Raw genomic sequence first — 113,843 nt, forward strand, 5'->3', positions numbered from 1 at the left:
TGCGAGCGCGTGCTGTGGAGCTACGGCCTCGGCCACGACAACACGCACACGCACCCGCTGTTCACGGGCAACGGCTGCACGGCGACCGTCGAGATGGCGCTCGAGGCCGGGCACGGCGAGACCGAGAACATCTACGCGCAGATCGGCGCCTCGTACACCGACCTCGGCACCGACACGGCGCCCGCGCTGACCGGTGACGACGTCACGCTGCTCAACCCGCGCGCACTGCAGGCCGAGCACAACGACGCCCGCAGCGGCGACCTGACGGTCGTCGACGACGAGTCGGCCGAGGGCCTCCGCCACCTGGCGGGCCTGGACGCCGACGAGTGGATCGCCTACACGCCGGTCGAGTTCGGCGGCATCACGGGTGCCACCGTCCGCGCCTCGGGTGAGGGCGAGGTGTCGCTGCACTGGGGTGACGCGGACGCCGACGCCTTCGCGACCTTCGCGGTCGACTCCGAGGGCTGGGCGGATGTCTCGGTGCCGCTCGTGACCGTGCCGGAGGGCACCGGCCGCGTGGTCGTGACGTCGACGGGCGGGGTGGTGCTCGACCAGTTCGTGTTCACGACGTCGGTCGACGACATCCGGGCGCTCCTCGCGGCGCTGAAGGCCGACGGGAGCATCACGCGAGGCGTCGAGGCCTCGTTCGGCGATGTCCTCGCCGAGGTCGACGCGGCCCTCGCGGCGGACGACACGGCGACCGCGATCTCCCGCCTCGAGTTCATCGCGACGCAGGTCCCGAACCGGATCCGCACGGACGCCGACGCGGCCGCGCTCGTGATCCGCGCGGTCGAGGCGGTGATCGCCGAACTCGGGTAGCACGCTCGCGGCGGCGGGGCTCGTCCCCGCCGCCGCGCACCAGGCCGGTGCGGTCGGGAACACGACCTTGGCGGGATCCGCCGGCCGCACCAAGAACGGATCGGGCCGTGTCCTCAGGGGGCACGGCCCGTTCCCATGCGCGCGGCAGGCCGATCGGCTCTGTCCCGGGACCCGCGCGCGGCGCTAGCCTTCGCTCATGATCCGCTTCCTGATCAACATCGCGATCTCGCTCGTCACGGCGGCCATCGGCCTGCTGGTCACGTCCTGGATCCTCCCGGACTTCCACCTCGACGCGGCCGGCTTCATCGTGGCGGTGCTCGTGTTCACGATCGCGCAGGCGATCCTCGCGCCGTTCATCTTCAACATGGCGCGCCAGTACGCGTCGGCGATCCTCGGCGGCATCGGGCTCGTCTCGACCTTCGTGGCGCTCCTCATCGCGTCGCTGTTCCCCGACGGCATCCGCGTCGACGGCATCGTGACCTGGATCCTCGCGACCCTCATCATGTGGATCATCACGGCGCTCGGGACCTGGCTGCTCGGCCTCTGGTGGCTGAAGGGCCGCGTCGAGGAGCGCCGCGCGAGCTCCTGAGCCGCTGAACCCCTGAGCTCAGCGCTCCGGGCGGTACGCGAGCACCGGACCGACGACGGAGACCCGGACCTCGGTGCCGCGCGGCACGAACTCGGAGGCGGTGACCCGGGCGCGCAGCCGCACGCCGTCGGCGAGCGCGAGGGCCAGCATCGCATCGTGCCCGGTGTACTCGACGTCGGTCACGACCCCGTCGAGGCCCTCGGCGTCGCCGTCCAACGCGTCGGCGGCGCGGGCGCGGGCCGGGTCGGCGGCGGATGCCGCGTCCGCGCGCACCACGCGCAGTTCCTCAGGGCGCACCAGCACGGTCGCGTCGGCGCCGTCCTCGGGCACGAGGCCAGCGGCATCCGCCACCGGCACCGCCCGCAGCCGGCCGATCGACGTCGCGACCTCGTCGCCGTGGAGCACGCCGGGCAGGAAGACGGCGTCGCCGACGAAGCCGGCGACCCACGGCGTCGCGGGCGTGCGGTAGACCTCCTCTGGCGTGCCGAGCTGCAGCACCTCGCCGCGGCGCATGACGGCCACGCGGTCGGCGACCGAGAGCGCCTCCGCCTGGTCGTGCGTGACGAGGATGCCCGTGACGCCCTCGGCGCGCAGCAGCTCGCGCACCGCCGTGCGGAGGTCGGCGCGCAGCATCGGGTCGAGCGCGCCGAACGGCTCGTCGAGGAGCACGAGCTCGGGTCCCGCGGCGAGCGCGCGGGCGAGCGCGACGCGCTGAGCCTGCCCGCCGGAGAGCTGGCCCGGCGCGCGTGCCGCGAGCGGGGCGAGGTCGACGAGGTCGAGGAGGCGCCGGACCTCGTCGGACTTCGCCGCCCGACGAGCGGCGCGCGACGATCCGCGGCCCGCGAGCATGCCGAACGCGACGTTCTCGGCGACCGTGAGGTGCGGGAAGAGGGCCGCGTCCTGCGGCACCCAGCCGATGCGGCGCTTCTCGGGCGCGAGGTGGATGCCGTGCGTCGTCACCATGCGATGCCCGATCCGGATCTCGCCGGACTGCGCGCGGAGCAGGCCCGCGATGGTGCGCAGCAGCGTCGTCTTGCCGCACCCGCTCGGCCCCACGATCGCGAGCAGCTCGCCGTGCGGGACCTCGACGTCGACGGCGTGCAGCACCGGCCCGCCCTCGTAGCCGACCGTCAGGTCGCGCACCTCCAACCGGCTCACGCGATCGCCTCCCGGGTCGCCTCACGTCCGGCGCGCGCGTCGGAGAGCAGGAACGCGGGCACCGCGGCGACCAGCAGCAGTGCGACCGCGTAGGGCGCGGCGGCGCCGTAGGCGGAGATGTCGGTGCGCTGCCAGAGCTCGACGGCGAGCGTGTCGGTGCCCGTCGGCCGCAGCATGAGCGTCGCGGGCAGCTCCTTCATCGCCGAGACCGCGGCGAGGAGCGCGGCCGCGAAGATGCCGGGGCGCGCGAGGCGCGCGGTGACCGACCACCACGTGCGGGCGCGCGAGGCGCCGAGCGTGCGCGAGACGTCCTCGAGGGAGGTCGGCACCTGGCCGGTCGCCGCACGGATCGACCCGATGGCCTTCGGCATGAACAGGATGCCGTAGCCGAACGCGAGCACGAGCGCCGTCTGGTACAGGGCCGGGACGACGCTCAGCGAGAAGAAGACGAGGGAGAGCCCCACGACGATCCCGGGCAGTCCGAGCGCGAGGTAGCCCGCCGACTCGATGCCCCGTACGAGCCGACCGCGGTGGCGGGCGGCGAGCACGCCGATCGGCAGGGCGAGCGCGACGGCCACGATCGCGCCGCCCGCGGAGAGCAGCACGGTGTTCCCGATCGCGCGCGCGAGGTTCGCCCCGTCGAACGCCTGCAGCGTCTCGGCCGTGAGCACGCGGCCGAGGAGCACCGACACCGGCACGACGACCGCCACGACGGGAACGAGGGCCAGCAGGAGGATGCCAGGGGCGGTCCACGGCCCGAGTCGCGTCATCCGTCGCCGACCTGCCGCGGGCGCGGCCTGGATGCGACGTGCGGCGCGCCCGCGGGCGACCTGCTCCCCGATCACGACGAGCAGTGCGAGCCCGACGAGCAGCACCGCCAGGACCGCGGCCTCGTCACGGCTGAAGCTCGCCGAGTAGGCCTGCTGGATCGCGGTCGTGAGCACGGGGAAGCGGAACAGGGCGACGCCGCCGAAGTCGCTCAGCGTGTACAGGCAGACGAGCAGCGCGCCGGCCAGCACGGCCGGACGGATCTGCGGCCACGTTCCGAGCATGAACGAGCCGAACGGCCCGCGGCCGAGGGTGCGGGCGACGTCGTCGAGTCCGGTGCTGCCGATCCGCATGGCCGCGGCGACCGGCAGCGTGACGTAGGGCACCGAGACGAAGCTCAGCACGAGCCACGCGGCCCAGAAGCCCTTCATCGACGGCTGCCACGCGAGCCATCCGTAGGCCGCGAGGTACGACGGCATCGCGAGCGGGAGCGCCGCCAGCACGGCCCACGCGCCACGCCAGCGCACCCGGGCGCGCGCGAGCAGGAACGCGCTCGGTACGCCGAGCGCGACCGCGGTCAGGGTGACGGATGCTGCGAGCAGCACCGAGTTGCCCACGAGCAGGGGGATGCGCGGCCGGTCGAAGACCGCGGCGAGTTCGGCCGGGTCGGCCGAGGCCACCCGCACCACGAGGTGGATGACCGGGATCGCGGCGAGGGCGACCGCGACGAGGGATGCCGCGATGAGCCCCCACGGGCGGCGGGGGCTCGGTGTCGCGACTCGATCGGTCATGTCAGGTCCAGCGTAGGCGTGCGGGGCTGCGTTCCCGCCGGGTCTCCGGCCGCGGCATCCGCTCGCTCGACGGGCTCAGATGAGGCCGTCGTCGGCGAGGAGCTGCTGCGACTCGCCGACCGAGTCGAGGTCGCTGAGGTCGAGGCCCGGGTTCAGGAGCGTGTCGATCGCGGGCAGTCCCTCGGGGGCGTCGACGCCCGGCAGCAGCGGGTACTCGAAGGTCTCCTCGACGAAGTACCGCTGCGCCTCCTCGGAGACGAGGAACTCGACGAAGGCGCGCGCGGCGTCGTCGTCGGCGGCTCCGTTCAGGATGGCGGCGCCCGTGACGTTCACGATGCCGCCGGGGTCGCCGGGCAGGAACTTCAGCTGCGCGCGCATGTTCTCGGCGCCCACCTCCGCGGCCTGGCGGAACCAGTAGTAGTGGTTGATGAGGCCGAGTTGCGCCTGCCCGGTGTTCACGAGGTCGAGCGAGGCGAGGTTGTTCTCGGTGAGCTCGGGGTCGTTCGCGGCCATCCCGCCGACCCAGGCGGCCGCGGCCTCCTCGCCCTCGAGCACGCGCAGGGCGGTGATGAACGACTGGAAGCTCGCGTTGCCGGGTGCGAACGCCACCTCGCCCGACCACTCCTCGCCGGTGAGGTCGTCGACGGTGTCGGGCACCTCGTCCTCCGCGAGCTGCTCGCCGTCGTATGCGATGACGCGGGCGCGGCCGGTCACGCCGATCCACGAGTCGTCCTGCGAGGTGAAGCCGTCGGGGATCTGGTCGGCGAGCTCCGCCGGGATCTCGGCGACGAGGCCGGCGTCGGCGAGCGCGCCGAGCGCGCCGGCGTCCTGCGACAGGAACACCTCGGCGGGGCTGCGGTCGCCCTCCTCGAGGAGCAGCGCCGTGAGTTCGGGGGTCGCGGCGTAGCGCGCCTCGACGCGGATGCCGGTCTCCTCCTCGAACTGCTCGATGAGCGGCCCGACGAGGCCCTCGTCGCGACCGACGTAGACCGTGAGCGTCTCGGCGTCGTCGGCCGGCGCGGTGCATCCGGTCAGGGCGAGGGCCGCGGCCGCGAGGCCGGCTCCGGCGAGGACGATTCGGCGTCGTGCGCGCATGGGCGTAGTGGCTCCAACGATCGATGAGAAGGTGAGGGCCCGTCGAATGCGGGTGAACTTAGCTTAGCCTCACCTGCGTTCGGACTCGACCTCGGGCGTCATCCGCGCCCCGGGCCGCCTCGCTCCCACCCGCACGTTCCGCGACTCGCGTTCGACTCGAGACGGCGGACCGGGCCCGTCCGCTCGTCTGGGAGAATCGTCCGGTGACCCCTGAGTTCCAGCCCCTGCACGACACCGCGTTCCGCGGCTTCGCCTCCGACAACTACTCCGGCGTGCACCCCGAGGTGCTCGCCGCGATCGCCGGGGCGAACGGCGGGCACCAGGTCGCCTACGGCGACGACGACTACACCGGCCACCTCCACGAGGTGTTCGCCCGCCGGTTCGGCGACCCGGTCGAGGTGTACCCGGTGTTCAACGGCACGGGCGCGAACGTCACGGCGCTGCAGTCGATGCTGCCTCGCTGGGGCGCGGTGATCGCGGCATCCACCGCCCACATCAACGTCGACGAGGGCGGTGCGCCCGAGCGCGTCGGCGGCATCAAGCTCCTGACGGTGCCGACGGACGACGGCAAGCTCACTCCCGAGCTCGTCGACCGCGAGGCGTGGGGCTGGGGCGACGAGCACCGCGCGCAGCCGCTCGTCGTGTCGATCACGCAGACCACCGAGCTCGGCACCGCGTACTCCGTCGACGAGGTCCGGGCGCTCGCCGACCACGCGCACGAGCGCGGGATGACGCTGCACATGGACGGTGCTCGGATCTCGAACGCGGCGGCATCCCTCGACCTGCCCCTGCGCGCGTTCACGCGCGATGCGGGCGTCGACGTGCTGAGCTTCGGCGGCACCAAGAACGGGGCGCTGCTCGGCGAGGCCATCGTGGTGCTGAACCCCGCGGCATCCGAGGGCCTCAAGTACCTGCGCAAGCTGAACATGCAGCTCTCGTCGAAGATGCGGTTCGTCTCGGCGCAGCTCATCGCGCTGCTCGACGGCGACCTGTACCTCCGCAACGCGTCGCACTCGAACGCGATGGCCCGCCGCCTCCGCGACGCGCTCGACGCCGGCATCGCCGCGGGCGAGCTGCCCGGGCTCGCGTTCACGCAGCAGACCCAGTCGAACGGCGTGTTCGCGGTGCTGCCGGCCGGCGTGGCCGACCGGCTCCGCGAGCGGGGGTTCAAGTTCTACGACTGGGATGCCTCGCGGAACGAGGTGCGCTGGATGTGCTCGTTCGACACGACCGAGGACGACGTGGACGCCTTCGTGGCGGGCATCCGCGAGGAGCTCGCGCGCGCCGCGGCCTGACCGGCCGGACGCCCGTCGGCGGCGCGTGGGGAATGTTCCGAGGATCCATGCGTTGTAATGCACTGGGACGACGGTGTCCCGGCAGAAGCATCGGAACCACTCGGAAGGCACCGTCACCATGACCCTCGTCGACACCGCGTCACGTCACGCCCCCACCGACGCCCCGCTCATCGCGCCCCTCGTGGAGCGCTGGAGCCCGCGCGCGTACGACCCCACGGCCGAGCTCTCGGACGACACCATCCGGACGCTCCTCGAGGCCGCGCGCTGGGCGCCGTCGGCCAACAACGTGCAGCCCTGGCGCTTCATCGTCGCCCGCCGCGGCACGCCGGCCTTCGCCGCCGTCCACGACGCCCTCATGGGCTTCAACCAGGCCTGGGCGGACTCCGCCGCGGCGCTCATCGTGAACGTCGCCGAGACCGTCGACGAGACCGGTGCTCCCCGCCGCTGGGCGACCTACGACCTCGGCCAGGCGGTCGCCTACATGTCGCTGCAGGCCCAGCACGACGGGCTGCACACGCACCAGATGGGCGGCTTCGACGCCGACCGGCTCGCCGAGGCGTTCGGCCTCGGCGCGGGCCTCGAGGTGATCTCCGTGAGCGCCGTCGGCAAGCTCGGCGACGCCGCGGCCCTGCCCGAGCCGCTCCGCGAGCGCGAGGTCGCCCCGCGCAGCCGCAAGCCGCTCGACGAGCTCCTCATCGCGGCGGCCTGAGCCTCGGCTCCCCGGGAACGGGGCGGAGGTCGCGAGCCGCGGCATCCGCCCCGTTCGCGTCGTCCCGGAACCCGCCCGAGACGACCGTGACGAGCCGTGCGAGATCGGCCTGCCGGTGCACGCCCGTCTTCTCGAAGACGTGCTGCAGGTGCACGCGCAGTGTCGACAGCGACACCCCGAGCCCCTCGGCCACGCGATCGAGACCGCCGCCGGCGTGCTCCGCGGTCACGGCCGCGGCGACGATCGCCTCGGCCGGCGTCAGGCCGAACACCGCACGCAGCACGTCAGGCGGGACGCCGCGCCCCCCGACCGGGTCGGTCACGACGACGAGCGCCGCCCAGTCGCGACCGGCGGCGACGCCGAACGGGATGACGTGCACGTAGCACGGCAGGCCGTCGGTGCGGTGGGCCCGCATCCGCCCGCCGACCCGCGTGCCGGAGGCGTCGGGCCGAGCCGCCCTCCGGAGCAGGCGCCGGAGTCCGTCCTGCTCCGCTGCGACGGACAGCAGCAGGCGACCGCCCCGGTCGACGTGCACGGCCGTGCCGCGGCCGAGGAGGTCGGCGGCGGCCGGGTTCGCGTGCCGCACCCGTCCGTCGGCGTCGACGGCGAGCACGGCGGCGCCGAGCAGGTCGATCGTGGCGATCGCGCCGGCGCACCACCCCGTCCCCGCCTCGCGGTCGAGCCGCCGCTCGACGGCCACGGCCCGCTCGAGGTGCGGGAGGAACGGGCGCAGCAGGTCCGCGGGATCCTCCGAGCGCTCACGCCGGGGCGCGCTCCCCGCGATCACGACCCAGGTCAGCATCTCGCCGGCGCGGTCGACGACCCCGCAGACGCAGTGGTCCAGCCCGTTCGGCCGCGCCCAGTCAGCGAAGAACTCGCTGCGGCGCTTCTCCGCGGCGGTGACGACGTCGTCGCCATCGATCGCGACGCGTTCCGTCGTCGCCCGCATCGCCCGGACGACGGGGTCGATGCGGGCGTAGCGCTCGCCGTACGCCCGCATCGCGACCTCGTCGAGCGCGATGTTCGCCGGGGTGAAGCGCCCCTCGGCAGGTCCGGAGACGAGCACTGCGGCGACGTCGCCGCCGACCACCGAGGCCAGGCCTCGCATGGCGTCCGTCCACGCGCCGGGCACCGTGGCTCCGGCGTAGATGAGGTCGACGACGTCCGCGTACTGTTCGGGGTCCACGGTCCGGCCCTCCCGGCCTGAAAGTGAGCAAGATTCATGGTATGCCCGATCGGATGTTCATACGATGCGCTTGACACGAGACCCCGGTTGACTCTCGGGCGTGTCCGGGCGACCCGCGGACACGCCCACGAGAGATCGGAGCACCCATGAGGTACGCACGCATCGCGGCCGCCGCGGCGGCCTCCGCCGCACTCGTCCTGGCCGGCGCGCCGGCGCAGGCCGCACCGAACCCGCCGTTCCACGAGAACTGGAGCGAGCAGGAATCGCACATCGAGCAGGACGCGCATCCGGACTTCTGCCCGGGCATCGAGGACGACATCCTCTTCGAGGCCGACCTCTCCGGCACGTTCACGGCGGTCTGGCGCGGCGGCGAGCTCGCGTATGCGACCGCCACGTTCAACGTCACGGAGTCCTACACGAACCTGGCCACCGGGAAGAGCTTCACCGGTCACGTCCACGGCGTGGACCACGACCTGGGCGTCGTGGACAACGGCGACGGCACGCTCACGGTCACGACCACCACCCAGCAGTCCGTCCGCTACGTGACCGACGACGGCCGGACGGTGTTCGTCGATGCCGGCCACTTCGAGTACCGGCTGCTCATCGACCACAACGGCACCCCGGGCGACCCGTCCGACGACGAGGTCATCGACTTCCTCGGCGAGGACGCCGCACACGGCCACTTCGACACGCAGGGCCGCGACTTCTGCGAGGACCTGGAGCTGTTCACGGGCTGAGCGACGATCCGCGGCTCATGCGTCCGGCATGACGGACCGCGGCGTCCGAACGGGAGGAACTTCCGGGCGACACGCCGTCGCGCTGCGGCCGACACGCCGCGTGCCGTCCGGAAGTTCCTCCCGAACCCCCGCGACCGCCGCCTCCGATGGCCTACGGCCGGAGCAGCACCTTGATCGCCCGACGCTCGTCCATCGCGGCGTACGCCTCCGCAGCGTCGGCGAGCGGCAGCTCGAGGTCGAAGACCCGGCCGGGGCGGATGGCGCTCGAGCGCACGTCCGGCAGCAGCTCCTCGATGTAGCCGCGCACCGGCGCGACGCCGCCGTTGACGCCGACGTTCCGGTTGAACATCGGCCGAACCGGAAGCTCGGGGCCGCCGTTCGGTGCGCCGACGTACCCGACCATGCCGCCGGGCCGGGTCGAGCGCAGCGCCTGGTCCATCGACTCCTTGGTGCCGACGCACTCGAGCACGCGGTCGGCGCCGATGCCGCCCGTGAGCTCCTTCACGCGCGCGACGCCCTCGTCGCCGCGCTCCTCGACGATGTGCGTCGCGCCGAACTCGCGCGCGAGCGCCTGCCGGTCGGCGTGCCGCGACATCGCGATGATCGTGGTCGCGCCGAGGCGCTCCGCCGCGATGATCGCGCACAGTCCGACGGCGCCGTCGCCGACGACGGCGACCGAGTCGCCGGGGCCCACGCCCGCCGACACCGCGGCGTGGTGGCCCGTGCCCATGACGTCGCTGAGCGCGAGCAGGCCGGGCACCTCGTCATCGGACACCGGATCCGGCACGACCACGAGGGTGCCGTCGGCGAGGGGCACGCGCACGCGCTCGCCCTGACCCCCGTCGGCCGTGCCGCCGACGCGGTCCTCGCCGCCCCACCAGCTGCCCGAGAGGCACGAGGTGCTCACGCCGTTGCGGCAGTTCGCGCACGTGCCGTCGCACACGTAGAACGGCGCGATCACGAAGTCGCCCGCCTTCACCTGCGAGACCTCCGGCCCGACCGACTCCACGACGCCGACGAACTCGTGGCCGATCCGGTGCGGCGCGTGCGTGGGCGTCACGCCGCGGTACGGCCACAGGTCGGATCCGCACACGCAGGCGGCGACGACGCGGACGATCGCGTCTCCACCGGTCGAGAGCGCGGGGTCGGGGACGTCCTCGACGCGGATGTCACGGGCGGCGTGGATGACGGTGGCGAGCATGATTCCGAGCCTACGTGCCGCACCCGGCGGCGCGGCATCCGTCATCGCCGGTCACACGTGCGGGACGAACTCCTGCCACGCCCGCCGCTTCTTCCGGCGCGGGTCCTCGATCACCCGGTCGACGCGGTCGAGCACGAGCGTGCGTCGATGCGCCTCGTCGTACCGCGGCCAGTCGTCGCCGGGCGCACCGGATGCCGCGAAGCCGGTCCAGTGGGCCTGCATCCGCCGCCCCACCGCCCGGAACATGCGCCGGCCGCCGAGCAACGTGAGCCCGGCGCCCACCGGGGTGTCGAACTTCTCGAACAGGGCGAAGAGCTCCAGCCCGTGGGTCGCGTCGAGGCCGAGCAGCCGCGCCGCGCGCGGCGCGGCGTCGAATCGGTAGCACCACGTCGGCGCCCACCGGGAGTGCCGCTCGGCGACCTTCACGGTCGGGAACCAGAACGTGAAGTCGCCCGCGAAGTCGGCCGCGGCGCGCCGCTCGGGCAGCCCCGGGTAGCGCGCCGTGATCGCCTTCCGCGCGCGCTTGGGCGTGTTCGCGAAGATCGCGCGGATGCGCGGCTTCGTGGTGGGAAGGATGTCGATGCGCCCCTCGAACAGCGACCCCTCGCGGTCGTTCGTGCCCACGATGAGCGGCACGCGGTGCGCGAGCCCGTCCCGGACGGCATCGAGCGGCCGCCGCGGCAGGAACTCGCCATCGATCACGGGGGCGAGCGCGATGGTGCCGGGATGCTCGTCCGGCGTCCGGACGGTGAGCTCGGTCGTCGCGTCGGCGAGGCGCATCGGATCCGCGGCGCGGAGCATGGCCGCGGCATCCTCGGGCGCCTCGCTGTCGAGGTCGTCGTCGTCGACGAGCCGAGCGAGGATCCGCACGTACTCCGCCGCCCAGCGCTGCGCGACCGCGGGCGGATAGACGGCGTTCGCCGGCGAGCTCTGCGCGATCGCGCTCGAGAACAGGCCCTCGGCGGCGGGCACCGCGAGGAGGGTCGTCACGGAGTTGCCGCCCGACGACTCGCCGAACAGCGTCACCCGATCCGGGTCGCCGCCGAAGGCCCGGATGTTGCGCCGGACCCACTCGAGCGCGGCGACCTGGTCGCGCAGCCCGAGGTTCACCTCGAACGGATGCTCCGGGCGGGAGTAGGCGCGCAGGTCGAGCCAGCCGAGCGCCCCGAGGCGGTAGTCGATGCCGACGTAGACGACGCCGTGCTCGCGCACGAGGCGCTCGCCCTGGCGCGGGTACTCCGCCGCCGAGCCGACGCTGTACGCGCCGCCGTGCACGAACACCATGACCGGACGGAGGCCGCCGCCGTGATCGACGTCGGGCGCGGTGACGTTCAGGCGCAGGCAGTCCTCGCTCCGGGCGAGGTGCTCGGCGGCGCCGAGGAACTGTCCCCGGCGATGCTGGGGGGCCACGGGACCGAAGGCCGCCGCGTCGCGGACCCCGCCCCACGGCTCCGGCCCACGTGGCGCGCGGAACCGGAGGGCGCCGGCCGGCGCCGATGCATAGGGGATGCCGCGCCACTGCCTCGTGCCTCGGCGGCGTCGCCCTCGCACCGCCCCCGCATCCGTCTCCACGACCTGCGGGTCCATCGCCCGCTCCACCCCCCGCATGCGGCGACCCTAGGCGGCGCGGGTGAACCCCGGGTGACCGGGAACTCCGAGCGGCGGTTGTCGCCGGCGTCGGGCAGACTGCACGGGCGACCGGCATGAAGGGCCATGTTCATCGGCTACGGCCAGATGGAGGCGGGGTTCCCGGCCTTCGCCCGGCAGGTCTCGGAGGTCTCGACGCGCGTCGTGGGGTTCTCGTTTCGCCGTCAACACGGCCGTGATCGTGCTCCTGCAGTTCACGGTGCTCAAGCTCATCGCCGGCCACCGGCGCACCCGGGTGATGCAGGTGATGACGCTCGTGTGGGGCGGCTTCGCGGCTGATCCTCGGCGCGACGGGTCTCCGGCCCGGCTCGATCACCGCGGCGATCGGCGTCCTCGCGTTCATGGGCGTGTTCGCGTTCGGCGAGACGATGCTCCAGCCCACGATCCCCGCGATGTACAACGACCTGGCGAGCGACCGCAACCGCGGCCGGGTGAACATGGTGAACGCCGCCGCCGTCCAGGGCGGCGCGATCACGGGACCGATCGTGGCGGGCCTCCTGCTCGACCAGGGCCGGCATGCCGGCGACATCGCGACGATGGTCGTCGGATGCGGCGTGATCGCCGTGCTCGCCATCGCGCTCGAGCGCCGCCTCCCCGCTGCGGCGAACGGGGTGCCGGAGCCGTCGCCGACGGCGTCCCGGCACCCGAAGCGCCCTGACGCCCGGCTCGGGCTCGGAGGCTCCCGCGCTACTCCTCCACGATCTCCGCGTCGATCACGTCGTGGTCGCCGCCCTCGGGCACGTCGCCCGGCTCGGGCGCCCGCGTCACCGTGAGGTGGTCGCCGTCGGGCGCGAGGCCCACCACGACGGTGTCGCCGTCGCGGATCTCGCCGGCCAGCAGCGCACGCGCCAGGCGGTCGGCCACCTCGGTCTGGATGAGCCGGCGCAGCGGCCGCGCGCCGAACAGCGGGTCGTACCCGCGCTCGGAGAGCCACGTGCGCGCGTCGGGCGTCACGCCGAGCTCGAGCCGCCGCTCGTGGAGTCGCGCGGTGAGCCGGTCGATGGAGAGGTTCACGATCTCGCCGAGCTCCTCCTGCGTGAGCGCCGAGAAGACGACGAGGTCGTCGAGGCGGTTCACGAACTCGGGCTTGAACGCCTGGCGGACGGCCGCCATCACGGCGCCCTCCTTCTCCTCCCACGACAGCGTCGGGTCGATGAGGAACTGCGAACCGAGGTTGGAGGTGAGGACGAGGATCACGTTGCGGAAGTCGACCGTGCGGCCCTGGCCATCCGTGAGCCGCCCGTCGTCGAGCACCTGCAGCAGCACGTCGAACACCTCGGGGTGCGCCTTCTCGACCTCGTCGAAGAGGATCACCGAGTACGGGCGGCGACGAACGGCCTCGGTGAGCTGACCGCCCTGCTCGTAGCCGATGTACCCGGGAGGTGCGCCGACGAGCCGCGCGACCGAGTGCTTCTCGCCGTACTCCGACATGTCGATGCGCACCATGGCGTGCTCGTCGTCGAAGAGCACCGACGCGAGCGCCTTGGCGAGCTCGGTCTTGCCGACACCGGTCGGTCCGAGGAACAGGAACGAACCGGTCGGGCGGTCGGGGTCGGAGACGCCGGCCCGTGCGCGGCGGACCGCGTCGGCGACCGCCTCGACCGCACGGCGCTGGCCGATGACCCGGCGGCCGAGCTCCTGCTCGAGGTGGAGCAGCTTCTCGGTCTCGCCCTGCATGAGCCGGCCGACGGGGATGCCGGTCCACTGCGCGATGACCGCGGCGATGTCCTCCTCGGTGACCTGCTCGTTGACCATGCGCGGCTCGTCGGGCGCCTGCTCGGCCTGCTCGGCTGCCTCGAGGTCGCGCTGGAGCTGCGCGATGGTCTCGTACTCGAGCTTCGATGCCTTCGCGTAGTCGGCCTCGCGCATCGCGCGGTCGCGCTCGGTCATCGCCTCGTCGAGGCGCTTCTTCAGCTCGCCGACGCGGTTCAGCGACATCCGCTCGCGCGACCAGCGCTCCTCGAGCGCGGCGAGCTCGCGCTCGTTCTCGAGGAGCGTCTCGTGCAGGCGCTCGAGCCGCTCCTTCGACGCGTCGTCCTTCTCCTTCTTCAGGGCGAGTTCCTCGAGCCGCATCCGGTCGACCTGGCGCTTGAGCTGGTCGATCTCGACGGGGCTCGAGTCGATCTCCATCTTGAGGCGCGACATCGCCTCGTCGATGAGGTCGATGGCCTTGTCGGGCAGTTGCCGCGCGGAGATGTACCGGTTCGAGAGCGCGGCGGCGGCCACGAGGGCGGCGTCGGTGATGGTCACGCCGTGGTGGGCCTCGTACCGGCCCTTGAGCCCGCGCAGGATGGCGACGGTGTCCTCGACGCTCGGCTCGCCGACGAAGACCTGCTGGAAGCGGCGCTCGAGCGCGGCGTCCTTCTCGATGTACTCGCGGTACTCGTCGAGCGTGGTCGCGCCGATGAGCCGCAGCTCGCCGCGGGCGAGCATGGGCTTGAGCATGTTGGAGGCCGCGACCGACCCCTCGCCGCCGCCCGCCCCCATGAGCAGGTGCAGCTCGTCGACGAACGTGATGATGCGGCCCTCGGCCTCGTTGATCTCCTTGAGCACGGCCTTGAGCCGCTCCTCGAACTGGCCGCGGTACATGGCGCCCGCGACGAGTGCGGAGATGTCGAGCGCGACGAGCTGCTTGTCCTTCAGCGAGTCGGCGACGTCGCCGGCCACGATGCGCTGCGCGAGCCCCTCGACGACGGCGGTCTTGCCGACGCCGGGCTCGCCGATGAGCACCGGGTTGTTCTTGGTTCGCCGTGTGAGCACCTGGCTGACGCGGCGGATCTCGGCGTCGCGACCGATCACGGGGTCGAGCTTGCCCTGCTTCGCGATCTCGGTGAGGTTGACGCCGTACTGTTCGAGCGCCGACTTCTGCTCCTCCTGCGAGCTCGGCGCGCCCTGCATGTTGGCCACGGGGCTCCTTTCGACAAAGTTGAGTCTACTACGCTCAACTTGCGGACCGTGAGCGGTATTCCGGATGCCGTGCCGAACGCGTACCCGAGCACGGCACCGGGACGCTCGGGAATTGCAGCGCGGATGTCCGCGTTACCGTGGAGCGACACCCGAACAAGGAGGAACGGATGCCGCTCGAGGGCGACTACGCACCCAGCACGGCCAAGTGGGCACGCGACCAGGCCGAGACCTACGAGGCGACGGGAGGGCGCGAGGCGAACTCCCTGCGCGGGAAGCCCGTCATCGTGCTGACGACGGTCGGCGCGAAGAGCGGAAAGCTCCGCAAGACCGCGCTCATGCGCGTCGAGCACGACGGCGAGTACGCCGTCGTCGCGTCGACCGGGGGCGACCCGAAGCATCCGGCGTGGTACTTCAACCTGAAGGAGGAGCCGCGCGTCGAACTCCAGGACCGCGACGTCAAGCGCGACTACCTGGCCCGCGAGGTCACGGGCGCCGAGAAGGAGCTGTGGTGGGGGCGCGCGACGGAGGTCTGGCCCGACTACGACGGGTACCAGGCGAAGACCGACCGCGAGATCCCGATCTTCGTGCTCACCCCGCTCGAGGCCGAGGCGACCGCCGTCGACGCAGCCGACTCGGTCGAGGCCGAGGACGACGGCGCCGCCGCCTGACGGGCCGCGAGACTCAGAGATCCGCTTCCGCGAGCGCCCTGATGTTCTCGGCGCTCCGCGTCATGCGTGCACGGATGAGGTCGGCGTCGACCGAGTCCGGGACGCTCACGAGGATCGTGATGCGCGTCGCGCCGGGTCCCTCCGCTGCGAACTCCGCACGCGCGGGCATCTCGAAGCCCCCCTCGGTGATCAGCACGCCGAACGACCGGGGCGGCTCGTACTCGACGACCTCCATCGTGCCCTCGACCGGCTCGCCGTAGCGCGTGTTCCGCCGCCGGAACACGGTGCCCACGCCCGTCGGCTCGTCCGACGTGCGTTCGAGCGAGACGTCGGGGTCCCAGCGGGGGTGGTTCTCGGCGTGGGCGCCGGCGTACCAGGCGAAGACCGCATCGAGCGGCCGTTCGATGCGCAGTGAATTCTCGACCCACATGAGGTCCTCCTGCCCGAGGTGCGCGGCGACGTCGCCTCGCACCCTCGACGTGGCGTAGGTCGAGTCAAGCACCGGCCGATACCCGCGGCAAGCGTCGCGACCCTCCGGGCCCTCAGAGCCACTGCATGGTGAACGCCCGCCCGAGGAATCCCCGAAGCCCCGGCAGGCCGAGCACGCGCACCGCCGCATTGCGGGTCCGCAGCCGCAGGCCCGTCGCGGGCGCGCCCATGCGCATGTTGAACGCGGCCTGCCGGGTCGCGCGCAGCGCGGCCGCGCGGCGCGAACGGTCGTAGGCGGCGAACACGTCGATCGGGGCGGCCGCGGCGAGCGCGCCGGCGAGCTCCCGGTCGAGGTGCACGGCGTCGCTCCATCCGAGGTTCATGCCCTGACCGCCGATCGGGCTGATCTCGTGCGCGGCGTCGCCGACGAGCACCACGCGGCCCGAGGCCATCGGGTGGGCGACGTGCTGCGCCGCCACGAACGCGGTGGGCGTGGTCGCGGCATCCGTGTCGAACGACGAGCCGGTGCGGGACTCGACCACGGTCGCGATCGCGGCGGCGTCGAGCTCGGTGGGTTCGCGTCGGACCCGCGCGACCCACCGCCGTCGGCCGCCCGGCAACGGGAACGACTCGACGACGCCCGCCGGCTCGAAGTGCAGCAGCGCGGTCTCGGGCGCCCCCGTGTCGTCGCGCGTGTCGCACATGACGTACGAGGCGCGGCCGCGACGCGGCTTCCAGTCGGCGCCGATGAGCGAGCGGATGCCGCTGCGCACGCCGTCGGCGCCGACGGCGTAGCGCGCCGGCAGGTCCACCTTCGACTCCCCGTCGACCGCGTGCACGACGAGGTGCGTCCCACGGTCGGTGACGCCGGTGACCTCGACGCCGCGCCGGATGGAGACGGTCCGGGCGCCGTCGATCCGCTCCTCGAGCAGGGCCTCGACCTCGAGCTGCGGCAGGGAGTGCACCAGCCCGGAACGGGGGAACTTCAGCCGGCCGAGGGTCCGTCCGTCGCACGTGACGCGGCCGTCGCGGATGACGACGGCCCGCCGCCGCACCTCGTCGCCGATCCCCGCGGCGGCGAGGGCGCGGAGCCCGGGCGGGTGGATGCCGATGGCGCGCGAGGGCGTGGCGGCCGGGTCGGGTGCGTGACGCCGCTCGAGGACCACGGCGTCGAGGCCCCGGCGCGCGAGCAGGCACGCGAGCAGGAGGCCCACTGCACCCCCGCCGACGACGACCACGTCGTGCATCGGCCGCGCGCCCGACTCCGCCTCACTCATCCGGGATCTCGCTGCCCCACACGAGTTCGAGCCGCGACGGGAACCCGCGCTTGACGCGCCAGCCGCGGGGGATGGCGCGCGCCAGCTCGGGCGCCGTGTGGCTGCGCCGGATCGAGGTGAGCCCGTCGGGGCGGATGAACGAGCCCGCGAGCACGTTCCAGGCGAACGGCAGCGTCGCCGCCCAGAACCCCAGGTACGCCCCACGGCTGCGCTCGATGTCGCCGTGCACCCCGATGCCGCCCGGCGCGACGAGCCGTTCGGTGTCGGCGAGCAGCGCACCGAGCTCCGCGGCGCCGAGGTGGTGCAGCACGTGGTTCGACCAGACCACGTCGAACGTCTCGCCCTCGGCGACGAGATCGGCGGTCGTCGCCACCCGGGTACGGAAGCCCGACGTCGCGAAGCGCGACGCGGCCGAGACGGCACGGTCGTCGGGGTCGATCGCCACGACCTCGAGCCGCAACCCGTCGCGCTCGGCGAGCTGGAGGATCCGATGCGGGAGGTCGCCGCCGCCCACGCCGATGTCGAGCAGGCGAGCCCGATGCGTGGTCGCGAGCCGCGGCCGCACCCACTCCTCGTACACGGCCGCGGGCCGCGACACGATGCGGTTCACGACTCCGAACCGGTGGAAGGTGCGTTCGAGTGCCTCGGGGTCGGCGGCCGGGTCGTCCATCAGCTCTCGCGCGTCCACGTCCCTGTGGTCGAGCGTGGCGAGCGCGTGCAGCAGCCCCGGCCCGCCGGCGTCAGCTCCCGGCATCCGTCACCCCTTCACCGTCAACAGGGCGGACTCGACGGTGAGTCCCGGCCCGAACGCCATCGCCGCGACGCGGTCGCCGTCCTCCGACGACGCGCGGTCGAGGATGTTCCGGAGCACGAACAGCACGGTGGCGCTCGACATGTTCCCGAAGTCGCGGAGCGTCTCACGCGCGGGCTCGAGCTGCGGCTCGGTGAGCTTCAACCGCGACTCGACCTTGTCGAGGATGCTCCGGCCACCCGGGTGGATGGCCCAGTGCGCGACGCGCTCGCCCGCGGCATCCGTCGCCAGGCCTTCGGCGAGGTCGTCCTCGGCGGCGAACAGCGGCTCGAGCGCCCCCGTGATGTGGTCGTCGATGATGGCGGGCACCGCGTTGGAGAGCACCATCTCGAAGCCGTGGTCGCCGATCTTCCATGCCATGTCGCCCTCGCCCACGGGCGTGATGCGGGTCTCGAACCGGTCCAGCGCGAACGCGCGCTCGCCCTCCTCGAGCGGGCGCGCCGTGACCACGCCGGCACCGGCGCCGTCGGCGAACAGCGACGACGCGACGATCGTGTCGGGGTCGTTCGAGGAGCGCAGGTGCAGCGTGCAGAGTTCGACGCTGACGACGAGCACGACCGCGTCGGGGTCGGCGACGCAGAACTGGGCGGCGGTCCGCAGCGCGGGCATCGAGGCGTAGCAGCCCATGAAGCCGAGGTGGTAGCGCTGCACCGCGGGCCCGAGCCCGAGGTCGCGCACGAGCATGTAGTCGGGACCCGGCGCGTAGAAGCCCGTGCACGAGACCGTGACGACGTGCGTGATGTCGGATGCCTCGATGCCGGGTGTCGCGTCGATGGCGCGACGACCCGCCTCGAGGTACATCTTCGTCGCCTCGACCGCGTAGATCTCGTTGCGCGCCTTCGTTCCCGGCAGCAGGAGGTCGCCCGTCGTCCGATCGAAGAACACCGGTTCGTCGTCGCGTTCGTCGAAGGTGAGCTCCTCGAGCACGCTGTAGCGTCGTTCGATCCCCGACACGTCGAACGACGTCGTGATGATCCGCTGCGCGAGCCGATTGAGGCCCGGCTGCGCGGAGAAGACATCGCGGACCGCCGACTGCGGGAGCACGGTCTCGGGCACGGCGGTCGAGAGACCCCTCAGGTGCACCCCCGCGCTCATGCCGTCGGCCTCGGATCGGTTCGTCGCTGCGGCATGGGTGCCCCCTCTCCCCGCTTGCAGACTAGCCGCGCGGGCCGTCGTCGATCCAGCATCGCGCGCGCATCCACGGCTCGCGTTCAGCCGGATCGCCCGGCGGGGCGTGGGCTCAGGCGCGTTCATCCGATGCGGGCTCCGGCGAGGGTGCCGCCGCGCCCGTGGTCGCCCCCGGGGGCGGCGCCTGGACCGCCGCGTTCCCCGAGAGCCAGCGCAGCCACCCGTTCCCGTCGCCGAGCAGCGCCTCGCGTGCCGCGAGGGTGAGCGGGATCGACAGGATCGCGCCCAGCGGGCCGATCACGAACGTCCAGAACACGACCGAGAAGAAGCTCAGCGTGAGCGAGAGGTCGACCGCATCGCTCACGAACTTCGGCTGGACGAGCACCTGCAGCACGACGTTGACGACGGAGTAGACGGCGATCACGACGAGGAGGAGCGGCACTCCTCCGACGACGAACGCGAGGATCGCGGGCGGGACGAGCCCGAGCACGAACCCGATGTTCGGGATGAAGTTCGTCACGAACGCGAGGATCGCCCACACCGCCGGGATCGGGATGCCGAGGGCCCACAGCGCGAGCCCATCGATCACCGCGACGATCGCGCCGAACGACGCGTTCACGACGTAGTAGCGGCGGATGGACGAGTTGAGCGCGCGGATGCGATCCACGCGGGGCCGGATGCCGGCGCCGAAGGCGCGCTCGGCACGTCGGTAGCGGGCGGCGTCGGCTGCCATGAAGATCACGTAGGCGAGCACGAAGAACGCGGCCGTGAGGAATCCGAGCAGCCATCCGCCGAGACCCTGCGCGAGGTCGAGCAGCGCCGACGGGTCGAGCGCCGAGGCCGTCGCATCCGCCAACTGGTCGCCGAGCCCGACCGATTCGAGCCAGGCGGCGACGGATGCCACGGCCGCCTGCAGCTCGTCGACGACGTCGACCACGAGGTCGGCGAACTCGACGCCGGCGAAGACGAGCAGCGCCGCGAGCACCGCGAGGATCAGGTACACGACCGCGATCACCACGGTCGTCGCCGCCCACGCGGGCCACCCGCGGCGCTCGAGCGGATGCCGGATCGGATGCGCGATCACGACGAGCACGAGGGCGAGTGCGAGCGGAGCGACGAGCTCGCGCCCGAACCAGAGCGCGACGAGCACGAGCAGGGCGGCGATGACGGTGACGCCGCCGCGCAGGCTGGGCGCGCCGGTGGCGCCCGTGCGGCCGGACTCGGGGAGGGGAGGCGCCTGATCGGTCACGGACCCCACGATAGGCGGCGCCTCCCCTCCCGTCGTCACGGCAGGACGATGTCGAACGACGGGTCGCCGGGCTGCAGCACCGACATCAGCCGGTCGAGCACGTCGGTGTCGCCGCCGCGCTCGATGCCCGCGCTCTCGCGGTCGCCCCCGAGGAGTGCGAGCATGCGCGGCTTCGCCAGGGCCACCGTCGCCTGCGCGCTCGCCTCGTCGGCCGGCTTCTCGACGTAGACGAGCACTCCGTTGCGCAGCGTGACGCGGAAGTTCCGCCCGACGTCGGTGAACGTCAGGTCGAGCACGAGGTCGAGGTCCCATGCACGGGGTCCGTCGACGGTGATCGCGATCGCGTCGAGCAGTTGCTCCGGAGTCAGCTGGGCGAGGATCTCGGGCGCCGCCGTCGAAGTCGGCGTGCCGAAGTTCTCGCCGCGCAGTTCCGTGGCGCCCGAGAGGAAGAAGTTCCGCCACGGCCCGTTCTCGGCGCCGTAGGCGAGCTGCTCGAGCGTGTCGGCGTAGAGCGTTCGCGCCGCCGCATGGTCGGCATCGGCGAACACGGCGTGGTCGAGCAGGGTCGCCGCCCACCGGAAGTCGCCCTCGTCGTACGCCTGCTGCGCGAGCTCGACGACCCGGTCGACGCCGCCGATCGCCGCGACGTACCGCTCGGCGAGCGGCTTCGGCGGGTGCGGCCACAGCCGCGCGGGGTTGCCGTCGAACCAGCCCATGTAGCGCTGGTAGATCGCCTTCACGTTGTGGCTCACCGAGCCGTAGTAGCCGCGCGCGTGCCAGGCGTTCTCGATCGCCGGCGGCAGTCGGATCTCCTCGGCGATCTCGGCGCCGGTCATGCCCTGGTTCAGCATGCGCAGCGTCTGGTCGTGCAGGTAGGCGTAGAGGTCGCGCTGCAACCCGAGGAACTCCCGGATCTCGTCGGCGCCCCACGTCGGCCAGTGATGCGAGGCGAACACCACGTCGACCCGGTCGCCGAAGCGCTCGATCGCCTCGGTGAGGTAGCGCGACCAGACGTGGGGGTCGCGCACGAGCGCCCCACGCAGCGTCAGGAGGTTGTGCAGGGTGTGCGTCGCGTTCTCCGCCATGCACAGCGCCCGCTTCTGCGGGAACAGGAAGTGCATCTCGGCCGGCGCCTCGGTGCCGGGCGCCATCTGGAACTCGATCTCGACGCCGTCGATCACGTGCGTCTCGCCCGTGCGCCGGATCTCGAGCGTCGGGACGAGGATCCCGGCGTGCCCCGTGGACGTGGACTGGCCGAGGCCCGCGCCGACGGCGCCCTTCGGCCCGCGCTCGAGCGCGGCGCCGTACATGTAGCCGGCGCGACGACCCATCGCGGTTCCCGCGTACACGTTCTCTGCGACGGCCTCGCCGACGATCCCGATCGGGGCGATGACCTGCACGCCGCCGGGCCGCACGTCCTCGGGGTCCACGACGCCGAGCACGCCGCCGAAGTGGTCGATGTGGCTGTGCGTGAAGATGACGGCCGTGACCGGGCGGTCGCCCCGGTGCTCGCGGTAGAGCGCGAGCGCCGCCGCCGCGGTCTCCTTCGAGATGAGCGGGTCGATGACGATGACCCCCGTGTCGCCCTCCACGAAGCTGACGTTCGACAGGTCGAGCCCGCGCACCTGGTGGATGCCGTCGGCGACCTCGAACAACCCCTGCTTCGCCACCAGCGTCGACTGCCGCCAGAGGCTCGGGTTGACGGTGTCGGGCGCGTCGCCCGTGATGAACGCGAACTCGTTCGCGTCCCAGACGACCTTCCCGTCGGCGTCGTGGATCTCGCCTGGCTCGAGGGCCGCGACGAACCCCCGGTCGACGGCGTCGACGTCGCGGCGATCGCCGAACGGCAGGTTCGACGCGAGCTCGCGCTGTCGCGCGCGGATGGCCTCGGTCGCGTCCTTCTGGTGCATGGCTCCCTCTCCGGTTCTCCGACGGTCGGATCCGTCGCGGTCGATGCGGCGTCGCTGCTCGGCGCCTGGCTCAGAAGTTGCCGACGCCCTTGCCGATCAGCACCACGCCGATCACGAGCAGGAGCACGGCCATGACGGTCGCGTTGTTGTGCACGAGCCATCCGCGCAGCCGCTCGAGCGGTGCGGCCATGCGCTCCGATGCCGCCAGGTAGGCGATCACCGGAACGGCGACGGATGCCGCGGCGACGACCGTGAAGACGAGGAGCACCACCGCGGTCGGGCCCGCGCCGAGCTCGGCCGAGCCGATCGCCAGGCCCGCGCCGGCCCCGAGGAGGAGGTTCTTCGGGTTCACGGCGGCGAGCAGGAAGCCCAGTCCCAACGCCCTGCCCGCGGTCATCGAGTCGATCCCCGCCATCCACTTCGGCAACGGCGGCTCCACGCCGGGGGCCGGGCGGCTGCGCCACTGGCGGAGGGCCAGGAAGAGCAGGCCCGCCCCGAGCACGAGCTGCATGACCGCCGTGATCGGCTTCGGGTCATCCGCTCCGCCCTGCGGCAGCACCGCCGAGAGCAGCGTGAACACGGTCGCCGCGACCGCGATGCCGAGGACCCAGCCGCCGAGGAAGCCGACGCTCGTCGTCCTGGCCCGCGGCGAGAGCAGCATCAGGATCGCGGCGATGATCGGGACCGGACTGATCGCGATGCCGACCGCCAGGGGCAGGGTGTCACCGATGGCCGAGCCCATGGGCGGCCTCCTCGTCTGCGACCTCGGTCGCGTCCGGGACCCGAACCGGGTCCGCGCTGTCGATGGGTCCGGGGCGCGCCACGGAGATCAGATCCGTATCGGGAACGTCGTCAGGATGACCACCCCGACGATCGCGACGACCCCGGCCAGGCCGAGCAGGGTTCGCGCCATCCACGGAACGATCTCGCGTTGGGACATCGCCGTGAGGAAGAGCACGAGCGCGAAGAGGACGGTGAGCAGCGAGTAGTTGTCGCCGCGCTGGTTGTTCTCGAGGGCCGCGGCGAACTTCTCGTCGGCGCGCGCGTTCAGTTCCTCGGCCTCGTACGTGCCCTCGGGAACGTATTCCTCGCGCGCGAAGGGCGCCCGCTCGATCTGGCCGTCGCGGACCCAGGCGTCGTACGCCACCTCGAACTCGGGCGTGAACCGCTGGCGGATGTAGTCCGCCAGCTCATCCTCGCCGCGACCGACCGCCTCCACGTACGAGGCGTAGATCGTGAGGTCGAACGTCCGCGCCGACCTCGCCTCGCCCTCGGCCGATGCGGCCTGGATCCGGGCACTCGAAGCCTGGCTGAAGGCGATCGACATCTCGCCGCCCCACTTCGAGGCCTGGAACCCGCACCACGCCGTCAGCACCGCCACGACCGACAGCAGGAAGACGCCGATGATCTCAGTGGCGCGCTTCCAACGGTCGCGCGTCTCGCCTTCGGTCATCGGGGCGCCGTCAGCCGAGCAGCTTGGCCTTCGCCGCGGCGAACTCGGCGTCGCTCAGGATGCCCTGCTCCTTCAGCGTCGCGAGCTTCTGCAGTTCGGCGACGACGTCGACGCCGGCGGCTGCAGGGGCTGCGGGCGGCGGCGGCGCCTGCATCGCCGCCTGCTGCGCGGCCGCCTGCTGGGCCTGGTACTGCTCGGCCTCCCACTGCTGCTGGGCGGCTGCGCCCTCCTGCGCCTGCTGCTCCGCGTACCTGCCCTGCTGTCGACGTGCGACGCGACCGCTCACGGCGGTCGCGGTTCCGGCGACGACCGCGGTGCGCGCGGCCATCCCGATCAGGCCGGGTCGACCCATCCTTCGAATCGGCATGACGTTCCCCCTACTCCTCGTCGCTCGCCTCGGCGAGCACCTCGTTCACGACCGTGGCCGGGATGCGCTCCACCTGCAGCACCTCGCCGCCGGATGCGGCGAACGCCGACGCGATCTTCTTCGCCCACAGCAGCTCGATCGCCATGATCGCGCCCGACGTTCCGGGCGGGATCGTGTCGGCGAGCTCGTCGATGTCCTCGTCGCCGATGACGCCGGACGCCTCGAGCTCGACCACCGTGAAGCCGGCCTCGTCCCGGAACTCCTCGTACTCGCGAACCGTGACCTCGCCGTCGTCGTCGCGCGAGACGATCAGCAGGTCGAGCAGCCGGATCTCGTCGCCGACCATCAGCTCACCCAGTGCCGTCGCCGTCGCCTCGTCGAGGCGATCGCCCTCGAAGCTCACGACGTAGACGTCGACCGGACCGTATTCGAAATCAGCCATCGATTCCCCCCTTGGAGAGCAGACTAGGCGCGCGCCGCACGGCAACGCCAGTCCCGATTCCAGTGCACCTCGCGGCGCGCCGACGTGCCCAAGGTCCTCCCGCACAGAGCCCCCGCGCCGCTAGTGTGACGCTCGGGGGCGGCATCCGGCGTCCCCGTCAACGACTGGAAAGGCCCAACCCCGTGGACTTCGCGAGCAACTTCTGGAACTTCGTCTGGATCTTCTTCTGGAGCTTCGCCTTCATCGCGTACCTCTTCGCGCTGTTCGCGATCATCGGCGACCTCTTCCGCGACCACCAGCTGAACGGCTGGTGGAAGGCCGTCTGGATCATCTTCCTGATGTTCGTGCCGTTCCTCACGGCCCTGATCTACCTCATCGCCCGCGGCAACGGCATGGCGGAGCGTTCCGCCGCTGCGGCCTCCGACGCCCAGGCCGCGACCGAGGCCTACATCCGCCAGACCGCAGGCGCATCGGCGAGCCCGTCCGACGAGATCGCGAAGGCCAAGGCGCTGCTCGACGCCGGCACCATCTCCGCGCAGGAGTACGAGGCCATCAAGGCCAAGGCGCTGAGCGCCTGACGCACGACGACGACGGCCGGGCACCCGCGGGGCCCGGCCGTCCGTCGTCGCGGCGACCTCCCGCGTCAGGCGGTGACCGCCACCACCCGACGGGCCCCGACCGACCCGGTGTTGCGCAGGAACAGGATGATCCAGCTGAAGATCAGCAGGCCCGCGACGAGCTCGACCGCGGTCAGGTTGTAGTACCCGATCGCGAAGAACACCCCGAGCACCACGATCACCCCGACGTACACCCAGCCGAGGATCACGAAGACCCGCGGCATCGAGGGCAGGAAGCGCGGGAGCCCGATCACGATCACCGCGTAGACGACGGCCATGCCCGAGGCGACGGTGTTGTGCAGGAGGAAGAAGTCGTCGACCGGGAAGATGCCGACGCACGCGAGCAGGACCCCGATGAGGACCAGCCCGTACCGGACGAAGTCCCTGCCGCGCCGGTCGCGGTCCGTCGTCACCGGCAGGCCGGCGGTCGCGTACCGGGCGACGATCGTGACGATGGCGCCGGCGATCACGAGCGTCAGGTTGAACGCCAGTGCCGAGAGGTCGTCGGTCATGCCGAGCGCGCTGAGGTTCATCTGCCACCAGTGGGGATCGGTCGAACTGAGCATCGCGGTCACGACGCCCACCACGAGGAACACGGCGAGCACGATCGACAGCAGCATCGGGGTCATCCGCACCGACGAGAGGAAGCACACGTACGCGGTGAGCGTGAGCGCGACCCCGAAGAGCACGGCTGCCGGCAGCGGGTAGACGGGGGCGCCGATGAAGCTCTGCTCGAGGACGTCGGCGAGGGCGACCCAACCGAGCATGGCGATCACGGCATGCGCGATCGACAGGGCGACGACGTCGAACCACCGCAGCCGCGGCGCCTCCGCACCGCGCGGCCCGGTCGCGCTGCGTGTCGCCGCGGCATCCTCGACCGACGGATCGTCGGGCTTCGGCCCGAACCGCCTGCGCTGGAGGAGGCGGCCTGCGACGAACGCCACGGCCGCGGCGATCGCCGAGCCGAGCGCGATGTACATGCCGAGGGAGTCCCGGCCCGAGATCGCGAGGTCGCGACCCCAGAATGCGAGCAGCCCGATCGGCGTCGCGAGGACGAAGACGATCGCGCCGAGGATCAGCGCCGACGACTCGGTCGACTCGGTCGTGCGCGTGGGCTCGCGCAGGATCCCCACGATCGAGGACGGCTGGGACATCGTTCCTCCGCTCAGCGCCGCCCGTCGCGCCGTCGACCGGCGCAGGCGCCGGGCCCGCGGCACCAGACTGCCAGCAGCGTGGGCGCGATCGCCAGCGCCGGTCCGTGGGATCGCCTCGATACGCGCGGCCGGAGGATCAGCGCCTCGCGGCGAGCTCCTTGCCGTGCACCGTGAGCGCGTAGATCACGAACACGTCGACCGCGATCACGATCGCCGACCACCAGGGCTGCAGCGGGAGCACCATGAGGTTCGCCAGGACGCTGAAGGCCGCGAGGACGATCGCGACGACCCTCGCCCACGAGGCGCCGGCGAGCAGGGCGACGCCCACGAGCACGAGGAAGAGCCCGAGGAACAAGTGCAGCCAGCCCCAGCCCGTGGCGTTCAGGATCAGCAGCTCGCCGTCGGACGGCTTCAGGAAGTAGGTGTTGTTCGGCAGCAGGATCGCGATGAGTCCGTAGATGGCGCCGATCGCGCCGGAGATGATGATCATCACACCGGCGAACCAGCCCCAGCCGACCCAGCCGGTGACGTTCGTGTCTGACATGGCGCGCCTCCATCCGGCACGCCCCCCGATGGGCGCGCCCACGCGCATCGTCCTACGATCCCCGATCGCGACCTCGGGACCTTCGGCCCGTCACCGCCCGATCGGGTCGAGCACCTCGAGCATCGAGCCCTGCACGATGCCCGCCCATTCGTAGGCGGCGCGCAGGTAGTCGTCGCGCTCGTCGTCGGCGGGTTCCGCCTCGTCGGGGTCGGTCACGCCGACGCGCTCGGCGAGGATCAGCCGCAGGTCGGTGAGGAACGTCAGCCATCCCCAGGCCTGCGCCTGGTCGAGCTCGATCTCGACCAGGCCCGCGTCGCGCTCGGTGGCCGTGGCGTCGCGGACGGATTGGGCGGCCTGGCGCTTGCCGTCGACGAGGCTGTCGCGCGTGTAGCGCGTGAAGTCGCGCGCGGCCTCGCGGTCCTCGGGGTACGCGGACGGGAAGAGGCGCCCCAGCGCCGGGTCGTCGTCGCCGCCGAGCAGCAGGACCGAGTCGACCTGGTCGGCGAGCTCCGACAAGAGCATCGCCTCCTCCGTCTCCAGCACGATCCGCACGCCGTCGGCGCCGCCCTCGCGTCCGGCGACGATCACGGCTCGGCCTTCGAGACGGTCGCCTGCAGCCCGTAGCCGTGCATGGCGTGGACGTGTCGCTCCATGGCCTCGCGATTGCCGGATGCCACGACCGCGCGCCCCTCATGGTGCACCTGCAGCATGAGTCGCTCGGCCTCCTCTCGCGGGTAGCCGAAGTAGCTGCGGAACACGTACGTGACGTAGGTCATGAGGTTGACGGGATCGTCCCACACGATCGTCTGCCAGGGCAGGTCGGGCCGGACGGCCTCGTCGGTGACGAGGTCGGCGTCGAGCTGCTCGATGGTGGACGTCACGATCCCAGACTGACACGGTCGCGGCCCGCTCGCACGTCCCCATCGAGGGATCCCGCCGACGCCCCCGGTCAGCCGCCGTCCGTCGGCACCGGCCGCCCGAGCGCGTACTCGACGGCCTGCGCCAGGTCCATGGCCATGCCCGCCCGGTAGAGCGGCTCGAGGTCGTCGCGGCTCGGGTCGATCTCCTCGATCGAGAGACCGCGGATCCGCGTGATCTCGTGGTCGACGATCTTCGCGCCCGACGAGTTCCTGAGACCGCGCACGGCGCCCGCGAGCCGGGCCGCCCGCTCCTCGTCGTCGGCCGCCTGCGCGAGCGCCGCGGCCAGCGACAGGAAGAGCACGACGGCCGAGACGTCGCGGTGCGGTGCGAAGAGCTCGAGCCCCTCCTCGAGGTAGTCCCACGCCGTGGCGATGTCACCGAGCCTCGCGGAGAAGATCGCGACCTCGAACATGCCCCACCCCATGCCGAACTCGTTGCCGGCGGCCCGATAGTGGTCGATGCTGCGATGGAAGAGCTCGAGCGACTGCTGGACGTCGTCATCGAGGTCGGACACGGCGAGGCCCCTGCCCCACGTGATGTTCCCGAGCCCGTTCTCATCGCCCAGGCTCCGGAAGATCTTCTCCCCCTCGTCGTAGAGCGCGTAGACCTCGGTGCGCACCTCGTCGGTGATGCCGGTGGTCACGGCGGCCACGGCCTGCCCGATCGCCACGTTGTAGATCGCGTTCGCGATCTCGGCGGGCTCTCCGAGTTCGCGTTGGATCGCGAGCGCCTCGCGGTAGGGCGGCACGCATCGCTCGATCTCACCCTGCCACCAGTACACCCCGCCGAGCGCCTCGAGGGCGCGGGCACGGTTGAGCGGTTCGCCGCCGGGGAGCGAGACCACGGTCTCCAGCCGGCTCCGACCCTCGTGCAGGTGGCCGCGCGACTGCCAGAAGCGCCACGATGCGGCGGCGAGCCGGAGCGCGAGGTCGGTCTCCCCGTGCACGGCGGCCCAGTCGAGCGCGGTTCGGACGTTGTCGTGGTCGGCGTCGAACCGGTCCAGCCAGGCGGATCGGTCCTCTCCCAGGACGTGCGCGGCGACCTCCTCCGCCCAGGCGACGTACGCCTCGAGGTGGCGCCGGTGCACGGCCTCGCCGGTTCCGCTCGCCTCGAGCTTCAGCAGCGCGACCTCGCGGATCACGTGCAGCGTGCGGAAGCGCGCCCGGCCGCCCGGTGCTGCGACCTGCCGGAGCAGCCCCTGGTCGACGAGCTCGGCGAGGCCGCCCAGCAGGTCGACGTCGATGTCGTCGCACACCCGCTCGATCTGCTCGAGGTCCGCGCCGCCGGCGAAGACCCCGAGGCGTGCGAAGAGGTCCTGCACGGGCGGGTCGAGCAGGTCGTGGCTCCACTCGATCGCGCCCTCGATGGTCCGCTGCCGCTCCGGGAGGTCGATCGTCCCGGTGCCGGGCCGGGCCGGGTCGAGCCTGGCGAGGATCTCGGGCACCGGCAGCAGCCGCACGCGCGACGCGACGAGCTCGATCGCGAGCGGGAGACCGTCGAGCCCGCGCACCAGCTCCGAGACCGCGGCAGCGTTCTCCGGCGTCACCGTGAAATCGGGTCGGACCGCCATGGCGCGGTCGACGAACAGCGCGACGGCGTCGGTGTCGGTCGCCCGGCTCACGTCGCGCCGGTCGGGGAGGTCCATGGGCTCGAGGGGCATCTCCTGCTCGGCGGCGATCCGGAGGGGCCCACGGGACGTGACGAGGAAGCGGGACCTCGGCGCGACCGAGACGAGGTCGGCGACGATCGGCGCCGCGGGGATGAGCTGCTCGAAGTTGTCGAGGATGAGCAGCACCTCGAGGTCGCCCATCCGCTCGAGCAGGGCGTCCCGCGGCGGCCGGTTCCCGGGCGACGAGTCCTCGCCGAGGGCGCGGAGGATCTGCGACGGCACGACCTCCGGATCGTCGACCGGTGCGAGGTCGACGAAGAACACCCCGTCGCGGAACTGCCCGCCGACCTCGGAGCCGACCTGGAGGGCGAGCCGGGTCTTGCCCGTTCCGCCCGTGCCGGTGACGGTCACGACGTGCGAGGACTCGAGCAGCTCGCGGACCCGGGCGCGTTCGCGTCGTCGCCCGACGAAGTGGGTGACCTGCGCCGGGAGGTTGTTCGGCACGGCCTCGAGCGACCGCAGGGCGGGGAATCGGGCGTCGAGCCCGGTGATGTCGAGCTGGAAGATGCCCTCGGCCTGCGACAGGTCCCTCAGGTGGTGCCGGCCGAGGTCGTGGAGCACGACGTCGACCGGCAGCTCGTGCTCCACGAGCGCCGCGGTCGACGCGGACAGCACGACCTGCCCGCCGTGCGCGGCGGCCATGATCCGAGCGGCGCGATGGACGTCGAGCCCGATGTAGTCGTCTCCGCCGAGCAGCCCCAGCCCGGTGTGCAGTCCCATGCGGACCTTCGGCGCGAGCCCCTCGGGCCAGTCGTGACCGGCGATCCCCCGTTGGGCCGCCACCGCCGCGGTCACGGCGTCGATCGCCGAGGCGAAGGCCGCGAAGAACCCGTCGCCCTCGGTCTTGACCACGGTGCCCCCGCTGCCCGTGATGGCCTCGCGGACCAGTGCGTCGTGCTCCGCGAGCAGCGTCGGCCACCGCTCACCGGCAGCCTCGACGAGGCGGGTCGATCCTTCGACATCCGTGAACAGGAAGGTGACCGTCCCCGTCGGGAGACGACGACGGCTCGTGGCAGCCGTGGTGGTCACACTCCGAGCCTGACAGGTTCGCGCCGAGACCGCACGCCCCAGTTCGCGGCGTGTCCGCTCGGACGGCGCACGAGCGCGCGCTCAGCGTCGCGTCGAGGCCGTGACCGTGAACTTCGGGTTGCGTGCGATCTCCCGGGTCGGACCGACGATGCGCTCCAGCATCGGTCGGTAGCGCAGGTGCGAGTTCCACACGCACCAGAGCTCGCCGCCGGGCGCGAGCACCCGCGCGGCCTCGCCGAACAGGTGCGTCGCGATGCCCGTGTGCACGGCGGCCTCGGAGTGGAACGGCGGGTTCAGCACCACGAGCCGCTCGCTCGCGTCGGGGAGGTGCTCGAGGCCGTCGGCGCGCGCGACGTCGACGCGGTCGGCGACGCCGTTCGCGGCCGCGGTGAGCGGGGCGGATGCCGCGGCCGCGGCGCTCCGGTCGGAGGCGCGCACCACGAGCCCGGGGCGCTCGCGCGCGAGCCAGGCGGCGACGACGCCCGAGCCGCAGGCGAGGTCCACGGCGGTCCCGGCGTCGGGCACCGCGCCGCCGAGCACGCCGAGCAGGAACCGGGTGCCGATGTCGACGGTCGTACCGGCGAACACCCCGCCGTGCGCCACGACCTCGAGCCCGAGGGCGGCGTCGCGCGCACTGCGCGGCCAGGGCGTCGAACGGGACGGATCCGGCCGCGGGGCGGTCGCGACGAGCACGCGCGACTTCTGCCGGGCGTGCGTCACGTCGAGATGTGCGAACCACCGGTCGAGCACGTCGTTCATGGCGAGCGACATGTGCTTGATGCGGCCGCCGGCGAACACCCGCACGTCGGGTGCGGCGTGCCCCGCGATGAGCCCGGCGACCTCGTCGAGCCGGTCGAGCGCGCGCGGGAGCCGCATCAGCACGACTCGGGCATCGGCGACGAGCTCGGGCTCGAACGGAAGGCTCGTCGGGCGCTCGTCGGCGGGCAGGCCCAGCCGCTCGGCGTTCTCGCGAAGCGCGCGCTCACCCGTGATCGGGTCCTGGTGCACGCGGACGCCGCGCGCACCGGCCGCGACCGCGCCGAGCGCGAGCGCCCCGTACGCGTCGTCGATCACGACGACCGAACCCTGCACCGGCGCCGCTTCGGCGAGCGCGGTCGCCGACTCGTCGAGGATCAGCCGGTCCGCGGCATCCGCCGCGGCCAGCCCCGGCGCCTCGAGGTCGGGATGCCGTCGGAGCGCATCGAAGTCCACCCCGGAACCCTACCCGCGCAGCATCCGCCGAATCTCCCCCGAACGGGGCGCACGGCGCCACCCGCCACAGGACTATCGTCACGGCCAAGCCTGGATGGGGGGAGCCATGGCCGCCGTCGTCGAACGTGCCTCGGCATCGTCCGTGGCAGGGCGGGCCCGCGCCGCCGACGAGCTGAAGCGGTGGGTCAAGTCCCGGCGGCCGCGCACGATGCGCGCCATCGTCGCGGTCACGGTGGCGCTCGCCGCGATCATCTCGCTCGCCGAGATCGACCGGCTCATCGCCGGCGCGCTGAGCGCCACCGGACGCAGCGCGTCGCTGAACGGCACGATCGGGCCGCTCGCACTGCTCTCCCGGGAGAGCTGGTCCGAATGGGCGTCGAGCGCGAGCCGCGGTTCGATCGGCGGATGGATCATCGCGTCGATCCTCATCGACCTGGCCCTCATCGTCGCCTACTTCTGGATGGCGAAGCGCATCATCGCCCGGATGGGCGACGAGGATCCGCGGCGGTACGCGCACACGACCCTCATCGTGCTGCTCGGCGTCGAGGCGGCCGAGTTCGTCGTGCTGCTCGCGGCAGCGCTGCTCCTCGTGTTCGGCGGGGCGCCGGTCCCGGCCGACCAGGCGGGCCTCCTGGCGCCGCTCGGTCCGATCGCGATCACCGAGGCCGCGCTCGGCACCCTCAAGTGCGCGCTCATCCTGCTGCTGGCCGTCTTCGTCGTGCGCGACGCCCTCGCTCGGCGGATCATCTGGACCGCCGTCCGCCGGCTCGCGCAGGCGCTCTGGCTGCACCGGCTGTCGGCCGTGCTGGTCCTCGCCCTCGCGGTCCTCACGTGCATCCCCACCGAAGGCGTGCTCGACCAGCTTCCGGACCTGCAGCGCCGGTGGGCGGCGTTCGACGGCGCGGCCGGTCGGCACATGGCCCTCGCCCTCGTGGCGATCGCGATCGCCGTGCTCTGCGCCTGGTCGCTCGGCCGGGCGCGCACTCGCGCACTCGCCTCGGGGGTCCGGGGGTTCGACGTGACCGAGGTGACGCCCCGCCGCGTGCACGCGCTGTGGTGGCTCGCCCCGATGATCGTCTGGCTCGTGCTCTGGGTGGTGACGGGGTCGCTGACCGGCGCTTGGGTGCCCGGATGGTCGGCCATCGTGTTCCTCGTCGTGCCAGCGCTCGTCATGCTGACCTGGCTGCGCTGGCCGGATGCCGCGTGGAAGATCACTCCTCGGATCGACCGCCTCGACCGCGCGCGCTGGGCGTGGCTCACGGGCGACGCCGTCGCCGTCGCCATCCCGGTCATCGCGGGACTCGGGCTCGTGCGCTCGTTCACCGCGCCCGTGTTCGCCGGGCGGCTGCCGAACGACGCCGCGGAGCGGTATCCGCTCTCCATCGTCCTGCTCCTGCTCGGGCTCGCGATGGCGGTCGCCTCGCCGTGGCTGCTGCGGTGGAAGTGGCACGTGCCGGTGCTGCTCGACCCGACCGTCCGCGTGGACGCGGACGCCGGGGCGCCGCGGCGACGGCGGATCCACGTCATCGTCATCGTGCTCGGGTTCGCCGCCGGGCTCCTGCTGCTCGCGTGGATCGGCCTCCTGCCTGTGCAGACCGCCGCGCTCTTCGGGGCACCGGCGCTCGCGGTGCTGCTCCTCACCGCGTGGGGTGCGGTGCTCGGTGCCTTCACGGTCGTGCTGCAGGACCACCCGCCCGCGCCCGTCTTCCGGTTCCTGCGGCTCCGTGCGGATCCCGTCCTCACGCTCGCCATCACGATCCCGCTCATCTGGGCGATCATCGCGCCGGTGGTCGGTGCGGACGACGTCGGCCTGCACGGCGTCCGCACGGGGGCGGTCGCGTCGAAGGGCGATCCGGTCGCGGCGCGCAACGCCGACGACTCGTTCGAGGACCAGGTGGACGATCGGTTGGGCACGCTCGCCCGCGCCGGCTGCACGGCCACCGTCGGCGATGCGGAGTTCACTCCGGCGCTCGTGGTCGCCGCCGAGGGCGGCGGCATCCGCGCCGCGTACTGGACCGCGCGGGCGCTCGACCAGCTCCGCGGTCGCGTCGACGAGCCGGACTGCATCGCCGCCTCCGTACTGCTGTCGAGCGGCGTCAGCGGCGGGTCCGTGGGACTCGCCGTCGCCGCCGCCGGTGAATCGGACGAGGTCCGTGCAGCGACGGAGCTCAAGCGGCTCGCGGGACCGGACGCCGTCGGCACCGGCGCCGCGTCGCTCATGGTGGGCGATCTCGTCGCCTCGGTGACCGGGCTGCGCCTCCCGTCGAACGTCGCCGGCGAATGGGCGTGGCGCGACCGCGCGGCCCTCATCGAGGACGTGTGGGTTGACGCCGTGAACGGACTCGAGGCCACGGTCGCGCTCGAGGCGAACGACCGCGTCGGCATCCCGGTGCTGAACTCCACCGACATCCGCTCGAAGTGCAAGGTGCTCGTCTCGAACGGGCTCACGACCGAGGCCGGGCCGACACCCGCGCCGCCGACGACGTCCGGCGCCGGCGGTGCGGCGCCCGACGACGACCCGGACGCCGCCGCCGCCGCGGTCGAGGCCGACCCGAGCATCGGATGCGAGACGCCCGCGACGGCTCCCGCGGCGAGCCTGCCCGTCGCGTCCGCGTGCTTCTCCGACATGGATTGGGCGACCGCGGCGATGCTCTCCGCGCGCTTCGCCGTGATCACGCCGGCCGCGCGCATGCCGGGCGAGAGCGTCTGCGGCAACGCGAGCATGCAACTCGTCGACGGCGGCTACGCGGAACCGTCGGGCCTCGGCACCGCCGCCGACCTGGCGCCGGTCATCGCCGACCGCATCGCGGCGTGGAACCGCGAACACCCGACCGCGGATCCGATCGTGCCGATCCTCGTGTACCTGAAGAACTCCGCCGGGTACGACCTCCGACGCAACCTCGAGGACGTGACCGCCGAGCCCCTCGTCCCGCTCGTGGGGTATCCGGCCCTGACGAAGGCCGCCACCGAGCAGGCGCTGCGACAGCGGGTGACCGCGGCGTTCGTGACGATCGGCGAGGTCGACGAAGGCGACGCCACGACGGCGGACGCGGAGCCGACGGCCTCGAACGAGGGCTCCGAGAAGGCGGCTCGCGCGATCGAGGAAGTGCAGGACTGCGCGAACCCACGATGCCTGCCGGGCCTCGAGGTCATCGTCGCGCCGTCCACCGTGCCCGCGGTGATGCCGCCGCTCGGCTGGGCGCTGAGCGGCTTCAGCATCGGGAGCCTCGACCGCGCCATGCTGGTGCAGACGGAGAAGTCGACGACGGACGTGCCGAACCTCCGCACGCTGCGCTCGCTCACCGAGGACTGACGCGCCCGTCCGGGAACGCGTCGGATCGTCGCGCGGAACCCGATGGCGGCGATCAGCCGCGTTTGGTAGGTTCGGCCCCCGAATGCGAGACACGGCAGGTCCACCGGGGGAGCGCCGCGCGGCGAGGGGATCGACCACGCGGCGTCCGTCGTCGGCGCCGTCGGGGCGCCGGGTCGCACCGACCGCGTCGCCCGGTCGGGACGCGGCGTCCGCTCGCCGGGTTCCAGCGCCGCAGCGCCGTCGTGCGGCGTCCGTCCGCCCACGTCGCCGGCGGCTCGGGAATGCACTCGCGGCGACCGCCGCGGTCGCCGGCATCCTCGCGACGCTCGCCCTCGCACCGCTCCCGCGCGCGAGCGCGCCGATCGCGGAGGCGTCCGTCACGACCGTCTCGCCGTTCTCCGGCGCCGTGCAGGAGGTCGAGGTCGATGGCGACGTCGCGCCCGCGAGCGTGTCGCGCGAGGGCTACTCGACGACGACCGGGCCGGAGACCCTCGTCGACTCGGGCACGAACTACGACTGGGCGAGGCTCGTGCTCGTGTTCGGCGACTGGCCGCTCACCGACGAGAACGTGCGGCTCATGGTCGAGTGGATGCGCGAGGAGAACGGCCCCGACAACTGGTGGAACCGCAACAACCCGCTGAACAACGGGTACGGCTCCGGCGGCGGCAGCGGTCTCGGGAGCTACGACACGCTCGTGACCGCGGCCGAGTACGCGGCCTCGAACCTGAAGAAGCGCTCGTTCTACGCCGGCATCGTCGCGGGACTCGAGGCCGGCACCTCGGCGGATGCCACGGCTCGCGCGATCTGGGCCTCGCCGTGGGCGTCGAGCCACTACGGGAACGGTGCGTGGTGGTCGACGGCGCCCGTGCCGGTCGTCGCCGCACCCGCGTCGGCCTGGGGGCGCTAGCCGTCGGCGAGGAGCTGCGACATCCGGTCGAGCGCGCCCGGCACCAGCTTGTAGTACGCCCACGTGCCGCGCTTGCTGCGCTCGAGGAACCCGGCCGTGGCCAGGATCTTGAGGTGGTGCGAGACGGTCGGCTGGCTGAGGCCGACGGGCTCGATGAGGTCGCACACGCACGCCTCCTCGCCTTCGGACTTCGCGACGATCGACAGCAGCCGCAGTCGCGTCGGGTCGGCCAGCGCCTTGAACGACGATGCGAGCTGCTCGGCGCGCGCGGCATCCATCGGCTCGGTCACGAGCGGGCTGCAGCACGCCGCACCGGTGTCGGCGGACCCGACGCCGACCGGCGTGAGTTCGAAGGTCGTCATGCGACCGATCCTACCTCGAATATTGACAAACTTCGATGTACAGGTCGACACTGATATCGAAGAACTTCGATATCCCCAGGAAGGCCCGCCATGACCCTGCTCGACCTCACCCGCCCCGCGACGCGCTCCGAGCGCCTCGACACCCTCCCCGTCGCGGTGATCGGCGCCGGCCCGATCGGCCTGGCGGCCGCGGCCAACCTGCTCGAGCGGGGCATCGACGTCGTGGTCTACGAGGCCGGCGACCGGGTCGGCGCGAGCATCCGCGAGTGGGGCCACGTCCGCCTGTTCTCACCGTGGCGCGTCCTCGTCGACCCCGCGTCGCGCCGCCTGCTCGAGGCGGCCGGATGGAAGCACCCCGACGAGGATCGACTGCCCACCGGCGCCGAGCTCGTCGAGCAGTACCTCGAGCCGCTCGCCGCCCTCGAGCCGCTCGCGTCGCGCATCCGCCTCGGCGTGGACGTCACCGCCGTCGCCCGCGAGGGCATGGACCGGACCCGCACGGCCGGGCGCGCGGCGACGCCGTTCCTGCTGCGCGTGCACGAGGCATCCGGCGAGGTGGAGGACGTCGCGGCGCGTGCCGTCATCGATGCGTCGGGCACCTGGCGCACGCCCAACCGGCTCGGCTCGAACGGCCTGGACCCCCTCGGACTCGACGAGGTCGCGGACTCGGTGACGCACGCGCTGCCCGACGTGCTCGGGCGCGACCGCGCCCGCTTCGCCGGTCGCCGCGTGACGGTCGTCGGTGCGGGGCACTCGGCCGCGAACACGCTGCTCGCACTCGCCGCGCTCGCACGCGAGGAGCCGGAGACCAGCATCACCTGGGCGATCCGCAACGCCTCCGCCGTCCGCGTCACGACCTCCGACGACGACGGGCTCCCCGCCCGCGCCTCGATCGGGCGCCGTGTCGACGACCTCGTGCACGCCGGACGCATCGAGGTGCTCGACCGGTTCGAGATCGTGCGCCTCGGCCGCGCCGCCGACGGCGGCGTGCGCATCGTCGGCTCGCGCCGCGGCGAGCTCGTCGACCACGAGGCCGACGTCGTCGTGAACGCGACCGGCTTCCGCCCCGACCTCGACCTGCTGCGCGAGATCCGGCTCGAGCTCGACGACGTGGTCGAGGCGCCGAAGCGACTGGCGCCGCTCATCGACCCGAACGTGCACTCATGCGGCACGGTCGAGCCGCACGGCTTCGCCGAGCTCCGGCAACCCGAGGACGGCTTCTTCCTCGTCGGCATGAAGAGCTACGGGCGGGCCCCGACGTTCCTGCTCGCGACCGGCTACGAGCAGGTGCGCTCGATCGCGTCCTGGCTCGCGGGCGATGCCGCCGGCGCCGCGAAGGTGCAGCTCGAGCTGCCGGCGACCGGCGTCTGCTCGACGAGCCTCGACGGGTCGAACGGCTGCTGCTGAGCCCGGCGGGCCGGCAGCGGCGTCCGCCGCATTGCATAGACTTGCGTCTATGCACAAGGGTGGGGCGGATGCCGCGGCCGGCGGCCTGGCGCTGATCGCCGACCCCACGCGGGCGCGCATGCTCTCGCTCATCCTCACGAGCCCGGACGGCCGCGCGACCGTGACGGCGCTCGCGGACGAGCTCGGCCTCCGGCAGCCGACGGTCTCGCACCACGCGAAGGCGCTGCTCGACGACGGCGTGCTCGTGCGCGAGCCGGACGGGCGCCGGGCGTGGTACTCGGTCGCGCCCGATCACCTCGATCGCGTGACCGAGCTGCTCGACATGCCGGCGGCCGAGTCCCGCCCCGACGACGAGGCCGCGATCGTGCGCGTCGTCGACGATCTCGCGACGCGGTTCGCGGGCACGTTCGGCCGCGAGACGGTCGAGCGCTACGTCCGCGAGAGCCGGGACCTCCTCGCCGAGCGGAGCGGCGTCTCGAAGCGGTTCACGTCTCGCGCAGCGGCGTTCGCCGCCGAACGTCTCGCGGCCCTCGCCGCCCAGGCACCCGAGTCGGGCGGCGCCGCGCCCGAGGTGCTCTTCGTGTGCGTGCAGAACGCCGGTCGCTCGCAGATGGCCGCCGCGATCCTGCGGCATCTCGCGGGCGACCGGGTGCACGTGCGCACCGCCGGGTCGGAACCCGCCGACGCCGTGTCGCCCGCCGTCGTCGGGGTGCTCGACGAGATCGGCGTGCCCGTCGGCGGCGCCTACCCGAAGCCGCTGACCGACGAGGTCGTCCGCGCGGCCGACGTCGTGATCACGATGGGGTGCGGCGACGCGTGCCCCGTGTATCCCGGCAAGCGCTACGAGGACTGGGAGCTCGACGACCCGGTCGGCCGGCCGCTCGGCGACGTCCGCGGCATCCGCGACGACATCGATCGGCGGGTGCGCGAGCTCATCGCGAACCTCGCCTGAGTCGGCCCGGACTCCGCGGTCGGCGGCGCCCGCCGCCGATCCGGGCCCGAACCGGCCGCCGCGGCATCCGCTCGACATTACATAGATCACAATCTATGCTTTAGGCGTCCCGAGCGAAACGAGGTCCCGATGTCCGACAAGCCCACCGTCCTGTTCGTCTGCGTGCACAACGCCGGACGATCCCAGATGGCCGCCGGCTACCTGCGCGAGCTCGGCGGCGACCGCGTCGAGGTGCTCTCGGCGGGCTCCGCCCCGAAGGACGAGATCAACCCGGTCGCCGTCCAGGCGATGGCCGAGGAGGGCATCGACATCGCCGGCAACACCCCGAAGGTGCTCACCACCGAGGCCGTGCGCGAATCCGACGTCGTGATCACCATGGGCTGCGGCGACGCGTGCCCGATCTTCCCCGGCAAGCGCTACGAGGACTGGGAGCTCGACGACCCGGCCGGGCAGGGCATCGACGCCGTCCGCCCCATCCGCGACGAGATCCGCCGCCGCATCGAGGAACTGCTCGGCGAGATCGCGCCGGTCCCGGCCTCTCGAGACTGACCGTCAGGCCGTCGGCGGACGCTCGGACGAACCGGACTCGGTCGCCGTCGCGGCATCCGCACTTGGCAGCACCGGCTTCGGCACGATCCGGAACTCGGGCGCCCTCGAGACGAGCAACCACGCGGGCAGGATGACCACGCAGAGCCACGGGAGGAGCGCCAGGTCGCCCGCGACCGCGGCGGCGACGAAGAGCGCGAGCCATCCGTCCCTCGCGACCACCAGCAGGATGCCGATCAGCGCGCTCGCCACGCACAACGCGATCGGCAGGGACGGGATCAGGGTGTGCGCGAGGATGCCGAGCGCGGCGCCGATGAAGGCCGCGGGGAACACCCGGCCGCCGCGGAACGCGGCACTCGCCGCCACGATGAGCGCGACCATCTTCACCAGGACGATCACGACGAGCTGGCCGGCGTCGTAGGCATCGGGATCCTCGAACAGCTCGGCCATCTGGTCGAGGCCCTTGAACAGGGTGATCGGGCCGCCGATGAGCCCGAGCAGCCCGAGGACGAGACCGCCCGCAGTCGCGATGAGCAGCGGCTGCCGGAGCGAGTGGAAGAGCCGGTGCACGACCGGGAAGGCGTATGCGCCCACGAGGCCCAGCACGACCGCGACGCACGCGATGACGATGCCCGCGAGGAGGAGCATCGGCGTCGTGGGCGCCGTCGGCAGCGTGAACTGGAGCGGCGGGGCGCCCAGCACGTGCATCGTGCCCGCGGCGGCGGCCGCGGCGGCGAGCGGCAGGAACAGCTTGTCCCACAGGGCGCCGCCGCCGCGCACCGCGGCGAGCGTGCCCGTGAAGAGCAGCGCAGCGGCGACCGGCGAGCCGAAGAGCGCGCCGATCGTGCCGGCCGCGGCCATCAGCATCCCGAGACGCGCGCCGACGCGCGGCATCATCCGGCCGAGGAGCGCGACGGTCAGGGCCACGTTGATGGCGATGATCGGGTTCTCGGGGCCGAGGCTCACCCCGCCCGCGAGCGCGAGCCCGGTGACGATGGCGAGCCCGGGCAGCGTGCGGAGCTTCAGCGGCTCCGAGACGAGTTCGGTCGTGGCGGAATCCGGTCCGCCATGGCCCGGCAGGAACTGGAGCCCGAGGCCCACCGCGAACCCGGTCGCGGTGAGCACCACGACGATCCACCAGCCGTCGGGATCGACGCCCAGCGCGTCGGGCAGGGTCGTCCAGAGCACGCCCTGCAGTGCGCCGGCCGCGACCTCGAGCGCACGCAGCACCAGCGCGCAGAGCGCGCCGATGACGATCGCCGGGATGAGGAGGAGCAGGAGCTGTCGCGGCGTGGGCGGCGGCAGCGGCGCCACGTCCGAGTCATCCGTCATCGTCGCCTCCCCCGAAACGCGCTCGCGCCCGGTGCCGCCGGGGCGCTAGGCACAGCCTCGCACAGGGGCCCGGTCGGTGGCGAGCGTCACGCGGAGCGGATGCGCCGGGAGCTCAGCCGCGCTCGAGCGGCCGCCAGACGACCACCGCGTTCTCGCGCCGGACGCGCGTGCCCGTGCGCAGCGTGACGACCTCGCCCTCGGAGCCGGCCGCGAACACGCGGCGCCCCGGGCGGTTCAGCATCTCGTCGGCGAGCGCGCGCTCGAGCTCGCGCACGCGCTGGCGCAGCTCGTTCACCTCGTTCTCGAGCCCGAGCACCCGGCGGATGCCCTCGAGGCTCACGCCCTCGCTCGAGAGCTGCTGGATCTCGCGCAGCTGCGCGACGTCCCGCATCGAGTAGCGGCGCGACTTGCCCGCGGTCCGCTTCGGCGAGACGAGCCCCATGCGGTCGTACTGGCGGAGCGTCTGGGGGTGCATGCCCGCCAGCTCGGCCGCGACCGAGATGACGAACAGCGGGCTCTCGCCGTCGACCTGCATCAGGCGCTCCGGGCCTTGGCGAGGAGGTCCTCGCGTGGGTCTTCATCGGGCAGCTGCGCGGCGAAGTCGCGGAGCTTCTCCTCGGCGTCCTTCGACAGGTGCGCCGGCACCGCGACCTGGACGACCGCGAGCAGGTCTCCGGTGCCCTTCTTCGTCTCGACTCCGCGGCCCTTCACCCGCAGCACCCGCCCGCTCGGCGTGCCGGGCGCGACGCGCAGCTTGACGGGGTCGCCGCCGAGGGTCGGAACCTGGATGGTGGCGCCGAGCGCGGCCTCGGCGTACGTGACCGGCACGGTGACGCGCAGGTTCAGGCCGTCGCGCTCGAACACCGGGTGCTTGCGCACCTTCACGGTGAGCACGATGTCGCCGGCCTCGCCGCCGTCGGGCGACGGGTGGCCCTTGCCGCGGAGCCGGATCTTCTGTCCGTCGGCCACTCCTGCGGGAACGTTGACGCTGATCTCCCGCCCTTCGGCGGTCTGCAGCGTGATCCGGTCGCCCTTGGTCGCCGTGACGAAGTCGAGCGTGGTCGACGCGGTCACGTCGCGGCCCTTCGTGGGGCCGCCGTACCCGCGGTAGCCGCCGGTGGGCTGACCGAATCGCCCGCCGCCGAACAGCCCGCCGAGCAGGTCGTCGTAGTCGCCGCCTCCGCCGCCCTGGCGGAAGGTGTAGCGCGTTCCGCCGGCGCCCTGCTGGCCGAACATGCCGCCGAAGACGTCCTCGAAGCCTCCTGCGCCGGCACCGCCCGGAGCGGTGAAGCGCGCGCCGCCGCCCATCGCCCGGACCGCGTCGTACTCCTTGCGCTCCTCCGGGTCGGAGAGCACGGAGTTCGCCTCGCTGATCTCCTTGAACTTCGCCTCGGCCGCAGCATCCCCGGGGTTCTGGTCGGGGTGGTACTTGCGCGCGAGCTTGCGGTACGCCTTCTTGATGTCGGCGTCGCTCGCGTCCTTCGAGACGCCGAGCGTGGCGTAGAAGTCCTTGTCGAACCAATCCTGGCTGGCCATCGGCGCCTCCTTCCTGCTGAATCTACTGGGAACCGTTGAGGGCCGGCCCGCGGCATCCGTTGCTGATCACGGATGCCGCGAACCGGCCCGAGTGGGTCACGCGGGCGTCTTGACGACGACCTTCGCGGCGCGCAGCAGCGTGCCGCCGAGCAGGTACCCGGTCTCGACGACGTCGGCGACCGTGTCGACCTCGACCTCGTCGGAGTGCTGCTGGAAGATCGCCTCGTGGCGCTGCGGGTCGAACGGCTCGCCGACCTCGCCGAACTTCGCGAGGCCGAGCTTCTCGACCGACGCGCGCAGCTTCGCCGCGATCGTGACGAACGGGGTGTCGCCCTCGAGGTCGCCGTGCTTCTCGGCCCGGTCGAGGTCGTCGAGCACGGGCAGGAGCACCGCGACCGTGGCGCCGATCGCGCGCTCGCGCTCGACCTCGCGGTTCGCCTCGGTGCGCTTGCGGTAGTTGGCGTACTCCGCGGTGACCCGCTTGAGGTCGGCGAGGTGCTCCGCCGACGGGTCCTCGACCTCGGCCTGGGCCGCGTTGAGGATGTCGTCGACGGTCAGCTCCTCGTCGGCCTCGGCGACGGTGTCGGCGTCGGCGGCCTCCGCGTCGGTGGCCTCCGGGGAGGCGGATGCCGCGGCATCCGCCCCCTCGGCCTGCGGCTGGCGAACCTCACCCGTCTCCGGGTCGATCCGCCGCTTGTCGCGGATGATCGGCTCGTCCTGGTTCTGGTTCTCGTCCGTCATGGCTACTTCTTCTCGTCCTCGTCATCGATGACCTCGGCGTCGACGACGTCCTCGTCGGAGGACTCGGCGCCCTGCTCACCCGAGGCGTTGGCGTCCTCGCCGGGGTTCGCGCCGGCGGCGGACGCATCCGCCTGCTGGCCCTGCGCGTAGATCGCCTCGCCGAGCTTGCCCTGCGACTGCGAGAGCTTCTCGAACGCGGACTTCACCGCGTCGTCGTCGTCGCCCGCGAGGGCCGACTTCAGCGCGTCGACGTCACCCTGGACCTCCGACTTCACGTCGGCGGGCAGCTTGTCGTCGTTCTCCTTGATCAGCTTCTCGACCGAGTAGGCGAGCTGCTCGGCCTGGTTGCGCGTCTCGGCGGACTCGCGGCGCTTCTTGTCCTCGGCCGCGTGCTCCTCGGCGTCGCGGACCATGCGCTCGACGTCCTCCTTCGGCAGCGCCGAGCCGCCCGAGATGGTCATCGACTGCTCCTTGCCCGTGCCCTTGTCCTTTGCGGACACGTGCACGATGCCGTTCGCGTCGATGTCGAAGGTGACCTCGATCTGCGGGATGCCGCGGGGCGCCGGGGCGATGCCCGTCAGCTCGAACGTGCCGAGCGGCTTGTTGTCGCGCGTGAACTCGCGCTCGCCCTGGAAGACCTGGATCGCGACCGACGGCTGGTTGTCGTCGGCGGTCGTGAAGGTCTCGCTGCGCTTGGTCGGGATGGCCGTGTTGCGCTCGATGAGCTTGGTCATGATGCCGCCCTTGGTCTCGATGCCGAGGCTCAGGGGGGTGACGTCGATGAGCAGCACGTCCTTGCGCTCGCCCTTGAGGACGCCGGCCTGCAGGGCGGCGCCCACGGCGACGACCTCGTCGGGGTTCACGCCCTTGTTGGGCTCCTTGCCGGTCTCCTTCTTGACGAGCTCGGAGACCGCGGGCATGCGGGTCGACCCGCCGACGAGCACGACGTGCGCGATGTCGGACAGCTTGATGCCGGCCTCGCGGATGACGTCCTCGAACGGCTTCTTGGTGCGGTCGAGCAGGTCGGACGTCATGTTCTCGAACTGCGCGCGGGTGAGCGTCTCGTCGAGGTTGGCCGGGCCCGACTCGGTGAGCGAGAGGTAGGGCAGCTGGATGCTGGTGCTCATCGAGGAGCTGAGCTCCTTCTTGGCCTGCTCCGCGGCCTCCTTGAGGCGCTGGAGGGCGATCTTGTCCTTCGAGACGTCGACGCCCGTGGTGTCCTTGAAGCGCTTGATCAGGTGCTCGACGATGCGCTGGTCCCAGTCGTCGCCGCCGAGGCGGTTGTCGCCGGCGGTCGCGCGGACCTGGATCGTCGAGAAGTCGTCGTCCTTGCCCACCTCGAGCAGCGAGACGTCGAACGTGCCGCCACCGAGGTCGAAGACGAGGATGAGCTCGTCCTCCTTGCCCTTGTCGAGGCCGTAGGCGAGCGCCGCGGCGGTGGGCTCGTTGATGATGCGCAGCACGTTCAGGCCCGCGATCTCTCCGGCCTCCTTGGTGGCCTGGCGCTCGGCGTCGTTGAAGTACGCCGGGACGGTGATGACCGCGTCGGTGACGGTGTCGCCGAGGTACTGCTCGGCGTCGCGCTTGAGCTTCTGGAGGATGCGCGCCGAGATCTCCTGCGGCGTGTACTCCTTGCCGTCGATCGCGGGCGACTTCCAGTCGGTGCCCATGTGGCGCTTGACCGACGAGATGGTGCGGTCGACGTTGGTCACGGCCTGGCGCTTGGCGGTCTCGCCGACGAGCACCTCGCCGTCCTTGGTGAATGCGACCACCGAGGGGGTGGTGCGGAAGCCCTCGGCGTTCGCGATGACGACGGGCTCGCCGCCCTCCAGGACGCTCACGACCGAGTTGGTGGTGCCGAGGTCGATTCCGACTGCACGTGACATGTGTGTATCTCCTTCTGCCGCGGGGCTCGCATTGGTGGCCCCCGGCGATCGGCCCGGCGTTCCCCGCCCGCGGCCGAAGTCAGTGTTCGGCGAGACTTGAGCCTCGCCGACTCAAGTGTCGGACCCGCCCGAATCGATGTCAAGTCGAGCTCACCGAACTTGAGCCTACTCGACTCAACTCTCGGCGCTCTCCCAGTATTCCTGCCCGCTCGTGCCCTCCCTGGCCTTCCCCCTCCCCCCTTCTTCCCCACCCCTCTCCCCCTCCTTCCCCAGCTCTGCGCTTCTCCTCTGCACGGATTGCCGATCGTGCCGGGAATGGGGCGGGAGTTCCCGGCGCAAGTGGCACCGCACCGCGGCGTCGGCGGCGTGGCGGGGCGGGGAGCGCTCCTCCACACCGAAGTCCGCGAGCGCGAGTTCCATCGAGGCGAGCGGATGGCGCGCGCGGCCCGCCCCCGCGGGCTGGGGTTGCGGCATGAGACCACCCGCTCCGCTCCCGGACGAGCTCAGGTCGCGGCCGTTCCACGTGCGGCGGGCCGCCGAACTCGGGGTCACCCGCGGCCGCCTCGGGGCTCGCGACCTGTCCGCCCCGTTCCGCGGGGTTCGTGCCGTCGCCCGCCCCGCGGGCCTGCTCGACCTCTGTCGCGCGTACGCCGAGCGGATGCCGGAGCGCCATGTCTTCGGCCACGAGACGGCGGCAGGGCTGTGGGGCCTGCCATTGCCGAGCCGGGCACCGCTGCCGCTCCACGTGTCCGCACCGGCGCCGCTCCGCCAGCCCCGCGTGTCGGGGGTCGTCGGACATCGACTCGGCAGCGGCATCCGCACGACGCACCTCGCCGGACTTCCGCTCGTCGCCGCTGCCGACGCATGGTGCCAACTCGCCGCGGCCCTCGGCCACGACGACCTCGTGTCGGCGGGCGACCGGCTCGTGGGATGGCGCTCACCCCTCGTGGCGCTCGACGAGATCGATGCCGCGATCGAGCGGTTCGGGCCGCGTCACGGGGCCAAGCGGCTGCGCGCGGCGCGCGGCGACATCCGCCCGGGATCGGCGTCGCGACGCGAGACGCGCCTACGGCTGCGGGTACTGCGCGCGGGGTTCCCCGAGCCCGAGCTGAATGCGCCGATCCGGCTCGGGGCGGGATGGACTGCGCACGGCGACCTCGTCTTCCGGCAGTACGGCGTGCTGCTCGAGTACGACGGCGAGCAGCACCGGGAGGACGAGGTGCAGTTCCACCGCGATGTCGAGCGGCTCAACGACTTGGCCGCCGACGGATGGATCGTGATCCGCGTCGGCCGTCGGCTGCCACCCGCCCGGGCGCTCGACCAGCTCGAGCGCGCCCTGCGAGCCCGCGGATGGCACGGCATCCGCGTGCGGTGACCGCCGCGTTGCCACTTCCGCCGGGAATCTTCGCGGGGCACCCGGCGGAAACGGCACGCCGACACCCGCCGGCCCGAACGGCGGGGGACGACAACGAGGCGTATCGGCGCAACGGGCCTCCCCCGAGAGTTCGATCACGAGTGCGAAGGAGAGGACGTCTCTGGCGCGGACCTCGACGCGTTCTTCCACACCTGGCTCTACGAACAGCAGAAGCCGCCGGCCACCTGGACCACGCCGTGGCGACGGCTCCCGGGCGGGTCGCTGTGCAGAACGACCCGCCCGGGCACCCCGCCCGCCCTACGCTGACCGCATGACCCGACTCGTCCACCCGCGCATCGTCGCGCCGGTCCTCGCCGCCCTCCTCGCGATCGGAGTGGCGGGATGCACCGCCGCGACGACGCCATCGTCGTCCGAACCGAATCCCTCGACCTCCGCCCCCGACGACTCGGCGAGCGCGGACCCGGCACCCGACGCGACGACGATCGGTGCGACCTGCGAGACCCTGCTCGCGCCCGACGCATACGTCGAACTCGAAGCCGGAGGACTCGAAGCGCGAGCCCCGACGCTCTTCGACCCGATCGCCGCCGAGATCGCCGACGAGGGCGGCCTCGTCTGCTCGTGGGGCAGGCCGAACACCGACAACGTCGTCGACGTCGCACAGCTCGCGATCGGCGACGACGAGTCGAGGTGGATGTCGGCACTCGCCGAGGCCGGCTACGAGCAGGACGACGACCCGGTGCCGGGCGGCTACCGCGGACGGCCCGACGCGGCGAACGGCATCAGCCCGGTCGTGGTCATCGAGACCGGCACGCTGACCTACGTCAGCACGCCGACGTACGCGGCGTTCCTCCGTCCCGCGAGCTGACCGGTTCCCGCGCCCGGCGTCCAGCCGATGCCCGGACGTCGACGCGTACCCTTGGACCATGCCGACCGACGCGCCCGAGAGCACCACGCCCGCCGATGGGGGCCGGTCGACCCCGCCGCGCTCGACCGGGATCCGACAGGTCCGCCCGAAGACCGAGGGCTGGAAGCAGGCCAAGGGGCCCGACGGGCGCCCGCTGCTGCAGTTCGCGTCGCCGAAGCGCGGCAAGCCGCCCGCCCACCTCGCGGACCTCGCGCCCGAGGAGTGGAAGGGGAGGGCCGAAGAGCTCGGCGTCCCGGCGTTCCGCCTGAAGCAGGTCGCGCGCCACTGGTTCACACGGTGGACGAGCGACCCTGCCGAGATGACCGACCTGCCCGCCGACGGTCGCGAGGAACTCATCGCGGGCCTGCTGCCCCCGCTCCTCACCGAGGTGAAGCGGCTCGAGACCGACCGCGGCGACACGATCAAGTTCCTCTGGAAGCTGCACGACGGCGCCCTCGTCGAGTCGGTGCTCATGCGCTACCCCGGCCGCATCACGCTGTGCGTGTCGAGCCAGGCCGGCTGCGGCATGAACTGCCCGTTCTGCGCCACCGGGCAGGCGGGCCTCACCCGCAACATGTCGGCGGCCGAGATCCTCGCGCAGGTCGTCGAGGCGAACCGCGTGATCGCGTCGGGCGCACTGCACGGCAAGCGCGCCGACGACGGCACCCCCGAGCGCGTCTCGAACATCGTGTTCATGGGCATGGGCGAGCCGCTGGCGAACTACGCCCGGCTCATGCGCGCGGTCCGCACGATGGCGGCGCCCGCGCCGACCGGCCTCGGCATGTCGGCCCGCAACATCACCGTCTCGACGGTCGGGCTCGTGCCCGCCATCCGCAAGCTCGCCGACGAGCACGTGCCCGTCACCTTCGCGCTCAGCCTCCACGCGCCCGACGACGGCCTGCGCGACGAGCTCATCCCCGTGAACTCGAGGTGGAAGGTCGACGAGGCGCTCGACGCGGCGCGCGAGTACTTCGAGAAGACCGGCCGACGCGTGTCGATCGAGTACGCGCTCATCAAGGACATGAACGACCACGGATGGCGCGCCGACCTGCTCGCGGAGAAGCTCAACGAGCGCGGGCGAGGCTGGGTGCACGTCAACCCGATCCCGCTGAACCCGACGCCCGGCTCGATCTGGACGGCCTCCGAGGTCGACGTGCAGCGGGAGTTCGTGCGCCGCCTCTCCGACGCCGGCATCCCGACCACGATCCGCGACACGCGCGGCAAGGAGATCGACGGCGCCTGCGGGCAGCTCGTCGCGACCGAGGACGACGAGGCCGCCGCGGCGCGAGCCTGAGTCGCGGCACCGGCCGCGGAGGAGGAGGAGAACCACCATGGCCGAACCCATCGAGGTCGGAATCGTCCCGTACACCCTGTCGGCGGACGTCTACGAACGCGTCGGCGCCGACTTCGACACGGAGGCCGTGGACGACGCCATCCTCGCGCGGCTCAACCAGCTTGTCCCCGCCGGGATCGTCGTGCATCGGAACGGCAAGGCGTTCGCCGATCCGGACGTCGCGGACATCGCGCGCGGGATCGACTGGCAGCACCTGCTCTCCCGGATCGACGTCGACCAGATCCTCGCCGACCACAGCCGATAGCGCCGGCGGCTGAGGACCCTTTACGGATGCCACGGAGCGGGCGTATGCTCAGGCGGGCCGCGCCACGCGGCATCCGTCGCCCGTTCGGGGCGACCCACGACGCCCGAAGCGGGCCGAGACCGGAAGGAGTGGGAGCGATGAACACCGTCCTTGTCGCGCGTATCGCAGACACCCTTCCCTGCGAGGCCGCCCGCTAGCATCCGCGACGGTGGCCTCCACGATCTCGGAGACACCACCGTGAACATGCTGTCGTCACTCGACGATTCCGCCGCGCGATCGCGCGCGGCATCCGCTGCACCCTTCGGTGCGGCATCCGCCTCACTCGCCTTCTCGGACGTCGAGCCGGGCGAGGACCAACGCTGGTCGACCTGGCCGGCGACCCAGCCCAGCGAGCGCGGGCCTCAGCCGCGGCCCGGCTGGCTCGTCACCTCTGCCGCGGCGATCGACACCGAGCTCGGCGTCGTGAAGACCGGCAAGGAGGCCGACCTGTGGCTGATCGAGCGCGCCGTGCCCGGCGCGCCGGCCGACGTGCCCGGCAACGCCGTACTGCTCGCCGCGAAGCGGTACCGCGGCGCGGAGAACCGGCTCTTCCATCGCTCGGCGGTCTACACCGAGGGGCGCGGCACGCGCCGCTCCCGCGACGTGCGCGCCGTGCAGCGCTCGTCGTCGTACGGGCGCGAGGTCGCGCGCGTCGAGTGGGCCTACGCCGAGTTCGCCGCGCTGTCTCGCCTCACCGAACTCGGCGCAGCGGTGCCGTATCCGGTCCAGGTGAGCGAGACCGAGGTGCTCATGGAGTTCATCGGCGACGGGCGGGTCGCCGCCCCGCGGCTCGCCCAGGTTCGGACGACGCCCGAGGGACTGCGCGACCTCTTCCAGCAGGTCGCCGCGTTCATGCGCACGCTCGCGCACGCCGGCCTCGCGCACGGCGACCTCTCGCCGTACAACCTGCTCGTCGACCGAGACCGGGTCGTCGCCATCGACCTGCCGCAGGTCGTCGACGTCGTGGCGAACCCGAACGGGTTCGACCTGCTCCACCGCGACTGCGTGAACGTGTGCGAGTGGTTCACCCGGCAGCGACTGGAGTGCGACGCCGAGGAGCTCTTCGCCGAGCTCGTCGGCGACGTGACACGTTGACGCGAGGGCCGATCGGGCACCGAGGATCGCGCCCGATCGGCCTGATCGACCGCGCATTGGGCCTCCGACCAGCCCGGGGATGAGAGACTGTGGGAGTTTTGGTGAACGACCCTGGGGAGATCATGACCGACACCGGACCCGACCTGAGCGGCGACTGGGACCTCGACCCGGCGCACACGCGCATCGGCTTCTCGGCCAAGCACGCGATGGTGGCCAACGTCCGCGGCGCCTTCAACGACGTCACCGGCGCGCTGCACGTCGACTTCGACGACCCCGACGAGTCGAAGGCCGAGATCGTGCTCAAGGTCGCGAGCGTCGACACGCGCAACACGCAGCGCGACGAGCACCTGAAGAGCGCCGACTTCTTCGACGCGGAGAAGTTCCCCGACATCACGTTCCGCAGCACGCGGATCGAGGAGGTCGCGGACAACGCACTCGTGGTGTCCGGGGACCTGACGATCCGCGACGTCACGAAGCCGATCACCATCCCGATCGAGTTCACGGGCGTGGAGACCGACGCGTTCGGCGCCCTCCGAGCCGGCTTCGAGGGCACGCGGCGCATCGACCGTCGGGAATTCGGCCTCGAGTGGAACATGGCGCTCGACTCGGGCGGATGGCTCGTGTCGGAGAAGATCACGCTCGAGTTCGAGCTGTCGGCGATCAAGCGCGAGAGCGCCGCCGAATCGGCCGCCTGAGGCGAGCTTCCGGGGGAACCGGCGGCGCGACGGCATCCGGCTATCGCGCACCGAGCCGGAGGCGTTAGCCTGCACGGGATCGGCGCGGATCGGCCCTGACCGGGCGCGCCGTCACCGCCCGTTCACCCCACGTCGGAAGACTTCGCCCATGACCGACCAGCCCCAGTCGCCCGAACCTCCGCACCCGACTCGCCCCGGCGCCGTCACGCCCCCGCTCTCGACCGCGGAACTGCGCGCCGTCACGGGCCTCGAGCTGCAGGGTGAGCGCGTCGTCCCGAAGCGGCAGGTGTGGTCGTGGGCGCTCTGGGACTGGGCGACGCAACCGTTCAATTCCGTCATCCTCACGTTCGTCTTCACGGCGCTGTACCTCACGAGCGACTGGTTCCTCGACCCCGCGGTCGCGGCCCTCGGCGAGGACGACCCCGCCTACGAGCGCGGGCTCGCCGACCTCGCGAGCGGCCTCGGCTGGGCGATCACGATCGCCGGCATCCTCATCGCCGTGCTGGCGCCCGTGCTCGGTCAACGAGCGGATGTCGCGGGCCGCCGCAAGCTCTGGCTCGGCGGCGCGACGGCTGCACTCGTCGCGTGCATGTTCGGCCTCTTCTTCGTGCAGGGGACGGCGTCGTACTTCGTGCTCGGCGTCTCGCTCATCGCGGCGGGCACGGTGTTCGGCGAGATCGCGGGCGTGAACTACAACGCGATGCTCGTGCAGGTGTCGACGCCGAAGACGGTCGGCAAGGTGTCGGGCCTCGGATGGGGCCTCGGCTACCTCGGCGGGATCGTCGCACTGGTGCTCGTGGTGGTCGCGACGGCATTCGACTGGTGGGGGATGCCGACCGACGACGGGCTCGTCTACCGGGTCATCGCGGTCGGCTGCGCCGTGTGGACGCTCGTGTTCGCCTGGCCGGTGCTCGTGTACGTGCCCGAGGCGCCGCCGGCGCCGGGTCGCGCCCGGGTCGGCTTCTTCCGCAGCTACGGCGTGCTGGTGCAGGACATCGTCCGGCTCTGGCGCGAGTCGCGGCCGACGTTCTGGTTCCTGCTCGCGAGCGCGGTGTTCCGCGACGGGCTCGCGGGGGTCTTCGCGTTCGGCGCCGTGATCGCGGCGGTGGCGTTCCGCTTCACGTCGAACGAGGTCATGATCTTCGGCATCGCCGCGAACCTGCTCGCGGGCGTCTCGACGATCGTCGCGGGCCGGTTCGACGACCGCTTCGGCCCGCGGGCGGTCATCCTCACCGCGCTCGGCGGACTCGTGGGCGCCGGGCTCATCGTGTTCTTCCTGCACGATGCCGGCAAGTTGCCGTTCTGGATCTTCGGCCTGATCCTCACGCTGTTCGTCGGCCCCGCCCAGGCGGCCTCGCGCTCGTTCCTCGCGCGGGTCACGCCGGCCGGCCGTGAGAGCGAGATCTTCGGGCTCTACGCCACGACGGGCCGCGCCGCGAGCTTCCTGTCGCCGATGCTCTGGTCGGCGTTCATCGTGATCTTCGGCGCGACCTACTGGGGCGTGCTCGGCATCGTGCTCGTGCTCGCCGCGGGGCTCGTGCTGATGCTGTTCGTCCGCGTGCCGCAGCGGGCGGATGCCGCGGCCTCGGGTCCCACGTCGGGCGCGTAGCCGACGGCTCCGGGCGAACTGCCCGGACACGGCGACGGCGCGTCGCCCCGGGGAGGGGAGCGACGCGCCGTCGGGCTTGCGCAGGCGGGACTACGGTCCGACCGTGACGGTCACCTCCTGCGTGGTGGTGTTGCCGCTCGGGTCGGTCGCCTCGAACAGGAACGTGTACACGGCGCCCTGGCGGGCGAGCACGCGCGCCTCGGTCGTGGAGACGACCTCGACGTCGGCCTTGTGCCCCTCGGCCGTGGCCTCGACCAGTTCGACCTCGACCTCGCCGGAGTCGTCCGACGCGTCGATGTCGAAGGTCACGGTCTGCCACTTGGCGTTCGGCGGGAAGACCAGCTCCGGGTCGACCGTCACCGAGAGCTCGGGCGCGATGAAGTCGAACCCGACGATCACCGGGTCGTGGTCGCTCGAGCGGTACGGGTCGGGTGCGAAGATCGCATCCTGCGCGTCCTTCTTGAATCCCATGAGGTAGTCGATCAGGTCGGGCTCGTCCGCGTTGATCGACCACGTGGAAGCGCCGGTCACCTTCGGCGCGAGCGCCGAACCCACGAGGGCGTAGTCCAGGTATCCGAGCTGGCCGTCGAACACGTACGAGTACGCATCCTCGCCCTGCTCCTGGAGGAGCAGGTCGGTGTAGCCGCCCGCGACCAGCGCATCGATCGGGTCCTCCTTGTCGTAGGAGTTGAGGTCGCCGATGATGAGCTCCCGCCCGGCCGGCGCGCCGGTCGGCTCGCTCGCGAGCCAGTCGACGAGCGCCTCGGCGGCGGCCTCGCGCGTCAGGTTGCAGTTCCCCTGCCCGTCGCCGACGTCGGGGTCGCCGATGTCGTCGCAGTCGCTGCCCTTCGACTTGAAGTGGTTCACGACGACCGTGACCACGTCACCGGTGTCGAGGTCGGCGAACGTCTGCGCGAGGGCGGGACGGTTCTTGTCGTCATCGAACCGCGCGTCGACCGAGCTGTCGAGGATCGCGAAGTCCCCGGCCGGCTCGACGGCCGACGGCTTGTAGATAAACGCCGTCGTGATCTCGTCCGTCCCGACCACCCCGGTGTCGATCGCGACATAGCGATCCTCGCCGATCTCGTCGTTGAGCGCATCGACGAGGGTCTGCACGGCCTCGCCGTTGTTCTCGATCTCGATGAGTCCGAAGACGTCGGCGTCGATCTCGGCGAGCGCGGCGACGATCTTCGACTCCTGGCGATCGAACTCCTCGGCGGTCGCCGCTCCGCGTGAGCCGAGCGTGGTGAAGTAGTTCAGCACGTTGAAGCTCGCGACGCTGAAGTTCCCGCCGACGTCGGGCACGTCCGTCCTCGGGTTGGTCGCGGTGTAGTCGGCACCCTGGGTGGGCTGCACGCGCCAGAGACCGAACCGGTAGTCGAGCACGCCGGTGGCGTTCGTCACGAGGTCGCCGCCGCGGAACGTGTTCTCGAGCGTGAACTCCTCGCCGTTCGGGTGGATCGCCGGGTCGGGGTTCTGCACGCTGCGCCCGTCGTCGAGCGTGATGCGGTTCACCTGGTTGCCCGCGGCCAGTTGCGCGGCCTCGGGCGAGCCGGGCTCGTACACGGCCGTCGGCTGCATCTGGCGCTCGGTGCCGAGCACGATCTCGCCGAAGCGGTCGAAGTTGAAGTACTCGATGATGCTGAGCTCCTGCGGGAGCGTCACGCGCATGCCCTCGAGCGCCTCGTAGGTCGTGTCATCGCGGGGGAGCGTCAACTCGGTGGCCGCGGGCAGCGCGAGTCCGCTGTCGCACGTGGAGACGACCGTCGCGGTGATCTCGGTCAGTCCGTTGAACTCGCTGACGGTGCCGAGCACGTGCACGAGGTCGCCCTCGTCCACTGCGGCGCCACCGGGTGCGAAGACGAAGATGCCATCGGAGGTCGCAGGGTCGCCATCGCCCTCGTCCTGCACGTAGTACCCGTTGAATCCGCCGGCCTGGAAGTCGCCGACGACCACTCCCTCGATCTCGACGGTGGAGCCGGCCAACGGCGACGCGCTGCCGGAGCCCTGGACCTGTCCGATCGCGAGGAAGTCGGCGTCGCAGTCAGCGACCGGAGGCGGCGGCGGGGTGCCGTCGCAGTCGACGGCGTGCGAGCCGAGGCCGTCGAAGGTGTTCAGGGCGAATCCGGTCCACTCGATCGCCGGGTCGAACACGTCGTCCACGATGGTGTCGCCGGCGCAGACGTTCGCGTTGCGTCGGATCGTGTTGTCCTGGGTCGACGTGAGGCCGGCACCCCACTCGCTGCCCGGGTCGAATCCGACTTGGCCGAGCGAGTCGACGACGGCTCCGTCGTGCTTCAGGACGATCGCGTCGTCGCCGTTCCACAGGCTGCTCGCCGTGACCTGGTCCGCAAACGCGGCGAGGTCCTCGTCGGCGAAGACGAAGGCGTCGCCGGCGGCGACGGTGCCCGTCAGTGCGAAGGTGCCGCCGGACGTCGCGGTCGCGCTGCCGTTGAAGTAGACCTCGAGGGAGTAGCCCGCGAGCGGCACGTCGGCGTCGGTCGGGTTGTAGAGCTCGACCGCCTTGTTGAAGGACGACCCTTCGACGTACTCGCTGATGATGAGGTCGGTCGGGCCTCCCTCTGCGGCGATCGCGGCACCGGCCGGCACCGCGATTCCCACCCCCATCAGGGCAGCCGCGGTGAGCCCCACGGTCAGGCGTTGGACGGGTCGTTGCATCTCGGCACCTCCGGCACACGCCAGGGGGCCACCCTGACCCCCGGACGGCGTCAGCCTATGGAGGTCCCGGTCGATCGGGAACCCCTGTCACGAGACGTTCACGCAGCGCCCGCAAATGTGCAGATGCCGGCCACTGGCCTGCTCACATGAGCACGGTCAGGAGTGCGGTGGATGCGCCCGACGAAGGCCGTCCGCGAACCGGCCCAGCAAGTCCGCGAATCGCGCCCGATCCTCGTCGCTGAAGCCCTCGAGTGCCGACTCGATCGCGCGACGCCGAGTCGAGTTCGCCGCGTGCACCGCCTCGCGACCCTCCTCGGTGATGCGGATGCGGGTACGACGAGCATCCTCGGGGTCGGCCTCGCGGACCACGAGCCCCTCCTCGACGGCCGCCTGCACGAGTCGGCTCGCCCGGGGCTGGTCGACGCCGATCGCACCGGCGAGTTCGGTCACCGACATCGGCCGGTCCGCCGCGTCGAGCATCGCCAGGAGGCGGGCTCGGGCGACCGGGCCGACGCGGAACTCCCAGGGCCCGCGCGGGCCGCCGCGACCGCCGGGGCCGCCCCGACCGAACGGACCGCCGTGCCGGTGCGGCTCATCCGGGCCGTGAGCGTGGCCGCCGCCGTGCCCGTGCGGTACGCCGCCCCACGACGGACGGCCGCCCCTCCTGAGCGACGCCAGCGCCTGCTCGATGCGGTCGACCGCGTCGCCCCGACCGTTCGCGCCGTCCTCTTCGCCCATGCATCCAGATTACATGTCACTTGACATGTGATGTGACTGCATGTCATAGTGCATATCCATGTCATGCAACATGCACCGACGGTGAGGATCACCGTCGCCACGAGAGGATTCCCATGGACACCCACGACAGCTACGAAGACCACGACCACCACGACCGGCCCGGCGAGGCCGACGACGCCGACGGCGCGCGCGACGCGCACGAGCCGCCGGCCGCCGGCGTCCGCCCCCTCGGCTACTGGCTGAAGGTCGTCGAGCGGCGCATCGCCGCCGAGGTCGATGCCGCCCTCGCCGACGAGGGCGTGAGCCTGCGCGACTGGCGCCGGCTCAACCTCGTCGCCGGCGAGGTCCGCGGCGAGCGACTCGCCGAACGACTGGCCGCCCGGCCGCACAAGCTCGACGACCTCGTCGAGCGCGGCTGGATCGTCGGCGAGCCGGGCGAATGGACGCTGACCGACGCCGGCCGCGACGTGCTCGACGCGCTCACCGAGCGAGTGCGGGCCGTCCGCGACCGCGTGCGCTCGAGCGTCTCCGAGGAGGAGTACGCGACCATGACCGCCTCGCTCGAGGCGATCGCCCGCGAGCTCGGCTGGGACGAGTCGACGCCCGAGCCGCGTCGCCGTCGAGGCGGGCCCGGCTTCCGCCGAGGTTTCGGCGGCCGGCCGTGGATGCGGCGCGGCGCGACCGGATGGGGCGCGCCGCCCTGGGCGGTGGCGGCGCCCCACGGCGGACCGATGCGGCATCCGTCGGCGTTTGACCACCGTCCGGGCGACGACGCCGATGCCTGCGAGCACGGCCACGACGCGCACCGGCGCGGACGGGGGCACGGGCACGCGCACGGACGTGGACGGCGTCGCGACGACGTCCACGTGCACGTCCACGTGCACCACGACGGCGATCCTCACCACGATGATCGCGGTTCCGGTCGCGCTCGGGGTCGCGGCGGCCGCGACCGCCACGACACCTGACTCCGTCGCCGCACCACCGCCGTGGCGCGGCCGGGCCTACCGCTCGGTCGCGCCGCGCGCGTTGTAGACGACCGCGTCCGACGCGCCGAACGCGCGGAACACCTCGATCGCCTCGTCGCGACGCACCCCCGAATGCACGCGGATCCCGCGCCGCTCGAACTCGCCCTTCCAGTCGGCGGGCATGGGCCCCTCGTCGAACCCGGTGAGCCGTTCGCACTCCTCGCCGTCGCCGGCGATGACGAGGCGGCGCACGCCCGACCACATGGTCGCGCCGTAGCACATCACGCACGGGGCCCAGTTGACGACGAGCTCGAGTCCGGCGCCTCCGGCGCCGAGGTCCCACCGGCCGAGCCGCCGCTGCGCGAGCGAGAGCGCCGTCACCTCGGCGTGCAGCGAGCTCAACCCGTTCGAGAGCACGAGGTTCACCCCGGCCGAGACGAGTTCGCCGGATGCCGCGTCGACGACCAGCGCGGCGAACGGACCGCCGCTGCCCGCGCGCCAGTTCCGGTCGGCGAGCTCGATCGCGAGCGACATCCGCGCTGCGTCGTCGCCCAGCGGTTCGGCCGCGAGCCGCGGCAGGTCGTCGACCAGCCACTCGGGCAGCGATGCGGAGAATGACGACGTCGGCGTGGCATCCATGCGCCCATTCTCCACCCGGGCGGAGGCGGAGCGTGGGGGCCGCGGCTCCGCCCCCGCGGTCAGCGGCGCTGCTGCTCGTCGCCCGACAGCCGCTGCGCGAGCCAGATCGGGATGATCGACACGAGCACCAGCACGACCGCGATGACCGACACGATCGGCGCCTGGTTCGGCCGGAACATGTTGTTCAGGATGAAGATCGGGAGCGTGGTCACCCCGGACCCGGCGGTGAACGTGGTCACGATGATCTCGTCGAACGACAGCGCGAACGCGAGCAGGCCGCCCGCCAGCAGCGCCGACCGGAGCTGCGGGAAGGTCACGAGCCTGAAGGTGGTCCAGACCCCCGCACCGAGGTCGGCCGACGCCTCCTCGAGCTTCGTCCCGGTGCGGCGGAGTCGCGCGATCACGTTGTTGAACACGGTCACGATGCAGAACGTGGCGTGCGCGATGATCACCGTCCAGATCGACAGCGGCACGCCCATGATCGTGCGGAAGAAGTTGTTCAGGGCGATACCGGTGATGATGCCGGGCAGCGCGATCGGCAGGATCACGAGCAGGTTCACGGTGTGGCGGCCGAAGAAGTCGAACCGCTGCAGCGCGAACGAGATGAGCGTGCCGAGCACGAGCGCGATCGCGGTCGCGATGATCGCGACGAACACGCTCGTGCCGACGGCCTCCATCGCGCCCGCGGACTGGAACGCCCGCTGCCACCACTCGAACGTGAAGCCGGGGGGCGGCCAGCTGAGCGACGTCGAGGTCGAGAACGAGTTCACGAGCACGACGCCGAGCGGCACGTACACGATCACCAGGATGAGGCCGGCCACGACGGCGAGCGTCGTGCGCGAGAGTCGGGAGAGTCGCATCCGTCGCCCCTTAGAGGTTGTCGAGGGCGCCCGTGCGACGCACGAGCGCGAGGTAGCCGAAGATGATCGCGATCGGGATGAGCGCGATCGCCGACGCGAGCGGCAGGTTGTTCGCCGCGCCGACGTTCGTGTAGACGAGGTTTCCGAGCATCTGGCTCGCACCGCCCACGATGTTGACGGTGATGTAGTCGCCGAGCGAGAGCGAGAAGCTGAAGATCGTGCCGGCGATGATCGCGGGCAGCGCCATGGGGAAGACGACGTGGCGGATGGTCGGCCAGGTCTTGCCGCCCAGGTCGGCGGATGCCTCGAGCAGCGAGTCGGGGACCCGCTCGAGCCCCGCGAAGATCGGCAGGATCACGTACGGCAGCCACAGGTACGAGAGCGTGATGACCGTGGCCGGCAGCCCGTAGCCCGGCGTGTGCAGGCCGAAGGGCGCGAGGACCCACTCGAGGATGCCGTCCTGGGAGAGCACCGAGCGCCAGGCGTACGCCTTCACGAGGTAGCTCGCCCAGAGCGGCATGAGCACGGCGATCACGAGGATGCGGCGGGCACGCGGCGACGCGACCTTCGCCATGTAGAACGCGATCGGCAGGGCCAGCGCGACGTCGATGATCGTGACGAGGAGCGCGACGCCGATCGTGCGGAAGGTCACCGTCTGGTAGAGCGAGCCGGTGAGCACCGTGATGACGTTGTCGAGCGTCCACTCGGTCGTGATCTCGCCCGTGAAGCTGTTCACCGACCAGAACGCGGTGACGAGCAGGGCGGCCAGGGCGACGACGTAGACGAGCCCGAGCCAGAAGAGCGGTGCCGCGAGCAGGAACCCGAGGCGCACCCGGGGGTGCGCGCTGAGGAAGACCGACCCACGGCGGGCCGGTGTCGACTTCGGCCTCGGGATGCCGCGCTTGGGCGCTCCGCCGGTGGCGGAGCCGGCCGGGTCGGGATCGGGCGGTCCGGATGCCTCGCCGCGAGCGGATGCCGGTGCCGTCGCGTTCATCGTCATGCTGCTTCCTGTCGGGTGGTGCTCGGGGGGAAACGGGGGTGTGCGGGCCGGGGAGACGGCTCCCCGGCCCGCGCGGGCCTACTGGCTCAGCCCTTGATCTCCTGCCACGCAGCAGTCCACTGCGCGTAGTCGACGCACTCGACGTCGGTGCGACCGTCGACGCACTCGGCGATCGGGGTCGTCCAGTACCAGATCTGCGAGGCGTACTCCTCGTCACCTGCGTGGTAGGCCTCGCAGTCCTCGCGGTACTCGCAGGCCTCCTGGCTCGACGGCGCCTCGCCGAAGTAGGACGTCGCGGTCGCGTTCGCCTCGGGGCTGGCGATGTAGTCGAGCCACATGTACGCGCAGTTCACGTTGGCTGCGTCGGAGGCGACCATCCAGGTGTCCGACCAGCCGGTCGCGCCCTCTTCGGGGAGCACGACGTCGGTCGACGCGCCCGAGCCGGCGAGCACGTTCTGGATGACCTGCCAGGTCGTGCCGACGACCGAGTCGCCGGTCTCGAAGGCCTGGATCTCCTTGAGGTAGTCCGACCAGTACTCGCCGACCGACTCGCGCTGCACCTTCAGCAGGTCGACCGCGGCCTGGAACTGCTCCTCGTCGAGGGCGTAGGGGTTCTCGATGCCGAGCTCGGGCTGGTGCGCCATGAGGTAGACGGCGGCGTCGGCGATGTAGATCGGCGAGTCGTAGGCGGTCACCTTGCCGGCGTTCTCGCTGGCCTTGTCGAACACGACGTCCCACGAGGTCGGGGCCTCGGCGAAGGTCTCCGTGTTGTACATGAGCAGGTTGGCGCCGTAGCCGTGCGGGACGCCGTAGCTCTGCCCGTCGACCGAGTTCCACTCCTTCTCCTTGAGGAAGTCGAAGACGCCCTCGTAGTTCGGGATGAGGTCGGTGTTGACCGCTGCCACGTCACCGCCGGCGATCAGGCGGAGCGTCGCGTCGCCGGAGGCGGCGACGACGTCGTACTCGCCCGTCTTCATGAGGTTGACGGCCTCGTCGGAGGTGCCGTACGTCTTGGAGGTCACCTCGCAGCCGGTCTCGTCCTCGAAGGGCGTGACCCAGTCGACGGTCGGGTCGTTCGAGCCGTCCTCGACGTAGCCGGGCCACGCGAGGATCGAGACCTGGCCCTCGGCCTCGCCGAGCTCGGTGAGCGCGTCGCCGGTCGATGCGGAGTCGCCCGAGGTGGTGCCGCAGGCGGTGAGGGTGAGCAGGGCGATCGAGCCGATCGCCACGCCGACGGTCGCGCCGCGGCGCGCCGTGCGCGGGGTGCGCATCATGGTTCTCTCCTGGTTCTGTGTGTGGTGGTGTGGTGCAGGTTCAGGCAGCGGGTTCGGATGCGACATCCGCCCCGCCGAGCGCGACGACGTCGTCGTCGTGCCAGCTGACGACGACGCGGTCACCGCGCTCGTCGTCGTGGACCCGGTTGCGGTCGTTCTGCTCGAGCACGCTGACGCGAACGCCGGCGTCGAGGTCGACGACGAGGCGGATGCCGCTGCCGAGGTAGATCGTCTCGACGACGGTGCCGGGGGCGTTGCGCACGTCGGCCGCGGTCTCGCCGGAGCCGACGGCCATCTTCTCGGGGCGGACGGAGTGCACGCCGCCGCGACCGAGGAGCGCACGCGAGACGGCGTCGTCGAAGAGGTTCGACGTGCCGACGAAATCCGCGACGAAGCGCGACGAGGGTCGCTCGTAGAGCTCGGCCGGCGTGCCGAGCTGCTCGATGCGCCCGTCGTTGAAGACGGCGACGCGGTCGGAGAGCGTCAGCGCCTCCTCCTGGTCGTGCGTGACGAAGATGAAGGTGATGCCGAGTTCGCGCTGGATCTCCTTCAGCTCGACCTGCATCTGCTCGCGGAGCTTCAGGTCGAGCGCGCCGAGCGGCTCGTCGAGCAGCAGCACCTTGGGCTGGACGACGGTCGCGCGGGCGAGCGCGACCCGCTGCCGCTGGCCGCCGGACAACTGCGACGGCTTGCGGTCGCCCATCTGCTCGAGGCGCACCGACGCGAGGGCGCGGCGGGCGCGCTCGATGCGCTCCCTCCGCCCGATGCCGCGGACGCGGAGGCCGTAGGCGACGTTCTCGAGCACGCTCATGTGCGGGAACAGCGCGTAGTCCTGGAAGACCGTGTTCACGTCGCGGTCGAACGGCGCGCGCTTCGTGACGTCGTCGCCGAAGAGCTCGATCGTGCCGTTCGTGGGCTGCTCGAAGCCGGCGATGAGCCGGAGGACGGTGGTCTTGCCGGAGCCCGAGGGGCCCAGCATGGAGAAGAACTCCCCCGCGGCGATCTCGAGATCGACGTGGTCGACGGCGGTGACGGCTCCGAACTCCTTGGTGAGTCCGGTGAGCCGGATGGCCGGCTGCGGGTCGGTCATGGGCCTCTCCTTCGATGGCGTGGTTCCTAATCCTATGAATCCATATGTCATAGTCCAGAGGTTCGTGTTACGGTCGCATCACGGATTCGCCGGCGACCGTCCCCAGTCCGGGGGGTGAGGGGATCCGCGGGCGCACGATCGAGGAGGACGGATGCCGCACGCCACCGCGCGCGCCGACGCCGCCCGCGCCGTCGTCTTCTCGCCGCTCGAGGGTGCCGGACGAGCCGAGCTGGTCGAGCAGCGCCTGACCGACGCGATCGCCTCCGGCGTGCTCCGCGACGGCGAACGCCTCCCCAGCGAGGCCGACCTCGCCAAGCTCCTCGGCGTCGCCCCGGTCACCGCGCGCGAGGCGCTCGTCGCCCTCCGGCACAAGGGACTCGTCCGCACGCGGCGCGGCCGCGACGGCGGCAGCTTCGTGACCTACGACGACGACGTCTCCCTCCGACTCACCGAGGAGCGCGTCCGCGCGCTCAGCCGCATCGAACTGCGCGACCTCTCGCTGCACTACGCCGCCATCGCCGGCATGGCCGCCGAGGTCGCGGCCGATCGCGCGAGCGACGACGACCTGCAGAGCCTGGTGGAGATCGACGCGCGAGCCGACCTGGCCACCCCCGGCGGGGCCCGCCGGGCGGTCGGACGGTTCCAGCTCGAGGTCGCCGCCATCAGCCAGTCGCCGCGCCTCGTCCACGAGGAACTGCGCCTGCAGGCCGAGACGGGAGCCCTCCTCTGGATGTGCCTGCGCGAACAGGAGTACCGTGACCGCACGAGGGAGCACCGCCTCGAGGTGATCGCCGCGATCCGGGCGGCGGACGGCGCATCCGCCCGCCGATCGACCACGACGCACATCGGCTCGGCGGTGGAATGGCTCATCGACGAGAAGGTGCGGCTCGAAGCCGCATCCGCACCGCCCATCGCGCACGAGGAAGGGAGCGCGTCATGACACAGGCACTCGCCACGGGCGCCGCCGCGATCGCCCGACGGATCGCCGACGTGATCGACCCGGTGTTCGCCCTCATCGACGGCTGGCAGCAGGGGCTGCAGGCGCGGCTCGCGTCCGAGCCCGAACCCCGGGCCGCCGACCTCGACCCCGCCGTCGCGGCGACCGTCGCCGCCGAGCTCGATCGCCCCGGCACGCTCATCACGGGCGCCGGCTTCGTCGCCGCACCGGGCTACCTCGTCGACGCGCCCTGGCACCTCGCCTGGTGGCTGAGCGACGGCAACCCCTTCCGCGGGGTGCCGGCACGCGGCATCCGCCGCCTCGACGCGGTGAGCGACCCGGACGCCGAGTCGTTCCGCGACTACACGACGCTCGAGTGGTGGCGCGTGCCCGAACGCACCGGCACGAGGCACCTGACCGGGCCGTACGTCGACTACCTCTGCACCGACGACTACACGGTGACCGTGACCACCCCGGTCACGATCGACGGCGACATGATCGGCCTGGTCGGCGCCGACATGTACGTGGCGCGCCTCGAGCAGGCGCTCGCGCCCGTGCTGCGCGACGCCGATCGCACCCTCACCGTCGTCAACGCGTCGGGTCGCATCGTCGCCTCGACCGATCCGCATCGCGCGACGGGCGCGCTGCTGCGCCTCGAGGGCCTCCCCGACGCGCTCGCGCCGCTGCGCGAGGCCGAGGCCGAGGGGCGGGTCGGCGGCGCCGTCCGCCTGCCGAGCGGTGCCGACGTCGTGCCGTGCGGCGACACCTCGCTCGCGCTCGTCGCCGAGTAGCGGAGCGCTCGCCGGCCCGGGCGGCAACCCCGATGGAGCGCGCCCGAAACACGCGCCCGCTAGGGTGAGGGCCAGCGGAACGGGGTGCGCACGCGCCAGCGCGTGCGACTGACGAGAGGCCGGCGCTCGGCTCGTGACGACCATCAAGCAGAAGCAGGCACGCAGACGGCGGGGACGCGCCGTCGCGTACGGCGGCGTGTCCGCGGCCTGGGCGCTGACCGTCTGGCTCAGCGCCGTCCTCAGCCCGCCCGACTGGCTGCACGGCCTCGCCCTGTTCGTCCACCTCGCGTCGCTCGTCGTCGGGCTCGGCGCCGTGCTCATGATCGAGTGGCACGCACTCCTCTGGGCGACCGGCTGGAGCACCGTGCGCGAGCTCCGCCAGGCCGACCGCACCATGATCCTGCCCGTCTGGGCCGGGCTCGGCGGGCTGCTCGTGAGCGGCGCGCTGCTCGAGCCCGACCTCACGTCCACGGCGACGCAGGTCAAGCTGGCCGCCGTGCTCGTGCTCAGCCTCAACGGCGTCGCGCTGACGCGCTGGACGTCGGACCTCGCGCGCCTGCCGCCGACCGCGCGGTTCCGGGCGCTGCCGCGCGGCGTCCGGGCGTGGTTCGTCCTGAGCGCGCTCGTGTCGCAGGCGGCGTGGTGGACGGCCGTCGTCATCGGCCTCATGAACGCGACCGGCTGAACGGCATCGGACGTGCGCGGACGTTCCCTGCGACGTCGCAGCCTGCTGAGCTAGGCTCACGATCGAGCCAGCCGTCGCCCGACTGGAGGAACGATGTCCGACGCACCGAGCCATGTTCCGTCCCGACGCGATCGCAGCGAGCTGCGCGAAGAGCGGCGGCGACGTCGTCAGCGCGGCATCTGGACGGCCGTCGGCGCGGGGGTCGTCGTGCTCCTGCTCATCGGCGGGGCCGTCACCGCGATGGTCCTCGGGAACCAGGGCGGCGGGCCTGCGGCCGCGCCGAGCGAGGCGGCCGAGCCGGAGCCCATCGTGTTCCCCGACGACGAGCCCGCGGCGGAACCCGGCGCCGAGCCGTGCACGATCGTGTCGGTGCTGTCGTCCTTCGAGAACGCCGAGATGGTCGAACGCCTCGCCGAGGGGTACAACGCCGAGCCGCGCGACGTCGACGGCTCGTGCGTCACGGTCGTCACCGCGAGGGACAAGTCCGGCATCGCGGCGGAGGAGGCCGCCGTCGGCTTCACCGAGACCCCTGAGGACGAGCGGCCCGACGTGTGGATCCCCGACGCCCGCTCCTGGCTCGGCGTCGCGCGCGAAGCGGGCGGGAGCGCGAACGTGCCGGCGGAGGGACCGAGCATCGGCTCGTCCGACATCGTGCTCGCCATGCCCGAACCGCTCGCCGCCGCGATCGGCTGGGACGAGGAGCCGCCCACCTGGGCGGAGGTCTTCGAGACCGCCGACGACGCCGCCGTCTGGACCGACCTCGACCATCCCGAATGGGGCGAGTTCAAGCTGGGCAAGACCAGCCCGGTCATCGCGAGCTCGGGCGAGGCCGCCATGCTCGCGTCGTACGGGGCGGCGGCGGGATCGGTCGCCGACCTGACGGCCGCCGACATCGCCGACGACGAGATCACCGACGAGGTCAAGCAGCACGAGCTCGCGACGAGCCACTACATGGCCACGCCCGAGCACTTCCTCTGGCACGCTCGGCAGTCGGCCGACACCGGCGGGTCCGCGGCCGGCTTCCTCTCGGCCGTGATCGTCGACGAGAAGTCGGTCTGGGACTACAACCGGGGCATCACCAGCCGCGACGGCGTCACGCGCATCGAGGCCGACCCGCCCGCCGAGCAGCTCGTGCCGATCTACCCCGCCGACGGCTACTACGTCGCCGACAACCCCGCCGTCGTGCTCACCGGCTCCTGGGTCGACGAGGCCGAGACCGCCGCCGCCGAGGACTTCCTGCGCTTCACGGGCACGAAGGAGGGCCAGGCCATCGTGCGCGAGGCCGGCTACCGCGACCTGAACGGCGAGCTCGATCCCGAGGTCGAGGAGGTCGGCGCGCTCGCCGAGTCGACCGATGCCGGACTCCCCTTCCCGGAGCCGCAGGTGGTCGTGGCGATGCACGAGGCGTTCCCCGACGTCCGCAAGCGCGCCAACGTCCTCTTCCTGCTCGACGTCTCCGGGTCGATGGGCGACCCCATCGAGACCGGCGAGACGAAGCTCGAGGCCGCCAAGCACGCCGTCGAGCTGTCCCTCGACCACTTCTCCGACGGCGACAACGTCGGACTCGCGGCGTTCTCCGAGGTCGACGCCCAGGCGCTCGCCCCCGGTGAGGTGAGCGCCGTCGCCGACATCGCCGACACGCGCGACCGGTTCGAGTCGGCGCTGGGCGGCCTGAAGCCGATCGAGTGGACGCCGCTCTACGAGGCGGTCGACACGTTCGCGAAGCAGCAGGCGACGGACTACGACCCCGACCGCATCAACGCGATCGTGCTGCTCAGCGACGGGCGCAACGAGACCGAGGCACCGAGCACGTCGTCGCAGCAGATGCTCGACACGCTCGAGGAGCTGCACCACTCGACGCCGGTGCTCGTCTTCACGCTCGCCTATGGCGCCGATGCCGACGTCGACACGCTCCGGGCGATCTCCGGGGCGACCGGTGCGCACTACTACGACGCGACCGACCCGACCGAGGTCGACGAGGTCCTCGGCGACCTCGTGACGAGCTTCTGAGCGCCGGCCGTCGCTCGGTCGGCGCGTCATCCGGCGTGACAGGCGCGCGCCTCGCGCGCGAGGGTGCCAGCATGGGCGGATGACGCCTCGACGCCCGCCCGCGCTCGTCGCCGTGTCGCACGGCACCTCCTCGCCCGAGGGTCGCGCCGCCGTGCGCGGCCTCTACGACGCCGTGGTCGCGGCGGTCGCCGAGCGGTGGCCGGATGCCGCGCCCGAGACGCGCCTCTGCCACGTCGACGTCGAGCAGCCCGACGTGCCGGCCGCGCTCGGAACGCTCCCGGACGGCGAGCCCGCGGTGATCGTGCCCCTGCTGCTGTCGGCCGGGTACCACGTGCACGTGGACCTCGCCGAGGCGGCGACCGAGGCCCGCGACGGCGGTCGCGAGGTCGTCGTCGCCGACGCCCTCGGCCCCGACGACCGGCTCGTCGCCGTGCTGCGCCGGCGGCTCGCCGAGGCCGGCGCAGACGACGATGCTCCGGTCGTGCTCGTCGTGGCGGGATCCAGCGACGTGCGCGCCGTCGAGGCGTGCGCGCGCGTGCGCGATGCGCTGGCCGAGGCATCCGTCGCCGAGGTCTCGATCGGGTTCCTCTCGGCGGCCGAGCCGCGGTTGCCCGACGCGATCGCCGCGGCCCGCGTCGCGCACGGCCCCGACGTGCGCATCGCGGCGGCGAGCTACCTGCTCGCGCCCGGGTACTTCCAGGACCTCGCGGCGAGCGCCGGGCCCGACGTGCTCGCCGAGCCGCTGCTGCTCCCCGACGACGCGCCCGGCGAGCTCGTCCAGGTCGTGCTCGACCGCTACGCGGCATCCGTCACGGCCCTCGCCGGCTGACCCGCGGGTCCACCCCGTCGGACGTCATATTTCGCCGTGCGACGCCTCGTGACATGGGGTGACCGTGCGTGACGGGGCCGGGTTCCGGCATCCGCCCGACCCCCGTACGGTCGTCGGCACGTGCCCCGAACGGGGTGCGGACGAGGAGGGGAACCGTGACGATCGAGACGACGGATGCCGCGACGCGCGCGCCGAGCGCCGAGCGCGCCGCGCGCCCCGCGAGCGCCGACCGGCCGGCACGCGACATCCGCCCGCCGCGCCCGTCGACCCGCCCGAACGGGCAGTGGAAGGTCGACGGCACCGCGCCGCTGAACGCCAACGAGGAGTGGAAGCAGGAGGACGGCGGACTCGCCGTGCGCGAGCGCATCGAGCGGATCTACGCCGACGGCGGCTTCGCGTCGATCGACCCGACCGACCTGCACGGCAGGTTCCGCTGGTGGGGCCTGTACACGCAGCGCAAGCCCGGCATCGACGGCGGCCGCACGGCCACGCTCGAGCCGCACGAGCTCGAGGACGAGTTCTTCATGCTCCGCGTCCGCATCGACGGCGGACAGCTGACTACCGAGCAGCTGCGCGTCATCGGCGGCATCTCGACCGAGTTCGGCCGCGACACCGCCGACCTCACCGACCGCCAGAACATCCAGCTCCACTGGATCCGCGTCGAGGACGTGCCCGAGATCTGGCGCCGCCTCGAGTCGGTCGGCCTCGGCACGACCGAGGCGTGCGGCGACGTGCCGCGCGTCGTCCTCGGCTCGCCCGTCGCGGGCATCGCCGCCGACGAGCTCATCGACCCGACCCCGCAGATCGACGAGATCACGAGCCGGTTCATCGGCGACGAGTCGCTCGCGAACCTGCCGCGCAAGTTCAAGTCGGCGATCACCGGCCACCCCAGCCAGGACGTCGTGCACGAGATCAACGACGTCGCGTTCGTCGCGGTCGAGCACCCCGAGCTCGGCGTCGGGTACGACCTGTGGGTCGGCGGCGGGCTCTCGACGGCGCCGCGGCTCGCCGAGCGGCTCGGCGTGTTCGTCGCCCCCGCGCAGGTGGCCGACGCCTGGCACGGGGTCGCGCAGATCTTCCGCGACTACGGCTACCGGCGGCTGAGGAACAAGGCGCGCCTGAAGTTCCTGCTCGCCGACTGGGGCACCGAGAAGTTCCGCGAGGTGCTCGAGACCGAGTACCTCGGGCACGCGCTGCCGGACGGCCCGGCGGCGCCGACTCCGGTCACGACCGGCGACCACGTGGGTGTGCACCGGCAGAAGGACGGCCGGTTCTACGTCGGTGCGACGCCCATCGTCGGACGCGTCTCCGGACCGACGCTCACGAAGCTCGCCGACCTCGTCGAGGCGCACGGCTCGAGCCGGCTCCGGACGACGCCGCACCAGAAGGTCGTCATCCTCGACATCCCCGAGGACCGCGTCGAGTCGCTCGTCGCCGGCCTCGACGAGCTCGGACTCCAGGCGCGGCCCAGCCTGATCCGCCGCGGCACGATCGCGTGCACCGGCATCGAGTTCTGCAAGCTCGCGATCGTCGAGACCAAGGCGTTCGCGACGGCCGCCGTGCTCGAGCTCGAGGAGCGCCTCGACGCGTTCGACCTGCCGCACCCGATCAGCCTGCACGTGAACGGATGCCCCAACTCGTGCGCGCGGATCCAGACGGCGGACATCGGGCTGAAGGGCCAGCTCGTCACGATCGACGGCGAGCAGGTGCCCGGCTACCAGGTCCACCTCGGCGGCGGCCTGGCCTCGCAGGACCGCGACGAGGCCGGCCTCGGACGCACGGTGCGCGGCCTGAAGGTCACGGCCGATGGCATCGCCGACTACGTCTCCCGCGTGGTCACGCGGTTCATCGACGAGCGCGACGCGGGGGCCGACGAGACGTTCGCCCAGTGGGCGCACCGCGCCGACGAGGAGGCGCTGCGATGAGTGCGCGCAACCTCGGGACGGGGGCCGTCCCGACCGCGGGTCGCCGTCCGGCCGACGAGCTGCACGCCCTCGCGGTGGCCGGCAACGCCGAGCTCGGCAGCCTGACCGACCACGAGGCATCCGCCGCCGAGGTCGTCGCCTGGGTCGCCGCGAACTTCGAGACGGATGCCGCGGCCGTCGCCTGCTCGATGGCCGACGCCGCGCTGCCGCACCTGGTGGCCCGGCAGCTGCCCGGCGTCGACGTCCTGTTCCTCGACACCGGGTACCACTTCGCCGAGACGCGCGTCACCCGTGACAAGGTCGCCCGGCAGCTCGACGTGCGCGTGGTCGACGTGCTGCCCCGGCAGACCGTCGCCGAGCAGGACGCGGAGTTCGGCGCGGAGCTGTTCGCGCGCGACCCCGCCCTGTGCTGCGCGCGCCGCAAGGTCGAGCCGCTGCAGCGCGTGCTCGGCGGCTACGAGGTGTGGTTCACGGGCGTGCGCCGCGACGAGGCGCCGACGCGGACGCGGACGCCGCTCGTGACGTACGACGAACGGAATGGACTCGTGAAGGTCAATCCGGTCGCGGCATGGAGCTTCGACGACCTCCTCGACTACGCGGGCGAGCACCAGGTGCCCGTGAACCTCCTGATGTCCCACGGCTACCCCTCGATCGGCTGCGAGCCGTGCACGAAGCCCGTCGCCGCGGGCGAGGACCCGAGGTCCGGCCGCTGGGCCGGCCTCGCCAAGACGGAATGCGGGTTGCACCTATGACCGAGAACCTGACGACGGATGCCGCGGCATCCTCTGCGCGCCTCGCCGACCCGGGCGATGCGGCCGGCGCAGCCCCCGCGCTCGACGCCCTCGACGCGCTGGAGGCCGAGGCGATCCACGTGATCCGCGAGGTCGTGGCCGAGTTCGAGCGGCCCGTGCTGCTGTTCTCCGGCGGCAAGGACTCCGTCGTGGTGCTGCACCTGGCGACCAAGGCGTTCTGGCCGGCGAAGGTGCCGTTCCCCGTGCTGCACGTCGACACGGGTCACAACTTCCCGGAGGTGCTGCGGTTCCGCGACGAGACCGTCGCGCGCCTCGGCATCCGCCTCGAGGTCGCGTCGGTGCAGGACTACCTCGACGACGGCCGCCTCCAGGAGCGCGCCGACGGCACGCGCAACCCGCTGCAGACCCAGCCGCTGCTCGACGCCATCGCCGCCGGCCGGCACGATGCGGTGTTCGGCGGCGCGCGACGCGACGAGGACAAGGCCCGCGCCAAGGAGCGCATCATCTCGCTGCGCGACGAGTTCGGGCAGTGGGACCCGCGCAACCAGCGCCCCGAGCTCTGGACGCTCTACAACGGCCGGCACACCGTCGGCCAGCACGTCCGCGCGTTCCCGATCTCGAACTGGACCGAGCTCGACGTCTGGCGCTACATCGAGCGCGAGGGCATCGCCCTCCCACCGCTCTACTTCGCGCATGAGCGCGACGTCTATGCGCGGGACGGCATGTGGCTCGCGGTCAGCGACGTCTCCGCTCCGCGTGCGGGCGAGGCGGTCGAGCGGCGAACCGTGCGCTACCGCACCGTCGGCGACCTGAGCTGCACGGGCGCGGTCGTCTCGGAAGCCGCGACGGTGTCGGACATCGTCCGCGAGGTCGCGGCATCCACCCTCACCGAGCGCGGCGCGACGCGCGCCGACGACCGCCTCTCCGAGGCGGCCATGGAGGACCGGAAGAAGGACGGGTACTTCTGATGAGCACGACGACGCCCACGACGACCGGCACCGCGGCGACGGACGGCGCGGCCGCGCCGGCGACCGGGTCGCTGTTCCGGTTCGCGACCGCCGGATCGGTCGACGACGGCAAGTCGACGCTCGTCGGTCGACTGCTGCACGACTCGAAGGCGATCCTCGCCGACCAGCTCGAGTCGGTCGCCCGCACGTCCGCCGAGCGCGGCTTCGGCGGCAAGCCGGGTGCGATCGACTTCGCGCTCCTCACCGACGGCCTGCGCGCCGAGCGCGAACAGGGCATCACGATCGACGTCGCCTACCGCTACTTCACGACGGGCCGCCGGTCGTTCATCCTCGCCGACTGCCCCGGCCACGTGCAGTACACGCGCAACATGGTCACCGGCTCGGCGACCGCCGATGCGGTCGTCGTGCTCGTCGACGTGCGCAACGGCGTGCTCGAGCAGACGCGTCGGCACCTCGCGGTGGTGCAGCTGCTCCGCGTTCCGCACGTCATCGTCGCCGTCAACAAGATCGACCTCGTCGGCTACGACCGCGCCGCGTTCGAGTCGGTGGCCGCGGACGTCGCCGCCCTCGCACGCGACCTCGGCCTGCCCGACACGCACACGGTGCCGGTCTCGGCGCTCGCGGGCGACAACGTGGTCGAGCGGTCGGCGAACACGCCCTGGTACGACGGCCCGAGCCTGCTCGGACTGCTCGAGGGGCTCTCGACGATCGACGAGCTCGAGACCGACCTCGAGGCGCTGCGCCTGCCCGTGCAGCTCGTGATCCGCCCGCAGGGCGGGCTCTCGCCCGAGTTGGCGGATGCCGCGGCCGACGCGTTCCGCGACCACCGCGCGTTCGCCGGGCGCATCGAGTCGGGCACGGTGCGGGTCGGCGACCAGGTCGAGGTGTTCCCCGCCGGAGTGCGGACGACCGTCACGGGCATCCGCCGGGGGCCCGAGGCGCTGGGCGAGGCATCCGCCCCGCTCTCGGTCGCGCTCGAGCTCGCCGACCCGGTCGACGCCGCACGCGGCGCGGTCATCGCCGCCGCCGGGTCGCTGCCCGCGCCGCGCCGTGAACTCGACGCCGACGTCTTCCAGCTCGACGGCCGACCGCTCACGACCGGCGCGCGGGTCCTCGTCAAGCACGGCACGACGACCGTGCAGGCGATCGTCACCGACATCCGCGGCCGCCTCGACCTCGACACCCTCGACACGACGCCCGCGACGGCGCTCACGACGAACGACATCGGACTCGTCCGCCTGAAGCTCGCCACCGACCTCGCGGTCGCGCCCTACGCCGCGCACCGTCGCGCCGGCGCGTTCCTCGTCATCCACCCGCAGGACGGCGCGACGCTCGCCGCCGGCATCGTCGTGGAGGCTCCGGCGTGACGCGCCGCGGGCTCGGTGGTCAGCTCGGCGAACTCGTCGCCGGCGTCGCGGTCGCCGCGGCGATCGTCATCGTGCCCGTGGTGATCGGATCCGTCGGTCGTGCCGCCGCCGAGGGGCCCGGCGGGGCCGGGGCGACGGAGGCCTCGGCGCTCCGCCTCGGCTACTTCGCGAACGTGACGCACCTGCCCGCGCTCGTCGGCCTCGAGACCGGTGTCCTCGCCGACGAGCTCGACGACGTCGGGACCTCGCTCGAGCCGCAGGCGTTCGCCGCCGGCCCGGCCGCCGTCGAGGCGCTGAGCGCCGGGGCGATCGACGCCGCCTACCTCGGCCCGAGCCCGGCGATCAACAGCTTCGTGCAGTCGGGCGGCGCGTCGCTCCGGATCGTGGCGGGCGCGGTCGGCGGCGGCGCCGCGCTCGTCGTGCGCGACGGGATCGACGACGCCGACGACCTGCACGGCACGACCCTCGCCACGCCGCAGCTCGGCAACACGCAGGACGTGGCGCTGCGCACGTGGCTCGCCGACCACGGCCTCGAGAGCTCGCCGACGGGAGCGGGGGACGTCGACATCGTTCCGACCGACAACGCGCGCACGCTGCAGCTCTTCGCGACCGGAGCGCTCGACGGCGCCTGGCTGCCCGAGCCGTGGGCGTCACGGCTCGTGCTCGAGGCGGGCGCGAGCGTACTCGTCGACGAGGCGGAGCTCTGGCCCGACGGCGAGTACCCGACGACGCTGCTCGTCGTGCGCACCGCCTACCTCGAGGCCCACCCCGACGCGGTCGCCGCGCTCGTGGCCGGCCACGCGGCATCCGTCGACTGGATCTCGGCGCACGCCGACGCGGTGCCCGCGATCGTCAACGCGCGTCTCGAGGATGACGCGGGCGCTCCGCTGCCCGACGCCGTCCTCGAGCGCGCGCTCGCCCACGTCACGCCGACCGTCGACCCGTTCGCGGCGACGCTGCCGGTCCTGCAGCATCGGGCCGTCTCGGCCGGAACCTCGAACGGCGGCGACCTCACCGGGATCGTCGACCTCGCCCCGCTCGCCGCGCTGCGGGCCGCGGCGGGGCTCGACCCCATCGACGGCGCCGGGCTCGACGGCGCCGGACAGGACGGCGGGTCGCGATGAGCACGACCTCCGCCATCCGCCTCACCGGCGTCGGCAAGCGGTACGCCGCCGACGGCCCGGTCGTGCTCGACGGCATCGACCTCGCGGTCGCGCCCGGCGAGTTCGCGTGCCTCCTCGGGGCGTCCGGATGCGGCAAGTCGACGCTCCTCGGGCTGATCGCCGGCCTCGAGCAGCCGAGCACCGGCACGATCGACGTCGACGGCCGCGCCGCGGTGATGTTCCAGGAGGCGTCGCTGCTGCCGTGGCTGAGCGCCCGCCGCAACGTCGAACTCGCGCTGCGCTTCGGCGACGGTGGACTGCCGCGCGCCGCGCGCCGCGCCCGCGCGCTCGAGCTGCTCGACGTGGTGCACCTCGCGGACGCCGCGGAGAAGCGCCCGCACGAGCTCTCCGGCGGCATGCGGCAGCGGGTCGCGCTCGCGCGCGCGCTCGCGCAGGACCGCTCGGTGCTGCTGATGGACGAGCCGTTCGCCGCGCTCGACGCCATCACGCGCGACCTGCTGCACGAGGAACTCCAGCGCGTCTGGCGCGAGACCGGCCGCACGATCGTGTTCGTCACGCACAACGTGCGCGAGGCCGCACGGCTCGGGCAGCGGGTGCTGCTCATGTCGAGCCGCCCGGGGCGGATCGTGAACGAGTGGCGCATCGCCGACGACGGTCCGCGCCGCATCGAGTCGCCCACCGTGTCCGAGCTCTCGGTGGAGATCACCGAGCACCTGCGAAGGGAGATCCGTCGCAATGCCGCATGACCTGCTGCCTTCTGCCACCGCCGCGCCCGCCCCGGACCGCGGGTTGCCAGTTGCGCCGGGAACGACCCGCGAGAACCCGCCACATGCGGCAACCCGATCGCGTTCGGGCGGCGACGACGACCTCCGCACGCTCGAGGCGGGGCTCGACCGGCTCCAGACGACCGCCGAGCGCCGCATCCCCTGGTGGCGCCGCGCGATCGACGGCGTGCTGCCGCCCGTCCTGCTGCTCGCCGTGCTGATCGCCGCCTGGCAGGCGTACACGGTCATCGCGCAGCCGCGGCCCGACCTCGCGCCCGGCCCGCTCGACGTCGCCGCCGCGCTCGGCGCCGCATGGGAGGACGGCCGCCTGCAGCTCGCCGTGACGACGAGCCTCGAGCGGGGCGTCCTCGGGTTCCTCATCGCGGTCGCCGTCGGCACGCCGCTCGGCCTGCTGCTCGCCGAGTGGGCGCCGCTGCGCCGTGCGCTCGGCCCGCTCATCTCGGGCCTGCAGGTGCTGCCGTCGGTGGCCTGGGTCCCCGCCGCGATCCTCTGGTTCGGCCTGTCGGATGCCACGGTGTACTTCGTCGTGCTCATGGGCGCGATCCCGTCGATCGTCAACGGGCTCGTCGCCGGGGTCGCCCAGGTGCCCCCGCAGCTGCGCCGGGTCGGGACCGTGCTCGGCGCGTCGCGACTCCAGCTCGCGGCATCCGTCGTGCTGCCGGCCGCCCTGCCCGGCTACCTCGCCGGCCTCAAGCAGGGCTGGGCGTTCTCGTGGCGCTCGCTCATGGCCGCCGAGATCATCGCGTTCGGCGGGTCGATCGGCTTCGGCGTCGGCTCGCTGCTGCAGCAGGGCCGCGACCTGGCCGACCTCGCGAGCGTGCTCGGCACGATCCTCGTGATCCTCGCCATCGGCGTCGTGATCGAGCTGCTCGTCTTCGCCCCGGTCGAGCGCGGGATGCTGCGCCGCCGCGGACTCACGGGAGGAACCCCATGACCGAGAACGCGTTCGAGAACCGGGCGACGGATGCCACGGGGCGCGCGCCGCGCGCCGACGACACCGGGCGCGGCCACGTCGCACTCGTCGGTGCGGGCCCGGGCGACCCCGGGCTGCTGACGCTCCGCGGCCTCCGCGCCCTCGAGGCGGCCGACGTGGTCGTCGCCGACCGGCTCGGCGCCCGCACCGTGCTCGACGGCCTCGCCGCCGAGGGCGTGGAGCTCGCCGCCGAGGTCGTCGACGTCGGCAAGCTGCCCGGCCACCACGCGGTGCCGCAGGACGCCATCAACGAGCTGCTCGTCACGCTCGCCCGGGGCGGCAAGCGGGTCGTCCGGCTCAAGGGCGGCGACCCCTACGTCTTCGGCCGCGGCGGCGAGGAACTCGCATACTGCCGCGAGCGCGGCGTCGACGTCGTGGTCGTCCCGGGCATCACGAGCGCCGTCTCGGTGCCCGCGATCGCCGGCATCCCGCTCACGCACCGCGGGCTCGCGACGACGTTCACGGTCGTCACGGGCCACGACCAGATCCAGGCGCTCGGCGGCGCCCGCGACCACACCGTCGTGCTGCTGATGGGCGTCGGCACGCTCGCGAACTCCGCGATCACGCTCGCCCGCGGCGAGCGCGGTGCCGAGTGCCCCGTCGCGATCGTGGAGGATGGGTACGGCCCTCGCCAACGAGTGACGATCGGCACGCTCGGCACGATCGCGCATCAGGCGGCGGTGCGGGGCGTGCGGTCGCCCGCGGTCGTGGTGGTCGGCGACGTGGTGCGGCTCAGCCCGTACGCGCCCGCCGAGCTCGCGGCATCCGCCTTCGCAGCGCCACCCGCCATCGACTGATCCGCCCAGACCCTTCCCGCATTCCTCCTGCACTCCTCCGAAAGGCCATGCCCTCATGACCCTCTCCCTCCGTGTCGCGATCGTCGGCGCCGGCCCCGCCGGCATCTACGCGGGCAACATCCTCCGCCGCCAGGTCGACGAGGCCGGCGGCGAGGTCGCGATCGACCTGTTCGAGTCGCTGCCCGCGCCGTACGGCCTGATCCGCTACGGCGTCGCGCCCGACCACCCGCGCATCAAGGGCATCGTGAACTCCCTGCACGAGATGCTCGACGAGGGCACGATCCGCCTCATCGGCAACGTCGAGGTCGGGCGGGACGTCACGGTCGACGAGCTGCGCGAGCGATACGACGCCGTGATCTTCGCGACCGGCGCCCTGAAGGACGCCCCGCTCGACATCCCCGGCATCGACCTGCCCGGCTCGTTCGGCGCGGCCGACCTCGTGGCCTGGTACGACGGCCACCCCGACGTGCCGCGCGACTGGCCGCTCGAGGCCGAGTCGATCGCGGTCATCGGCAACGGCAACGTGGCGCTCGACGTGGCGCGCGTGCTCGCGAAGCACCCGGCCGACCTGCTCACGACCGACATCCCGGCGAACGTGCACGCAGGGCTCCTCGCCTCGCCCGTGACCGACGTGCACGTCTTCGGCCGTCGCGGGCCGTCGCAGGTGAAGTTCACGCCCATCGAGCTGCGCGAGCTCGGCGAGGTGCCCGACGTCGACATCGTCGTGTACGACGACGACTTCGCGCGGGCCGAGGGCGACGAGCACGCCGCGCACCTGCTGGCGACGAACAACCAGGTCAAGGTCATGACGCGGACCCTGAACGGATGGCGCCGCGCCGACGACCGGCCGTACACGGCGTCGCGCCGCCTGCACCTGCACTTCTTCCACTCGCCGGTCGAGGTGCTCGGCACCGACGCCGTGGAGGGCGTGCGCTTCGAGCGGACCCGCCCGGTCGGCGACGGCTCGGTCGCCGGCACGGGCGAGTTCGTCGACGTGCCCGTGCAGGCCGTGTACCGCGCGGTCGGCTACGCGAGCTCGCCGATCTCGGGCGTGCCGTTCGACGAGTCGGCGCGCGTGATCCCCAACGACGGCGGGCGGGTGACGGATGCCTCCGGCGCCCCCGTCGCGGGCGTCTACGCGACCGGCTGGATCAAGCGCGGCCCCGTCGGGCTCATCGGCCACACGAAGGGCGACGCGCTCGAGACGATCACGAACCTGGTGGCCGACGCGCAGGCGGGCGTGCTCGCCGCACCCGGGGTCGCGCCGGTCGTCGAGGCCGAGGGCGGCGACGAGGTGCTCGAGCTGCTCGAGGCCCGTGGCATCCGCTTCACGACCTGGAACGGATGGCTCGCGCTCGACGCGCACGAGCGCTCGCTCGGCGAGGCGTTCGAGGGGCCGGTCGCGCGCGAGCGCGTGAAGGTCGTGCCCCGCGACGAGCAGGTCGACCTCTCGCGCGCGGGTTCCCTCGTCGCCGGCTGACGTCGCGCCCCCACCTCGTGACGACCGTCGTTGCGGGTCCGGCGCCGTCCGGACCCGCAACGGGTGTCCAGACGATCGCGTGCGCCCGTCAGTCGTCGGAGACGGCGGCGAACGCGTCGACGGCGACGGGGTCGGCTCCGGCGGCGCGCAGGCGTGCGGCGATGCCGCGCCGGGCACGCGCGTACGAGGCGTTCGTGCCGTGCATGACCGAGTCGCGGTTGGCGAGGTCGAGCAGGGCGGTGAACTCGAAGGTGAGCTGCTCGGGGTCGTCGAGGGCGAGCAGCTCGCCGCCGTCGCGCGCGTAGCCGAGCGAGACCGCGAGGTACCCGTTCCACTCGAGGAGCGATCGATCGATCGCGTCGTGCACCTCGCCCGGCTTGGCATCGAAGTCGGCCGCGGCCTCGGCGAAGAAGCAGCCGCCCGGGAACACCCGGTCGCGCGAGTACGCGATCCATCCGTCGAGGAGCGCGATCACGCGGCCGAGGCCGCGCGGGCGCTCGCGGGCGGGCGTGATGACCGATTCGACGAACCGCTGCCGCGCGGCCTCGACGGTCGCGAGCTGCAGCCGTTCCTTGCTGCCGAACAGCGTGGCGACGCCGCTCTTGCTGACGGATGCCGCGTCGGCGATGCGGCCGATCGACAGCTGGTCGAGCCCCTCGATCGAGGCGAGGTCGACGGCGGCGGCGAGCACCTGTCGCCGCGACGCGTCGCCCCTGACGCGCCGGCCGTCCATGACTCCGCTGGAAGTTTCCACGCTCACCCTCTCGATTTTACGCACGAACGTTCGTATACTCAACGCACGACCGTTCGTATTCATTGATCGGAGAGCCCCGTGCCCACCATCGCCGAGACCGCCGTCACCACCGCGCTCGCGACCCGCGTCGCCGCCATCCGCGCGGCCGAACTCGTCTCCCCCGAGGCATCCGCCGCGGCCGCCCTGCCGCTCTTCATGCACGTCGGCGGGCGCCTGCCGGTGCGGCCCGCCGACCGCGCGGTCCACGACGCCGCCACGCGCTCGACCATCCGCGTGCGCGGGCGCGACCTCGCCGCCTACGAGTGGGGCTCCGGGCCCGACACGATCCTGCTGGTGCACGGATGGCGCGGCCGCGCCTCGCAGTTCGCGCCGATCGTGCGCGAGCTCCGCGCCGAGGGCTTCCGCCTGCTCGCGTTCGAGGCGCCCGCCAACGGCGAATCTGCGGGTCGGCGGACCGACATCCGCGACTGGCTCGCCGCGATCGACGCCCTCCAGGCCCGCGAGGGTCGCTTCCACACGATCATCGGGCACTCGTTCGGCGCGATGGCCGCACGTGCCGCCCTCGCCGACGGCGTCGCGGCCGGCGGGCTCGTCGCGATCGCCGGCCCCTCGCGTGCACGCTTCCTGATCGACGTGTTCACCGAGCGGATCGGCGCGCGCCCGTCCACCGCCGACGCGCTCGCCGCGCGCTTCGCTCGCCGCATCCTGCCCGAGCTCGCCGACCCGTGGCCGCGGTTCGACGGCGCCGCGAACCCACTGCCCGAGCGGATGCCGCTGCTCGTCGTCCACGACCGGGGCGACCGCGAGGTCCCCGCGAGCGAGGGCATCCGGCTGCACGCCGCGCACGGCGACCGCTCGCGCCTCGTGCTCACGGACGGCGCCGGGCACAACCGCGTGCTCGGCGCGGACGCGACGCTCGACGCCGTCACCGCGTTCGTCACGGGCGGTCCGGACGGCGTGGACCGGACGGCGATCGCCGTCGCGACCACCACCTCGGCTTCGGCGACCGCGTAGGCCGCGTCGCGGTCACGCGCCGCCGGCACCCGTCACGACAGGCCGTGCGGGTGCGCCGGCCGCCGCACCCGCACCCACTGTCCACAGCGGGCTCGAGAGCGCGTCGCGGTCAGGCGCGAGCCCGAGCGGCGAGCACGCGCTCGTACACGTCGAGGTGCGCGCGGGCGACCGCAGCGTCGTCGAGCAGGCCCGGCGTCGAGGCGGCCGCGCCGGCGAGGCGTGCTCGCAGCTCGGGGTCCGCGTCGAGCCGGCGGAGTGCTCCGGCGAGCGCGTCGACGTCGCGCGGGGGCACGAGCAGGCCGTTGACGTCGTCGGCGACCCACTCCAGGGGCCCGCCCTCGCCGGCCGCGACGACCACGCGGCCCGCGGCGAGGTACTGCAGCACGTTCTGGCCGAGCGGCTCGGGGCGCGTCGAGTACTGCACGGCGACGTCCCATCCCTCCAGCAGCCGGGGCACGTCGTCGACGTGCCCGAGCAGGTCGACCTGCGCACCGAGGCCCAGCTCGTCGGCCCGGCGCCGCAGTTCGGCGAGGTATCCCTCGTGGCCGAACGGCGCGCCGCCGGCGAACTGCAGGCGGATGTCGCGCCCGGCGAACGCCCGCGCGAAGGCCTCGAGGAGCTCGGCCTGGCCCTTCCACGGATCGATCCGCGCGAGCATGCCGACCCTCCGGAGCGGCGCGTCCGCTGCGAGGGGCCGGTCCGCCCCGACGACGAGCCCCGACGCACTCGGCACGACCTCGGCGACCGCATCGCCGCTGAGGTGGGGCCGTGCGGAGTCCAGGGTCGCGCGCGAATTGGCGATGACGCCGTCGGCGCGGGGCAGCACCACCCGGGTCATGATCGCGTGGCCCGCAGCGCCGAGCGCCTCGGGCTCGACGAGATCGCGCAGGTGCACGACGAGCGGGACGCCGGAGAGCCGAGCCGCGAGCGCACCGTACGCCGCCGCCCGGGCGGTGTTCGCGTCGACGAGGTCGGCGGACCGGAACGCCGCGGACGTGCGCACCGCGAGCGCCTGCACCGCGAGCCGTGCGCCGAAGCCGAGCACGGCGAGCGGTCCGCCCGAGCTCGCGCCCGCGGGCTGGCGGATGCCGGCGGCCCGTCGCGGCACCTCGGGCGGCACGGCGTCCCACACGTTCGGATCGGACTCGAGCGGAGGCGTCTGCAGCACGGCCGCCCAGCCCGGCCCGGCCCGGAGCATCCGCACGAGCGCGAGCTCGGCACCGCCGGCCGCGCCGGTGTGGTCGAGGTGCAGCACGCGCACCCGGCGCCCCGCAGCGCTCACGCGTCGCGCCTGCGGAACCAGCGGCGACGACGCCGGGACTCGGACCCCGACGACCCGGCGGCGTCGCCGGATGCGGACCTGCCGAGCCCCTCGAACGGGAACGCGTCGGCGGCCGTGACCGTGGCGACGATCGCATCGACCTCGGCGCCGGGCATCCCGAAGAGCGCCGCGCCGATGCTCGCGAGCGGCGGCACCTCCTCGCGCGCCATGTCGCGATAGGCCTCGTCGTCGCGTCCCTGCGGGTCGGTGATGTCGCCGTCGGCGGACGCGCCGAGCGATCGGCGATCGGCGAACGCGACCGCTCGGGCCCGCAGTTCCGCGATCGACGTCGGCGGCGCCGCGGGCCCGAGGCCCTCGGCGATCCCGCCGGCCTCGCGGATCGTGAACGTCGACCGCAGCTTCGACGGAACCAGGCCGAGCACGCCGTCGCGATGCGCGACATCCGCCGTAAGCACCAGGTCGGCGGCCCGGATCGCCGCCTCGTCGATCTGCACCGCGCGGTGCCCGCGGCCGTCCGCGCCGAGCGCCTCGACGATGGCGCGCGTGCGGCGGCGCATGGGCTGGCCGACGGGCGCAGCGAGACCGGCGCTCGTGACGACGACGCGCGCCGCGGCATCCGCCGGCACGTACCAGGCGACCCAGCTGCGCAGGAGGGCCGCAGCCAGTGCGGACCGGTTGATGTTGCCGGTGCAGACCACGAGCACCCGGAACTCGTCGGAATCCATGCGCGATCACCCCAGCTCGCCACGACCGGGGAGCGGGGCCCCGGATAAGGTTTCTGCAAGGAGTCTAGAGGGGGTGCGGTGCGCGTACTCAGGGTCTCGCACAGCGCCGTCGTCGACGAGTGGCGTGGGCGCGAGCGCGCGCTCACCGCGCTCGGCGTCGACGTCGAACTGTGCTGCGCCCGCCGGTGGCATGCCGGCGGTGCGCCCGTGACCCTGCACGCCCGCCCTGACGAGCACGTGCAGGGAGTCCGCACGCTCGGGCGGCACCCCGCCCTCTTCGTCTACGACCCGCTGCCGCTGTGGCGCGCGCTCGGCCGCGACGTCGACGTCATCGACGTGCACGAGGAGCCGTTCGCGCTCGCGACGGCCGAGATCCTGCTGCTGCGCGCGCTGCGCGGGCGGTCGCGGCGCACGCCCGTCGTGCTCTACACGGCCCAGAACCTGCGCAAGCGCTACCCGGTCCCGTTCCGCTGGCTCGAGCGGTGGGCGCTGCGCGCCGCGTCGGGGATCTCGGCGTGCAACACCGAGGCCGCCCGCATCGCCGAGGACAAGGGGTTCGCGGGGCGCGCGCACGTGATCCCGCTGGGGGTCGACCTCGAGCAGTTCAGGCCGGCGGATGCCCCGGGCACGACCGGCGGGTCGGGCGACGCGGATGCCGCGGAGCGGCCGGACGCCGGCACAGGCGAGCCGCACGACCCGTCCGACCCGATCACCGTGGGCTTCATCGGCCGGCTCGTGCCCGAGAAGGGCCTGGTCCTGCTGCTCGACGCGCTCGCGCGCGACCCTCGCCTGCGCCTGCGGGTGGTCGGCACCGGCCCGCTCGCGTCCGAACTGCGCGAGCGCGCGGCATCCGTCGGCGTCGCCGATCGCGTCGAGCTCGTCGGCGCGGTCGAGCCGGCCGGGATCCCCGACGTGCTCCGATCGTTCGACGTGCTCGCCGTGCCGTCACTGCCGACCGCATCGTGGACCGAGCAGTTCGGCCGTGTCGCCGTCGAGGCGATGGCGTGCGGGGTTCCGGTCGTGTCGAGCGACGCGGGTGCGCTGCCCGACGTCGTGGGGGGCGCCGGGTTGGTCGTCCCCACCGGAGACGCGGCCGCACTCGCGGAGGCGCTCGCCGCGGCGTCCGGCCCGCGCGCCGACGAGCTGCGCGCCGCCGGGTTCGTCCGCGCCGAGGAGTGCAGCTGGGGTGCGGTGGGCCGCGACTACCTCGACCTGTACCGTTCGATCGTGCACGAGGCATCCCCCGCCCCCGAACCCACCCCGACGCTCGAGGTCGTCGTCGTCGCGTACGGTTCGCCCGAGCTGCTCCGTCGCGCGCTCGAGCCGGTCGCGGGCCTGCCGGTCACGGTGGTCGACAACTCCTCGCTGCCGGCCATCCGCGAGCTCTGCGACGAGCTCGGCGTGCGCTACCTCGATCCCGGGCGCAACGACGGCTTCGCCGCGGGCGTCAACCACGGCCTCGCGAATCGGATCGCGCCCGGGTCCGACGTGCTGCTGCTGAACCCCGACGCCGAGATCACGGCCGACGACGTCGAACGGCTGCACGCGGCGCTCCGCGCGCGGCCCGACCTCGGGAGCGTGGGACCCGGCCAGGTCGACGAGCACGGCCACGAGGCCCGCGTCGAGTGGTGGCTGCCGTCGCCGTCCGGCACGTGGCTCGAGGCGCTCGGCCTCGCGCGGCTCCGCCGCGACCCGACGTACGTGATCGGCTCGGTCCTGCTGCTGCGCGCCGAGGCGCTCGAGCAGGTCGGATGGTTCGACGAGCGCTTCTTCCTCTACGCCGAGGAGGCCGACTGGTCGTATCGCGCGCATCGGCTCGGCTGGCGGCACGCGGCCGTGCCGTCGGTGCAGGCCGTGCACGTCGGGGCCGGCACCGGCGGCGACCCGCGCCGACGAGAGGCCCACTTCCACGCCTCGCAGGAGCGCTATCTGCGCAAGCACTTCGGCGCCGCGGGATGGCAGTGGGCGCGCACCGGCCAGTGGCTCGGCGCGACCGCGCGGTCGATCGTGCTCCCCGGCGAGCGCGGCCGTGCCGCGCGGCGGCGCGCGGCGATCACGCGACTGGGGCCGGTCCGAGTCGAGGCGCGATTCGCCGCGGCGACCTCGATCCCGGCTCGGAGCACCGTCGCGACCCCGGCGACCCAGACCACCGACACCCCCGCGGAGGCCCCGGCATGACCCGGATCGTGCAGATCGTCCCCTTCATCGGCCCGGGAACGGGCGTCGCGGGCGTCGCCTGGCACCTCGAGCAGGAGCTTCGCGCGCTCGGCGCGACGGTCGAGCAGTTCACGTTCGACTCCGCCCGCCGGAGGCGGATGGTCCCTTGGCCGCGCAACACGATCCTCGCGCGGATCCGCGGCGGCTGGCGCATGATCTGGTTCAGCATGGTGGGCACGCGCCGCGCGAAGCGCTTCCTCGCCGAGCGGCCGGACGCGATCTCGATCTGCCACAACAACGTCGTCGCCGGCGACGTGTACGTCAACCACGGGGTGCTGCTCGCCTCGATGCGCGCGCGGGGCCGATCCCCGTGGCGCATCTACCGCAACCCGGTGCACCTCTTCATCTACCTGCGCGACCGCATCCGCTACCGCGGGCACGCCCATCGCGTCGCGGTCTGCCTGTCCGAGGGCGACGCCGACGACCTGCGAGCGACCTACGGCCCGATCGGTCCGCGGATCGAGGTCATCCCGAACGGCGTCGACCTGGACCGCTTCCGCCCGCCGACGGCGAAGGAACGGACGTCCGCGCGCGCCGAGTTCGGACTCGGGGGCGACGAACGGGTCGGCGTCTTCGTCGGGCACGAGTTCTCGCGGAAGGGCCTCTCCTTCGCCATCCGGGGGCTGGCGACGGCTCCGAGCACGCTGCTGATGGTGATCGGCGGGAACGACGACATCATCGCGGAGTCGCATGCCGAGGCGATCGAGCACGGCGTCGGCGACCGCGTCCTGTTCCTCGGTCCGCGCGCCAACCTGCCGGACCTGCTCGCGGCGTGCGACTACTTCGTCTTCCCCAGCGCCTACGAGGCGAACGCGCTCGTCGTGCTCGAGGCGCTCGCCGCCGGCCTGCCCGTCATCGCGACGCCCGTCGGCTTCGCGCCGGAGATCGTGCGCGACGGCGTGAACGGCTACCTGGTCGAGCGGGACCCCGAGGCGGTCGGCGAGCGGATGGAGGAGCTCGCCACGATCGACGACGAGGCGTTCGCCGCCCTGAGCCGTGGTGCCCGGGCGTCGGCCGAGCCGTACGGTTGGCGCGAGGTGGCGCGCCGATACCTCGCGCTCGCCGAGCAGCTGCTGGCCGAGCGCAGCACCGCACCCGCCGACCGGGCGACCGGATGACCCGCATCGTCCAGATCGCACCGTCGATCGAGCCCGGCAGCGGCGTCGCCGGGGTCGCGTACGCGCTCGAGCAGGAGTTCCGCGCTGCGGGCGTCCCGGTCGAGCGGTTCACGGCCGCCGACGCCGGCCGCACGCTCGCCCGACCGCATCGCACGACGTTCGGCCTGCACCTCGCTCGCGCCGGCAACGTGGTCTGGTTCAGCACGATCGGCACCCGTCGCGCGAAGCGCTTCCTCGCCGAGCGGCCCGATGCGGTCTCGTTCACGCACAACGACGTGATGGCCGGCGACGTCTACGTCAACCACGGCCTGCTCCAGGCCGCGATGCGCGCGCGCGGCAACTACGCATGGCGGATGGTGCGCAATCCGGTGCACCTGTTCACCGCCTTCCGCGACCGCATCCGCTACCGCGGTCGCACGCACCGCGCCGTGGTCGCCCTGACCGGCGGGGAGGCGCGCCTGCTGACCGAGGTGTACGGTCGCGTGCGGCCGCCGATCACGGTCATCCCGAACGGCGTCGACGTCGAGCGGTTCAGCCCGGGGGATGCCGCGGAGCGCGCCGCCGCCCGTCGCGACCTCGGCATCGCGGACGACGCGACGGTCGCGGTCTTCATCGGGCACGAGTTCGAGCGCAAGGGCCTGCACCTCGCGATCGAGGCGCTCCGCATGGCGCCCGGCGTCGTGCTGCTCGTCATCGGCGGCACCGCCGACATGATCAGGCGGGCCGGCGCGCAGGCCCGACGCGTCGGCGTCTCGGAGCGCGTGGTGTTCGCGGGCGAACGGTCCGACCCGGTCCCGCTGCTCCGCGCGTCCGACGTGCTCGTGCTGCCGAGCGCCTACGAGGCGAACGCCCTGGTCGTGCTGGAGGCGCTGGCGTGCGGCGTGCCCGTCGTGTCGACGCGGGTGGGCTTCGCGCCTGACATCGTCGTCGACGGCGAGAACGGCTTCCTCGTCGAGCGCGAGGCCGCGGCGGTCGGTGCCCGCCTCGCGGAGCTCGACGGACTCGAGCCCGAGGCGCGCGACGCGTGGCGCGCGCGGGCGCGCGCCACCGCCGAGCAGCATTCCTGGAGCGAGGTCGCGGCACGCTACCTCGAGCTCGCCCGCTCGATCGAGGCGCAGCGGGAGCCGGCGCGCGGCCGGGCGGCGGGCAACCCGTGAGCACGCCCCTCCGCATCCTGCACGCGATCCGCTCGGACGGCTTCTCGGGTGTCGAGCAGTTCGTCCTCCGCCTCGCCCGAACCCAGGCCGCCGACGGGCACGCGGTGCACGTCATCGGCGGCGATCCGCCGCGCATGCGTCCGGGTCTCGACGAGGCGGGGGTCGCGCACACGCCCGCGGCCCGGACGATCGAGGTGCTGCGAGCCGTCCGCGGGCTCGCCGGCGACGTCGACGTCGTGAACACCCACATGACCGCGGCGGATGTCGGTGCCGTCGCCGCACTCGCGACGCGTTCCCGCGCCCGCCGTCCCGCGGTCGTCGCGACGTGCCACTTCGCGAGGCGTCGCGGCCGCGTCGGCCCCGTTCCGATCGAGGCGCTCGTGCGAGGCGGGATCGACGCGCAGATCTCGATCTCGTCGGCGGTCGCCATGGCGATCGACGGTCCGAGCACGGTCGTCCACACGGGCATCGACCCCCGCCCGGCGGTCGACCCGTCGACGCGGGACCGCACGGTCCTGATGGCCCAGCGCCTGCAGCCGGAGAAGCGCACCGACGTCGGGGTCCGTGCGTTCGCGGCATCCGGGCTCGCGGGTGAGGGCTGGACGCTCGACATCGCGGGCATCGGCCCGGAGCGGGAGCCGCTCGAGCGGCTCGTCGCGGAACTCGGCCTCGCGGCATCCGTTCGCTTCAGCGGCTACCGCACCGACCTGCCCGAGCTCCTCTCGCGCGCGGGGCTCCTGCTCGCGCCGTGCCCGGTCGAGGGGCTCGGGCTCACGCTCCTCGAGGCGATGGCGTCGGGCCTGCCGCCGGTCGCGGCCGACGCCGCCGGACACGTCGAGCTGCTCGCCGGCCTCGACGAGCGAGCGCGCTTCGCCGCGGGCGACCCGGATGCCGCGGGCGAGCGACTGCGTTCCCTGGCCGCCGACCCGGCCGCGCGTGCCGCGCTGGGCGTCGCAGCCCGCGAGCGACAGCAGCGCGACTTCTCGCTCCGCGCGCAGGCCGACGGCACGGAGGCGGCCTATGGCGCGGCGATCGCTCGGAAGGGGCGCCGATGACCGATCTCGTGGTGCTCTCGCTCGAACGCTGGGACCGCGTCTGGAGGCGCAACCAGCACCTCGTCGCCGGACTGCTTCGCACCGACGCGTCGCTGCGCGTGCTGTTCGTCGAGCCGGCGGCGGATCCGACGCACGACGTCGCGTCGCGCCGCGTGCCGTCGGTCGGCCGGGGCGTGAGCGAGGTGGGCGAGCCCGCTCCCGGGCGACTGTGGACCGTCCGCCCGACCAAGTGGCTGCCGCGGCGGATCGATCCGCGCACCGACGATCGGCTCGCCTCGACCGTCATGCGCGCGGCGTCCTCGGTCGGCATGCGGCATCCGCTGCTCTGGATCAACGATCCCGGTGCGGTCGGGCTCGCCGAACGCAGCGGCTGGCCCACGCTCTACGACATCACCGACGACTGGCTCGCGGCCGACCGTGCGGAGGGTGAGCGTTCCCGCGCGGCGGCGAACGAGGCCCGGCTGCTCGACGTCGCCCGCGAGGTCGTCGTGTGCTCGCCCGAGCTGGAGCGCCGGAAGGGCGCCGCGCGACCGGTCACGCTCATCCCGAACGGCGTCGACGCGGAGGCCTACCGCCAACCGGCCGGCCGGCCGGCCGACCTGCCCGAGGGGCGCACCGCGCTCTACCTCGGCACCGCGCACCCGGATCGCATCGACGTCGACCTGTGCGAGGCGACCGCGCGCGCGCTGGGCGCCCGGGGCACGGTCGTGCTCGTCGGCCCGAACCTGATCGGCACCGACGCGACCCTGCGCCTCCAGCGTGCCGGGGTCGTCCTGCTCGGACCGCGGGCCCGCGAGCACGTCATCGGCTACCTGCAGCACGCGGACGTGCTCCTCGTGCCGCACGTCGTGACCCCGTTCACCGACAGCCTCGACCCGATCAAGCTGTACGAGTACCAGGCCGTCGGCCGCCCGGTCGTCTCGACGCCCGTCGCCGGGTTCCGGGACGTGACCGACGCGCGCGTCACGATCGCCGACGCCGCGTCGTTCCCGGGCGCGGTCGTCGCTGCCGTCGCGGCGTCGCGGCCGTTCCCGCATGGCGCGGACGGGCCGACGAGCGACTGGAGCGAGCGGGTCGCGGCGATGCGCGCGGTGCTGACCCGGCTGGCCGACACCGCCTGAGATGGTGCTGGGGGAGCGCCGCGGCAGCAGCGCACCCCCAGTGGTGTCGTCGCCCCTAGGTCGCCGGCCCCTCCTGGTAGAACGGCGGGTCGCAGCTGGGCGCGCCCGTCGGGAACGGCACGTTGCTCGAGCACGGCGGGAACGCGTCGACCGTGAACGAGGGGATGAAGATCGGCGCGTGGTCGGTGTCGGCGCAGTCGTGGCCCCACGGGATCGTGATCGCGAGGTCGACCGACGTGTTCGCGCTGTTGTCGGAGTTCGCGTAGACGATGACCTTGACCGACGCCCCTGGCGCGATCGCCGTGCAGTACGTGGGGATGATGCCCACGACGGTGAACGGCAGCCCCGACGAGATGATCGAGATCGACGGCTTCAGGACGATGCTCTTCGAGGTGTTGTTGGTGATCAGCAGCGGGATCGCGTACGCCTTGCTCGTGTCGAGACCCGGAAGCTGCGCGAAGATGTCGGCGCACTTCTGGTTGACGCTGTTGCCGGGCAGCTTGCAGGCGACGCCGACCAGCACGTCCGGCGGCGGGCCGGACGCGGCGTAGGCGGGCGCCGGAACGGCGAGCGCGACGGCCGGAACGGACCACGCCATGGCCTTCGCGACCGTGCGTCGGGAGACGCCGGACTTCTTCGGCTCTTCGAGATCACTCATCTGGATCCTCCTTCGCAGCCTCCTCGATCGGGTCGATCTGCGGTCAAGGCCGTTCAGGCCGCAACCTAGCGCGTTCGCCGGGCGGCCACCAGAGTCCGAGCACCCCCCCGAACGGAGGGTCCCTCAGAGTACGTCGAGGACCGACCGGAGGTTGGACCAGGCCCACGTCCAGTCGTGCGCCATGGCATGCGTTCGCGATGCCTCCGCACGGCGGATCCGCTCCGCGGGGTCGTCGGCGAGGCGGCCGATCGCCGTGGCGAGCGCATCGGGGTCGTCCGGGGGAACGAGGATGCCGGCGTCGCCGACGACCTCGGGCAGCCCGCCGATCCTGCTTGCGATCACCGGCACGCCTGACGCCATGCCCTCTCCTGCGGTCAGCGGACACGGGTCGGGCCAGCGCGACGGCACCACGAACACGTCGAGCTCGCGGAGCAGGCGGGGCAGGGCCTCGCGGTCGACGAAGGGCTCGAAGCGCACGCGGGCGCCGCTCTCCTCGGCCAGCCTGCGAAGCTCCTGCTCGTAGCCGGACAGGACGGCGTCCCGCGCGAACCCGTGGCTGCCGACCACGACGAACTCCACGTCGGGTCGGGCGAGCCGCCTCGCTGCGCGGAGCAGCACATCCGGACCCTTCTCGCGGATCACGCGCCCGACGAAGGCGACGCGCAGCGGGCGAGCCGTGTCGGGCCCGCTCCGTCCGTCGGGGTCGCCGTCGGGGTGGAACCGCTCCACGTCGACGCCGTTCCCGACCACGTGGATGCGCTCCGCGAGGCTCGAGGGGAGCGAGTCCCGCAGCTGCGCCGCGAGCGCGTGGCTCACGCTGATGATGCCGGCCACGTCGCCGAGCGCCCGGCGCGCCTCGCGACGGGTGTAGCTGCGGAGCACGTCGTTGTGCGCGTAGAGCACGACGCGGTGCGGGGTGTCGCGCAGCAGTCCGGGGAGGACTGGGGCGTTGTGGGCGAGCACGAAGGACGGCTCGATCTCACGCAGCACGTCGGCGGAGGAGCCGTGGAATCTCGCGCTCGCGGCCCTCGTGAGACCGAGGCGGCCGCGCACGAGGTCGCGCGCGCGATCGTTGCGGCGGAGCCACGGGCCGCGGTCGTACTCGATGGCGGCGGCGCTGTCGTAGCGCGGCGTCATGGTCGAGCGGTCGATGAGGACCGACTGCGGGACCGGATCCGGATCACGCGCGGCGGCGCCGGCCAGCCCGTGCACGACGGTGGGGATCGCCGACCCCGTGCGCGGCGAGAAGTGGTCGCCCGGTGTGATGGCGTGGATGACGGGCCTCACCCGGGTGACTCCTTCGACGTCGTCGGCGTACGGCGGGAACGGAAGAGGGTGCGCTGCCGGAGCAGCGCACCCTCGAATCCGTGTCGCCGGACTACTGGTAGAACGGCGGGTCGCAGCTCGGCGAGCCCGTCGGGAACGGGACCTTGCTCGAGCACGGCGGGAACGCGTCGACCGTGAACGAGGGGATGAAGATCGGCGGGTGGTCGTTGTCGGCGCAGTCGTGACCCCACGGGATCGTCAGGGCCAGGTCGACCGACGTGTTCGCGCTGTTGTCGGAGTTCGCGTACACGATGACCTTGACCGACTCACCCGGCGCGATCGGCGTGCAGTAGTCGGGGATGATGCCCACGACGCTGAACGGCAGCCCCGACGAGAGGATCGAGATCGACGGCTTGAGGACGATGTCCTTCGACGTGTTGTTCGTGATCAGCAGCGGGATGGCGTAGGCCTTGCTGGTGTCGAGACCCGGAAGCTGCGCGAAGATGTCGGCGCACTTCTGGTTGATGCTGTTGCCGGGCAGCTTACAGGCGACGCCGACCAGCACCTCGGGGGGCGGGCCGGACGCGGCGTAGGCGGGAGCGGGGACGGCGAGGGCGACGGCAGGAACCGACCACGCCATGGCCTTCGCGACCGTGCGTCGGGAGACGCCGGACTTCTTCGGCTCTTCGAGGTCGCTCATTGTGATCCTCCTGGATGGTTGCTGTGGTAGGACGACCCTCTGCCGAAGCTGTCGGGTCACGTTCTCGGGTTGTGGTGCACGGTACGGGCTGTGCGGGTACCAGCGAACATTATCTGGTTTTCACAGCCAACTCTAGGGGTCGAGGCTTCCTCGTTCGGCACCGATGCACCCCACCTTCGGGTGACATATCCTGCGGTCGGCCGACGGATTCCGGTCTGCAACCGCTCTCCCGGAGGCAACCTCGATGCGTCCGCATACGACTGGCACCCGCTCCGCCGGGGTGACTAGATTCGGACGCATCGGCCGCCGGCCCGGCGGGGCGATACCCAGCCGGAGGGACCCGCCGAACATGACGCCCCGTGACGCCCCTCGCCTGACGATCGCCACCATCGCGACCGACACCCCGATGGGAGCCCAGGCGTACCAGGAGCAGGTCGCCGGCCGCGCGGCATCCGCCCTCTCGGCCGTGGACGAGCGCGACTGGCGCTACCGGCGGCTCGTGCTCCGATCGCTGCGCTCCGGCCTCGCCGGCAACCGGCGGCTGCCCCTCGGCCGCATCGCCCGTGCTTCGGCGTCGCAGCGGCGCGCCGTCGGACGCCTGCTCTACGCCGGCGACTCAGTCGTGCATCGGATGGCGCTCGAGCTGCCGCCCGCCCCGCACGCCGACGTCATCACGGTGCACGACGTCGTGGCGTGGCGCTTCCCCGACGAGTCGGCCCCGGTGCCTGCGGCGATCGAGGAGGCCCGCCGTGCCGCCGCCGTCATCTGCGTATCCGAGTTCAGCGCACGCGAGGCGGTCGAGCTGCTCGGCATCCGCGAACCCCACGTCGTGCACAACGGCGTCGACACGAGGTTCTTCGACGCGGCACCGCTCGACTCCGCGGCGAAGCACGCCCACGGGCTGCCCGAGCGCTACGTGCTGCACGCAGGCGGCGCCACCCGACGCAAGAACCTCGAGGCCCTCGCCGAGGCCTGGCCCCTCGTCCACCGGGAGCGGCCCGAGCTCGAGCTCGTGCTCGCCGGGCCCGCCCATCCGCGGCGCACCGCGCTCTTCGACGGGATGCCCGGGACGCGCCTCGTGGGCAGGCTGCCCGACGCCGTGATGCCCGGCCTCGTCGCCGGCGCGGAGGTCGTGGTCGTCCCGTCGCTCTACGAGGGCTTCGGCCTGCCAGCGCTCGAGGCCATGGCCGCGAACGTCCCCGTCGTCGCGGCCGCGACGAGCTCGCTGCCCGAGGTCGTCGGCGACGCCGGCATCCTCGTCGAGCCGACCGGTCCGGCGATCGCCGCCGGCCTGCTGGATGCCACGGGCGGGTCGCGGCTCGACGCGATGATCGACGCAGGTCGAGCCCGCGCGGGCGAGTTCACCTGGGAACGCTGCGCCGAGGCGCACGCCCGCGTCTGGGCGTCGCTGGCCTGAGCCGGCAACCCTCGGGCCCGTGCTCCCGCCGCGTCGCCGCTACCCGCGGCCGGCGAGCACGCCGACGGCACCGAAGGGGAAGCGCGGCAACCCCGGGACGACGTCGCCCAGCCGCGCGATGGAGCGCTCGAGGTCGTCGGACGCTCGCTCGACGGTCTCCCGCGGGGCGACGCCCGCCGCGTCGAGCATGCCCCGGAGTCCGGCCGCCTCGTCGAACGGCGCGAACCGCGTGGACCCCGGGGTGATCACCGATTCGTAGTCGTGGAACTTGAACGGCCCACCGCTGAGCGCTGGCTCGAGCATCGTCCAGGTCGCCGGGATCCCGTACGCGTCCGCGGTCACGAGTCCGTGCAACGAGGTCGTGACGACCGCGTCGGCGGCGGCGATCTCGCGCACGACCCGCGCCGCCGGCTGGTGCACGTCGACGACGTGGACTCGCAGCCCCGCGGCATCCGCCATCGACATGAACGGCTCGTGCTTCCGGTGATGCCCGTGCGGCACGAGCGCGACGTCCCAGCGCACGCGCGCGCGGTCGACGCGACGCGAGACGAGGATGCCCGGGTCGCCGAGCGCGACGTCGTCGGGTGCGCCGATCAGCTCGCGCGTGAGGTGGCCGCGCACTGCCAGCACCTTCGCATGAGGCAGCGGGTGCCGACGCCCGTACATCAGTCCGCTGCCCCACACGGCGCCCGCGAAGTCCCCGGGCAGGAACTCGAGGATGCTGCCGACGCCGGACAGGCGTGCCCGGCCCGCCACGCGGTGCACCGGCGCCACGCCGTACGCGGGCAGCAGCCACGGCGTGAGGTCGTCGCCGAAGTTCGGGTGGCCGTCCCACCAGGTCGCGGGCACGACGACGCCCCCGCGCCACATCGCCGGGTGCGTCGCCGCTGCGGCGAGCCGGCGCAGTTGGCGAACGCGCCGGCGCACGGGGTTCGTGTACGTCACCGGGCCGCCCCCTTCATCGCCCCCGGGCCGTCTCGGCGCCCATCGGCGATCGCCTCGTACCGGTCCTCGTACGCGCGGGCGACCCGTGCCCACGTGAACTCCGGCACCCGCTGCCGTCCTGCGGCGACCAGCGCGGCGCGCAGCCGCTCATCGCCGACGACGCGGACGATCGCCGCGCGCAGCGCCGCGCCGTCCAGCGGATCGACCAGGATGCCGTCCACGCCGTCCCTGACGAAGCCGGGTGCCCCGCCGCGGTCGGTCATGACGAGCGGTGCGCCGCTCCGCCAGGCCTCGAGGGCGACGATGCCGAACGCCTCCATCCGGCTCGGCACGACGACCGAGAGCGCACCGGCCATCGCGTCCGCGACCGCGGCCGGGGCGAGGCGGCCCGCGAACTCGACGCGCTCCGCGGGGCCGCGATCGGCGACGAGCGCCTCGAGAACGCCCTGCTCCGGGCCGTCGCCGACGACCACCAGCCGGACGTCGGCGTCGAGGTCGATGCCGTCCATGGCCTCGACGAGCAGGTCGAAGCCCTTCACCCGACCGAGCCTGCCCACCGCGAGCACGTAGCGCCCGTCGAACGGGCTGCGGTCGGCATCGCCGACCAGCGACAGGTCGACGCCATTGGGCACCACTTCCCCGTCGACGAGCCCGAAGTCGCTGCGCAGCTCATCGAGCACGAACGACGACGGCGCCGTCACGGCCGACGCCCGGCGCAGCGCACGGCGCAGCGCGGTCCGCAGGACGGCGGAACGCTGGAACACGGCGTGGTCGTCGGCCACCGTCTCGCCGTGCGAGGTGACGACGAGCGGCAGGCGGAACCGTCGGCTGAGCGCGAGGGCGTAGACGCCGTTGGGTCCGAAGCAGTGGACGTGGATCACGCTCGGCCGGAAGTCGCGGGTCGCCCGCCGCCAGCGCCGCCACGCATCGGGAAGGGCACGAAGGAATCGCCCCACCCCGCCGATCGACCCCGAGGGCAGCGGCGTCGGCAGGTAGCGCACGGTCACGCCCTCGACATCCCGCACGACGGGTCCCGTGCCCCGGTCGACGGACCAGACCTCGACCGCGCAGCCGTTCGACTGCAGCTCGTGCGCGACCTGGCGCACGTGCTCCTCGACGCCGCCGACATGGGGCGCATACGACGAGCTCACGAGGGCGACCCGCGGGCGACGAGCGACGGTTGCCGCGCGTGGCGCGCCGTCGGACTGCGGTCCGGTCACGCGTCAGTCGCGAGCGCCGCGCTCGTCGGCCGGCGGCTCCGTCACGAGCTCGGCGTCCTTCGCGGCGTTCCGCTTGTGCCCGCGCCGCTTCGGTGTCGCCTTCGGCGTCTCGCCCGCGCCCTCCTCGGGCTGGGCCTCCGGGCCGGACGACGACGTGTAGTCGCGCCGGTACTCGTACGAGTAGGTCGCGGCATCGGCGCCCCGGATCGGCGCCTTGTTCAGGACGATGCCGAGCGCTCGACCGCGCGCCTTGCGGAGGGTGTCGAGCGCCTTGTCGAGGAGGTCGTAGGTGGTCTTGCCGAGCGTCACGACGACGAGCGCACCGTCGGCCTGGTGGGCCAGCACCGCGCCGTCGGTGACGGGCAGGAGCGGGGGGGCATCGATGATCACCGTCGCGTGCTTCGTGAGGTCGGCGATGAGGGTGTGCATGCGCTCGGAGCCCAGCACCTCGCTGGGGTTCGGGGGCACGCTGCCCGCGGCCAGCACGAGGAGGTTGTTCGACTTCGGCGTGCGCTGCAGCACCTCGGACAGCGCAGCACGGCCGGCCAGGACGTCGCTGAGTCCGGCACCGCTCGGCAGGCCCATCGTCTTCGCGACCATCGAACGGCGCAGGTCGCCGTCGACGAGCACGACCGTCGTACCGGCGGCGGCGAGCGTCAGCGCGAGGTTGCAGGCGATGGTCGACTTGCCGTCGCCGGGGAGCGGGCTGGTGACCACGATCGTCTTCGGCGGGTGGTCGACGTCCATGAACTGCAGGTTCGTGCGCAACGAACGGAGCGACTCGGAGACCGCGAAGGTGCCCGACCTGCCGGTGCGGTTCGCCGCGGACGTGTCGACCAGCCGCTCACCCGAGTCGAACCCGGCGACCCACGGGATGGTGCCGACGACGGCCACGCCGGTCTTGGACTCGGTGTCCTCGGCGGAGCGGATGCGGCGGTCGGCGGCCGTGCGGATCATCGCGAAGGCGACGCCGAAGCCGAGGCCGAGCACGCCGCCCACGATCAACGCGGTCTGGACGTCCGGGAAGGCGGGACTGGAGGGCAGCGAGGCCGATTCGCGGGTGACGACCTGGACGGGCGCCGCACCGGTCGGGCTGCTCTCGATCTCGACCTCCTCGACGACCGTGCCGAGCGACGTGAGCCACGCCTCGGCCAATCGCCGCGCATCCTCGGCTGTCGACGCCTCCGCGGTCACGCTGAGGATGACCGTGCCGCTGGGGTTGTCGACGGTGACGCGCTGGATCAGGGCCTCCGGCGTGGTGGTGAGCTCGAGGTCGTCGATGACGCCCTGTGCGACGTCGGTCCACCCGGCCATCACCAGGTACGACGGGACGCGCGAGCGCGCGACGCTGTCACCGAGCGACGCATTGACGACGTCGCCCTCGCCGGTCGACTGCACGATGCCGCTCGTGCTCGCGACGTACACGGGCGTCTGGAGCACCGTCCAGCCGTACCCGGCGCCGACGCCGACGAGCGTCAGCAGGACGATCGCCACCCAGTGCCGGCGCAGCCCGCGGAGGTAGTCGCGCAGTTCCATGGACACCTCCGGGTCGTGCCACCGATTCCATCCGCGGTGCGGTGAACCATGAGCGAGTAGGGTCCATGGTATGTCAACCGCCTTCGACGTGCGTGTCCTCGACTCCGTGGTCCGCGTGGACTTCGACGCCTCGGTGCCCGACGACGTCCGTGACCGGATCCGCGGCCACTGGATCGACCTCGTGGAGGACCGGGCCGAACCGACGATCACACTGACCGCCAACATGGGCAACGGCAGGCTGTCGAACGACCCGGAGCACCGCGTCGTCTCCGCGCATTCGGCGGAGCAGCTCGCCTCGCGGATCGTCTCCGAGGCGACGCTCGCCGGCATCGCCGGCCTCAGCGGCTCGGCCCTGATGCTGCACGCAGGAGCGGTCGCGCTCGACGACGGGCGCGTGATCGCGCTCGTCGGCCCCTCGGGTCGCGGAAAGACGACCGCCTCGCGCGCACTCGGGCGCCACTTCGGCTACGTGACCGACGAGACGCTCGCCGTGTATCCCGACGGCGAGGTCGTCCCGTACCGCAAGCCGCTCTCGATCGGCACGGACCCCGATGCGAAGACGCCGCTCCCCGCATCCGCGGAAGGCCTGCTCGGCCTGCCCGACGCACCGCTCGTCCTCGGCGCGATCGTCGTGCTCGACCGGCGCGACGACGTCGAGGCGCCCTACGTCGAGACCGTCCCGGTGCTCGAGGCGCTCGAGGAGCTCGTGCCGCAGACGAGCTTCCTCGCGTCGCTGCCCAACCCGATTCGGACGCTGATCTCGACGATCGTGTCCACGGGCGGGGTGCGACGACTGGTGTACTCCGAGGCGGAGACCCTCGCCGGCCTCATCGACGAGGTCCTCGCCGCGGGCACGGACGAGTCGCCCCACCTGGTCGACGTCGGCGTCTCCACGAACGACTGCGACTGCGGCGCCAAGCTCGGCGAGGAGGAGGTCGTCGTCGAGGCCGCCCCGGGCACCGTCTACCGACGCGGCCAGTACCGCGATGCGCTCAGCGTCGACGATGCCCTCGTCGTGTTCCGCACCAACCTGGTGACCGTGCTCGACGGACTCGGCCCGGTCCTCTGGTTCGCCGCCTCCGATTCGACCGCGGCGGAGCTCACCCAGGCGGCGCTGCGCGAGATGCCGGCGCCGCCGGCGAACATCGACCCGTCGACGGTGGTCGACGCGACGCTCGACGAGCTGGTCGCCGCAGACCTGCTCGTGCGCGCCTAGCGGCCGCCGCGCGAGACCGGTCCGGAGAGGGCCCGCCCCGGCGGGCCCAGCGCCTCCGCCTCATCGCGACGTTGCTCACGGTCCATCGCGCCGAGGCAGATCCCCGCGATGACGAACGGGATGGAGACCTGCGCGGCCACCCAGAACAGGTCGAACTGGGCCTGCACCAGGCGTGAGAGCACCGCGGCGACGGCCAGCGTGCCGAAGCGCGGATCGATGTGCCACAGCACCAGCAGGATGCCGATCCACATCACGGCGAAGGCCAGGAGGCCGACGATGCCGGCGCTGGCGAGCACCTCGAGCTCGCCCTGCGGAGGTTGGTAGCCGAGGCTCCCGGGCTGGTACCAGTACCTCAGCCCGTGGCCGAACAGCGGCGCCTCACGCCAGAAGAGGTAGACCTCCCGGAACCAGTCCAGGCGCTGGAACACCGAGTTGTGCTCGTTCTGCGACTGGACCTGCTCCGCGACCATCGAGATGATCAACCACGCCGCGGGCACCAGGAGGAGCAGGATCAGGATGCGCGAGCGTCGCGACGTGCTCCGGCGGATCACCGCGATCATCACCGCGGCCATCAGCCCGATCAGGGCCTGCCGCGACTGGGACGCCACGACCGCGGCGACGCAGAGCCAGAACGCCAGCCTCGACCACCCCTTGGTCCAGCCGACCCAGTCCGGGTTCAGGTAGGCCACGACCGCCGCGAAGGCGCAGACCGTTCCGACGAAGTTCTTGTGCATCGGGATCGGCCACGCGGGCGCTGCCGGTCCGAGGTTGCCCACCGCGTACTGCGAGAGCGCCTGGATCAGGGTGATGCCCGCCAGGATGCAGGCGGTGAACACGATCAGCGAGAGCGCGAGGCGGGCGTACCCCGCCGCGCCGAGGGCCCACCCGACGATCAGGGCACCGGAGACCAGCATCCAGGCGTGCACCCACTCGATGGTGTTCGCGAGGTAGGGGTTCGCGAGCACGGTGAGCAGCGTGGCGAACTGGTAGACGAGGTTCAGCATGAGCAGCCGTCGGAGCGGCACGCTGTACGGCCTCTGCCCGAGGAGGAGCGCCGTGCCGAACGCCGCGGCGAGCGCGGCATCCGACACCGACAGGTCGCCGCCGCCGATGCCGATCCGCTGCGGGATCATCAGGCCCGGGACGGCGAAGAGGGCGATCGCGAGCGGCTTGGACCCGGTGAGCGATGCGGCGACGACGAGCGCGGCGAGCACCACGGCCAGCACGGCCCCGCCCTGGGCGCCGCGATCGAGCAGGAGGTAGACGACCACGACCGCGCCGAACGCCATGACGACCCAGCGCCATGCGCCCGCCCACCATTCGGCGATCCGGAGATGCCGGATCGCCCGGCGCTCCTTGGTCGAACTCATGGCCCCGGTCCTTCGGTGAGATTCGCTCCAGTATCGCAGGCGCCCCCGCTCGTCGTGGACGGCACCGTACGCCCGGCCCGGCATCGCCGCTAGCATGACCGCGTGCAGGATCGAGAGGCGGATGCCGCGGCGCCGACGTTCGCGCTGGTCGTGCCCACGCACCAGCGGCCCGACTTCGTACGCCAGGCGGTCGCGAGCGCCATGCGGCAGCGCCGCCCGTTCGACCAGGTGATCGTGGTGGCGGACGGGCTCGACGACCCCGCGGGCGACGCCCTGCGCGACCTGCCGGTCGAGTTCCGGCCGATCGAGAAGGCCGGGGTCGCGGCGGCCCGGAACGCGGGGGTCGCGGCCGCTCGGACGGACTGGGTCTGCTTCCTCGACGACGACGACCTCCTGCACCCCGAGTACCTGGCGCGCATCGAGGCCGAGGTGATCGCCTCGCCGGAGATCGGCGCCATGAACGCGGCCTACTGGAGCTTCGCCGCCGAGGCCGGTCCCGACGACGAGTTCTCCGCGGACACGCTCGACGACTGCCTCGAGGCGATCCGGACGGCCGTGCCGACGAGGGACCTGTCGTACCTCGAGATCGAGGGACGCAGCTTCGACCTTCTGCTCGAGCGCATGCGGGGGTCGATGAGCACGACGGCCGTCCGCCGCGACCTGCTGCTGCGAGCCGGCGCGTTCCCGCACGGCATGGTCACCGCGCAGGACTGGGTCATGTACGTCAACGTCGCCCGGCTCACCGAGTGGCGGCTCATCCGCGACCGCCTCGCCTTCTTCCGCGACCTGCCGAACTCGATCACGCGCACCGGGTCGCCGCTCAAGGGACTCACCGCGCTGCGCGCCATCCGGTCGTTCTGGCAGCCCACCGACCTCCCGACGCCGGCTCATCGACCGCTCGACGCCTACCGCACGAACTACCGCTTCGTGCTCGGCTGGGCGCTGCGCGCGTGCCGGCGGGCGAGGGACCTGCGCTCGTACCGGGAAGCGCTCGCGATCGCGCGGGACATCCTTCCCCGTCGGTCCGATCGGGTGCGCGCCGCCGCACCGCGGTGGGTGCAGGCGTCGGTTCGGCGCATCACCGGCGTCGGCGGGCCCCGTCGGGCCTGATCAGGCCGAGGCGTCCGCCGGCGCCCCGAGCGTCGCGCGGAGTTCGCGGCCGAGCGCGTCGTCCCGACGCGGGGGCAGCGGATGCCACGACGCGGACCGCAGTGCCGCGAACCACCCCCAGCCCACCCCGACCACCGTGACCGCGAGCCGCTTCAGTCGAGCGCCGAGGCCGCCCGCCCGCCCGATCGCCCGGAACTGCACCCGCACCCACCTGCGCAGCATCGGCGATCGGATGCCGTCGTAGCGGGCGAGCAGCACCATGTGGTTGCGTCGGCCGTAGAGCTTGTAGCGGGTGTCGAACCGCGCACCGCGCACGTGGGGTGCGGGCAGGTGGTCCACCGCGGCATCGGGCGCGAAGACCGCCCGGCCGCCGAGGGCGCGGATGCGCAGGAAGATGTCCGTGTCCTCGCGGAGCGCCGTGCCGGGGTAGTCGTCGCGGAAGCCGCCGAGGTCCGCGAGCACCGAGCGGCGGAACGACATGTTCGCGCCGATGCCGTGGTCGACGGCCTGCGGTGCGTCCGGCGACGAGGCGAAGCCGTCGGTCAGGGTGCCGTCCTCGAGCAGGCGGCCGATCGGCTTCGCGTAGTGCTCCTCGCCGGGGAGGCCGTTGCACGTGCGGCCGGAGACGGCTGCCACCGCCGGATCGGCGAACGCGTCGAGCAGGGCGCGCTCCCACCCGGGTCGGAGCACGACGTCGTCGTCGAGGAAGCTCACGATCGCGCCGTGCACGTGCCGGAGCGCCTCGTTGCGCGAGCGCGTCATCCACCCGGCGAGCTGCGGCGCATGCACGTACACGACCGGGTGGTCGAACTCGTCGGCGATGTCGCGGCGGTCCTCCGCCGAGGCATCCACCACGACGATCTCGGTCTCCGGCGCGAGGCCCCGGGCCAGCGAGCCCAGGCATCGCCTGAGGAACTCGGGGCGCTCGTAGGTGACGATGCACACGCTCAGCTCGGGTGAGTCGCCCATGGTCTCCCGTTCGTCGGCCGGTACCGGGCCGATTCTATCCACGGGGGTCGCGCCCTATGCTTTCGCCATGGCCCCGGATGACCCTGTCGCGACCCCTGCGCGGCCCCCGGTCCGAGCGGCCTACGTGGTGCTCAGCCATGCCGACCCGGCTCAGGTCGAACGACTGGTGCGCGCCATCCTCGCGTCGAGCCCCGGGGCCTTCGTCCTCGTCGCACACGACGCGCGACGCACCCGCCCCCCGAGCGACGGCGGCGACCCCCGCGTGCGGGTCGTCGAGCACGGCCTCGCCACCGACTGGGGCTCGTGGGAGCTCGTCGAGGCGACACTGCGGTCGTTCGCGATCGTGCGCGACCTCGTGGATCCCGCGCTCGTCGCGCTCGTCTCCGGTCAGGACTACCCCGTGCGCCGGCTCGACGAGTGGGAGGAGGAGGTGCTCGCGGCGGAGACGTGGGTCGGACAGGCCCACGCCATCCGGTACCGCCCACGGTGGGGTCGCCGTCGCGGCGAGGGAGACGACGAGCTCACCCGCTACGCGTACCGCTGGTTCCAGACTCCGCCTGCGCGTCGGCGCGTCCGCGTCGGCGGCCGGCTCGGAGCCGGGCTGCGCCGGGTCCGCGGCGCCGTCGCGCTCCGCCTCGAGCCGCTCGCGAGCGTGCGGGTCGTCACCCGCGGTCGCGGCGTCTTCTGGGGCATCCGCCGACGCACCCCGTTCTCCGCCGAGCACCCCTGCCATCTCGGCAGCCAATGGCTCGCCCTCCCGAGACCGCTGCTCGACGCGCTCCTCGACGAGGATCTCGCGACGGGCTCGAGGCTCCGCCGGTTCTACCGCCGCACGATCATCCCCGACGAGTCGGCGCTCGTCACGCCGCTCTCGTGGCGGTCCGAGCCGGCAGCACTGCCTCCGGTCACGCACGTCACCTGGGACGTCGCGCTCGACCAGCCGACCGTCGTCCGCCTCGACGACCTCGAGGAGCTCGTCGCGTCGGGCTCGGCCTTCTGCCGCAAGGTCGACCCGGCAGCGAGCGCGGAGCTGATGGACGAGCTCGATCGGCGCATCAGGGCGACCACCTGATCGATCCCGGCGATCCGCCCGTCGTCCCGACCTCGGCTAGGTTGGCACGGTGCTCGCCTTCATCACGTCGCTTCGGCATCCGCGCAACAGCGCCGACTACGCCGGCGTGGAGCAGCTCCTCATGGACTCGCTGCGGTCGGTGCTGCGCCAGGAGCACGACGCCTTCAGCGTCTGGGTCGTCGGGAACCGCCGGCCGGAGCGGCTCCCGGATCCGGTCAACTGGGTCGGGGTGGACTTCCCTCCTCCGAGCGACGTGCGAGGCCCCATCACCGGTCGGGACGCGGTCCTCCTCGACAAGGGCACGAAGCTCGCGGTCGGCCTGCTCGCGGCACGAGCGACCGCCCCAGACCACGTGATGCTGTTCGACGCGGACGACATGGTCTCGAACCGGCTCGCGTCCCTGTCGGCAGCCGACCCCGGCGCCGACGGATGGCGCATCGTCGACGGATGGCGGTGGTCGAACGAACGGCGGGCCATCCGGCGTCAGGCCGAGTTCCACCGCCACTGCGGCACCGCGTTCATCGTCCGGCCGGAGCTGTACTCGCTCCCCGAGGGCGTCGGTCCCGACGCCGGGCAGGACGAGCTGCGCGACGCGTTCGGCGAGCGCCTGTTCCGCCACATCGGATCCCACCGCCACCTGAGCCAGGACCTCGCCGCCGCGGGGCGACCGCTCGAACCGATCGGGTTCCCGGCCGCGCTGTACCGGGTCGGCACCGGCGAGAACCATTCGGGCGTGTCCCTCGGCGGCTTCGGCCGGCCCATCGGGCGCGGGGTCGCCGCGGAGTTCGGCGTGCCCCCCACCCGGCTCACGCCGGCCGGCCTGGCACGATCCGTGCTGCCGGGCCGGCGCGCACTGGAGCGCGTCCGGGTGCTCCGTCCGATCCTGACCCGGCTGCCCGGGAGCCGGGGCCCTGCCCCGCGCACCTGAGCGGTCGCGTCAGTCGAGCTCGCCGAGCTCCACGAGCCGCGCGAAGTCCGGGCTGGCCGCGCGGACCTCGTCGAACGTGCCCTCCGCCTCGACGTGCCCGTCCTTCAGGAACACGAGGGTGTCGGAGTGCCGCACGGTCGACAGGCGGTGCGCGACGATGACGATCGTCATCATGCCCTGCAGCGCGCCCAGCGTGTTCGCGATCTCGTGCTCGGTGACGTTGTCCAGCGCGGACGTCGCCTCGTCGAGCACGAGTACGCGCGGCCTCCGGTACAGCGCCCGAGCGAGGCCGATGCGCTGGCGCTGGCCGCCCGAGAGCCGGACACCGCGCTCGCCGACGATCGTGTCCAGGCCGTCCGGCAGGTCGGCGACGAGGTCGTCGAGCTGCGCCATCCGGATCACGTCGCGCACGCGGGCCAGGTCGACCGCGTCGCGCGCGACGCCGAACGCGATGTTCGTCGTCAGGGTGTCGTTGAGCAGGAAGACGTCCTGCGGCACCACGCCCAGGCCGGAGTACCAGGTGGCGAGGTCATCGGCGATCGATCGGCCGCCGACGAGGACCTCGCCCTCGGTCGGCCCCAGGAGTCCCAGCACGATGTCGAGCAGCGTGCTCTTGCCCGCCCCGCTCGAGCCGACGAACGCCGTCGTGCGGTTCTCACGGATGTCCAGCGTGATGCCGCGGAGCACGTACTCCTCTGAATCGGGGTAGTGGAAGCCGAGTCCCCGGAGCTCGATGTCGCCGGTGAACGACTCGGAGCTGCGCGGGCGTTCGTCGTGCACGCCGCCCGCGGCGAGGTCGTCGACGGCCTTCGAGACGATCTCCAGTCCGGCTCGCCCGGTGCGGATCGTCGCGAGGTTGGCCGCCACCCGGTTGAGGCCGGGGAGGGCGCGGAGGGAGGCCGCGGCGAACACGCCGAGCACGGTGAGCGCTTCAGCGGGAGTCCCGGTGGTGAACAGGATCACCGAGATGCCGAGGATCGCGACGACGAACCCGATCTCGAGCAGGTACCGCGGCGCGTCGGACAGGATGCCCATGACCCTCGAGGCCCGTGCGCGCCGCATCCTGGCCTCGCGGAATCCGTCGATGAACGTGTTGGCGCTCGACGTCAGCCTGGCCTCGCGGAATCCGTCGAGCCCCGGGAGCAGGAACTGCCACGCCTCGAGCCCCGCGGCCGCGAGCTCCTCGCCGATGCGGTACTGCCGGCGTCGGAGCAGCATCTGCACCCCGAACACCAGCACGCCGAACAGGCCGACGGCGAACAGCGTCACCGACACGGAGGTCAGCAGCAGCACCACGATGATGCCGCCGAGCACGACCACGTCGGAGGCGAGGCTCACGACCCCGAGCAGCACGCTGGCGGACTGGCCCGTCGCGTCGTTGATGTTCCGGTAGATCTCGCTGATCCGACGCGATCGGTGGTCGGCGTACGGCGCGAGCGCGTACCGACGCGCGAGCTCGGCCGACGAGAGGGCGGAGATCCGAGTCGTGCGTCCGAGCAGCGACCACCGGAAGGCGATCGCTCCGACGCTCTTCACGAGGAACACGAGGGTGATGAACGCCGCGACCACCGGGATGAGGGTCGAGAGCTCCTCGGTGCCGAGGGCGCCTGAGATCCACTGGACGAACCAGTTGGAGGTGTCGCCGGTGAAGAGCTGCGTCAGGGGGACCATCGCAGCGACGCCGATCGTGTCGAGCGCGGCCAGTGCCAGGGACGCACCCACCGTGCTGAACACCCAGCGCTTCGGGTCGGCGCCGGCCATGTCGAGCATCATGCGCAGCTGAGACGTCAGGCTCCGCTCGCGAGCGATTCGTGCCATTCGGTTCCCTCCGCACCTCGCCCTCGGGTGGGAGCGGGCGGGCCTCCCGGAATCATAGCCGCGCCTCGGAGCCGGGCGCCGCTCGGGTGGGTCAGGACACCTCGCGGACCAGCAGGCCGCGCTCGACGAGGTCGCCGACGAAGCCCTCGACGTGCGCCCGGATCTCCTCGGGGTCGACCGCGGTCAACTCGGCGACGCGCTCGACGAGCGTGGTCGCGGGGCCGTCGCAGGCTTCGAGGAGGATCAGTCCCGCGACGCCGGACAGCACGGCGATCGGACCACCGGGGAGCGTCGCCACGTAGACGACGTCCTCGTGCTCGACGACGCCCGCGGCATCCGCCAGCCGATAGCCGGCCATCAGCGCACCACCCTTCGCGGCCCGAACCTGCGGTAGAGCGAACGGACGCCCTCGCCGACTCCGCTGAGCGGACGCCGCAGGAACTCGACGGCGATGTCCCAGCGCGACGGCGTGCGCCCGAGGCGGTGCGCGAGGTGCTCGACGTTCACCCGCGGAGCGCGCGCGACGAGACGCAGGCGATCGCGGGCGCTGGGCGCGGCCCTGATGCGAGCCCACCACTCGGCCGCACGCGAACCGCCCTCGGACACCACCTTCCAGAGCGGGTACTCGCGATCGTCCCGGAATCGCTCGAGGCCGCCCGCCGCCGCCGCGAACGCGACCTCGGCGTGCAGGCGTCCCACGAGCTCCGTGATCTCCTCCCGGCGCTCGTCGTCCGCGTCGCTCCACACGGTGAGCACGTCGGCGCGATCGCCCTTCGCGGAGCGCGCCGCGTTGAGCACGAGGATGACCGCCTGCGCCGCCGGGCTCGGCACGCGGCACGAGGTCCCGGCGAGCTCGATCCGATGCAGGTCCTCCCACAGCAGCTCGAACGCGCGCTCCGGCTCGAGCCGGATGCCCGGGAAGTACCGGTGGATGTCGAGGTAGCCCCAGGACTCGTGGAGGTACGTCTGCGCGTGGCCGAACGGCGAGCCGTGCTCGAACGTGCTGTAGAGGGTCCAGCCGCCCGCTCGGAGGGCCCGGTCGATCGCGGCGACGTGGGCCGGACGGACGAGCACGTCGACGTCGCTGCCGGCGTACCCGGTCGGCCGCAGTTCGGGATCGACCGCGACCCCCTTGATGTGGAGGACGTCGAGCCCGGCGGTGTTGGCGACCTGCTGCACCGCTGCGTGCCCGAATCGCAGGCGCACCGGAAGCGGCACCGTCACCTCGGATTCGCTCACGCTCGCCGCACCGCCTCGTCGATCAGGCTACTGAGCCGGTCGACGTGGGCATCGCGCCGGAACGCGAGTCCCCATTCCCGGACGTCGGAGGGATCCGCGGTCCGGGCGACGCGGATCGCCTCCGCGAGGTCGGCCACCGTGGCGGATGCCGCGTGCGCGCCGCTCACCCCGGGCCGGACCGTCTCGAGGTACCCGCCCGCCGCGACCGTGGCCGCAGGCGTGCCCTCGAGCGCGGCCTCGAGCACCGTGAGCCCGAAGTCCTCGCGGCCGGCGCCGACCACCACCGCGGCATGTCGGTACACCCAGCAGAGCTCGTCGTCGCTCACGCGACCGAGTCCGTGAACGCCCGCACCCGGGTCGTCGAGGGACTCGGATCCGGCCCCGACGACGGCGATCGCGAGGCCCGCCTCACGCGCGGCGTCGACGGCGAGCGGAACGTTCTTGTAGCCGCGATCGCGTGCGACGACCACCGCGAACGCGTCGGGGAGGTCGCGTGCGGGCGGCGTCGAGCGGTCCGAGACCGGCTGCACCGGCGGGTGCACGACCGTCGACTCGAGGCCGTACGCCGACCGGATCCGCTCGCGGGTGACCTCCGAGTTGGCGACGATCGCCGCGGCGCGCGCCATCGCCTCGCGGTCGCCGGAACGCAGGATCGGCGTGCTGACCGTCAACCCGGCGCGACGCACCGCGCTCAGCCGCATCCGGTAGTCGTCGGCCGCGTAGAGCCAGCGGGCCGGGCTGTGCACGTAGACGACGTGCGGGATCTCGAAGCGGAACCGATGCGCCCACCCGCTCGACGAGACGAGTGCGACGTCGCCTCCGGCGACCGTGGTGCGCGCCGCGATCGCCGGCAGCGCCGGGAGCATCCGCTCGACCTGACCGGCGAGGCCGGCGGGAATGGAGGCGCGAACGTCGACCCGGCGGAAGGCGTCGAAGGTCGTCTCCGGGCGATACGCGAGGGTGACGACGCGCTTCGAGCCGAACCCCTCGACCCAGTCGGCGACGACGCGCTCGGCGCCGCCGACCTGCACGAGGTAGTCGTGCGCGAGGACGAGGTCGGTCACGTTCGGTCCCTCCGCGAGCGCACGAGGCGCGCCGCACTCCGCACGGTCGACCGGGCTGCGCGGCGCGCGGCCCTCACGCTCGCCCGACCGCGGGCCGCCGCGCGCCACGCCCTCGGAATCCCCACGCGCTCGTCGTACAGCTGCACGGCCCCGCGCGTGCTCGGCTGCGATCTCGGCTCGAGCATCCGATCGAGTGCCTCGCGGAGGAACTCCTCCCGCCATCGCGGATCGTCCGGGACGTCGAAGACGCTCCGGTAGTGGTCGAGGGCCCCGAGCAGGTCGAGCGTCAGGATCGTCCGCCGGCACTTCCAGCACGTCGAGCAGTTCGTGCCGTCGACCGATTCTGTGCAGACGTCGAGCCGGCCGTAGGAGTGCGGCACCTGCGCGACGAGCGCGGTCTTCTGCGCCCGATCCAGGTCGGCCCCCGATGGACGGAGGGACAGCGCTCCGGCCGACAGCGCCGGAAGCAGCACCGGATCGGCGTACGAGAGGTCGTACATCGCCGTCGTCGAGACCTCCTCGTACGGCACCGAGGATGCGTACAGGAAGAGGCGGACGCCGCTGGCGAGGAGGTGGGCGACGGCGGCGTTGCGCATCGTGTGGGTCTGCTGGAAGCCGAGCCCCGACGCCGAGTACAGGTCGTCGAGGTTCGAGTCCACGTCGAAGAGTGGCAGGCCCATCGTGGCCGCTCCGGCGCGGATCGGTTCCAGGCGACGTCGGTAGAGCTCTCGCCCGCGGTCGCCCCGACCATGCGAACCGACGTTGTTGTAGAGGAGGTGCGTGACGCGCAGCGAGTCCGGCGTGTCGGGCGCGAAGTGGTGTCGGGCCAGTGCGGCGTACGAGTCCACCCCGGCGGAGTACGCGGTGACGACCGCCTGCCCCGCCGCGCCGATCGGACGCGCGGCGTCGCGCGCGTCGATGGCGATGCCCGAGAGCTCCGGCCGCACGCCCCGCAGTATCACCGGGACGTCGTGCCCGAGGTTCCAGACGAGCTCGTCCGTGACCGTGCCCTCGACGACGAGGTCGCGCCGCTGCCGCATCGCGGGCATGAGCAGCGCCAGCACCGCGGCATCCGCCCTGGGATTCACGAACCCCGACGCCGACTCCGGCAGGGAGAACCAGAGGCGTTCGACGCCCTCGACGCCGTGGAGACCGACCTCGTAGGTGATCCGGCCGCCGCCGGCCCCCACGACCGGCGTCCCGATGACGATCGTCATCCGCGCTAGCTCCCGGCAGCGCCGGCGTCGGTCACCCCGACATCCGCCCTGCTGAAGTTCTGGAACGACCGCGACGCCGTCGGACCGCGCTGCCCCTGGTAGCGCGACGAGTACTCGGCCGATCCGTAGGGGCGCTCGCTCGGCGAGGAGAGGCGGAAGAAGCAGAGCTGGCCGATCTTCATGCCGGGCCAGAGCTTGATCGGGAGCGTCGCGACGTTGCTCAGCTCGAGCGTGACGTGCCCGGTGAAGCCCGGGTCGATGAAGCCGGCCGTCGAATGCGTGAGCAGGCCGAGCCGGCCGAGCGAGCTCTTGCCCTCGAGGCGCGCCGCGACGTCGTCGGGCAGGGTGACCGCCTCGAAGGTCGACGCGAGCACGAACTCGCCGGGATGCAGCACGAACGCCTCGTCGGGGCGCACGTCGATCAGGTGCGTGAGCTCGGGCTGGTCCTCCGCGGGATCGATGAACGGGTACTTGTGGTTGTCGAACAGCCGGAAGTACCGATCGAGGCGGACATCGATCGAGGACGGCTGGATCATCGCGGGGTCGTAGGGCTCGAGCCGGATGCGCTCGCGATCGAGCTCGGCCCTGATGTCGCGATCCGAGAGCAGCATGCCCTCAGCGTAGCGAGGCGTCAGAGGTTCTCGACGAGGTATGCCGTCGCCCGCGCGCGTTCCGCCTCGAGCACCCGGTTGACGTGCGACCAGTCCGGCGTGAAGACCCGGTCGTCGATGCCGTCGGCGGATGCTCCGGCGCGATGGTGCTCGAGGCCGAAGACGCCGAGCAGCGAGTCGAACCGCGCCGCTCCGCGCCGCGCGTTCGCGTGCACGACGAACGGCCGGTTGAACAGGATCGAGAAGACGCAGCCGTGGTAGGAATCGGTCACCACGAAGTCGGCGGACGCGATGCTCGCCAGCCACCGCTCGACCGATGGGCGGTCGAACCGGGCGCGATCGGCGGCGTACTCGCCGTACGAGCCCGGCGAGGCCGTCGGCAGGAGCTCCATCGCGGGAGCCCCGACCCGTTCGGCGATCGCGCGCTCCGCGCGGAGCATGTCGTCGGTCGCGTCGAGCCGGTAGACGAGGGTGCGGCCGGCGGCGGGCGTTGGGTCGGTTCGGGCGCGGGCGACGAGCCCGCGGTAGTGCCCGGGTGTGAGCAGCATGGTCGGATCGAGGTGCCGCTCGGCGTGGACCCCGAACGCGTCGGCGCAGATGCCGATGCCCGACTCCTCGCGCACCGAGACCGCGTCGAACCTCCGGATCAGCTCGGTCGCCCGCGCACGCTCGGCCTCGCTGTACTCGTCGATGTCGTCGCGGCCGAACGATGCCGCGTAGGAGACCCGTCGCGGCCGGGGGCCGTGGAACTCCTCGATCACCTCGAGGAACTGCTCCGGGATCTCCGCGTACGCCGCCCGCCAGACCTGGTCGCTGCCGACGACGAACGTGTCGAACCGCCTCGCGAGGCGGGCGCGCCCGCGGCGCGTGTCCGCCCGCTCCACCGCCGACGCCCTCGAGAGGTGGCGACGGACGAAGGACTGCTGCGGCGCCAGGACCTCGCGCGACGCGCGCCAGTCCCAGTCGACGCGCGCGGGCAGGAGCATCCGCACCGCCCGGCGCACCGCCCAGGCGCGGTGCAGCACGCGGCGGCGCAGGCTGATGGGGTCGCCGGTGTCGACGACGGCCCGATGGCCGAGGTCGCGGATGGCGCGCTGCAGGGCGTACGCCTGGACGATGCCGCCGTAGTTGGTGTGGAGGGGCAGCGTCTTGATCAGTACCCTGCGGGACACGGGTCGACGGTATCAGCGCGGCCCGCCGACACGGAGGGTCGCATGACGCACGGCATCGAACAGGTCGTCGAACGAGGCATGTGCATCGGGTGCGGCGCCTGTTCGGTCCGGACCTCGGGCGCCATCCCGGTCACCATCGGACGCCACGGCGTCTACGAGGCCCGGCTCGACGCGGTCGACCAGGCTGCGGTACGCGCCGCCAGCCGCGTCTGCCCGTTCTCCGACGATGCGAAGAACGAGGACGAGCTCGCCCGCGAGCGATTCCCCGACCTGCCGAAGGACGACCGGATCGGCGCCCACCTCGAGATCGTCGCCGGACGCCGGACCTCCGAGCAGGAGATCGTCGGCAGCAGTTCGGGCGGCCTGACCTCGCTGCTGCTCGAGGAACTGCTGCGCGCCGGACTCGTCGACGGCGTGCTGCACGTCGGCCGTTCGGCCGGCGACCCGCGGTTCTCGTACACCGTCTCGACCGCGCCGGAGGAGATCGAGCAGAACCGCAAGTCGATGTACTCGGCGACGACGCTCGCCGACGCGGTCGCCGGGATCCGCGGCGACGGGCGGACCTACGCCGTGGTCGGCGTGCCGTGCTTCATCACGGCCCTCCGCCTGCTCGCGGACGAGATCCCCGAACTCGGCTCGCAGTTCGGGGTCTACGTCGGCCTCGTCTGCGGGCACCTCAAGTCGACGTTCTTCGCCGAATCGCTCGCGTGGCAGGCCGGCGTCCCGCCGACGGAGCTCGACCGCATCGACTTCCGGGTCAAGAACTCAGGTCGCTACGCGTGGGATTACGACTTCGACGCCGTGAGCACCGACGGCGCCCACCACGTGCGCCGCTCGGCCGACACGATCGACGGCGGCTGGGGGTTCGGCGCGTTCCAGCCCGAGGCCTGCAACTTCTGCGACGACGTCTTCGCCGAGGGGGCGGATGTCGCCTTCGCCGATGCCTGGCTCCAGAGGTACGCCGCCGACTGGCGCGGCACCAATGCGGTGGTCATCCGCGACGAGCGGGTGCGTCGCCTGCTGCGGGCGGCCGCGGAGCGCGGCGACGTGGAGCTCGAACCGCTGTCGGTGGAGGACGCCGCCGGGTCTCAGGCGGGCGGGTTCCGCCATCGCCGCGCCGGACTGTCCCTCCGGCTGGCAGACGATACGGCCGACGGGCTCAGCGTGCCCATGAAGCGCGTGCTCCCCGACCGCACCGCGGTTTCCCGACGTCGCGCCGCCGTGCTGCGACAGCGGCGCCGCATCTCGCGGCTCTCGCTCGTCGCGTTCGCCGACGCCCGCGAGGCGGACGACTTCGACCGCTACGCGACACCGATGCGGCGAGCCATCCGTCGGTATCGACTGCTCGACGCGTGGTCGCAGGGAGCGAAGGCGCTGGCTCGCCACGTCGCACGCCCGGCCGTCCATCGAGTGCGACGGATGCTTCAGCGGTAGTCGCGTCGCCGCTTGCCTCGACCGTGCGGACCGGGTGGTCGCGCTTGCTATGCTGACTGCGTCGCACCCGGCGTCATCGGCGCCGCGGATGCCACGCGCCGATGTAGTTCAATGGTAGAACTTCTGCTTCCCAAGCAGACAGCGCGGGTTCGATTCCCGTCATCGGCTCTGAAGAAATTCCCCGGTCAGACGGACTTTCCATACTCCTGTGGCAGGCGCCGCCAGCTGACCTCCGTCGGCTGACGCTGCTGGGGGGGCGGCGGTCCGAGGGAGCCGGGCGACATCGGTCATCACTGCGCTCGGAGGCTGCGGCGTCGGGCGATCCGCGCGATGATCGCGCGTCGGGCACGGTGGAGCCACGGCATGATGCCGTAGATCACGATCGGCACCGCGATGGTGGCAAGGATCAGGGTGCGGAGGACGCTCGGCGTGCCGTCGAGCACAGGTCCGAGGAACAGGTTCAGTGCAGTGAGGGTCGGGAAGACGGCGACCCAGATCATGAGCGCCAGTTGGTGCGTGCTCGGCGGCGGCAGCTGGGGGGCGATCGTGGCGGCGGATTCGGTTGCGGACATGGTGCGCTCCTTGGTCGATCGGTACTGCGGACTGGGCTGGACGGCGTGAGGTCAGCCGTCGAAGCGGGTTGAGAGGGCGTGTTCGAGGTCGTCCTCGACGAGTTCGGCGTTGATGTCGATCGCCGCGGCGGAGCCTTGACCTGCGGCGGTGATCACCTGGACCCTGGGGTCGGCGGCATTGCCGGCAACGCGTACGCCGGGCACCGAGGTGCGGCCGAGTGCGTCGTGTTCGACCCACCCGTTCCGGTCGATACGGCAGCCGAGCTGGAAGAGCAGATCGCCGTTCGGCACGAATCGAGGTCGCACGAACACGGCGGCTCGGGTGACGATGCCGCCGTCGGCGAGCTCGATGCCGCGCACGCGATCGTCGCGGACGACGATCCGGGCGACGACGCCCTCGACGAGACGGATGCCGCGGGCGGCGAGGAGGGCCCGGTGTGCGTCACTCGGGTTGTCGGTGTGCGTGAAGAGCGTGACGTCATCCGACCATTGCCTGATCAGCAGTGCATGCTGGACGGCTTCGGCGTTCCCGCCGAGCACACCGAGGGGCTCGCCGCGGACTTCGTGGCCGTGGCAGTACGGGCAGTGGAGCACGTCGCGTCCCCACCGCTCGTGGATCCCGGGGATGTCGGGCACGTCGTCGGTGAGTCCGGTCGCGACCAGGAGCCTCCGCGCGCCGAGTTCCCGGCCGCCGGCGAGGTGCACGCGGAAGCCCGGCGCGGCGTTCGTCACCGTGTCGTCGATCAGCACGCCCCCGTACTGCTCGACCTCGTCGCGGCCGGCGCCGATCAGTTCACGCGGGGCCATTCCGTCGCGCGAGAGGAACCCGTGCATCGCCGTCGCCGGCGCGTTGCGGGGCGCGCCCGCGTCGACCACGGCGACGGTTCTCCGGGCGCGGAGGAGGACGACCGCGGCGGTCAGGCCCGCGGCGCCGCCGCCGATGATCACGACATCGAACTCGTTCATGGTCCAACCATGAGGTTGAAGCTCCCGTACAGCAACGTTTGTTGCTGGAACTGGGATCGATGCAGTGAGATGAGGGCATGGATGACACGACGCTCATCGACGCGGCCCTCGACGCTGTCGGTCCGCGACTCAAGCGACTGCGCTCCAAGCTCGGCGTCACGCTCAGCGAGCTGTCGGAACGGACCGGCGTCTCGAAGAGCACGCTGTCTCGACTCGAGACCGGCCAGCGCAAGCCGAGCCTGGAGCTGCTGCTCCCACTTGCCCAGGCGTATCGCGTCCCGCTGGACGAACTGGTCGGCGCCCCGGACGTCGCCGACCCGCGGGTCCGGCTGAAGCCCCGGCGTGTGCACGGTCGCACGGTCATCCCCCTGACTCCGAACCCCGGCGGCGTGCAGGCATGGAAGATCCTGATCCCCGCCAGCCAGAACCAGCCCGACCTGAAGAGCCATGAGGGGTACGAGTGGATCTACGTCCTCTCCGGGAGGATGCGACTCATCCTCGGCGAGCACGACCTGGTGATGGCGGTGGGCGAAGTGGCCGAGTTCGATACCCGGCTGCCGCATTGGTTCGGGAGCGCCGACGGCGAGCCGGCCGAAGTGCTCAGCCTCTTCGGAAGGCAGGGCGAGCGCGTGCACGTCCGCGCCAGGTCCGCATCCCGCGGCGCTGCCGACATCACCTGAATCGGGCCGAGGCTCCAATCGACGGCCGCGGGACGCCACCGGTGGGCGGGAATGCGTCACCGGCTCAATCGCTCCCTCACGCACCGGGCGGTGGCCGTCGAGGGGCTGACCGAGCTGGCCGAAGTCGTCCGAGGGGTTCCCGCGACCTTCGCCGACGTATCCCGCGCCTACCGCGGGTGGGCCCTGGCCCACCCCCACCTGTACCGCCTCCTCAACACGCGCCCCGTGGACCGCAGCCGCGTGCCGCCGGAAGTGGAGGACCGCGCCGCCGAGCCGCTCATCCTCGCCACCGGCGGCGATCTCGACCTCGCCCGCGCGGCGTGGGCGACGATCAACGGCCTGGTCGACCTCGAACTGGCCCGACGATTCCCGCCCGATACCGACATCGAGGCGGTCTACTCTGCCGCTGCCCGGGCGTTCGATGCGGCTCGGGCCCACGGACCCGGGCAGTCGCAGAAGCCCGTGGCCTGACGAGCTCGATACGTTCGCGATCAGCCTGATCGCCCTGCGTGCTGGCAAGCACACGGCGACGCCCTCTAGACTTCGAAGTCCAAGGGGAGTACTCCGGCACGGTCGCTCGTCACTACGGATGCACGTCGCATCCCGGGCCATCGGTTCCCGATCGGGGATGGAGAAGACCTTGGCGTCGATTCCGTTCACGCCAGGTTTGGAGCTTCCCGTGAATGTCACCCCGCTCGTCTGGGTCATCACCATCGCGGTCACGATCGCCTTCTTCGTCTGGGAGTTCTTCGCCCACGTGCGCAAGCCGCATGAGCCGACGATCGGGGAGTCGGCGCGATGGTCGGCGTTCTACATCGCTCTCGCCTCGGTGTTCGGCGTCGGCATCGGCGTCGTCTCCGGCTGGACGTTCGGCGGCGAGTACTTCGCGGGCTACCTGACCGAGAAGGCGCTGTCGATCGACAACCTGTTCGTCTTCCTCATCGTGATGACCAGCTTCGCCGTGCCGAAGATCTACCAGCAGAAGGTGCTGATGATCGGGATCGTCATCGCGCTGATCCTGCGCGGCATCTTCATCGCCGTCGGCGCCGCACTGATCGAGAACTTCACATGGGTCTTCTACCTGTTCGGTGCGTTGCTGCTGGTGCTCGCGTACCAGCAGGCGTTCACGCACGACGGGTCGAACCCCGCCGACGGCAGGTTCATGCGCTTCGTCCGCCGCCACCTCCCGGTGACGGACGAGTACCACGGGGACCGGCTCACGGTGCGAAGGGGCGGCCGACGATGGGTGACGCCGATGCTGCTGACGATCATCGCCATCGGCTTCGTCGACCTCATCTTCGCCGTCGACTCGATCCCGGCGATCTACGGGCTGACCGAGGAGGCCTACATCGTCTTCACGGCGAACGTGTTCGCCCTGATGGGGCTACGGCAGCTCTTCTTCCTCATCGGCGGCCTGCTCGAGAGGTTGGTCTACCTCGCGCAGGGACTCGGCGTCATCCTCGCCTTCATCGG

The 113,843-nt window shown here is 72.6% G+C and carries 106 protein-coding genes and 1 tRNA gene (2 of these 107 only partly in view); 51 read left to right on the forward strand and 56 right to left on the reverse strand.

Annotated elements, in window-relative coordinates:
* Together GJR97_RS07625 and GJR97_RS07630 are read left to right on the forward strand one after the other, a co-directional pair.
* On the forward strand, positions 1–819 hold the end of the coding sequence (locus GJR97_RS07625) for a PQQ-dependent sugar dehydrogenase (RefSeq protein ID WP_154345896.1). It extends 1,944 nt beyond the left edge of the window; only the last 819 of its 2,763 coding nucleotides appear in the window; its start codon lies off the left edge, out of view; the stop codon is at positions 817–819.
* A gap of 196 nt (positions 820–1,015) precedes the next feature.
* Positions 1,016–1,408 carry a phage holin family protein gene (locus GJR97_RS07630; protein ID WP_154345897.1) on the forward strand — a complete coding sequence of 131 codons (393 nt, stop codon included), beginning with the start codon at positions 1,016–1,018 and terminating at the stop codon, positions 1,406–1,408.
* Positions 1,409–1,426: 18 nt separating this feature from the next.
* Here GJR97_RS07630 and GJR97_RS07635 read toward each other — a convergent pair whose 3' ends face one another.
* The 3 genes from GJR97_RS07635 to GJR97_RS07645 all read right to left on the reverse strand — a co-directional run bounded on the left by GJR97_RS07635 (position 1,427) and on the right by GJR97_RS07645 (position 5,220).
* On the reverse strand, positions 1,427–2,566 hold the full coding sequence (locus GJR97_RS07635; protein WP_324613276.1) for an ABC transporter ATP-binding protein: 1,140 nt from the start codon (positions 2,564–2,566) through the stop codon (positions 1,427–1,429).
* Entirely contained in the window at positions 2,563–4,125 is a 1,563-nt protein-coding gene (locus tag GJR97_RS07640) for an ABC transporter permease (protein ID WP_154345898.1), read from the reverse strand. The genes GJR97_RS07635 and GJR97_RS07640 overlap by 4 nt, the downstream gene beginning before the upstream one ends.
* A 75-nt stretch (positions 4,126–4,200) precedes the next feature.
* Positions 4,201–5,220 carry an extracellular solute-binding protein gene (locus GJR97_RS07645; RefSeq protein WP_154345899.1) on the reverse strand — a complete coding sequence of 340 codons (1,020 nt, stop codon included), beginning with the start codon at positions 5,218–5,220 and terminating at the stop codon, positions 4,201–4,203.
* Between the two features lie 203 nt (positions 5,221–5,423).
* Between GJR97_RS07645 and GJR97_RS07650 the strand changes: the two genes are divergently transcribed.
* On the forward strand, positions 5,424–6,515 hold the full coding sequence (locus tag GJR97_RS07650) for a threonine aldolase family protein (protein ID WP_324613277.1): 1,092 nt from the start codon (positions 5,424–5,426) through the stop codon (positions 6,513–6,515).
* Positions 6,516–6,633: 118 nt separating this feature from the next.
* Positions 6,634–7,224: a nitroreductase family protein gene (locus GJR97_RS07655; protein ID WP_154345900.1), complete on the forward strand. Its 591-nt coding sequence runs from the start codon at positions 6,634–6,636 to the stop codon at positions 7,222–7,224.
* Here the strand turns inward: GJR97_RS07655 and GJR97_RS07660 are convergent.
* Positions 7,208–8,410: a helix-turn-helix transcriptional regulator gene (locus tag GJR97_RS07660; RefSeq protein WP_154345901.1), complete on the reverse strand. Its 1,203-nt coding sequence runs from the start codon at positions 8,408–8,410 to the stop codon at positions 7,208–7,210. The two genes, GJR97_RS07655 and GJR97_RS07660, sit on opposite strands and share 17 nt — an antisense overlap.
* A gap of 146 nt (positions 8,411–8,556) precedes the next feature.
* Here GJR97_RS07660 and GJR97_RS07665 point away from each other — a divergent pair, with 146 nt between their 5' ends.
* Complete coding sequence (locus GJR97_RS07665; RefSeq protein ID WP_154345902.1) at positions 8,557–9,147, forward strand: hypothetical protein; 591 nt, start codon at positions 8,557–8,559, stop codon at positions 9,145–9,147.
* 151 nt (positions 9,148–9,298) lie between these two features.
* Here GJR97_RS07665 and GJR97_RS07670 read toward each other — a convergent pair whose 3' ends face one another.
* Both GJR97_RS07670 and GJR97_RS07675 read right to left on the reverse strand, forming a co-directional pair.
* A complete protein-coding gene (locus tag GJR97_RS07670) occupies positions 9,299–10,348 on the reverse strand; it encodes a zinc-dependent alcohol dehydrogenase family protein (RefSeq protein ID WP_154345903.1) in 1,050 nt (349 codons plus the stop codon).
* A gap of 51 nt (positions 10,349–10,399) precedes the next feature.
* Positions 10,400–11,956, reverse strand: a complete 1,557-nt coding sequence (locus GJR97_RS07675; protein WP_229276102.1) for a carboxylesterase/lipase family protein — start codon at positions 11,954–11,956, stop codon at positions 10,400–10,402.
* 380 nt (positions 11,957–12,336) lie between these two features.
* On the opposite strand from GJR97_RS07675, the gene GJR97_RS18175 reads away from it, so the two are divergent.
* On the forward strand, positions 12,337–12,768 hold the full coding sequence (locus GJR97_RS18175; protein WP_229276104.1) for an MFS transporter: 432 nt from the start codon (positions 12,337–12,339) through the stop codon (positions 12,766–12,768).
* Here the strand turns inward: GJR97_RS18175 and GJR97_RS07685 are convergent.
* Entirely contained in the window at positions 12,683–14,902 is a 2,220-nt protein-coding gene (locus GJR97_RS07685; RefSeq protein WP_324613278.1) for an ATP-dependent Clp protease ATP-binding subunit, read from the reverse strand. The two genes, GJR97_RS18175 and GJR97_RS07685, sit on opposite strands and share 86 nt — an antisense overlap.
* A gap of 167 nt (positions 14,903–15,069) precedes the next feature.
* On the opposite strand from GJR97_RS07685, the gene GJR97_RS07690 reads away from it, so the two are divergent.
* Entirely contained in the window at positions 15,070–15,570 is a 501-nt protein-coding gene (locus GJR97_RS07690; protein WP_154345904.1) for a nitroreductase family deazaflavin-dependent oxidoreductase, read from the forward strand.
* 13 nt (positions 15,571–15,583) lie between these two features.
* Here GJR97_RS07690 and GJR97_RS07695 read toward each other — a convergent pair whose 3' ends face one another.
* From GJR97_RS07695 to GJR97_RS07740, 10 genes are all read right to left on the reverse strand, one after another.
* Positions 15,584–16,072 carry an SRPBCC family protein gene (locus tag GJR97_RS07695; protein ID WP_195760635.1) on the reverse strand — a complete coding sequence of 163 codons (489 nt, stop codon included), beginning with the start codon at positions 16,070–16,072 and terminating at the stop codon, positions 15,584–15,586.
* Between the two features lie 40 nt (positions 16,073–16,112).
* Entirely contained in the window at positions 16,113–17,276 is a 1,164-nt protein-coding gene (locus GJR97_RS07700; protein WP_154345906.1) for an FAD-dependent oxidoreductase, read from the reverse strand.
* Positions 17,269–18,030: a methyltransferase gene (locus GJR97_RS07705; RefSeq protein WP_154345907.1), complete on the reverse strand. Its 762-nt coding sequence runs from the start codon at positions 18,028–18,030 to the stop codon at positions 17,269–17,271. The genes GJR97_RS07700 and GJR97_RS07705 overlap by 8 nt, the downstream gene beginning before the upstream one ends.
* Positions 18,031–18,033: 3 nt before the next feature.
* Positions 18,034–19,182: a type III polyketide synthase gene (locus GJR97_RS07710; RefSeq protein ID WP_154345908.1), complete on the reverse strand. Its 1,149-nt coding sequence runs from the start codon at positions 19,180–19,182 to the stop codon at positions 18,034–18,036.
* A gap of 145 nt (positions 19,183–19,327) precedes the next feature.
* Positions 19,328–20,464: an AI-2E family transporter gene (locus tag GJR97_RS07715; protein ID WP_324613279.1), complete on the reverse strand. Its 1,137-nt coding sequence runs from the start codon at positions 20,462–20,464 to the stop codon at positions 19,328–19,330.
* Between the two features lie 35 nt (positions 20,465–20,499).
* A complete protein-coding gene (locus tag GJR97_RS07720) occupies positions 20,500–22,374 on the reverse strand; it encodes an alkyl/aryl-sulfatase (protein ID WP_154345909.1) in 1,875 nt (624 codons plus the stop codon).
* 70 nt (positions 22,375–22,444) lie between these two features.
* On the reverse strand, positions 22,445–23,116 hold the full coding sequence (locus GJR97_RS07725) for a GAP family protein (protein ID WP_154345910.1): 672 nt from the start codon (positions 23,114–23,116) through the stop codon (positions 22,445–22,447).
* Between the two features lie 87 nt (positions 23,117–23,203).
* Positions 23,204–23,827 (reverse strand): hypothetical protein, encoded by a 624-nt coding sequence (locus tag GJR97_RS07730; protein WP_154345911.1) that lies wholly within the window; start codon positions 23,825–23,827, stop codon positions 23,204–23,206.
* A 10-nt stretch (positions 23,828–23,837) separates the two neighbouring features.
* Entirely contained in the window at positions 23,838–24,194 is a 357-nt protein-coding gene (locus GJR97_RS07735; protein WP_229276108.1) for an SHOCT domain-containing protein, read from the reverse strand.
* Positions 24,195–24,204: 10 nt separating this feature from the next.
* The gene (locus GJR97_RS07740) at positions 24,205–24,636 is read right to left on the reverse strand and encodes a DUF6325 family protein (RefSeq protein ID WP_154345912.1); all 432 of its coding nucleotides are present in this window, start codon (positions 24,634–24,636) and stop codon (positions 24,205–24,207) included.
* Between the two features lie 182 nt (positions 24,637–24,818).
* Here GJR97_RS07740 and GJR97_RS07745 point away from each other — a divergent pair, with 182 nt between their 5' ends.
* Positions 24,819–25,214, forward strand: a complete 396-nt coding sequence (locus tag GJR97_RS07745) for an SHOCT domain-containing protein (RefSeq protein WP_324613280.1) — start codon at positions 24,819–24,821, stop codon at positions 25,212–25,214.
* A 65-nt stretch (positions 25,215–25,279) separates the two neighbouring features.
* On the opposite strand, the gene GJR97_RS07750 is transcribed toward GJR97_RS07745, so the two are convergent.
* From GJR97_RS07750 to GJR97_RS07775, 6 genes are all read right to left on the reverse strand, one after another.
* Positions 25,280–26,407 carry a hypothetical protein gene (locus tag GJR97_RS07750; protein WP_154345913.1) on the reverse strand — a complete coding sequence of 376 codons (1,128 nt, stop codon included), beginning with the start codon at positions 26,405–26,407 and terminating at the stop codon, positions 25,280–25,282.
* Positions 26,408–26,543: 136 nt separating this feature from the next.
* On the reverse strand, positions 26,544–26,951 hold the full coding sequence (locus tag GJR97_RS07755) for a DUF7144 family membrane protein (protein WP_154345914.1): 408 nt from the start codon (positions 26,949–26,951) through the stop codon (positions 26,544–26,546).
* A gap of 90 nt (positions 26,952–27,041) precedes the next feature.
* Positions 27,042–27,539 (reverse strand): DUF2017 family protein, encoded by a 498-nt coding sequence (locus tag GJR97_RS07760; protein WP_154345915.1) that lies wholly within the window; start codon positions 27,537–27,539, stop codon positions 27,042–27,044.
* Positions 27,536–27,832 (reverse strand): ATP-dependent Clp protease adapter ClpS, encoded by a 297-nt coding sequence (gene clpS / locus GJR97_RS18180; protein ID WP_400997552.1) that lies wholly within the window; start codon positions 27,830–27,832, stop codon positions 27,536–27,538. The genes GJR97_RS07760 and clpS overlap by 4 nt, the downstream gene beginning before the upstream one ends.
* Positions 27,833–27,900: 68 nt before the next feature.
* The gene (locus tag GJR97_RS07770) at positions 27,901–30,570 is read right to left on the reverse strand and encodes an ATP-binding protein (RefSeq protein WP_154345916.1); all 2,670 of its coding nucleotides are present in this window, start codon (positions 30,568–30,570) and stop codon (positions 27,901–27,903) included.
* A gap of 81 nt (positions 30,571–30,651) precedes the next feature.
* A complete protein-coding gene (locus tag GJR97_RS07775; RefSeq protein ID WP_324613281.1) occupies positions 30,652–31,782 on the reverse strand; it encodes a class I SAM-dependent methyltransferase in 1,131 nt (376 codons plus the stop codon).
* Between the two features lie 106 nt (positions 31,783–31,888).
* On the opposite strand from GJR97_RS07775, the gene GJR97_RS07780 reads away from it, so the two are divergent.
* Positions 31,889–35,095, forward strand: coding sequence for a hypothetical protein (locus tag GJR97_RS07780; RefSeq protein WP_154345917.1), 3,207 nt, complete (start codon positions 31,889–31,891; stop codon positions 35,093–35,095).
* Positions 35,096–35,177: 82 nt separating this feature from the next.
* Positions 35,178–36,002, forward strand: a complete 825-nt coding sequence (locus GJR97_RS07785; RefSeq protein ID WP_195760636.1) for a hypothetical protein — start codon at positions 35,178–35,180, stop codon at positions 36,000–36,002.
* Here the strand turns inward: GJR97_RS07785 and GJR97_RS07790 are convergent.
* Entirely contained in the window at positions 35,999–36,364 is a 366-nt protein-coding gene (locus GJR97_RS07790) for an ArsR/SmtB family transcription factor (RefSeq protein WP_154345918.1), read from the reverse strand. The genes GJR97_RS07785 and GJR97_RS07790 overlap by 4 nt on opposite strands.
* 90 nt (positions 36,365–36,454) lie before the next feature.
* On the opposite strand from GJR97_RS07790, the gene GJR97_RS07795 reads away from it, so the two are divergent.
* The 3 genes from GJR97_RS07795 to GJR97_RS07805 all read left to right on the forward strand — a co-directional run bounded on the left by GJR97_RS07795 (position 36,455) and on the right by GJR97_RS07805 (position 39,272).
* The gene (locus GJR97_RS07795) at positions 36,455–37,771 is read left to right on the forward strand and encodes an FAD-dependent oxidoreductase (RefSeq protein WP_154345919.1); all 1,317 of its coding nucleotides are present in this window, start codon (positions 36,455–36,457) and stop codon (positions 37,769–37,771) included.
* A gap of 49 nt (positions 37,772–37,820) precedes the next feature.
* On the forward strand, positions 37,821–38,723 hold the full coding sequence (locus GJR97_RS07800; RefSeq protein ID WP_154345920.1) for a metalloregulator ArsR/SmtB family transcription factor: 903 nt from the start codon (positions 37,821–37,823) through the stop codon (positions 38,721–38,723).
* Positions 38,724–38,852: 129 nt separating this feature from the next.
* Positions 38,853–39,272, forward strand: coding sequence for an arsenate reductase ArsC (locus GJR97_RS07805; protein ID WP_154345921.1), 420 nt, complete (start codon positions 38,853–38,855; stop codon positions 39,270–39,272).
* A 3-nt stretch (positions 39,273–39,275) separates the two neighbouring features.
* Here GJR97_RS07805 and GJR97_RS07810 read toward each other — a convergent pair whose 3' ends face one another.
* The 5 genes from GJR97_RS07810 to dnaK form a co-directional block, all read right to left on the reverse strand.
* Positions 39,276–40,601, reverse strand: a complete 1,326-nt coding sequence (locus GJR97_RS07810) for an ion channel protein (RefSeq protein WP_154345922.1) — start codon at positions 40,599–40,601, stop codon at positions 39,276–39,278.
* Between the two features lie 112 nt (positions 40,602–40,713).
* Entirely contained in the window at positions 40,714–41,136 is a 423-nt protein-coding gene (locus GJR97_RS07815; protein WP_154345923.1) for a heat shock protein transcriptional repressor HspR, read from the reverse strand.
* Entirely contained in the window at positions 41,136–42,137 is a 1,002-nt protein-coding gene (locus tag GJR97_RS07820) for a DnaJ C-terminal domain-containing protein (protein ID WP_154345924.1), read from the reverse strand. Before GJR97_RS07820 ends, GJR97_RS07815 begins: the two co-directional genes overlap by 1 nt.
* Positions 42,138–42,233: 96 nt before the next feature.
* Positions 42,234–42,878 carry a nucleotide exchange factor GrpE gene (locus GJR97_RS07825; RefSeq protein WP_154345925.1) on the reverse strand — a complete coding sequence of 215 codons (645 nt, stop codon included), beginning with the start codon at positions 42,876–42,878 and terminating at the stop codon, positions 42,234–42,236.
* Between the two features lie 2 nt (positions 42,879–42,880).
* Positions 42,881–44,764: a molecular chaperone DnaK gene (dnaK, locus tag GJR97_RS07830; protein WP_154345926.1), complete on the reverse strand. Its 1,884-nt coding sequence runs from the start codon at positions 44,762–44,764 to the stop codon at positions 42,881–42,883.
* A 472-nt stretch (positions 44,765–45,236) separates the two neighbouring features.
* Between dnaK and GJR97_RS07835 the strand changes: the two genes are divergently transcribed.
* The 7 genes from GJR97_RS07835 to GJR97_RS07865 all read left to right on the forward strand — a co-directional run bounded on the left by GJR97_RS07835 (position 45,237) and on the right by GJR97_RS07865 (position 52,079).
* Positions 45,237–46,139, forward strand: a complete 903-nt coding sequence (locus tag GJR97_RS07835) for a hypothetical protein (RefSeq protein ID WP_154345927.1) — start codon at positions 45,237–45,239, stop codon at positions 46,137–46,139.
* A gap of 310 nt (positions 46,140–46,449) precedes the next feature.
* A complete protein-coding gene (locus tag GJR97_RS07840; RefSeq protein WP_154345928.1) occupies positions 46,450–47,004 on the forward strand; it encodes a hypothetical protein in 555 nt (184 codons plus the stop codon).
* Between the two features lie 58 nt (positions 47,005–47,062).
* A complete protein-coding gene (rlmN, locus tag GJR97_RS07845) occupies positions 47,063–48,337 on the forward strand; it encodes a 23S rRNA (adenine(2503)-C(2))-methyltransferase RlmN (RefSeq protein ID WP_154345929.1) in 1,275 nt (424 codons plus the stop codon).
* A 37-nt stretch (positions 48,338–48,374) separates the two neighbouring features.
* Entirely contained in the window at positions 48,375–48,641 is a 267-nt protein-coding gene (locus GJR97_RS07850; RefSeq protein ID WP_154345930.1) for a hypothetical protein, read from the forward strand.
* Between the two features lie 243 nt (positions 48,642–48,884).
* Positions 48,885–49,775 carry a serine protein kinase RIO gene (locus GJR97_RS07855; protein ID WP_154346223.1) on the forward strand — a complete coding sequence of 297 codons (891 nt, stop codon included), beginning with the start codon at positions 48,885–48,887 and terminating at the stop codon, positions 49,773–49,775.
* Between the two features lie 122 nt (positions 49,776–49,897).
* Positions 49,898–50,470: a YceI family protein gene (locus tag GJR97_RS07860; RefSeq protein ID WP_154345931.1), complete on the forward strand. Its 573-nt coding sequence runs from the start codon at positions 49,898–49,900 to the stop codon at positions 50,468–50,470.
* 148 nt (positions 50,471–50,618) lie between these two features.
* Positions 50,619–52,079, forward strand: coding sequence for an MFS transporter (locus GJR97_RS07865; RefSeq protein WP_154345932.1), 1,461 nt, complete (start codon positions 50,619–50,621; stop codon positions 52,077–52,079).
* Positions 52,080–52,169: 90 nt separating this feature from the next.
* On the opposite strand, the gene GJR97_RS07870 is transcribed toward GJR97_RS07865, so the two are convergent.
* Complete coding sequence (locus tag GJR97_RS07870; protein ID WP_154345933.1) at positions 52,170–54,758, reverse strand: ExeM/NucH family extracellular endonuclease; 2,589 nt, start codon at positions 54,756–54,758, stop codon at positions 52,170–52,172.
* A 156-nt stretch (positions 54,759–54,914) separates the two neighbouring features.
* On the reverse strand, positions 54,915–55,496 hold the full coding sequence (locus tag GJR97_RS07875; RefSeq protein WP_154345934.1) for a MarR family winged helix-turn-helix transcriptional regulator: 582 nt from the start codon (positions 55,494–55,496) through the stop codon (positions 54,915–54,917).
* 113 nt (positions 55,497–55,609) lie between these two features.
* On the opposite strand from GJR97_RS07875, the gene GJR97_RS07880 reads away from it, so the two are divergent.
* Positions 55,610–56,461, forward strand: coding sequence for a MarR family winged helix-turn-helix transcriptional regulator (locus GJR97_RS07880; RefSeq protein WP_154345935.1), 852 nt, complete (start codon positions 55,610–55,612; stop codon positions 56,459–56,461).
* A 36-nt stretch (positions 56,462–56,497) separates the two neighbouring features.
* On the opposite strand, the gene GJR97_RS07885 is transcribed toward GJR97_RS07880, so the two are convergent.
* The 5 genes from GJR97_RS07885 to GJR97_RS07905 all read right to left on the reverse strand — a co-directional run bounded on the left by GJR97_RS07885 (position 56,498) and on the right by GJR97_RS07905 (position 61,324).
* A complete protein-coding gene (locus tag GJR97_RS07885) occupies positions 56,498–57,100 on the reverse strand; it encodes a nucleoside deaminase (RefSeq protein ID WP_154345936.1) in 603 nt (200 codons plus the stop codon).
* Between the two features lie 59 nt (positions 57,101–57,159).
* Positions 57,160–57,960 (reverse strand): ABC transporter permease, encoded by an 801-nt coding sequence (locus GJR97_RS07890; RefSeq protein WP_154345937.1) that lies wholly within the window; start codon positions 57,958–57,960, stop codon positions 57,160–57,162.
* Positions 57,961–57,970: 10 nt separating this feature from the next.
* Positions 57,971–58,960 (reverse strand): ABC transporter permease, encoded by a 990-nt coding sequence (locus tag GJR97_RS07895; protein WP_229276110.1) that lies wholly within the window; start codon positions 58,958–58,960, stop codon positions 57,971–57,973.
* An 86-nt stretch (positions 58,961–59,046) separates the two neighbouring features.
* Positions 59,047–60,234 carry an extracellular solute-binding protein gene (locus GJR97_RS07900; RefSeq protein ID WP_154345938.1) on the reverse strand — a complete coding sequence of 396 codons (1,188 nt, stop codon included), beginning with the start codon at positions 60,232–60,234 and terminating at the stop codon, positions 59,047–59,049.
* 40 nt (positions 60,235–60,274) lie between these two features.
* Positions 60,275–61,324, reverse strand: coding sequence for an ABC transporter ATP-binding protein (locus tag GJR97_RS07905; RefSeq protein WP_154345939.1), 1,050 nt, complete (start codon positions 61,322–61,324; stop codon positions 60,275–60,277).
* 151 nt (positions 61,325–61,475) lie between these two features.
* Here GJR97_RS07905 and GJR97_RS07910 point away from each other — a divergent pair, with 151 nt between their 5' ends.
* The 14 genes from GJR97_RS07910 to GJR97_RS07975 all read left to right on the forward strand — a co-directional run bounded on the left by GJR97_RS07910 (position 61,476) and on the right by GJR97_RS07975 (position 76,747).
* Positions 61,476–62,264 (forward strand): FadR/GntR family transcriptional regulator, encoded by a 789-nt coding sequence (locus tag GJR97_RS07910; protein ID WP_154345940.1) that lies wholly within the window; start codon positions 61,476–61,478, stop codon positions 62,262–62,264.
* Positions 62,261–63,052: a PDC sensor domain-containing protein gene (locus GJR97_RS07915; protein ID WP_154345941.1), complete on the forward strand. Its 792-nt coding sequence runs from the start codon at positions 62,261–62,263 to the stop codon at positions 63,050–63,052. The genes GJR97_RS07910 and GJR97_RS07915 overlap by 4 nt, the downstream gene beginning before the upstream one ends.
* Positions 63,053–63,185: 133 nt before the next feature.
* Positions 63,186–63,737 (forward strand): hypothetical protein, encoded by a 552-nt coding sequence (locus tag GJR97_RS07920; RefSeq protein ID WP_154345942.1) that lies wholly within the window; start codon positions 63,186–63,188, stop codon positions 63,735–63,737.
* 93 nt (positions 63,738–63,830) lie between these two features.
* Positions 63,831–65,747, forward strand: coding sequence for a vWA domain-containing protein (locus GJR97_RS07925; RefSeq protein WP_154345943.1), 1,917 nt, complete (start codon positions 63,831–63,833; stop codon positions 65,745–65,747).
* A gap of 79 nt (positions 65,748–65,826) precedes the next feature.
* Entirely contained in the window at positions 65,827–66,576 is a 750-nt protein-coding gene (locus tag GJR97_RS07930; protein ID WP_154345944.1) for a sirohydrochlorin chelatase, read from the forward strand.
* 155 nt (positions 66,577–66,731) lie between these two features.
* Positions 66,732–68,501 carry a nitrite/sulfite reductase gene (locus GJR97_RS07935; RefSeq protein WP_407643582.1) on the forward strand — a complete coding sequence of 590 codons (1,770 nt, stop codon included), beginning with the start codon at positions 66,732–66,734 and terminating at the stop codon, positions 68,499–68,501.
* On the forward strand, positions 68,498–69,253 hold the full coding sequence (locus GJR97_RS07940; protein WP_154345945.1) for a phosphoadenylyl-sulfate reductase: 756 nt from the start codon (positions 68,498–68,500) through the stop codon (positions 69,251–69,253). Before GJR97_RS07935 ends, GJR97_RS07940 begins: the two co-directional genes overlap by 4 nt.
* A complete protein-coding gene (cysD, locus tag GJR97_RS07945; protein WP_154345946.1) occupies positions 69,250–70,221 on the forward strand; it encodes a sulfate adenylyltransferase subunit CysD in 972 nt (323 codons plus the stop codon). The genes GJR97_RS07940 and cysD overlap by 4 nt, the downstream gene beginning before the upstream one ends.
* The gene (locus GJR97_RS07950; RefSeq protein WP_154345947.1) at positions 70,221–71,588 is read left to right on the forward strand and encodes a sulfate adenylyltransferase subunit 1; all 1,368 of its coding nucleotides are present in this window, start codon (positions 70,221–70,223) and stop codon (positions 71,586–71,588) included. Before cysD ends, GJR97_RS07950 begins: the two co-directional genes overlap by 1 nt.
* Positions 71,585–72,712 (forward strand): ABC transporter substrate-binding protein, encoded by a 1,128-nt coding sequence (locus tag GJR97_RS07955; protein ID WP_324613282.1) that lies wholly within the window; start codon positions 71,585–71,587, stop codon positions 72,710–72,712. The genes GJR97_RS07950 and GJR97_RS07955 overlap by 4 nt, the downstream gene beginning before the upstream one ends.
* A complete protein-coding gene (locus GJR97_RS07960) occupies positions 72,709–73,458 on the forward strand; it encodes an ABC transporter ATP-binding protein (RefSeq protein ID WP_154345948.1) in 750 nt (249 codons plus the stop codon). The genes GJR97_RS07955 and GJR97_RS07960 overlap by 4 nt, the downstream gene beginning before the upstream one ends.
* The gene (locus tag GJR97_RS07965; protein ID WP_154345949.1) at positions 73,448–74,431 is read left to right on the forward strand and encodes an ABC transporter permease; all 984 of its coding nucleotides are present in this window, start codon (positions 73,448–73,450) and stop codon (positions 74,429–74,431) included. Before GJR97_RS07960 ends, GJR97_RS07965 begins: the two co-directional genes overlap by 11 nt.
* Positions 74,428–75,267, forward strand: coding sequence for a uroporphyrinogen-III C-methyltransferase (gene cobA, locus GJR97_RS07970; protein ID WP_154345950.1), 840 nt, complete (start codon positions 74,428–74,430; stop codon positions 75,265–75,267). Before GJR97_RS07965 ends, cobA begins: the two co-directional genes overlap by 4 nt.
* A gap of 55 nt (positions 75,268–75,322) precedes the next feature.
* Complete coding sequence (locus GJR97_RS07975) at positions 75,323–76,747, forward strand: FAD-dependent oxidoreductase (RefSeq protein WP_154345951.1); 1,425 nt, start codon at positions 75,323–75,325, stop codon at positions 76,745–76,747.
* Positions 76,748–76,835: 88 nt separating this feature from the next.
* Here GJR97_RS07975 and GJR97_RS07980 read toward each other — a convergent pair whose 3' ends face one another.
* The gene (locus tag GJR97_RS07980; RefSeq protein WP_324613283.1) at positions 76,836–77,507 is read right to left on the reverse strand and encodes a TetR/AcrR family transcriptional regulator; all 672 of its coding nucleotides are present in this window, start codon (positions 77,505–77,507) and stop codon (positions 76,836–76,838) included.
* Positions 77,508–77,579: 72 nt separating this feature from the next.
* Between GJR97_RS07980 and GJR97_RS07985 the strand changes: the two genes are divergently transcribed.
* Complete coding sequence (locus GJR97_RS07985) at positions 77,580–78,515, forward strand: alpha/beta fold hydrolase (protein WP_154345952.1); 936 nt, start codon at positions 77,580–77,582, stop codon at positions 78,513–78,515.
* Between the two features lie 109 nt (positions 78,516–78,624).
* Here the strand turns inward: GJR97_RS07985 and GJR97_RS07990 are convergent, their stop codons facing one another.
* On the reverse strand, positions 78,625–79,797 hold the full coding sequence (locus tag GJR97_RS07990; protein WP_154345953.1) for a glycosyltransferase: 1,173 nt from the start codon (positions 79,795–79,797) through the stop codon (positions 78,625–78,627).
* Complete coding sequence (locus GJR97_RS07995) at positions 79,794–80,522, reverse strand: arsenate reductase/protein-tyrosine-phosphatase family protein (RefSeq protein WP_154345954.1); 729 nt, start codon at positions 80,520–80,522, stop codon at positions 79,794–79,796. The genes GJR97_RS07990 and GJR97_RS07995 overlap by 4 nt, the downstream gene beginning before the upstream one ends.
* A gap of 78 nt (positions 80,523–80,600) precedes the next feature.
* Here GJR97_RS07995 and GJR97_RS18715 point away from each other — a divergent pair, with 78 nt between their 5' ends.
* Genes GJR97_RS18715 through GJR97_RS08020 form a run of 5 tightly spaced genes read left to right on the forward strand, consistent with a single transcriptional unit; the run spans position 80,601 to position 87,190 of the window.
* On the forward strand, positions 80,601–82,700 hold the full coding sequence (locus GJR97_RS18715; protein ID WP_324613284.1) for a glycosyltransferase: 2,100 nt from the start codon (positions 80,601–80,603) through the stop codon (positions 82,698–82,700).
* Entirely contained in the window at positions 82,697–83,857 is a 1,161-nt protein-coding gene (locus GJR97_RS08005) for a glycosyltransferase family 4 protein (RefSeq protein WP_154345955.1), read from the forward strand. The genes GJR97_RS18715 and GJR97_RS08005 overlap by 4 nt, the downstream gene beginning before the upstream one ends.
* Positions 83,854–85,014: a glycosyltransferase family 4 protein gene (locus tag GJR97_RS08010; RefSeq protein WP_154345956.1), complete on the forward strand. Its 1,161-nt coding sequence runs from the start codon at positions 83,854–83,856 to the stop codon at positions 85,012–85,014. Before GJR97_RS08005 ends, GJR97_RS08010 begins: the two co-directional genes overlap by 4 nt.
* Positions 85,011–86,069 carry a glycosyltransferase family 4 protein gene (locus GJR97_RS08015; protein ID WP_195760637.1) on the forward strand — a complete coding sequence of 353 codons (1,059 nt, stop codon included), beginning with the start codon at positions 85,011–85,013 and terminating at the stop codon, positions 86,067–86,069. Before GJR97_RS08010 ends, GJR97_RS08015 begins: the two co-directional genes overlap by 4 nt.
* Positions 86,066–87,190 carry a glycosyltransferase gene (locus GJR97_RS08020; protein ID WP_154345958.1) on the forward strand — a complete coding sequence of 375 codons (1,125 nt, stop codon included), beginning with the start codon at positions 86,066–86,068 and terminating at the stop codon, positions 87,188–87,190. The genes GJR97_RS08015 and GJR97_RS08020 overlap by 4 nt, the downstream gene beginning before the upstream one ends.
* Positions 87,191–87,245: 55 nt before the next feature.
* Here the strand turns inward: GJR97_RS08020 and GJR97_RS08025 are convergent, their stop codons facing one another.
* From GJR97_RS08025 to GJR97_RS08035, 3 genes are all read right to left on the reverse strand, one after another.
* Positions 87,246–87,848, reverse strand: coding sequence for a hypothetical protein (locus GJR97_RS08025; RefSeq protein ID WP_154345959.1), 603 nt, complete (start codon positions 87,846–87,848; stop codon positions 87,246–87,248).
* Between the two features lie 123 nt (positions 87,849–87,971).
* Positions 87,972–89,135: a glycosyltransferase family 4 protein gene (locus GJR97_RS08030; protein ID WP_154345960.1), complete on the reverse strand. Its 1,164-nt coding sequence runs from the start codon at positions 89,133–89,135 to the stop codon at positions 87,972–87,974.
* A 91-nt stretch (positions 89,136–89,226) separates the two neighbouring features.
* A complete protein-coding gene (locus GJR97_RS08035; protein WP_154345961.1) occupies positions 89,227–89,814 on the reverse strand; it encodes a hypothetical protein in 588 nt (195 codons plus the stop codon).
* A gap of 349 nt (positions 89,815–90,163) precedes the next feature.
* On the opposite strand from GJR97_RS08035, the gene GJR97_RS08040 reads away from it, so the two are divergent.
* Positions 90,164–91,231, forward strand: coding sequence for a glycosyltransferase family 4 protein (locus GJR97_RS08040; protein ID WP_154345962.1), 1,068 nt, complete (start codon positions 90,164–90,166; stop codon positions 91,229–91,231).
* Between the two features lie 39 nt (positions 91,232–91,270).
* Here the strand turns inward: GJR97_RS08040 and GJR97_RS18720 are convergent, their stop codons facing one another.
* The 3 genes from GJR97_RS18720 to GJR97_RS08055 form a co-directional block, all read right to left on the reverse strand.
* Positions 91,271–92,176 (reverse strand): polysaccharide pyruvyl transferase family protein, encoded by a 906-nt coding sequence (locus tag GJR97_RS18720; RefSeq protein WP_154345963.1) that lies wholly within the window; start codon positions 92,174–92,176, stop codon positions 91,271–91,273.
* Complete coding sequence (locus tag GJR97_RS18725; RefSeq protein ID WP_154345964.1) at positions 92,173–93,327, reverse strand: glycosyltransferase family 4 protein; 1,155 nt, start codon at positions 93,325–93,327, stop codon at positions 92,173–92,175. Before GJR97_RS18725 ends, GJR97_RS18720 begins: the two co-directional genes overlap by 4 nt.
* Positions 93,328–93,399: 72 nt before the next feature.
* A complete protein-coding gene (locus GJR97_RS08055; RefSeq protein ID WP_195760638.1) occupies positions 93,400–94,932 on the reverse strand; it encodes a polysaccharide biosynthesis tyrosine autokinase in 1,533 nt (510 codons plus the stop codon).
* A gap of 70 nt (positions 94,933–95,002) precedes the next feature.
* On the opposite strand from GJR97_RS08055, the gene GJR97_RS08060 reads away from it, so the two are divergent.
* Positions 95,003–96,148 carry a P-loop NTPase family protein gene (locus tag GJR97_RS08060; protein WP_195760639.1) on the forward strand — a complete coding sequence of 382 codons (1,146 nt, stop codon included), beginning with the start codon at positions 95,003–95,005 and terminating at the stop codon, positions 96,146–96,148.
* On the opposite strand, the gene GJR97_RS08065 is transcribed toward GJR97_RS08060, so the two are convergent.
* Positions 96,145–97,518: an O-antigen ligase family protein gene (locus GJR97_RS08065; protein WP_154345967.1), complete on the reverse strand. Its 1,374-nt coding sequence runs from the start codon at positions 97,516–97,518 to the stop codon at positions 96,145–96,147. The genes GJR97_RS08060 and GJR97_RS08065 overlap by 4 nt on opposite strands.
* A gap of 102 nt (positions 97,519–97,620) precedes the next feature.
* On the opposite strand from GJR97_RS08065, the gene GJR97_RS08070 reads away from it, so the two are divergent.
* Positions 97,621–98,628, forward strand: coding sequence for a glycosyltransferase family 2 protein (locus GJR97_RS08070; RefSeq protein WP_154345968.1), 1,008 nt, complete (start codon positions 97,621–97,623; stop codon positions 98,626–98,628).
* Here the strand turns inward: GJR97_RS08070 and GJR97_RS08075 are convergent, their stop codons facing one another.
* On the reverse strand, positions 98,629–99,597 hold the full coding sequence (locus GJR97_RS08075) for a glycosyltransferase family 2 protein (RefSeq protein ID WP_154345969.1): 969 nt from the start codon (positions 99,595–99,597) through the stop codon (positions 98,629–98,631). It abuts the gene before it with no gap.
* Positions 99,598–99,664: 67 nt separating this feature from the next.
* Here GJR97_RS08075 and GJR97_RS08080 point away from each other — a divergent pair, with 67 nt between their 5' ends.
* Positions 99,665–100,669 carry a hypothetical protein gene (locus GJR97_RS08080; protein WP_154345970.1) on the forward strand — a complete coding sequence of 335 codons (1,005 nt, stop codon included), beginning with the start codon at positions 99,665–99,667 and terminating at the stop codon, positions 100,667–100,669.
* Between the two features lie 49 nt (positions 100,670–100,718).
* Positions 100,719–101,597 (forward strand): glycosyltransferase family 2 protein, encoded by an 879-nt coding sequence (locus GJR97_RS08085; RefSeq protein ID WP_154345971.1) that lies wholly within the window; start codon positions 100,719–100,721, stop codon positions 101,595–101,597.
* 9 nt (positions 101,598–101,606) lie between these two features.
* Here GJR97_RS08085 and GJR97_RS08090 read toward each other — a convergent pair whose 3' ends face one another.
* The 7 genes from GJR97_RS08090 to GJR97_RS08115 form a co-directional block, all read right to left on the reverse strand.
* Positions 101,607–103,415 (reverse strand): ABC transporter ATP-binding protein, encoded by a 1,809-nt coding sequence (locus GJR97_RS08090; protein WP_154345972.1) that lies wholly within the window; start codon positions 103,413–103,415, stop codon positions 101,607–101,609.
* Between the two features lie 91 nt (positions 103,416–103,506).
* Complete coding sequence (locus tag GJR97_RS08095) at positions 103,507–103,773, reverse strand: PqqD family protein (RefSeq protein WP_154345973.1); 267 nt, start codon at positions 103,771–103,773, stop codon at positions 103,507–103,509.
* Positions 103,773–104,654 (reverse strand): nucleotidyltransferase family protein, encoded by an 882-nt coding sequence (locus GJR97_RS08100; protein ID WP_154345974.1) that lies wholly within the window; start codon positions 104,652–104,654, stop codon positions 103,773–103,775. The genes GJR97_RS08095 and GJR97_RS08100 overlap by 1 nt, the downstream gene beginning before the upstream one ends.
* Positions 104,651–105,718 carry a glycosyltransferase gene (locus GJR97_RS08105; protein WP_195760640.1) on the reverse strand — a complete coding sequence of 356 codons (1,068 nt, stop codon included), beginning with the start codon at positions 105,716–105,718 and terminating at the stop codon, positions 104,651–104,653. The genes GJR97_RS08100 and GJR97_RS08105 overlap by 4 nt, the downstream gene beginning before the upstream one ends.
* On the reverse strand, positions 105,715–106,935 hold the full coding sequence (locus GJR97_RS17855) for a hypothetical protein (protein ID WP_195760641.1): 1,221 nt from the start codon (positions 106,933–106,935) through the stop codon (positions 105,715–105,717). The genes GJR97_RS08105 and GJR97_RS17855 overlap by 4 nt, the downstream gene beginning before the upstream one ends.
* A gap of 5 nt (positions 106,936–106,940) precedes the next feature.
* Entirely contained in the window at positions 106,941–107,546 is a 606-nt protein-coding gene (dcd, locus tag GJR97_RS08110; RefSeq protein ID WP_154345976.1) for a dCTP deaminase, read from the reverse strand.
* 20 nt (positions 107,547–107,566) lie between these two features.
* Entirely contained in the window at positions 107,567–108,718 is a 1,152-nt protein-coding gene (locus GJR97_RS08115; RefSeq protein ID WP_154345977.1) for a polysaccharide pyruvyl transferase family protein, read from the reverse strand.
* 42 nt (positions 108,719–108,760) lie between these two features.
* Here GJR97_RS08115 and GJR97_RS08120 point away from each other — a divergent pair, with 42 nt between their 5' ends.
* Complete coding sequence (locus GJR97_RS08120; RefSeq protein WP_195760642.1) at positions 108,761–110,152, forward strand: Coenzyme F420 hydrogenase/dehydrogenase, beta subunit C-terminal domain; 1,392 nt, start codon at positions 108,761–108,763, stop codon at positions 110,150–110,152.
* A 97-nt stretch (positions 110,153–110,249) separates the two neighbouring features.
* Positions 110,250–110,320: transfer RNA gene (locus GJR97_RS08125), tRNA-Gly, on the forward strand.
* Positions 110,321–110,442: 122 nt separating this feature from the next.
* On the opposite strand, the gene GJR97_RS08130 is transcribed toward GJR97_RS08125, so the two are convergent.
* Positions 110,443–110,724: a hypothetical protein gene (locus GJR97_RS08130; protein WP_154345979.1), complete on the reverse strand. Its 282-nt coding sequence runs from the start codon at positions 110,722–110,724 to the stop codon at positions 110,443–110,445.
* 51 nt (positions 110,725–110,775) lie between these two features.
* Positions 110,776–111,690 (reverse strand): NAD(P)/FAD-dependent oxidoreductase, encoded by a 915-nt coding sequence (locus GJR97_RS08135; protein ID WP_154345980.1) that lies wholly within the window; start codon positions 111,688–111,690, stop codon positions 110,776–110,778.
* Between the two features lie 77 nt (positions 111,691–111,767).
* Between GJR97_RS08135 and GJR97_RS08140 the strand changes: the two genes are divergently transcribed.
* The 3 genes from GJR97_RS08140 to GJR97_RS08150 all read left to right on the forward strand — a co-directional run.
* Positions 111,768–112,370: a helix-turn-helix domain-containing protein gene (locus GJR97_RS08140; RefSeq protein ID WP_154345981.1), complete on the forward strand. Its 603-nt coding sequence runs from the start codon at positions 111,768–111,770 to the stop codon at positions 112,368–112,370.
* A gap of 90 nt (positions 112,371–112,460) precedes the next feature.
* Positions 112,461–112,841: a TetR-like C-terminal domain-containing protein gene (locus tag GJR97_RS08145; RefSeq protein WP_154345982.1), complete on the forward strand. Its 381-nt coding sequence runs from the start codon at positions 112,461–112,463 to the stop codon at positions 112,839–112,841.
* A 208-nt stretch (positions 112,842–113,049) separates the two neighbouring features.
* Positions 113,050–113,843, forward strand: the 5' portion of a protein-coding gene (locus tag GJR97_RS08150; protein WP_324613286.1) for a TerC family protein. The gene runs 196 nt beyond the window's last position; only the first 794 of its 990 coding nucleotides appear in the window; its start codon is at positions 113,050–113,052; the stop codon falls past the right edge of the window.

The sequence above is a fragment of the Agromyces kandeliae genome (genome assembly GCF_009674665.1).
In the GTDB taxonomy this organism is placed as follows: domain Bacteria; phylum Actinomycetota; class Actinomycetes; order Actinomycetales; family Microbacteriaceae; genus Agromyces; species Agromyces kandeliae.

Bases quoted from the DNA above. Each gene is read 5' to 3' on its own strand.
- GJR97_RS07630 (WP_154345897.1), top strand. From the start codon at position 1,016: ATGATCCGCTTCCTGATCAACATCGCGATCTCGCTCGTCACGGCGGCC.
- GJR97_RS07640 (WP_154345898.1), bottom strand. From the start codon at position 4,125: ATGACCGATCGAGTCGCGACACCGAGCCCCCGCCGCCCGTGGGGGCTC.
- GJR97_RS07645 (WP_154345899.1), bottom strand. From the start codon at position 5,220: ATGCGCGCACGACGCCGAATCGTCCTCGCCGGAGCCGGCCTCGCGGCC.
- GJR97_RS07655 (WP_154345900.1), top strand. From the start codon at position 6,634: ATGACCCTCGTCGACACCGCGTCACGTCACGCCCCCACCGACGCCCCG.
- GJR97_RS07665 (WP_154345902.1), top strand. From the start codon at position 8,557: ATGAGGTACGCACGCATCGCGGCCGCCGCGGCGGCCTCCGCCGCACTC.
- GJR97_RS07670 (WP_154345903.1), bottom strand. From the start codon at position 10,348: ATGCTCGCCACCGTCATCCACGCCGCCCGTGACATCCGCGTCGAGGAC.
- GJR97_RS07675 (WP_229276102.1), bottom strand. From the start codon at position 11,956: ATGCGGGGGGTGGAGCGGGCGATGGACCCGCAGGTCGTGGAGACGGAT.
- GJR97_RS18175 (WP_229276104.1), top strand. From the start codon at position 12,337: ATGGGCGTGTTCGCGTTCGGCGAGACGATGCTCCAGCCCACGATCCCC.
- GJR97_RS07690 (WP_154345904.1), top strand. From the start codon at position 15,070: ATGCCGCTCGAGGGCGACTACGCACCCAGCACGGCCAAGTGGGCACGC.
- GJR97_RS07700 (WP_154345906.1), bottom strand. From the start codon at position 17,276: ATGAGTGAGGCGGAGTCGGGCGCGCGGCCGATGCACGACGTGGTCGTC.
- GJR97_RS07705 (WP_154345907.1), bottom strand. From the start codon at position 18,030: ATGCCGGGAGCTGACGCCGGCGGGCCGGGGCTGCTGCACGCGCTCGCC.
- GJR97_RS07710 (WP_154345908.1), bottom strand. From the start codon at position 19,182: ATGAGCGCGGGGGTGCACCTGAGGGGTCTCTCGACCGCCGTGCCCGAG.
- GJR97_RS07720 (WP_154345909.1), bottom strand. From the start codon at position 22,374: ATGCACCAGAAGGACGCGACCGAGGCCATCCGCGCGCGACAGCGCGAG.
- GJR97_RS07725 (WP_154345910.1), bottom strand. From the start codon at position 23,116: ATGGGCTCGGCCATCGGTGACACCCTGCCCCTGGCGGTCGGCATCGCG.
- GJR97_RS07730 (WP_154345911.1), bottom strand. From the start codon at position 23,827: ATGACCGAAGGCGAGACGCGCGACCGTTGGAAGCGCGCCACTGAGATC.
- GJR97_RS07735 (WP_229276108.1), bottom strand. From the start codon at position 24,194: ATGCCGATTCGAAGGATGGGTCGACCCGGCCTGATCGGGATGGCCGCG.
- GJR97_RS07740 (WP_154345912.1), bottom strand. From the start codon at position 24,636: ATGGCTGATTTCGAATACGGTCCGGTCGACGTCTACGTCGTGAGCTTC.
- GJR97_RS07750 (WP_154345913.1), bottom strand. From the start codon at position 26,407: ATGTCCCAGCCGTCCTCGATCGTGGGGATCCTGCGCGAGCCCACGCGC.
- GJR97_RS07755 (WP_154345914.1), bottom strand. From the start codon at position 26,951: ATGTCAGACACGAACGTCACCGGCTGGGTCGGCTGGGGCTGGTTCGCC.
- GJR97_RS07780 (WP_154345917.1), top strand. From the start codon at position 31,889: ATGGCCGCCGTCGTCGAACGTGCCTCGGCATCGTCCGTGGCAGGGCGG.
- GJR97_RS07785 (WP_195760636.1), top strand. From the start codon at position 35,178: ATGCGAGACACGGCAGGTCCACCGGGGGAGCGCCGCGCGGCGAGGGGA.
- GJR97_RS07790 (WP_154345918.1), bottom strand. From the start codon at position 36,364: ATGACGACCTTCGAACTCACGCCGGTCGGCGTCGGGTCCGCCGACACC.
- GJR97_RS07795 (WP_154345919.1), top strand. From the start codon at position 36,455: ATGACCCTGCTCGACCTCACCCGCCCCGCGACGCGCTCCGAGCGCCTC.
- GJR97_RS07800 (WP_154345920.1), top strand. From the start codon at position 37,821: ATGCACAAGGGTGGGGCGGATGCCGCGGCCGGCGGCCTGGCGCTGATC.
- GJR97_RS07805 (WP_154345921.1), top strand. From the start codon at position 38,853: ATGTCCGACAAGCCCACCGTCCTGTTCGTCTGCGTGCACAACGCCGGA.
- GJR97_RS07810 (WP_154345922.1), bottom strand. From the start codon at position 40,601: ATGACGGATGACTCGGACGTGGCGCCGCTGCCGCCGCCCACGCCGCGA.
- GJR97_RS07815 (WP_154345923.1), bottom strand. From the start codon at position 41,136: ATGCAGGTCGACGGCGAGAGCCCGCTGTTCGTCATCTCGGTCGCGGCC.
- GJR97_RS07820 (WP_154345924.1), bottom strand. From the start codon at position 42,137: ATGGCCAGCCAGGATTGGTTCGACAAGGACTTCTACGCCACGCTCGGC.
- GJR97_RS07825 (WP_154345925.1), bottom strand. From the start codon at position 42,878: ATGACGGACGAGAACCAGAACCAGGACGAGCCGATCATCCGCGACAAG.
- dnaK (WP_154345926.1), bottom strand. From the start codon at position 44,764: ATGTCACGTGCAGTCGGAATCGACCTCGGCACCACCAACTCGGTCGTG.
- GJR97_RS07835 (WP_154345927.1), top strand. From the start codon at position 45,237: ATGAGACCACCCGCTCCGCTCCCGGACGAGCTCAGGTCGCGGCCGTTC.
- GJR97_RS07840 (WP_154345928.1), top strand. From the start codon at position 46,450: ATGACCCGACTCGTCCACCCGCGCATCGTCGCGCCGGTCCTCGCCGCC.
- rlmN (WP_154345929.1), top strand. From the start codon at position 47,063: ATGCCGACCGACGCGCCCGAGAGCACCACGCCCGCCGATGGGGGCCGG.
- GJR97_RS07850 (WP_154345930.1), top strand. From the start codon at position 48,375: ATGGCCGAACCCATCGAGGTCGGAATCGTCCCGTACACCCTGTCGGCG.
- GJR97_RS07855 (WP_154346223.1), top strand. From the start codon at position 48,885: ATGCTGTCGTCACTCGACGATTCCGCCGCGCGATCGCGCGCGGCATCC.
- GJR97_RS07860 (WP_154345931.1), top strand. From the start codon at position 49,898: ATGACCGACACCGGACCCGACCTGAGCGGCGACTGGGACCTCGACCCG.
- GJR97_RS07865 (WP_154345932.1), top strand. From the start codon at position 50,619: ATGACCGACCAGCCCCAGTCGCCCGAACCTCCGCACCCGACTCGCCCC.
- GJR97_RS07870 (WP_154345933.1), bottom strand. From the start codon at position 54,758: ATGCAACGACCCGTCCAACGCCTGACCGTGGGGCTCACCGCGGCTGCC.
- GJR97_RS07875 (WP_154345934.1), bottom strand. From the start codon at position 55,496: ATGGGCGAAGAGGACGGCGCGAACGGTCGGGGCGACGCGGTCGACCGC.
- GJR97_RS07880 (WP_154345935.1), top strand. From the start codon at position 55,610: ATGGACACCCACGACAGCTACGAAGACCACGACCACCACGACCGGCCC.
- GJR97_RS07885 (WP_154345936.1), bottom strand. From the start codon at position 57,100: ATGGATGCCACGCCGACGTCGTCATTCTCCGCATCGCTGCCCGAGTGG.
- GJR97_RS07890 (WP_154345937.1), bottom strand. From the start codon at position 57,960: ATGCGACTCTCCCGACTCTCGCGCACGACGCTCGCCGTCGTGGCCGGC.
- GJR97_RS07895 (WP_229276110.1), bottom strand. From the start codon at position 58,960: ATGACGATGAACGCGACGGCACCGGCATCCGCTCGCGGCGAGGCATCC.
- GJR97_RS07900 (WP_154345938.1), bottom strand. From the start codon at position 60,234: ATGATGCGCACCCCGCGCACGGCGCGCCGCGGCGCGACCGTCGGCGTG.
- GJR97_RS07905 (WP_154345939.1), bottom strand. From the start codon at position 61,324: ATGACCGACCCGCAGCCGGCCATCCGGCTCACCGGACTCACCAAGGAG.
- GJR97_RS07910 (WP_154345940.1), top strand. From the start codon at position 61,476: ATGCCGCACGCCACCGCGCGCGCCGACGCCGCCCGCGCCGTCGTCTTC.
- GJR97_RS07915 (WP_154345941.1), top strand. From the start codon at position 62,261: ATGACACAGGCACTCGCCACGGGCGCCGCCGCGATCGCCCGACGGATC.
- GJR97_RS07925 (WP_154345943.1), top strand. From the start codon at position 63,831: ATGTCCGACGCACCGAGCCATGTTCCGTCCCGACGCGATCGCAGCGAG.
- GJR97_RS07930 (WP_154345944.1), top strand. From the start codon at position 65,827: ATGACGCCTCGACGCCCGCCCGCGCTCGTCGCCGTGTCGCACGGCACC.
- GJR97_RS07940 (WP_154345945.1), top strand. From the start codon at position 68,498: ATGAGTGCGCGCAACCTCGGGACGGGGGCCGTCCCGACCGCGGGTCGC.
- cysD (WP_154345946.1), top strand. From the start codon at position 69,250: ATGACCGAGAACCTGACGACGGATGCCGCGGCATCCTCTGCGCGCCTC.
- GJR97_RS07950 (WP_154345947.1), top strand. From the start codon at position 70,221: ATGAGCACGACGACGCCCACGACGACCGGCACCGCGGCGACGGACGGC.
- GJR97_RS07960 (WP_154345948.1), top strand. From the start codon at position 72,709: ATGAGCACGACCTCCGCCATCCGCCTCACCGGCGTCGGCAAGCGGTAC.
- GJR97_RS07965 (WP_154345949.1), top strand. From the start codon at position 73,448: ATGCCGCATGACCTGCTGCCTTCTGCCACCGCCGCGCCCGCCCCGGAC.
- cobA (WP_154345950.1), top strand. From the start codon at position 74,428: ATGACCGAGAACGCGTTCGAGAACCGGGCGACGGATGCCACGGGGCGC.
- GJR97_RS07975 (WP_154345951.1), top strand. From the start codon at position 75,323: ATGACCCTCTCCCTCCGTGTCGCGATCGTCGGCGCCGGCCCCGCCGGC.
- GJR97_RS07995 (WP_154345954.1), bottom strand. From the start codon at position 80,522: ATGGATTCCGACGAGTTCCGGGTGCTCGTGGTCTGCACCGGCAACATC.
- GJR97_RS08005 (WP_154345955.1), top strand. From the start codon at position 82,697: ATGACCCGGATCGTGCAGATCGTCCCCTTCATCGGCCCGGGAACGGGC.
- GJR97_RS08010 (WP_154345956.1), top strand. From the start codon at position 83,854: ATGACCCGCATCGTCCAGATCGCACCGTCGATCGAGCCCGGCAGCGGC.
- GJR97_RS08020 (WP_154345958.1), top strand. From the start codon at position 86,066: ATGACCGATCTCGTGGTGCTCTCGCTCGAACGCTGGGACCGCGTCTGG.
- GJR97_RS08025 (WP_154345959.1), bottom strand. From the start codon at position 87,848: ATGAGTGATCTCGAAGAGCCGAAGAAGTCCGGCGTCTCCCGACGCACG.
- GJR97_RS08035 (WP_154345961.1), bottom strand. From the start codon at position 89,814: ATGAGCGACCTCGAAGAGCCGAAGAAGTCCGGCGTCTCCCGACGCACG.
- GJR97_RS08040 (WP_154345962.1), top strand. From the start codon at position 90,164: ATGACGCCCCGTGACGCCCCTCGCCTGACGATCGCCACCATCGCGACC.
- GJR97_RS08055 (WP_195760638.1), bottom strand. From the start codon at position 94,932: ATGGAACTGCGCGACTACCTCCGCGGGCTGCGCCGGCACTGGGTGGCG.
- GJR97_RS08060 (WP_195760639.1), top strand. From the start codon at position 95,003: ATGTCAACCGCCTTCGACGTGCGTGTCCTCGACTCCGTGGTCCGCGTG.
- GJR97_RS08065 (WP_154345967.1), bottom strand. From the start codon at position 97,518: ATGAGTTCGACCAAGGAGCGCCGGGCGATCCGGCATCTCCGGATCGCC.
- GJR97_RS08075 (WP_154345969.1), bottom strand. From the start codon at position 99,597: ATGGGCGACTCACCCGAGCTGAGCGTGTGCATCGTCACCTACGAGCGC.
- GJR97_RS08080 (WP_154345970.1), top strand. From the start codon at position 99,665: ATGGCCCCGGATGACCCTGTCGCGACCCCTGCGCGGCCCCCGGTCCGA.
- GJR97_RS08090 (WP_154345972.1), bottom strand. From the start codon at position 103,415: ATGGCACGAATCGCTCGCGAGCGGAGCCTGACGTCTCAGCTGCGCATG.
- GJR97_RS08095 (WP_154345973.1), bottom strand. From the start codon at position 103,773: ATGGCCGGCTATCGGCTGGCGGATGCCGCGGGCGTCGTCGAGCACGAG.
- GJR97_RS17855 (WP_195760641.1), bottom strand. From the start codon at position 106,935: ATGACGATCGTCATCGGGACGCCGGTCGTGGGGGCCGGCGGCGGCCGG.
- dcd (WP_154345976.1), bottom strand. From the start codon at position 107,546: ATGCTGCTCTCGGATCGCGACATCAGGGCCGAGCTCGATCGCGAGCGC.
- GJR97_RS08120 (WP_195760642.1), top strand. From the start codon at position 108,761: ATGACGCACGGCATCGAACAGGTCGTCGAACGAGGCATGTGCATCGGG.
- GJR97_RS08130 (WP_154345979.1), bottom strand. From the start codon at position 110,724: ATGTCCGCAACCGAATCCGCCGCCACGATCGCCCCCCAGCTGCCGCCG.
- GJR97_RS08135 (WP_154345980.1), bottom strand. From the start codon at position 111,690: ATGAACGAGTTCGATGTCGTGATCATCGGCGGCGGCGCCGCGGGCCTG.
- GJR97_RS08140 (WP_154345981.1), top strand. From the start codon at position 111,768: ATGGATGACACGACGCTCATCGACGCGGCCCTCGACGCTGTCGGTCCG.